The following is a 115,343-nucleotide window of genomic DNA, read 5'->3' as shown; positions in this document are numbered from 1 at the left end:
CTGCTCCGGCTGCCCGGGCGGACCGCGGGGGAGCCGCGGGACGCCGTCCGGCGGGGCGGCTTCCGGGCCGACCTGGCCGAGGGGTGGCGGGAGTTCCGGGCCCGCACCTGGATGTGGTCGGTGATCGTCGTCTGGATGGTCTTCATGATCATGGTCATGGGCCCGGTGACCCCGCTGGCGGCCGGGGAGATCCTTCCCGCGCACGGCCCGAAGGCGTACGGCCTGGTCAGCTCGGCGCTGGGGGCGGGCACCGCGCTCGGCGGGCTGCTGGCGATCCGGGTCCGGCCGGCCCGGCCGCTGCGGGGCGGGGCCCTCGCGCTGTTCGGGTTCGCGCTCTATCCGGCGGCGGTCGGCGCGGGGCTGCCGGTGCCGGTGGTCGCGGCGGCGGTGCTGGTCGCCGGGACGGCCTGGGCGTTCTGGAGTGTGATGTGGGCCACCAGTGTGCAGACCCAGGTGCCCGGCGAGATCCTCAACCGGATCCACGCCTACGAGGTCGCGGGATCGGTCGCCATGCTGCCCGTCGGGCAGGCACTGGCAGGGCCCGCGGCCGGAATCCTCGGGGCCCGTCCGGTCCTGCTGGCCGGTGGCGCGGTGACCCTGGGGGTCTGCGTGGCGCTGCTGTCGGTACCGGCCGTGCGGGACCTCGGCCGAAAATCCGGATGAGCGTTGTCAGTGGTCACCCGTAGTCTCTGAAACGATGCCTGAGTCGACCATCCAACCCGCGCCCGACCGTTCCCGATCCGCCGTCCGTTCTTTGCTGCGCCTGTGGCCGTACGTCAAGCCGGTCAGCCACCGGCTGTTCGGCTCCGCGGGCGTGGCCGTCGTCGCGTCCTGCCTCGCGCTGCTCATCCCGCTGGTCCTGAAGTGGATCGTGGACGGCCCGGTCGCCGACCACGACCCCTCCGGCGTCTGGCTCGGCGGCGGCGTCGTGCTGCTGCTCGGGCTCCTGGAGGCAGGGCTGTTCGGCATCCGCCGCTGGCTGGTGGCCCGGCCGATGGCGGGGCTCGAGGCGACCATGCGGGCGGACCTGTACCAGCGGCTGCAGCGCCTGCCGGTGGCCTTCCACGACCGCTGGGGATCGGGACAGCTGCTCTCGCGCGCCACGAACGACCTGCAGATCCTGCGGATGTTCCTGACCTTCCCCATGGTCTTCCTGGCGGTCAACGGCGCGACGATCGTGGCGGGCTTCACCATCCTGTTCTTCCAGCACTGGTCGCTCGGGCTGATACTGCTGGTTCCGGTCGTACCGCTGGTGTTCCTCTGCGCGTACTTCGAGGCGCGCTACCAGCAGGCCTCCCGGCTCGCCCAGGACCAGGTCGGCGACCTGACCACGCTGGTCGAGGAGTCCGTGCTCGGCATCCGCATCATCAAGGCCTTCGGCCGGCACCGCAGCCAGGCCGAGGCCTTCCGCCGCCAGTCGCGCGAGCTGCGCGGCACGGAGCTGCGCAAGGCCCGGCTGCTGGCGGATCTGTGGATGGTCATCACGGGCCTGCCGGACGTGGCACTCGGCGCGGCGCTGGTGCTGGGCGCGACGCAGGTGGCCGACGGCGACCTGTCCGCCGGCACCCTGGTGGCCTTCCTCTCCACCGCGCTGGCGCTGCGCTGGCCGGTGGAGTCGCTGGGCTGGCTGCTGTCGTTCAGCAACGAGGCGGCCACCGCCGCGGACCGCGTCTTCGAGGTGCTGGACTCCGAGATCCCCCCGGAGACCGGCGACGGCACCGGGCCGGAGGTGACGGCCGGGGGTGGCGACGGCATCCGCTTCTCCGGCGTCCGCTTCCGCTACCCCGACGCCCCCGAGGGCACCCCCGACCTGCTCACCGGCATCGACCTGCACATCCGCAGCGGCGAGACGGTCGCCCTGGTCGGCTCCACGGGCAGCGGCAAGACCACGCTCACCTCGCTGATCCCCCGGCTGTACGAGCCGACCGGGGGCCGCATCACCCTGGACGGCGCCGACGCCGCCGGGCTGAGCCGGTCCGCGCTGCGCCGCATCGTGGCCACCGCCTTCGAGGAGCCCACGCTCTTCTCCGCCAGCGTCCGGGAGAACGTCCTGATGGGCGCCCCCGACGCGGACGAGGCCGATCTGCTGCGGGCCCTGGAGATCGCCCAGTGCGACTTCGTCCACAAGCTCCCGCAGGGTGTGGAGACCCAGGTCGGCGAACAGGGCCTGAGCCTGTCCGGCGGCCAGCGGCAGCGCCTCGCCCTGGCCCGCGCGGTGGTGGGACGACCCCGGTTCCTCGTCCTGGACGACCCGCTGTCCGCGCTGGACGTCCACACCGAGGCCCTCGTCGAGGCCGCCCTGCGCCAGGTGCTCGCCACGACCACCGCGCTGGTCGTGGCCCATCGCCCCTCCACGGTCATGCTGGCCGACCGCGTCGCCCTGATGGTCGACGGCCGGGTCACCGAGGTCGGTACGCACCACGAACTGCTCGCCGCCTCCCCCGAGTACCGCCGTCTGATGTCCGGCCAGGACGAGCCCGCCACCGTCCCCTCCGGAGGAGGCGCGGCCGGATGAACCCGTCCCGCACCGGCCTCAGCACGATCCGATCCCAAGGGAGCAGCGCACGATGACCTCCGTCGCGGAGTCAGGGCCCTCCACCGGCGAGGCCGGCCGCCCCGGCGAACCCGCCCCTCCCGGTGAGCCGGCCGAGGAGCACCGGCCGGCCGCCGGGGACGATCCCTTCGACCGGGACACCCTGCCGACGCCCCCCGGGGCGTCGGGCCGGCTGCTGCGCGACCTCGTCGGCCCGCACCGCGGGCGGGTCTGGTTCGCGGCCGTGCTGCTGCTCCTGCAGCAGGCCGCCGTGCAGGCGGGCCCGCTGATCGTGGCGGTGGCCATCGACCGGGCGATCCCGGCCCTGCGCCGGGGCGACCACGGGCCGCTGATCGCGGTGGCGGTGGGCTACATCGGGTGCGCCGTCCTGGGCGCCCTGCTGCAGCGCACGTTCATCCGCAGGGCCGGGGTGATCTGCCAGGACGTCCTGGTGGACCTGCGCAGCCGGATCTTCCGGCACGCCCAGGCGCTGGGTCTGGACTTCCACGAGCGCTACACCTCGGGCCGGATCATCGCCCGCGCGACCTCCGACGTGGAGTCGATCCGCGAGCTGCTGACCGAGGGCCTGCAGGAGCTGCTCAACGTCGGCCTGTCGGTGCTCTACATCTCCGCGGTGCTGCTCTGGCTGGACTGGCCGCTCGGGCTGTTCACGCTGGCCAGCGGGGTGCCGCTGGTGTTCACCGTCCGCGCGTTCCGCCGCCGTTCCGCCCGGGTGTACACGCGGCGCTCGGCCGCGACCGCCGCGGTCATCGTGCGCTTCACCGAGACGATGAACGGCATCCGGCCCGTGCAGGCGTTCCGCCGCGAGCGCGCCAACGACGAGGCCTTCGGCGAGCTGAACGCCACGCACCGCAAGGCCAACGGCGACGCGATCCTGGAGATGGGCCGGTTCACCGTCTCCTCCTGGCTGATCGCCAACACCTCGGTGGCGCTGGTGGTCCTGTGGGGCGCGTACCGGGTGGCCTCCGGCTCGCTGGAGCTCGGCGTGCTCGCGGCCTTCGTGCTCTACCTGCGCCGGCTGTACGCGCCGATCGACCCGCTCGGCATGTTCCTCAACTCGTACCAGTCGGCCGCCGCCTCGCTGGAGAAGATCGCCGGCCTGCTCGCCCAGCGGCCCTCGGTCCCCGAGCCGGAGGCACCGCGGGCCCTGCCGCCCACGGAGGTGGAGATCCCGGGCCGCGAGGTCGTCTTCGACGACGTCCGCTTCGCGTACCGCACCGGCGGGGAGGTGCTGCCCCGCTTCGACCTGCGGCTGCCCGCGGGCCAGACGGTGGCGGTGGTCGGGGCGACCGGCGCCGGCAAGTCGACGCTCGCGAAGCTGCTGGCCCGCTTCTACGACCCGACCTCGGGCCGGGTCACCCTCGACGGGGTGGACCTGCGCGACCTGACGCTGCCCGACCTGCGCCGCGGTGTGGTCATGGTCACCCAGGAGGCGTTCCTCTTCTCCGGCACGGTCGCCGAGAACATCGCGATCGGCCGCCCGGAGGCGACCCGTGAGGAAGTCGAGGACGCCGCCCGCGCCATCGGCGCCCACGAGTTCATCGCCGCCCTCCCGGACGGCTACGACACCGACGTCCGCAAGCGCGGCGGCCGGATCTCGGCCGGACAGCGGCAGTTGGTCGCCTTCGCGCGGGCGCTGCTCGCCGACCCCGCCGTGCTCATCCTGGACGAGGCGACCTCCTCGCTGGACGTGCCCGGCGAGCGCGCGGTGCAGCGCGCGATGAGCGAGGTGCTCCGCGGCCGCACGGCGGTGATCATCGCCCACCGTCTGTCGACGGTGGAGATCGCCGACCGCGTCCTCGTCATGGACCAGGGGCGGATCGTCGAGGACGGCACCCCCGCCGACCTGATCTCCGGCAGCGGCCGCTTCGCCGACCTCCACCAGGCCTGGCGCGACAGCCTCGTCTGACGTCTGCCGACCCCCGCCCCCCGGCCCCGCGCCGGGGGGCTTTCGCGTGCCGCGGCCCCGCGCCGTCGCGTCCTGCGGAACCCGTCGTCCGTTATGCGGATCGACTGTCCTCCTGAAAGGACGTATTCGGCCAACTTCTCGACACGTACATGACATCAACCCATGAGTAGTGGCACTCTTCCCCCGGTCGGCACAGAACGCGCCCGCGCCGGGACACCTCCGCGCGCTGTCGCGCCGGCCGCAGCTCCGCACGTCCCACCCGCACGGCTTGCACGGCTAGTTCCGCCCGGGCAGCACACCCTGTCTGCCCGGCTGTCCCCGGCCGCCAACCGCGGCCGACGCAGTAGGAGTCCGAGTGAGACGATCCCCCCGCAAGGCAGTCGCGGCCACCAGCCTGGTCGCCACCGCCGCATTCCTCGCCGTCGGCATACCGTCGACCACCGCCGCGGCGAAACCCGCCCCCCACACGAGCCAGGTCCGCGCCGGAGCGCTCGAGGCCACGCTCACCCCCGCCCAGCACAGCTCGCTGATCAAGAGCGCGAGCGCCCGGACGGCCGTGACGGCCGAGTCCCTGGGCCTGGGCAGCAAGGAGAAGCTGGTCGTCCGGGACGTCGTCAAGGACGTGGACGGCACGCTGCACACCCGCTACGAGCGCACCTACGCCGGGCTCCCCGTGCTCGGCGGTGACCTCGTGGTGCACTCGCCCGCTACGGGCGCCGGCACGCTGGGCACCACGTTCAACACGAACAGGACGATCACGGTCGCCTCGACGACGCCGAAGGTCGCCGAGTCCTCCGCCACCGGCGCGGCCCTCCAGGCCGCCAAGTCCCTCGACGCGAAGGCGCCCGCCGCGGACAGCGCCCGCAAGGTGATCTGGGCCGGGCAGGGCACCCCGAAGCTGGCCTGGGAGACCGTGGTCGGCGGTCTGCAGGACGACGGCACGCCGAGCCGGCTGCACGTCGTCACCGACGCCATGACCGGCAAGGAGCTGTACCGGTTCCAGGACATCAAGACCGGTACCGGCAACACCCAGTACAGCGGATCGGTCACGCTCGGCACCACGCTGTCGGGCTCGACGTACCAGCTGACCGACAACACCCGCGGCGGCCACAAGACGTACAACCTCAACCGGGCGACGTCCGGCACCGGGACGCTGTTCACCGACGCCGACGACGTCTGGGGCGACGGGACGGGCTCCAACACCCAGACCGCCGGCGCCGACGCCGCCTACGGCGCCCAGGAGACCTGGGACTTCTACAAGAACACCTTCGGCCGCAGCGGCATCCGCAACGACGGTGCCGCCGCGTACTCGCGGGTGCACTACAGCAGCGGCTACGTCAACGCGTTCTGGGACGACAGCTGCTTCTGCATGACCTACGGCGACGGCTCGGGCAACACCCACGCCCTGACCTCGCTGGACGTCGCGGGCCACGAGATGAGCCACGGCGTCACGTCCAACACCGCGGGCCTCAACTACACCGGGGAGTCCGGCGGCCTGAACGAGGCGACCTCCGACATCTTCGGTACGGGCGTCGAGTTCTACGCCAACAACAGCAGCGACGTCGGTGACTACCTCATCGGCGAGAAGATCAACATCAACGGCGACGGCACCCCGCTGCGCTACCAGGACAAGCCGTCCCGTGACGGCACGTCACCCGACAGCTGGTACTCCGGCATCGGCAACCTGGACGTCCACTACTCCTCGGGCCCGGCGAACCACATGTTCTACCTGCTCTCCGAGGGCAGCGGCGCCAAGGTCATCAACGGGGTCAGCTACAACAGCCCGACCGCCGACGGCATCGCCGTCGCCGGCATCGGCCGCGCCGCCGCGCTGCAGATCTGGTACAAGGCGCTGACCACGTACATGACCAGCAGCACCAACTACGCGGCCGCCCGCACCGCCGCCCTCAACGCCGCCTCGGCGCTGTACGGCGCCTCCTCCGCCCAGTACGCGGGCGTGCAGAACGCCTTCGCGGGCATCGGCGTCGGCAGCCACGCCCCGGCCTCGGGCGTCACGGTCACCAACCCGGGCAACCAGAACAGCAGCGTCGGCACCGCCGTCAGCCTGCAGATCTCGGCGAGCAGCACCAACAGCGGTGCGCTCAGCTACGCGGCCAGCGGCCTGCCGTCCGGGCTGTCGATCAACGCCTCCACCGGCCTGATCAGCGGCACCCCGACCACCGCGGGCACGTACAACACCACGGTCACGGTCACCGACTCCGCGGCCAAGACCGGTACCGCCGCGTTCACCTGGACCGTCACCACCGGTGGCGGCGGCACCTGCACCTCGGGGCAGCTGCTCGGCAACGCGGGCTTCGAGTCCGGCAGCGCCTCCTGGACGGCGAGCAGCGGTGTGATCACCAATGACAGCGGCCAGGCCGCGCACGGCGGTTCGTACAAGGCCTGGCTGGACGGCTACGGCTCGACCCACACCGACACGCTGTCCCAGTCGGTGACGATCCCGGCCGGCTGCAAGGCGACCTTCACCTTCTGGCTGCACATCGACTCCGCCGAGACGACCACCAGCACTCAGTACGACAAGCTGACCGTCACCGCCGGATCGACCACGCTGGCCACCTACTCGAACCTCAACAAGGCGACGGGCTACACCCAGAAGTCCTTCAGCCTGAACGCCTTCGCCGGTTCGACCGTCAGCCTGAAGTTCACCGGCACCGAGGACTCCTCGCTGCAGACGAGCTTCGTGGTCGACGACACGGCCGTCACCACCAGCAACTGACCGCCGCCCGCCCCACCGGGTGACGCATGCGCCGGGCCCCGGCCGTCCTCGACGGCCGGGGCCCGGTCATGTGCGGGGCAGGGTGTCCGGGGTCAGCGCAGCACGCCCGCCGTCATGCCCGCGGCCTCGGCGGGCACCGCGATCAGCCCCAGCTCGGCGGCCGAGGCGAGCAGCCGGTGGGTGGGCAGCACCCGCACGGTGTAGCCGAACGGCCCCGTGCGGTCCAGCGCCAGCGGCCCCTCGTAGAGCCAGCGGCCCTCCAGATCGGGCCGGCCGCCCGGCTTGAGGGAGACCACCGAGGGGTCGGCGATGCGGTCGGAGTCGTCGACCCGGCCGGACATCACCTGGACGTCGACATCCCCCGGCTCCAGGTCGCCGAGGGCGACCTGGACCCGCAGGGTGAGCGTCGTCCCGAGTTCCGGTGAGCCGCCGACCGCGGCGCCGGTCTCCACGTGGTCCACGGCGATCCGCGGCCACTGCTCGCGCACCCGCCGCTTCCACGCCGCCAGTTCGGACGCGTCCCCGCCGGCGGCGAGGCGGTGCGCGGCGGCGGCCGGGGCGTACAACCGCTGGACGTACTCGCGCACCATGCGGCCGGCCAGCACCTTGGGCCCCAGGGTGGTGAGGGTGTGCCGGACCATCTCGATCCAGCGCGCCGGCAGCCCGTGCGTGCCGTGGTCGTAGAAGCGCGGGGCGACCTGGTTCTCGATCAGCTCGTACAGCGCCGCCGCCTCGATGTCGTCGCGCCGGTCCGGGTCGCCCTGGGCACCGAAGCCGTCGGCGGTCGGGATGGCCCAGCCGTTGTTGCCGTCGAACCACTCCTCCCACCAGCCGTCGAGGACGGAGAGGTTGAGGCAGCCGTTCAGCGCGGCCTTCATCCCGGAGGTGCCGCAGGCTTCCAGCGGGCGCAGCGGGTTGTTCAGCCAGACGTCGCACCCGTGGTACAGGTGCTGCGCCATGGCCATGTCGTAGTCGGGCAGGAAGACGATCCGGTGCCGCACCCGGGGGTCGTCCGCGAACCGCACGAGCTCCTGCACCAGGCGCTTGCCGCTGTCGTCGGCCGGGTGGGCCTTGCCCGCGACCACGATCTGGACCGGCCGGGTCGGGTGGAGCAGCAGGTCCATCAGCCGGTCCTGGTCGCGCAGCATGAGGGTGAGCCGCTTGTACGAGGGCACCCGGCGGGCGAAGCCGATGGTGAGCACATCGGGATCGAGCACGTCGTCGGCCCAGCCCAGCTCGGCCGAACCGGCGCCGCGCTGCCGCCAGGACGCGCGCACCCGGCGGCGCACCTCCCACACCAACTGGTCGCGCAGCTCGCGGCGGAGCTCCCAGATGTCCGCGTCCGGGATGGCGCCGACGCTCTCCCAGGTGTCGGCCAGGCCGACCGTCATCGCGTCCTCGGCCATCTGCGAGCCGGCCTGCCTGGCGCCGAGCCGGAACACCTCGGGCGCCACCCAGGTGGGGGCGTGCACCCCGTTGGTGACGGAGGTGATCGGCACCTCCTCCGGGTCGAAGCCGGGCCACAGCCCGGCGAACATCTCCCGGCTGACCTGACCGTGCAGGGTGGAGACGCCGTTGGCGCGCTGGGCCAGCCGCAGGCCCATCACCGCCATGTTGAAGACATTGGGGTCGCCCCCGGAGTACGTCTCCATGCCCAGCTCCAGCACCCGCTGCACGTCCACGCCGTGCAGTTCGCCGTCGTCGCCGAGGTGACGGGCGACCAGCTCGCGGTCGAAGCGGTCGATGCCCGCGGGCACCGGGGTGTGCGTGGTGAAGACGGTCCCGGCCCGGACCGCCTCCACCGCGGAGTCGAAGTCCGTCCCGGCGTCCTCGGCGGTGAGCTCGCGGATCCGCTCCAGGCCGAGGAAGCCGGCGTGCCCCTCGTTGGTGTGGAAGACCTCGGGCGCGGGGTGGCCGGTCAGGGCGCAGTACGTGCGCACGGCGCGGACGCCGCCGATGCCGAGCAGCATCTCCTGGAGCAGCCGGTGCTCGCTGCCGCCCCCGTAGAGCCGGTCGGTGACGTCGCGTTCGTTGGGGTTGTTCTCCTCGACGTCGGAGTCCAGGAGCAGCAGCGGCACCCGGCCGACCCTGGCCAGCCAGACGTGGGCGCGCAGGCTGCGGCCGCCGGGCAGGTCGAGCACGATCAGGACGGGGGCGCCGCCCTCGTCGCGCAGCAGGGACAGCGGCAGCTCGTTCGGGTCGAGCACCGGGTAGTGCTCCTGCTGCCAGCCGTCGCGGGACAGGGACTGCCGGAAGTAGCCGTGCCGGTAGAGCAGGCCGACGCCGATCAGGGGGACGCCGAGGTCGCTGGCGGCCTTGAGGTGGTCGCCGGCCAGGATGCCCAGGCCGCCGGAGTACTGCGGCAGCGCGGCGGTGATGCCGAACTCGGGCGAGAAGTAGGCGATGGCGGCGGGGAGTTCCCCGGTGCCGCCGGCGCCCTGGTACCAGCGGGGATTGGCGAGGTAGTCGTGGAGGTCCTCGACGGCGGTACCCAGCCGGCGCAGGAAGCGGCGGTCCTTGGCGAGCGCGTTCAGCCGGTCCTTGGAGACGGCGCCGAGCAGGCGCACCGGGTCTTCGGCCGCCGCCCGCCAGCCCTCGGGGTCGACCGCCTGGAACAGCTCGCGGGTCTCGGGATGCCAGGACCAGCGCAGATTCTGCGCGAGCTCCCCGAGCGGACGTAGTGGTTCGGGCAGGACAGTTCGCACGGTGAATCGACGAATAGCCTTCACTCCTCGACGGTAGCGGCATCCCCCGGCCCGGTGGTGGCAACCGACGGCCGGATGCGTTCCGCGCCGGTGCACGCCGGGGGCGCACCACCGGGGGGCGCGAACGCGCGCCGGCGAGGGCACCGGGACCGCTCCCCCCGGCCCCCGGGCCACCCGTCGAGGCCCTCCCGGTGACCGGTCGCACCCGTCGACAATCGGCCAGTTCCACGGTGTCCGCGGGGCACGGAGTCTTTCCGGAGGCTTTGCAAGCTACGCGCCAGTACCCCTTTTCGAAGGGCATTCGGTCGGCATCCAATGGGCAGGCTCATCCTTGCGCGACGCGGCGCCACATCTCCTCCTCACACCCCAACTCACATCCGCCCACCCGAGTGAACGCGGACAGGAGCGGTCATGCCCCCAGGCAGCCAACCGAAGGAGCAGATAAAAAGAGTGCACGTCACCCGCCCGGCCACCAGCTCGAACAGGTGAGGCGCAATGATCGGTCGTATCCCCGTCCTGGACGTCCGCCCGCTGGTCGACTGCGGCCGCCGCCCCGCGAAGGCGGTGGCCGGCGAGACCTTCCAGGTGACGGCGACGGTGTTCCGTGAAGGACATGACGCCGTCGGGGCCAATGTGGTCCTGAAGGACCCCTCGGGCCGCAGCGGCCCATGGTCCCCGATGCGCGAACTCGCCCCCGGCACCGACCGGTGGGGCGCCGAAGTGACCCCGACCGCCGAGGGCCGCTGGACGTACACGGTGGAGGCCTGGAGCGATCCGGTGGCCACCTGGCGGCACCACGCGGGCATCAAGATCCCCGCCGGCATCGACACCGAACTGGTCCTCGCCGACGGCGCCGCCCTGCACGAGCGCGCCGCGGCCAAGGTCCCCAAGAAGGACGGCAGGGCCGTCGTGCTCGCCGCCGTCGACGCGCTGCGCGACGAGAGCCGGCCCCCGGCGGCCCGGCACGCCGCGGCGCTGGCCCCCGACGTGGTGGCCGTGCTGGACCGCCATCCGCTGCGCGAACTGGTCAGCGCCTCGCGACCGGCGGCGCTCCAGGTCGAGCGGCAGCGGGCGCTGTTCGGCTCCTGGTACGAGATGTTCCCCCGCTCCGAGGGCGCGGTGGTGGACCCGTCCGGGAAGCACCCCCCGCGGTCCGGCACCTTCCGCACGGCGGCCGACCGGCTGCCGGCGATCGCCGCCATGGGCTTCGACGTGGTCTATCTGCCGCCCATTCACCCGATCGGCTCGGCCTTCCGGAAGGGGCCGAACAACTCCCTGACGGCAGGTCCGCACGACGTCGGCTCGCCCTGGGCGATCGGCTCCCCCGAAGGCGGTCACGACGCGGTCCACCCGGACCTCGGCACCCTGGAGGACTTCGACTTCTTCGTCGAGCGGGCCCGGGAACTGCGGCTGGAAATCGCCCTGGACTTCGCCCTGCAGTGCTCCCCCGAGCACCCGTGGGTGGAGAAGTACCCGGAGTGGTTCGCCCACCGGCCGGACGGCTCGATCGCGTACGCCGAGAACCCGCCGAAGAAGTACCAGGACATCTACCCGATCGCCTTCGACTCCGACATGGGCGGGCTGGTCCGGGAGACCGAACGGGTGCTGCGGCACTGGATGGACCACGGGGTGCGGATCTTCCGGGTGGACAACCCGCACACCAAGCCGGTGGTCTTCTGGGAGAAGGTCATCGCGCACATCAACCGCACCGACCCCGACGTCGTCTTCCTGGCCGAGGCGTTCACCCGCCCGGCGATGATGCACACCCTGGCCCGGATCGGCTTTCAGCAGTCGTACACGTACTTCACCTGGCGTAATGAGAAACAGGAACTGGTCGACTATCTGACGGAGCTCAGTGGGGACGCGGCGAGCTACATGCGCCCGAACTTCTTCGTCAACACCCCCGACATCCTGCATGCGTACCTGCAACAGGGGGGACGCGCGGCCTTCGAGGTGCGCGCGGTGCTGGCGGCGACGCTTTCGCCCACATGGGGGGTCTACGCCGGATACGAGCTCTGCGAGAACGTGCCGGTGCGCGAGGGCAGTGAAGAGTACCTACACTCGGAGAAGTACGAGCTGAGGCCCCGTGACTGGGCGGCAGCCGAGGCCGAGGGCCGTTCCCTCGCGCCGCTGCTCACCGCGCTCAACCGGCTGCGGCGCCGGCACCCCGCGCTCCAGCAGCTGCGAGACCTGCGCTTCCACCACGTGAACAACGACGCGGTGCTGGCGTACTCGAAGCGCTCGGGCGACGGCGGTGACGTCGTACTGGTGGTCGTCAACCTGGACCCGCACCACACCCAGGAGGCGACCGTCTCGTTGAACATGCCGGAACTCGGCCTCGCATGGCACGAGTCCACCCCGGTGCGCGACGAGCTCACCGGCGAGACCTACCACTGGGGCAGGAACAACTATGTGCGCCTCGAGCCGGGCCGCGTGCCCGCGCACATCTTCACCCTGCGACCTACTCCATCGACAGGAGGGTCACCCACTTGATCGTCAACGAACCCGTACCTGACACGTTCGAAGACACCCCGGCCAAAGACCGGGATCCCGATTGGTTCAAACGGGCGGTCTTCTACGAGGTACTCGTACGGTCATTCCAGGACAGCAACGGCGACGGGGTCGGCGACCTCAAGGGGCTCACCGCCAAGCTGGACTATTTGCAGTGGCTGGGCGTCGACTGCCTGTGGCTGCCGCCGTTCTTCGCGTCACCGCTGCGTGACGGCGGCTACGACGTCTCGGACTACACCGCGGTGCTACCGGAGTTCGGCGACCTGGCCGACTTCGTGGAGTTCGTGGACGCCGCGCACCAGCGCGGGATGCGGGTGATCATCGACTTCGTCGTGAACCACACCAGCGACCAGCACGAGTGGTTCCAGCAGTCCCGCAGCGATCCCGACGGACCCTACGGCGACTACTACGTCTGGGCGGACGACGACAAGCAGTACCCGGAAGCCCGGATCATCTTCGTCGACACCGAGAGCTCCAACTGGACGTTCGACCCGGTGCGCAAGCAGTACTACTGGCACCGCTTCTTCTCCCACCAGCCGGATCTCAACTACGAGAACCCGAAGGTCCAGGAGGAGATCCTCGCCGCCCTGCGCTTCTGGCTCGACCTCGGCATCGACGGGTTCCGGCTGGACGCGGTGCCGTACCTCTACCAGGAGGAGGGCACCAACTGCGAGAACCTGCCGCGCACCCACGGCTTCCTGCGCATGGTCCGCGAGGAGATCGACGCCCACTACCCGGACACCGTGCTGCTCGCCGAGGCCAACCAGTGGCCCGAGGACGTCGTCGACTACTTCGGCGACTACGCCAAGGGCGGCGACGAGTGCCACATGGCGTTCCACTTCCCGGTCATGCCGCGCATCTTCATGGCGGTGCGCCGGGAGTCGCGCTACCCGGTCTCGGAGATCCTGGCCAAGACTCCGGCCATCCCCAAGAACTGCCAGTGGGGCATCTTCCTGCGCAACCACGACGAGCTGACGCTCGAGATGGTGACGGACGAAGAGCGCGACTACATGTACGCGGAGTACGCCAAGGACCCGCGGATGCGGGCCAACATCGGGATCCGGCGGCGGCTGTCCCCGCTGCTGGACAACGACCGCAACCAGATCGAGCTCTTCACCGCGCTGCTGCTCTCCCTGCCCGGCTCGCCGATCCTCTACTACGGCGACGAGATCGGCATGGGCGACAACATCTGGCTCGGTGACCGCGACGCGGTGCGCACCCCGATGCAGTGGACGCCGGACCGCAACGCGGGCTTCTCCTCGTGCGATCCGGGGCGGCTGTACCTGCCGACCATCATGGACCCGGTCTACGGCTATCAAGTCACCAACGTCGAGGCCCAGATGAGCTCCCCGAGCTCGCTGCTGCACTGGACCCGCCGGATGGTCGAGATCCGCAAGCAGAACCATGCCTTCGGACTCGGCTCGTACACCGAGCTGCCGTCCAGCAACCCGGCCGTACTGGCCTTCCTGCGCGAGGCGCCGTCGATGGACGGCAAGGGCGACGACCTCGTCCTGTGCGTGAACAACTTCTCGCGCTTCGCCCAGCCCACCGAGCTCGATCTGCGGTCCTTCGCCGGCCGTCACCCGGTCGAGCTCATCGGTGGGGTCCGCTTCCCGGCCATCGGGGAGCTGCCCTACCTGCTCACTCTCGCCGGTCACGGCTTCTACTGGTTCCGGCTGCGTCGCGACGTGGCCTAGCCGGCCCGCCGGTGGCGGCGACCCGGTGGTCCGGTGCGGTTTCGCACCGGACCGCCGGGGCAGGCTCCCCCTGCTGAATCCAGCGTCATATCGGATGCCCGTCGGGCGCTTGGCCGCTTGTAGGCCAGTACGCCAATTGCATCACCAGCTCGGATGATATTCGTCCGACACGTCCCGTGAGTCGGACAGTCGCCGCAGCGCACCCCTTCACTTAGGGAACCAGCAGGCCCGGCACCCGAGGAAAGGACGTCATGTCGGACACCTCGTGGCTTCGCTCCTCCGCAGCCCCCGCCGGCACCACCGTGCCCCCGGCCCCAGGGCTGCTCTCCACTCTCGGCCCCTTGCTGCGTGAATGGCTGCCCCGGCAGCGGTGGTTCGCCGGGAAAGGGCGGCCGATCACCGCGTTCGGCCTGGTCTCGGCGACCGAGCTGCTGCCGGCGGACGGCCGGCTCGGCACCCCTGGGCTGCTCCATCTGCTGCTCGACGTCCATCAGGACGGTCCGCAAGGCCGCGGCCACGGGCAGCCCGACACCTACCAGTTGCTGCTGGGCTCCCGGGCCCTGCTGCCGCCGGCGCTCGCGCATGCCCTCGTCGGGCACGCGGTCGGCGGCCCGCTGGACGGCCTCACCATCTACGAGGCGCTGCACGACCCCCGGCTGACCTCCCTGTTGCTCGAGCGGCTGCGCGCCCCCGGCCGCACCGGTCATCTGCTGTTCGGGGCCGAGCCGGACGCGGCGATCCCGGCCGGCCTGGCACCGCGGCTGTCCACCGCAGAGCAGTCCAACAGCTCGGTCATCTACGGCGACAGCCACATCCTGAAGTTCTTCCGGCGGGTCGCGCCCGGCCCCAACCCTGACCTGGAGCTGTCGCTCGCCCTGGCCCGCGCCGGGTCGCGACGCATCGCCGCGCCCGCCGCGTGGTTCGAGGCGGTGGGCCTGTACGACGAGCCCGCCACCCTGGGCGTGCTGCAGCGCTACCTGCCCGGCTCGGCCGGCGCCTGGGAACTGGCACTGGAGGCGGTCGAGAAGGACACCGACTTCTCCGGCGACGCGCACGCGCTGGGGCGCGCGACCGCCGAAGTGCATCTCGCGCTGGCGCGGGCCCTGCCCACCAGCACCCTGCGCCGGCCGCAGATCGAGGTGATCGCCGGCGCGATGGCCGACCGGCTGGACGCCGTGGCGTCCGCCGTACCCGCGCTCCGGCCGTACCGATCCCGGCTGCGCGCCGCCTTCGAGGACCTGGCGGTGCTCGGCGAGCAGGGCACGGAGCTGGCGGCCCAGCGGATCCACGGCGACCTGCACCTGGGGCAGGCCCTGTTGACCCAGGAGCAGGGCTGGGTGCTCATCGACTTCGAGGGGGAGCCCGCACGGCCGCTCCCCGAACGCCGCCGCCCCGCGCCGCCGGTGCAGGACGTGGCCGGAATGCTGCGGTCGTTCGACTACGCGGCCCGGCACCACGATCCCGCCGCCCCCGGCGCGCCCGAGTGGGCCGAGACCCAGCGGGCCGCCTTCTGCGCGGGATACGCGGAGGCCGCCGGGACCGATCCCCGGGACGAGCCCGTCGTCATACGCGCCTACGAGACCGACAAGGCCGTCTACGAAGTGCTCTACGAGGCCAGGCACCGGCCCGCCTGGCTCCCCATCCCCATGGCCGCCGTGCGGCGCCTCGCGCAGCCGCTCCGTGGCGCCACCCCCTGACCGGGCACCCCGCGCCCTACCGAGGAGGACCTGATCGTGACCGATCGTCAGCCGTTCCCCGATGCCGACCCCGGCACCCCCGGCCCCGGCGGGAACGGGCCGTCCCGCGCCGCGCGTTCCGTGCCCGGCGGCGGGCCCGAGGGTTCAGTGCCACCGCCCGCCGCGGCGCCGCCGGCCCCGTCCGCGCGCCGGCCGAAGTCCGCGGGGGCCAAGCAGGCCCGCGGGGCGAACTCCCCGAAGACCGGTCAGGCCGCGCCGTCCGGCCGGACGGCGCGGTCCGCGGATGCCGCCGGGTCGGCGAACTCCCGTCGCAGCGCCGAGCGTCCGTCCGAGGCCGCCGCCTCCGACGCGCGCACCTCCGAGGCCGTCGCGCGCGGTTACGACCCCGCCGGCTCCGACCGGCCGCCGGCCTCCGGCAGCGCGCCCCACACGGTCCCCGTCGCGGTGCCCGGCACCGTCGCTGTCGGCCACCAGGCGCCGCCGCCCGGACCCGAGGTGACCCGCCCGGCGTCGGCCGCGACCCCCTCCGACGTACGTCCCGCCCCGGCACTCCACGCCGATGAGCGGTGGCGGCTGCTCGACGGGTCCCACCACGACCCGCACGGGCTGCTGGGCGCCCACCCGGTGGCGGACGGCGTGCTGGTGCGCGCCCTGCGCCCCTACGCGCAGGCGGTGGCGGTCCTCACCGGGGACGGGACGCGGACGGCACTGCGGGACGAGGGCGACGGGCTGTTCGCCGGCGTGCTCCCGCTGACGGAGCTGCCGGTCCACCGGCTGCTCGTGACGTACGACGGCCAGGAGCAGGAGGTCCACGACCCCTACCGCTTCCTGCCCACGCTCGGCGAGTTCGACCTGCACCTGATCGGCGAGGGACGGCACGAGCAGCTGTGGAAGGCGCTCGGCGCCGAGCCGATGGCCCACGACGGAGTGCAGGGCACCCGCTTCACCGTCTGGGCACCGAACGCCCGCGGTGTACGCGTGGTCGGCGACTTCGACTACTGGGACGGCACGGCCTTCCCGATGCGCTCGCTGGGCTCCACCGGGGTCTGGGAGCTGTTCCTGCCCGGGGTCGGCGAGGGGCAGCGCTACAAGTTCGACATCTGCGGCCCGGACGGCGCGCACCGGCTCAAGGCCGATCCGATGGCCCGCCGCACCGAGACGCCGCCCGCGACGGCCTCCGTGGTCACCGCCTCCCACCACGAGTGGCAGGACACCGAGTGGATGACCCGGCGCGGCGACGTGCCCGTGCACGAGGCGCCGTTCTCGGTGTACGAGGTGCACCTGGGCTCCTGGCGGCCGGGACTGTCGTACCGCGAGCTCGCCGAGCAGCTGCCGGCCTACGTACGCGACCTCGGCTTCACGCACGTGGAACTGATGCCCGTCGCCGAGCACCCCTTCGGCGGCTCCTGGGGCTACCAGGTCACCTCGTACTACGCCCCCACCGCCCGGATGGGCACACCCGACGACTTCAAGCACCTGGTGGACGCCCTGCACCGGGCGGGCATCGGCGTGATCATGGACTGGGTGCCGGCCCACTTCCCGAAGGACGAGTGGGCGCTGGCGCAGTTCGACGGCGCGAACGTCTACGAGCACGCCTGGCGGGGCGAGCACCCGGACTGGGGGACCCTGGAGTTCGACTTCGGCCGCACCGAGGTCCGCAACTTCCTCGTCGCCAACGCGGTCTACTGGTGCGAGGAGTTCCACATCGACGGCCTGCGCGTGGACGCCGTCGCCTCGATGCTCTACCTGGACTACTCGCGCGAGGACGGCGACTGGGCCCCGAACGTGTACGGCGGCCGGGAGGACCTGGACGCGGTCGCCTTCCTCCAGGAGATGAACGCCACCGTCTACCGCCGCTGCCCCGGCGTGGTCACCATCGCCGAGGAGTCCACCGCCTGGGACGGCGTCACCCGCGCCACCCACGAGGTCGGCCCCACCGGCTTCGGCGGGCTGGGCTTCGGCCTGAAGTGGAACATGGGCTGGATGCACGACTCGCTGGAGTACATCAAGCACGAGCCGGTGCACCGCAAGTACCACCACAACGAGATGACGTTCTCGATGGTGTACGCCTACAGCGAGAACTACGTGCTGCCGATCTCGCACGACGAGGTGGTGCACGGCAAGGGCTCGCTGGTGAACAGGATGCCCGGCGACTGGTGGCAGCAGCGCGCCACCCACCGCGCGTACCTGGGCTTCATGTGGGCCCACCCGGGCAAGCAGCTGCTGTTCATGGGCCAGGAGTTCGCGCAGGGCGCCGAGTGGTCGCACGACCACGGGCCGGACTGGTGGCTGCTCGACGAGACCTACTCGGCGGCCGGCGACCACCGGGGCGTGCGCGACCTGGTGCGCGACCTCAACACGGTGTACCGGGGCACGCCCTCGCTGTGGCAGCGCGACACCTCGCCGGAGGGGTTCGCCTGGATCGACGGCGGCGCGGCCGAGGACAACGTGTTCTCCTTCGTCCGCCTCGACGCGGCCGGGGACCAGCTGATCGCCGTCAGCAACTTCTCGCCGGTGGTCCGCCAGGGGTACCGGATCGGCGTGCCCGACGGCGTGGAGGCGCTGCGCGAGGTGCTCAACACCGACGCCGCGGCGTACGGGGGCGGTGACGTCACCAACCCGGAGCCGCTGAAGTCCGAGCCCGTCGGCTGGAACGGTCGCCGGCAGAGCGTGCAGCTCACGCTGCCGCCGCTGGCCACGGTCTGGCTGCGGCCGGCCTAGCCGGGATCTTCGCAGGGAGAGGGGCCGGGCGTCCTCCGGGGCCCGGCCCCTCTCCCTGCCTCCCCCCTCCCGGCTCCCCACCCGCGGACGCCCCTGTGCAAGCCCCGTACGGACGGCGGCAGTTCGGCCGAACGCCTACTGGGCCGCCGCCCCCGATGCCCCCATACTGGGATGACGCGGGAATTCAGCGAGTGCGGGGGGCCGCTGCCGATGGTGACCGAACACGAGTTGCTCCCGGAACCGTTCTGGACCGCGGACCGGGCGTCCCTGCGGGGCCAGTTGCAGACCGTACGCCTGTCGCGGCAGCAGCTCGGCCTGCTCACGGTGGCCTCCGTCTTCAGCTCGTTCGACCCCACCGCGGGCAGCGTGCACTGGGCCTCGTGGCTCGCGGCCGTCCTGTTCGCGCTCGCCGCGTGGACGACCTGGGTGATCCACCGCCAGAACCCGCAGGCGGTCTGGTACGAGGGCCGGGCGCTGGCCGAGTCCATGAAGACGCTCGCCTGGAAGTACTCGATACGGGCCGACCCCTTCACCCCGCCCGGTGACGAGCGGGATCCCGATGCGCTCTACCGGCTGCAGCTCGGCGACGTCCTGCACACCTTCCGCCGCAGCAGGGCCCTGCCCTCCCCCGTGGACTCCGGCATCACCCCGGCCATGCGGCGCCTGCGGGACGCCCCGCTGCGCGTGCGGCACGACGTGTACCTGCGCGAGCGCATCCGGATCCAGCACGAGTGGTACCGGGTGAAGGCGGCCCGCTGCGAGGTGAACGGACGCCGGGCCGGACATCTCGCGATGGCGTTCCCGCTGCTCGGCGTCCTCTTCCTGATCCTGCGGGCCGGCGGCTGGTCCCCCTTCGACACGCTGGGCTTCGTGTCGGCCATCACGGCGTCGGTCGCGGCCTGGTCGCAGCTGCGCCAGTACAGCCCGCTGGCCGCGGCGTACCGGGTGGCCGCGGACGAACTGGAGCTGATCCGGGTCCAGTTGACGGCACTGGATCTGAACGACCCGCACGCCGAGCACCTGTGGTCCCAGCTGACCCGTGACGCCGAGGACGCGGTGTCCCGGGAGCACACCACCTGGCAGGCGAGGCGCGAGATGCGCGTGTGAGGACGAACCGCGGAACACACGAAAGGGGGCCCCTCGGAGTGCTGTTGGTACGGGCGGGGGACGGGCGGGCACTGGCGGTGGAGACCCTGGGCGATCCCCGGGGCAGACCGGTGTTCCTGCTGCACGGCACTCCCGGCAGCAGGCTCGGGCCGGTGCCGCGCAGCGCGGTGCTGTACCGGCTGGGGGTGCGGATGATCTCCTTCGACCGGCCCGGGTACGGCGGTTCCGAGCGGCACCCCGGCCGGCGGGTCGCGGACGCCGCCGCCGACGTCGCGGCGATCGCCGACGCCCTGGGCCTGGACGAGTTCGCGGTGGTCGGCCGCTCCGGCGGCGGGCCGCACACGCTCGCCTGCGCCGCGCTGCTGCCCGACCGGGTGACCCGGGTGGCCGTGCTGGTCGGGCTCGCGCCCCGGGACGCCCAGGGGCTCGCCTGGTACGCGGGGATGACCCGCTCCAACGTCCGTGACCACGCCACCGCCGACGCGGCGCAGAAGCGGCTCGCCGCCCGGCTGGAACTGCGCTCGCGCACGATCCGCGACGACCCGGCCAGTCTGCTCGCCCTGCTCCGGCCGGAGATGCCGGAACCGGACCAGCGGGTGATCGCGGACGCGGGCCTGCGCACGATGCTGCTGCGCACCTACGCGGAGGCGCTGCGCACCTCGGCCGACGGCTGGATCGACGACACCCTGGCGTTCAACCGGAGCTGGGGGTTCGGCCTGGACCGGATCGGGGTGCCGGTGCTGCTGTGGCACGGCGAGGCCGACGTGTTCTCACCGGTGGCGCACTCCCGCTGGCTGGCGGAGCACATCCCCGGCGCGACCATGGTGGTCCAGCCGGGGGCCGCGCACTTCGCGGCCCTGTCCGTGCTGCCGCGGGTACTGGCCTGGGCTGCCGCCGGAGGCGGTCAGGCACGCTCGATGCCCGCCTGACCGCCGCCGCCGCGCTCACACCGGCTGCGGCTCCAGGTCCCGGTTGACCCGGAACCACTCGCGGGCGGCCCGGCTGAGGGGGTGCTCCTCGCCCAGCAGCCGTACGCACTCGGGCAGCACCTTGCCGCGGATCTGCTGCGCCTGGGCGTGCCGGCCCGACTGCCGCAGCGCGTAGGCCAGGTTGATCTCGCAGGCCAGGGCGTCCGGGTGCTCGGGGCCGTACCGTTCGGTGAGTCCGCGCAGGGCGGTCTCCAGCAGGGTCACCGCGCGGTCGGTCTCGCCGAGCTCGCCCTGCGCGTTGCCCAGGTTGATCATGCAGTTCAGGGTGTACGGGTGGCGGGGGCCGACCGCGCGCTCCAGCCTGGCCAGGGTGTCGTTGCCGACTGCGACGGCCTCCGCGGCGTCGCCGCTGCCGCGCAGGTAGATGGCGAGGTTGTTGCGGCAGGCCAGGGTGAACGGGTGGTCGTCGCCGAGCAGCCGGCGGTAGGACGACAGGGCGTCCAGGGCCAGGTCGCGGGCCTTCTGCTTGTCGCCGGCCGCCGAGTACTCGGCGGCGAGGTTGAGCGCGCAGGCGAGCGTGTCGGGCACGTCGGGGCCGTACCGCTCCAGGTAGCGGTCGTAGGTCACCTGGGTGAGCCGCATCGACTCGGCGGCGCGGCCGGCCTTGCGCAGCGAGACCGCGAGGCTCTTGGCGTTGCGCAGCGTCTCGGGCACATCGGGGTTGAGGACGTCCTGGAAGACGTCCATCACCTCTTCGAGCATGGCGACCGAGCCGGTGTAGTCGCCGATCTCCCGCAGGTCGCGGGCGAGGTTGGCCTTGGTCGACAGGGTGTACGGGTGGCGGTCGCCGAGCATCGGGCTGCGCCGGTCGACGGTCTCCTGGTCCAGCCGCCGGGCGAGTTCGGAGTCCCCGGTGAGCCGGTAGTCGATGGCGAGGTTGTTGGCCGCGACGAGCGAACGCGGATGCTGCTCGCCGAAGATGTCCTTGAAGCCCGCGTAGATCTGCTCGTCGCGTTCCCGGGCCTCCTGGAAACGGCCGAGCGCCCGCAGGTCCGCGGCGAGGCTGCCGCCGGTGATCAGGGTGTGCGGGTGCCCGGCCGGCAGCAGCGCGGTCTGCCGGGCGAGGGTGTCCTCGTCGTACTGCCGGGCCTCCTGGTACCTGCCCTGCGAGCGGAGCACGTTGGCGAGCTCGAACTGCAGGTTGAGGGTCTGCAGGTCGTCCTCGCCCAGGGACTGCTTCCAGTTGTGCAGCAGCTGCTCGGCCAGGATCCGGGCCTGCTCCAGCGCGCCGCTCTTCCACAGGTAGCGCACACGGTTGACCAGCAGCTGACGCGGTTTCTCCTCGCGGCAGTCCTCGGCCTGCGACGGGGCGAGGTGCGGCCAGATCAGCTCGAACCCGGGCCAGTTCGCGGGGTCGTTGATGGCGTCCTCGGGCGGCCGGGCCTCGGCGAGGATGCGGTGCACCTCGTGCATCGTCTCCTGCTGGTCGTCGTCGGACATCTCCGAGCGCACGGCCGCCTGCACCAGGCGGTGCACCTGGATGCTGCTGTCTGCGGGGTCGACCTTCGCCAGCGCGAAGCGGTTGACCGCCTGGATGACCTTGCCGAGCATGTAGCGGTCGCGCAGCTGGGGGTCGTACGGGAGCAGCGCCTGGATCATGGAGTCGCTCTCGATCAGGGTCATCGAGATCGGCTCGGCCGCGAAGAACGCGCACAGCTCCAGCAGCCGGACTGCCGCCTTGGACTGGTTGCGCAGCCGGCTGATGGAGATGCTCCAGGTCGCCCCGACCTCCCGCGGGTAGCCGGCGGCCGTGGTGACCGACAGCGCCTTGGTGGTCTGCTCCTTGAGCTGCTGCACGTAGACGTCCACCGGGGTCGCCGTCTCGGCGAGCCACGCGGCGGCCACCTCGACCGCCAGCGGCAGGTCGCCGACCGCCTCGGCCACCTGCGCGGCGTCCTCACGGCTCATGCCGCCGACCCGGCGGCGCAGGTGCTCCACGCTCTCCGCCCGGTTGAAGACCTCGATCTCCAGGGGCTCGGTCGGGCCGGTCGGCGGCTTGTTCCGGGCGGTGACCACGATGTGGCCGCGCCCTCCGGGGAAGTACCGGCGCACCCGCTCGGGGTCCTCGACGTTGTCGAACACCAGGAGCCAGCGCGGGAAGCGGGTGCCGGTCATCAGTTCCTCGCGGGCCGCCTCGGCGGCCTCGGAGACGCTGTCGCCGACCCTCAGCTCCAGACGGCGGGCGAGCTCCGCGAGGGAGGGCGCGATCCGGTCCTCCTGCTCGGCCTCGATCCACCACACGAGGTCGTAGTCGGCCTTGAAGCGGTGCGCGTACTCCAGCGCCACCTGGGTCTTGCCGACGCCGCCCAGCCCGTGGAGCGTCTGGGGGAAGGGCTGGACGGTGGGATTGCCGCCGCCCAGGCGGTCGCGCAGCCGGTCAAGGACGGTGGACCGGCCGGTGAAGAAGGTGTTGCGGGGACGGAGGTTGGACACCTTGGGGTCGCCGACGGGGTAGCGCGGGCCATTGGCCATCGACGCCTGGTTGAGGTCCGTGTCGTCGCGGCCGAGGGCGCGCAGCAGCGTGGTGGCGGCCGCGGAGTGGTCGAGCCGGACCAGGCTCACCGGGCTGCGCTGGGCCAGCGGCGGGCCGGGACGAACGTCGCCGACCCGGATCGGCAGCAGTTGGTGCTGCTGACCCGACGGATCGGTGCCGGAGTTCGACTCCCACACCCGCATGGCGCGGCGGGAGCGCAGGTAGGCGGCGGAGAGCACGATGAGGGTCCGGGAGCCGGCGCCGGCGCCGGCGGGCTGCTCGGCGGGGGCGGCGTGGGTCTCCACGTCCCAGGGGACGACCCGGAAGCCGGCCCGGGTGAGGATCCACTCGATCCAGTCCGCCCACATGCGGTCCTCGGGCACGTACGCCAGCACCAGACCGGACGGCGGGATGGGTCGCCGCCTGGTGAACTCCGCCGCCCAGCGCAGCCGTTCCGGCTCCGGGAGCGGGGGCAGCGAGGTGACGGCGCCGCCCGAGACCATGGCGGTCAGGCGCTCGCAGGCGGACAGCATCGAGCTGGACAGACCGGGCGCGTCCCCGAACGTCGCCAGGATCTCCTCGTAGGCGTAGAACGGCCGGTACGGGATCTCCACCGACCCCCAGTACGCGACGCGCTCCTCGTCCCCCAGCCCGGCCGGGAGCCCCTCGAACTGCGCACGGGCCAGCGCCCGTCCGGCGTCGGCCTTCTCCTTCTCGCCGTCGTCGATGCGCATGGGCACCGGGAAGATCCGTATACCGCGGCCGCTGTACCGCTCCTCGATGTCGCGGGCGACGGCGGCGGCGCCGTAGATGCTCTGGTCGCTGAGGGTGAAGCAGACCACCAGCTCGTCGGGCATGTGCACGGTGCAGATGTCGGCGATGTCGCTGAGGCCGGTACGGCTGTCGATGAGGACGTAGTCGTAGTGCCGCCGCATGTCCGCGCGCATGGCGTCCAGGAACTGGCCGCCGCCGAAGCGGTCGTAGAAGACGTCCCAGTCGATGCCGGTCAGGGCGGTGGAGTAGTTGCGGTCCTGGCGGCCCGCGGACAGGTAGTCCAGGGAGCCGCCCTCGGGGAAGCCCCAGTTGAGGGAGATGGCGTGCGGGCGCACCCGGGCGAACTGGCGGTGCCAGTCGGGTGGCCGCGGTACGTCGCGCAGCGCCTCCTCCCGATACTCGGTGATCAGGTCGATCATGCCGGTGGTGGCCGCCAGCGCCGAGGAGTCCAGGAAGGGGTGGAAGAAGCGGAACAGCCCCGGTGCTTCGAGGTCCCAGTCCACGGTCAGCACCCGGTGGCCGTTGGCCGCGAGGATCCAGGCGGTGTTCGCCAGGGCCATGGTCCGTCCGGTGCCGCCCTTGTACGAGTAGAACGTGATCACACGTCCGTTACGGCTCTCGGTCATCCTGGCCCTCCGGTTTGTCGGGTTCCGTGGTGCCGCGGTCGTCGTACGGGCCGTACGGGGAGGAGCGTTCGGGTCCGTACGCTCCGGCGGACGGACCACGCAGTCTGGGGCGTGCGCTGTGCGGCCCCTGCGGCGGGAACGCCGGGGCGTGGGCGGCGTAGTGCTTGGCGGCGAGTCCCACGGCCTTGGGCACGTCGTCGCTGAAGGCCTCGAGGCTCGGGATGTTGTTGCGGATGAACCGCAGCCCGGTCGGTCCGTCCGGCCGGCCCGGTTCGAGGGCCGCGTCGGCGATGCGGCGCAGCCCCTCCTCGTGGCCGTTGGACTCCGGGTCCGCCCTGTTCCAGGGCACGAGGACGCTGATCCAGGGCCGGTGCCCGCTGCCGAAGCGGGTCAGCATCTCCCGCCGGTCGGGCGCGTCCATCGCCCAGCGGTCGAGCAGCAGCAGTCCCGGGGAGGTGGGCGTGGGGTCCAGCAGGCGGTCCAGCTCCTCCTCGAACACCCCCACCGTCACCCGGTAGTCGAGGTTGCGCGCGAGGTCGGCCGCGTGGTCGGCCAGCGGCCGGCTGCTCTGCGGGTGGTACGGGTTCCAGTCACGCGGCGAGGGGCCGTAGCAGGTGCCGCTGCGCCCCTCCGGCAGTTCCTCGGAGCTGCAGCAGGCGAGCACCGTCACGCGCAGCGGCCGGCTGGGCCCCGGGGGGCCGAAGGCGCTGGGGACGTGGTGGTAGTCGACGTGCCGCCCTTTGGCGATCTTGGTCTCCTCGACCACCTGCACGATGCGCTGCGCCAGGCGGTAGACGGCCCGTTCGTACTCGTGCTTGAGGTAGCTGAGCTTGATCAGTCCGTAGAAGCCCTCGGCGGCGTAGTCCTCACCGAAGTCCGCGTGGTTGAACTGCAGTCCCTCGGCCGGGCCCGGCATGTCGTTCGCGGCCACCGGCACCCACAGCGCGGGCACGATGCCGGATATCGGGCCCTCGTGCACGGCCCGGTGGTACACCGCGCGCTGCGAGAACGCGTACCACTCCTTGCCGCACTGCTGGCTGCGGAAGTAGCGCGGGGAGTACAGCGGGACGAAGACCCTGCAGTGCGCCAGCGCCTCGGCCAGCGATTCCGGCCACCCCTCGCCGACGTTCATCCCCCGGTCCATGAAGCCCGCCCGCACTCCGGCGGGCAGCGTCGTCATCTGCAGGATGTGCGCGCACAGGTCGTTGTAGAGCTTGGCGACCCACAGGTCGGGGTCGGGATCCGAGGGGTCGTTCCTCGGGGTGTGCGCATAGCTGAGGAAGAAATAGGGTTTGTCCGAGGCGTCTCCCTGCCCCACGGGTAATGCCATGCGCCATCTCCCCCGCCCGACCTACAGGTCCCCGTCCCGCGCCCCTCGTGAGGGAACCTCAGTGTAGGAACCGCTGTTTCTCCGGCGGAATACCGCATGACCATCAATTTTCCGGACGGACGGTCAACGCCCGTTCTTCACCAACCATTTGGCGATGACATCCACCGCGTCGGCGATGGGCACGAGATGGCAGGACGCGTCTCCGAACGGGCCGTTCAGCACCGTGCACCCGCCTGCCACCACCGGGACGAGAGCCGGGAAATGACGGTCGTCGATGTCGGGCGCCTCGAAGGACACCCATTCCTTGCCGCCGTCCGTGCCGCGCACCAGGGCCTGGTACGGGCGGTCCGGCGGCGGGACGGCGCGGTAGTCGGCGAGGTGGTAGGCCGTGCACACCCACAGGTCCACGCCGATGAGCAGGGCCCGGCCCCGCAGGTCGTACAGCCGGGCGGTGGGCGAGTCCTCGCCCAGGTGGCTCTCCAGCGCGTGGCCGTCGGTGACGAAGCGCGCGGCCGGACCGAACGCGGTGAAGGAGGTGTGCGGGTGCGCGCTGCGCAGGGCGCCCGGCAGCAGCCGGACCTCCTCGGCCAGCCGCCCCACGCTGGGCGACACGGGGGTGGTCAGCGGGTCGAAGGGTTCCATCGTCTCGCGGTACGCGGCCCGTTCGGCATCGCTCATGCCCTCGGTGCGCTGCCGGTCCGCCCGGGAGGTGACGGAGTTCTCCGGGGTCGCCGCGTAGGCCACGAGGGTACCCGCGTCGCCCAGCGCCGCCCGCAGCGCCTGGACCACGGTGCGTCCGCCGCCCTCGACCGGGCCGACCGCCTTCAGGGAGCCCTGGACCAGCAGCACGTCGCCCGCACCGACGCCCAGCGCGCGCAGGTCCCGGGTCAGGCCTTCGAGAGTGTGCACCTCAGACCCCGTTCACTTCGGAGAGCCAGGGGGCGACGGTGCCGGCCATCCGGGCCGCGAAGCGCTCGCCCAGCGGGGTGAGCGAGCCGCTGCCGGCGAGCCGGTCGACCGCCTCCGCCGTCTCGCGGGTCCAGCGGGCGAAGGGGGCGGCCGCCTCCGGGACGCCCTGGCGGGCCAGGGCGCGCCAGTACTCGGCGACGGCGATGTGCGCGTACGTCCCCTGGAGCAGGCCCTCCAGCGGACGCGGGTCGGACCGCCAGGGCGCGTGGAAGAGCCGGGTGTCGTCCGGGTCGAACAGGTCCATCAGGTCCAGCACGGCGCCGAGCTTCACGTGCTGGAACTCATGCGCCACCAGCAGGGCCAGCGTGACCGGCGTCGCGGGCCGTGCGATGCCGACGGCGCCGAACGCCTGCCGCGCGGCCCCGCTCACGTCGCTCCCGTCGCCCGGCGGGACCAGCGGGGTGATGGTCCCGAGCCCTGCGGCCAGCCCCGGCACGTAGCGGGGCAGTTCGCGGCCGAGGAAGTCCCAGGCCGCGACCAGGTCCTCGTGCCAGGCCTTGACCTCGGACTCGTCCTGCCGGGACACCGGCGGCCACTGGTGGGCGTCGCGGTAGGGGTCGGTGTCCTCCAGCGCCACGGTCCAGCCGGCCGGGCCGACCCGCCGTACGGGATGCCACCACGCGTCCGCCGGGCCCTGCGCGGCGATCCGCAGCGTCCGGCCCGCGGCGCTCACGCTGAATCCGCCCGCGTCCGCGGCCACTTCCGCCTCGTCACCGTCGGCGGCGCCGACCAGCACCCGGCCGAGGCCCGGCAGTCGTACCGCACCGCCGCGCACGGGCACCCGCACGGTCGCCCCGTACCGGCCCGCGGACCGCACCACCGAGGCGGCCGCGACCTCGGCGAGCCCCGCGACGTCCGCACCCCCGTCGCCGCCCGTCTCCAGGCAGCGCCGGGCCCACGGCCGGACGTACGGATGAGCCAGCACGGTGTCCACGGCCTCCGGCGCGGCCTCGTCGACCTCGGCGAGCACGCGCCAGACGGCGGCGGTCCTGGCGTCCCGGGGGGCGCGTTCCCAGACCGCGGTGAGCAGACCGCGGGTGATCCCGAGCTGCTCGGCGGCGAGCGCCGCGACGGTGCCGGCGTCGCCGTACCCGGCGGCCAGTTGGTCGATCTGTTCCTCGGTCAGCGAGGACCCGTCCTGCTGCCCCGGCGCGGTGGTCACCGAAATCTCCCGATCCACTTGCTCGTCCTCGGCGTCGCGGATACCGAGGATCAACTCCATCAGGTCGGCGCAGTACGCGGACGGGTTCGCGAATCCGTTCCCCGTGCGGTAGCGATGCGCGTACAGTCCCCCGCCGCAGACGTCGACCACCGGGCACCGGCGGCACTCGTCGCTCAGACCTTCCTTGCCCTGCCGCCGGGCGGCGATCCCGGGATGGGCGGCCACCTCGTCCAGGGAGTGCGTGAACACGTCCATGCCGGTGGCCGGGGCCCCGTCGTAGGCGGTCTTGAGCGAATCGGCCTGCTCGAACGTCCCGTCCGTCTCGATCACGACGAGGTCGACCGGGTCGGTGCCGATCGACTCCACGAGGCTGCTCCCACCGCGCAGCATCCGGCGCACGGAGTCGAAGACCCGCACGGGCACCGGGCGCCCCTGGGCGGTCCAGCGCCGGTGGATCGTCAGCAGCCAGTCCGCGTAGGGCGCGGGGGGGCCGCCGGGGCGCACGGGTGGCACGTCGTGCGTGGCGTGGGGCAACAGGAAGTCGATACGGGGCGGTTCGAGCGCCATGAGTGCGTCGTACACCGCGAGGGGGTCGTTGTCCACGTCGATCGTGCAGAGCAGGCCGCCGTAGAGATGGCGGTAGCGCGGCTCCCGGAGCAGCCCGATCGATCTCACCACGCGGTCGTAGCTGCTCCGCCCGTCCGCGAACCGCCGGTGGCGGTCGTTCTCGGCCCGACCGCCGTCGAGGGAGACGCCGACCGAGATGCCGAACTCATCGAAAATGTCGCAGAATCGCTCGCTCAGAAGGACGGCGTTGGTCTGGATGCCGAGCTCCAGCGTGCAGCGGCCGTCCAGCGCCCCGCGTAATGCCTCTGCCGCCCGGCGGATGCGTGCCGGGCCGGCCAGGAGGGGCTCTCCCCCGTGGAACACCACCTGGACGGCGTCCAGGTGGTGCACCGCGGCATGCTCGGCGATCCGTGCCGCCACACGGTCGAACACCTCGTCCGGCGTCGCCCGGATCCGTTGCTTCCAGCTCGTGTCCGCGTGCTCGTACACGTAGCAGTGGTCGCACGCCAAATCACACCGACTGTGCAATTTCAGGACGAACTGCGACAACGGCCTGGTCGGCGCTGATGGCTCCATGACTGCGGCGCCCGGAATCCCCGAGTCGGTGTGCTTACTTGCTGCTGAACGACTGGAAGGCCGCGACCGGGACGTTCCCGGCGGAGGCCGCGGCGGGCATCACGCGACCGAGGGCCGGAGAGGCCACGGAGCTGCCGCGGGACGCCAGCTCCGCCAGCGGGATCCTCCGCTGCACCTGCGGACGCCCGGCCGGGGCGCCATTGTCGGCCTTCACAGCGAGATTGGCAGTCATAGTGGTCCTTGGTGACTAAAGGTGCGTTGGGGCGCACGCCGATTGTCCGAAATACACCAAAATCATTGCATCCCGGACCCCCAAAGGCGCGACGCAGCACGCGACACGCACGCGACCTTCGGAGGCGACGCAGCACACCCACAACGAGCGAGCGGACCACAAGGGCGCGAGCGAAACGACCGCAAGTGCACGTTTTACGCCACATGCAGTAGACGCGCGGCACGTGGACGCGCGGACGCCCCACCCCAACGCCGGGCTGTGTGATTATCTCCCTTACAGGGAGCGGGAATTGGCCATATCCAAGAACCGAGACGAACTTTCTGCAGCGGTTCACGCGCCCTGCCGCACGCACCCCCGCGTGCCGCCTTCCGGCGCGTCCCGTCGCATGCCGTGAACCCGGCGCACAGGCCTCGCGCGCCCGCTCTCCGACCGGCCCGGCCACGCCCGGCGCACACCGCAAAATTCGCGCGGAGCCCTGCACCAAGCGGGGGAACACCCTTGGCCGGCGGCAGCCGGAGCCCTGGCCGAGGGGAGAGGGGCCGGGTGCTGTCCGGGTCCCCGGTTCCTCTCCCCACAGCGATGGTCGCACAGAAGAAGTACGGGATTGAACAATCCCCCTGTGGCGCTGCTCACGCCCCTCCCGGGCCCGGAAAACCGGTGGCGGGACCCGCCCCCGGCCCTCGACGCTCGGGCACATGACCCGTGCCCAAGCCGCCTGCTCGCAGGAGCAGTTCGCGAGCCCATCGTGAGCCGCGCGGAGGCCCCCTCATGGCCGTGACCCAGCTCCTCGCCCGCGTCCACACGGCGGACCTCGCCCGGTGCCGCGCGACGGCGGCCCGCCGTCAGGACGCCGGCCCCGGCTGGGACCCGGCCGCCGGGGACGTCCTCGATCTCGACTGGGCGCCCCGCCCCCTGGAGGACGCCTGCCGCCGCGCCGGACTCGACGACCTCCTGCTCGCGGCCCTCCGGCGGGCCACGGCGGGCGACCCGGAGGTGGACGTCGCCTTCCTCGACCACCCGGACGCCGTCGGGACCTTCGGCCCTCCCCCGGCGGCCCTGGCCCCGGAGGGCGTGGCCGCCGTCGCGCACGCGCTCGCCGCCCTCGACTGGCCCGCAGTGCTGCCGCTGCGGCCGGGCATGCGCGGGATCGACGGGCTCCGCGACCCGGAGGCGTACCTGACCGAACGCTTCAGCGCGCTGCGCACGTTCTACGCGGAGGCGGCGCGGCGCGGGCAGCACGTCGTGATGTGGTGGGACTGACGCCCGGTCCTGACGACGCCCGACGGCCCGTCACCTCCGTCGCGCATCGGTCGGGCACCACGCGGGAGTGACGCCCGCGGGTCGGCAGGGCCTCAGGACGCGGCCGCGATCGCCGCGCGTGCGGCGGAGACGAGCTTCCAGAAGACCGGCATCGTGGTGCTGCCCCGTCCGGCACGGGTGTGGGTGCCGAACATGGCGGTGCGCAGCGGGGCGGTGATCTCGAGTTGGGCGCCGCGGCCGCGCCGGGTGCCGTTGCAGATGTTGGCCGGGGAGAGGCCCGCGAGTTCCTTGATGCCCGACGCGTCGAGTGCATGGAGACCGGCGTCGGTGAGGGCGGCGGCCAGTTGCCCCGCGAAGGCGGTGTCCGCGCCGCCGACGAGCACGGCCTGGGCGTCCTCCGGCAGGCCCGCCTGCCCGGATGTGCAGCCGTGCAGCGAGAGCACGCGCAGGCTGCCCGCCGCCATCGCGCGGGCGACCGGGTCGTCGCAGCGGGTGGAGGTGACGTGGAGGGCGCCGTTCCCGGTGACGCGCAGACCCTCGAACATCCAGAAGTCGTACACCGGGCCGCCTGGCGGGGCGGGCGCGAGATCGGCGGGGTGGTACCCGGCGACGGCGAGGCAGAGTTCGGAGGTGCCGGCTTCGATGCCACCGGCATGCGGGGCGACGACCACGGTGTCGCCGGGCCGGGCGGCGGCATCCGTGGCAGGGTCGTCGGCGGCGGCGTGCCGGCGGAAGCGCCGGGCCCAGTCGGTGCCCTCGGCCAGGGCGGTGTCGGCGTACAACGCGGTGTTGGAGGCGTACGTGTCGAATGACGCGGAGGCGTACCCGGTGTGCGTCGTCATGGAGCGATCATCACGCACCGGCGGCCCCGGCTCCTGCCGGAAGCCGGGACCGCCGCAAACGGAACGTACGGTCCCGCCGGGCGACGGGGGAAGCAGCCCGGCGGGACGTGAGGGGGCGGCCGGTCAGGCCGCCGGCACCGGCTCCTTCTCCGTGGTCACCGGCTCGGCCGGCGGCTCGCCGTGGCCGTCGTCGACGAGCGTGGTCTCGTCGAAGGGCAGCTCTCCGGCGAACACCCGCTCGGCACGCTCGCGGTCGAACTCCTTGGTCCAGGTGCCGATCAGTACGGTGGCGACCGCGTTGCCCGCGAAGTTGGTGACGGCGCGCGCCTCGCTCATGAAGCGGTCGATGCCGACGATGAGGCCCACGCCGTCGACGAGGGCCGGCTTGTGCGACTGGAGGGCGCCGGCCAGCGTCGCCAAGCCCGCGCCGGTGACACCGGCGGCGCCCTTGGAGGCGATCATCATGAAGAGCAGGAGCGTGATCTGCTGGCCGATGGCCAGCGGCTGGCCCATCGAGTCGGCGATGAACAGCGAGGCCATGGTCAGGTAGATCATGGTGCCGTCGAGGTTGAAGGAGTACCCGGTCGGCACGGTGATGCCGACGACCGGGCGGCTGACGCCGAGGTGCTCCATCTTGGCGATGAGGCGGGGCAGCGCCGACTCCGACGAGGAGGTCGAGACGATCAGCAGGAACTCCCGGCCGAGGTACTTCAGCAGCTGGAAGAGGTTGACCCCGGCGACGAGCCGCAGGATCAGGCCGAGCACGACGACCACGAAGATCAGGCAGGTCACGTAGAAGCCGAGCATGATCGTGGCCAGGGCCTTGAGCGCATCGACGCCCGCCGAGCCGACGACCGCCGCGAGGGCGCCGAACGCACCCACCGGCGCGGCCCACATGATCATGGACAGCACGCGGAAGACCAGCTTCTGGATGTGCCCGATGCCGCGCAGCACCGGCTCGCCCGCCGAGCCCATGGCCTGCAGGCCGAAGCCGACGAGCAGCGCCACCAGCAGGGTCTGCAGCACCTGGCCCTCGGTGAACGCCGAGATCAGGGTGACCGGGATGATCGAGAGGACGAAGTCCGGCAGCGACTCGGCCGGCGCGTCCTTGGCCTGGGCCTGGCCCACGTCCTTCAGGGCGTCCGTCAGGTGCAGCCCGTCGCCGGGCTGCAGGATGTTGCCGACGACGAGGCCGATGGCCAGCGCCACGAACGACATGACGACGAAGTAGCCGAGGGCGAGCCCGCCGACCTTGCCGACCTTCGCGGCCTTCCGTACCGAGCCGACGCCGAGCACGATCGTGCAGAAGATGATCGGCGAGATCATCATCTTGATCAGGTTCACGAAGCCGGTGCCGATGGGCTTCAACTCGACCGCTGCGTCGGGGGCGACGAGGCCGAGCACGGCGCCGGCGATCGCGGCGACGACCACCGCGATGTAGAGGTAATGGGTCCGGTCCCTGCGGCCCTGGCTGCGGCTCTGCACCGGCACTGACACCTTTGTCTCCTCGGTCCGGTCGGACGCCGTCCCGGACGCCCGCGAATGGTTGGGTCCCGGTGACTATGCGCCCGCGCAGTGAGCCAGGTCACGTTTGCGTTCATTGAGTTCGCGGCACGCGTGCACACTGGTGGGCATGCAGGCCCTCCCCCCTCCTCGCAGCCCCCGGCCGCGCCGGCGCACGCGCCCGCGCAGCCTCGCGGGGCAGCTCTTCGCGATGCAGGTCGTCGTCGTGGCCATGGTGGTCGCGGGCATCGCCGTGCTGGTGTACGTGAACGCGGGCAGCCGTGCGGTCTCGGCGGCCGAGGACCGGGTGACCGCGGCGGCGCGGGCGGTCGCCGACGCGCCCTCCGTCGCGGATGCGATCCGTGGCACGGACCCCACCCGTGCCCTGCAGCCGTACGCCGAGCAGGTCCGCGAGGACACCGGCGTCGCCTTCGTCACCATCATGAGCCCGGCCGGCATCCGCTGGACGCACCCCGACACGACCCAGATAGGCCGGCCCTTCCTCGGGCACATAGGCCCGGCGCAGCACGGCCGGACGTTCACCGAGACCTACACCGGCACGCTGGGCGCGTCCGTGCGCGTGGTCACCCCGATCCGCGACCGGGGCCGGATCGTGGGGCTGGTGAGCATCGGCATCACCGTCCAGGCCATCACCGGCCAGGTACGCGACCAGCTCACCGTCCTGATCGGCTTCGCGCTCGCCGCCCTGACCGTCGGCGGCCTGGGCACCTACCTCGCCAACGCCCGGCTGCGCCGGCACACCCACGGAATGGCCGCCGACGAGTTGAGCCGGATGTACGACTACCACCAGGCCACGCTGCACGCCGTGCGCGAGGGCCTGATCCTGCTGGATGCGGACCGCAGCGTGGCGCTCTGCAACGACGCGGCCCGCGAACTGCTGGGGCTGCCCGGGGACGTGGTCGGCGCCTACGTCGCCGAACTGGGCCTGCCGACCTCGCTGACCGGCGCGCTGCTCGCCGCGGAACCGCGCGTCGACGAGGTGCACCTGACCGCCGAGCGGGTCGTGGTGGTCAGCACCGCGCCGGTGCTCGGCGGCGAACGCCGGGGCACCGTGGTCACCTTGCGCGACCACACCGACCTCCAGGCGCTCACCGGCGAACTCGACTCGGTGCGCGGCTTCGCCGAGGCGCTGCGCTCGCAGGCCCACGAGGCCTCCAACCGGCTGCACACCGTGGTGTCACTGATCGAACTGGGCCGCGCCGGCGAGGCGGTGGAGTTCGCGACCGCAGAACTGGAGCTGGCGCAGGCGCTGACCGACCGTGTGGTGGCGGCGGTCGGCGAACCGGTGCTGGCGGCGCTGCTGCTGGGCAAGGCGGCCGAGGCCAGCGAGCGCGGCGTCGAACTGACCGTCAGTGAGGACAGCCGTATCGACGACGGCGTGCTCCCGGCCGCGCTGGCCTCCCGCGACCTCGTCACCATCCTGGGCAACCTGATCGACAACGCCATCGACGCCGCGATCGAGGGCGCCGGCCGGAGTGCGGCCCGCCCGCACGTGGGGGTGACCGCCCACGCCGACGGCGGGGAACTGCTGCTGCGGGTCGCCGACAACGGGAGCGGCGTGGACCCGGCCACCGTACGCGAGGTCTTCCGGCGCGGCTGGACCACCAAGAGCGAGGGCCGCGGCCTGGGCCTTGCCCTGGTGGAACAGGCGGCGCGGCGGGCCGGCGGCACCGTGGACCTGGACCGGGCCGAGACCGGCGGGGCGGCCTTCACGGTGCGGCTGCCGCTGCGGCCGGGGGTGCCGGCGTGATCAAGGTGCTGGTGGTGGAGGACGACCCGGTGGCGGCCGACGCCCACCGGTTGTACGTGGAGCGGCTGCCCGGCTTCGAGGTCGCGGCCGTCGCGCACTCCGGCGGGGCCGCGCTGCGGGCGCTGGAGCGGCACGAGGTGGACCTGATCCTGCTCGACCTCAATCTGCCGGACGGGCACGGGCTGCAGGTCGTGCGCAAGCTGCGGGCCGCCGGGCACACCGCGGACGTGGTGGCCGTGACCTCGGCCCGCGACCTGGGGGTGGTGCGCCAGGCGGTCTCGGTGGGCGTGGTGCAGTACCTGCTCAAGCCCTTCACCTTCCCGGCGCTGCGCGACCGGCTGGAGCGCTGGGCGCGCTACCGCGACGAGCTGGCGGGCGGCGAGGCCTCCGGGCAGGACGAGGTGGACCGCGCGCTGGCGGCGCTGCGCAGCCCCGAGGCCTCGGCGCTGCCCAAGGGCCTGAGCGGTCCGACGCTGGAGGCGGTGACCACCGCGCTGCGCGATGCCGAGGAGGGCCTGTCCGCGAGCGCGGCCGCGCAGCAGGTCGGCGTCTCCCGGATCACCGCCCGCCGCTATCTGGAGCACCTGGTCGACATCGGCCGCGCGGTGCGCGCGCCGCAGTACGGCCAGGTGGGACGGCCCGAGCTCACCTACCGCTGGGCGACCGCGCGCAAGCCGTGACACCGGCGCCACCTCGGAGGACCGTCCTCAGAAGACGGACTCCGCCTCCTGCATGCGGTCCTCGGGGACCCGCTTGAGGACGGTCACGGCCTCGGCGAGCTGCACCAGTTCGATCGCGGTGCCGCGCAGCGCCGTCATGTTGCCGAAGGCGCCCTTGTGCGCGGCCTCGACGGCGTGCCAGCCGAAGCGGGTGGCCAGGACCCGGTCGTAGGGGGTGGGGACACCGCCGCGCTGGACGTGGCCGAGGATGACCGGGCGGGCCTCCTTGCCCAGGCGCTGCTCCAGCTCGGCGGCGAGCCGGGTGCCGATGCCGGCGAAGCGCTCGTGGCCGTAGGCGTCGATCTCGCCGTGGACGTAGGGCATGGTGCCCTCGGCGGGGTGGGCGCCCTCGGCGACGCAGACGACGGCGAACTTCTTGCCCCGCGCGAAGCGCTCCTCGACCATCGCGACGAGGTCGGCGGGGTCGAAGGGCCGCTCGGGCAGGCAGATGCCGTGGGCGCCGCCGGCCATGCCGGACTCGAGAGCGATCCAGCCGGCGTGCCGGCCCATCACCTCGACGACCATGACGCGCTGGTGCGACTCGGCGGTGGTCTTCAGCCGGTCGATGGCCTCGGTGGCCACGGTGACGGCGGTGTCGAAGCCGAAGGTGCGGTCGGTGGCCGAGATGTCGTTGTCGATGGTCTTGGGGACGCCGACGACCGGCATGCCCGCCTCGGCGAGCAGCCGGGCCGCGGTGAGGGTGCCCTCGCCGCCGATCGGGATGAGCACGTCGAGGCCGTAGTCCGCGCACACGGTGCGCCAGTTGTCGGCGGCCTCGTGCAGCCGGGAGCGCTCCAGCCGGGTGGAGCCGAGCACGGTGCCGCCGCGGGCGAGGATGCCGCTGACGGAGTTCAGGTCGAGGGTGCGGTAGCGGCCCTCCAGCAGTCCCTTGAAGCCGTCCTCAAAGCCGATCACCTCGTCGCCGTGGTACGTCAACGCGCGATGGGTCACCGAACGGATGACGGCGTTGAGCCCTGGACAGTCGCCGCCCGCGGTGAGCACTCCGATACGCATGGCGCTCCGCGCTCCCTCCGGTAGCGTCCCAGGTCGCCTCTTTCGCATCGTAGATCCGTGCCTGACCCACCGCGCGTCATACGCACAGCGGACTGTAATGTCAAGAGGCATCCGCCACCCGATTGGGTGATTCCAACAGGCAGGAACGGAGAGAGCGCGTGACGCGCAGCGTGTACGTAACCGGGGTCGGCCGGGGGGACGGCAGGCAGGTCGTCGAGCTCGGCGTCATGGAGCTGCTCACCCGCCAGGTCGACCGCGTGGGCGTGTTCCGCCCGCTGGTGCACGACACCCCCGACCGGATGTTCGACCTGTTGCGCAGCCGCTTCCGGCTCACCCAGGACCCCGCGACCGCCTTCGGCCTGAGCTACGAGGAGGCCGCGGCCCTCCAGGCCGAGCAGGGCCGGGACGCGATGATCGCCGTGCTGGTGGAGCGCTACCACCTGGTGGCCAGGGAGTACGAGACCGTGCTCGTGCTCGGCTCGGACTTCCACGAGACCAACCTGCCGGGCGAGATGGGCATCAACGCCCGCCTCGCCAACGAGTTCGGGGCCTCCGTGGTCCCGGTGGTCGGCGGGCGCGACCAGACCGCGGAGTCGGTCGTCGACGAGGTGCGCAACGCCCACCAGTCCTACTCCGGCTTCGGCTGCGACATCGTCGCCATGATCGCCAACCGGGTGCCCCGGGAGACCCTGGACGAGGTCGCCGGGCGGCTGCGCCGGCTGCTGCCGGTCCCCGCGTACGTACTGCCCGACGAGCCCGCGCTCTCGGCGCCGACGGTCTCCCAGATCGTCGAGACCCTCGGCGCGGAGGTGCTGCTCGGCGACCCCAGCGGGCTCTCCCGGGACGTCCTGGGCTTCGTCTTCGGCGGCGCGATGCTGCCCACCTTCATCCGCGCGCTGACCCCCGGCTGCATGGTGATCACCCCCGGCGACCGCGCCGACCTCATCATCGGCTCGCTCGCCGCGCACTCGGCCGGATCCCCGCCCATCGCGGGCATCCTGCTCACCCTCGACGAGGTGCCCGGACCCGAGATCATGGCGCTGGCCGCCCGGCTCGCCCCCGGCACCCCGGTGATGTCGGTGCCGACGGGCAGTTTCCCGACCGCCGCCGAGCTGTTCGCCCTGGAGGCGAAGCTCGGCGCGGGCACCCCGCGCAAGGCCGAGACCGCGCTCGGCCTCTTCGAGACGCATGTCGACAGCGCCGAACTCACCGAGCGGCTGTCGGTGGTCCGCGGCGAGCGCGTCACCCCGATGATGTTCGAGCACGAGCTCATCGAGCGGGCCCGCTCCGGGCGGCGCCGGGTCGTGCTGCCGGAGGGCGCCGAGGAGCGCATCCTGCACGCCGCCGAGGTGCTGCTGCGCCGCAACGTGTGCGACATCGTGCTGCTGGGGAACGAGGACGCCATCCGCCGCCGGGCCGGCGAGCTCGGCATCGACGTGGACGTCCCCGGCCTGGTGCTCACCGATCCGCAGACCTCGCCGCTGCGCGAGAGCTTCGCCGAGCTGTACGCCAAGCTGCGCGCCCACAAGGGCGTGAGCTACGAACTCGCCTACGACGTCGTCGCCGACGTGTCGTACTTCGGCACGCTGATGGTGCAGCAGGGCCTGGCCGACGGCATGGTCTCCGGCGCGGTGCACTCCACCGCGGCGACCATCCGGCCCGCGTTCGAGATCATCAAGACCGTGCCGGACGCGTCGATCGTCTCCTCGGTCTTCTTCATGTGCCTGGCCGACAAGGTGCTGGTGTACGGCGACTGCGCGGTCAACCCGGACCCCGACGCCGAGCAACTGGCCGACATCGCGATCCAGTCGGCGGAGACCGCCGCCCAGTTCGGGGTGGAGCCGCGGGTGGCGATGCTCTCGTACTCCACCGGGACCTCCGGCTCCGGCGTGGACGTCGACAAGGTGCGCCGGGCCACCGAACTGGTCCGCGAGCGCCGCCCGGAGCTACTGGTCGAGGGCCCGATCCAGTACGACGCGGCGGTGGACGCGCAGGTCGCCGAGACCAAGCTGCCCGGCTCCCATGTGGCGGGCAAGGCCACCGTGCTGATCTTCCCGGACCTCAACACCGGCAACAACACCTACAAGGCGGTGCAGCGTTCGGCCGGCGCCGTCGCCGTCGGCCCCGTGCTGCAGGGCCTGCGCAAGCCCGTCAACGACCTGTCGCGCGGCGCGCTGGTGCAGGACATCGTCAACACGGTCGCCATCACGGCGATCCAGGCCCAGGGCGACCTGGGCACCACCGCCCCGACCGACCTGGGAGAAAACCGGTGACCGCGACCCGCGTCCTCGTCCTCAACTCCGGCTCCTCGTCGGTGAAGTACCAGCTCATCGACATGGCAGACGGCAGCCGCCCGGCGGCCGGGATCGTGGAGCACATCGGTGAGCGCGGCGGGGTCGCCGGTCACGCCGAGGCGCTCAAGGTCGTCGCGGACGAGCTGGCCGCCCGGGGCCTCGGCCTGGACTCCCCCGAACTGGCCGCCGTGGGGCACCGCGTGGTGCACGGCGGCACCCGGTTCACCGAGCCGACGCTGGTCGACGACGCCGTGCTCGCGGCCGTCGAGGAGCTCGTGCCGCTCGCCCCGCTGCACAACCCGGCGAACATCACCGGCATCCGGGTGGCCCGCACGCTGCGCCCGGACCTGCCGCAGGTGGCGGTCTTCGACACCGCGTTCCACTCCACCGTCCCCGAGCACGCGTACCGCTACGCGATCGACCGCGAGACCGCCGACGCCCACCAGGTGCGCCGCTACGGCTTCCACGGCACCTCGCACGCGTACGTCAGCCGGGCCACGGCCGAACTGCTGGGCAAGGACCCCGCCGAGGTCAATGTGATCGTGCTGCACCTCGGCAACGGCGCCTCCGCCTCCGCCGTGCGCGGCGGCGCGTGCGTGGAGACCTCCATGGGCCTGACCCCGCTGGAGGGCCTGGTGATGGGCACCCGCTCGGGTGATCTCGACCCGGCCGTGGTCTTCCACCTCACCCGCGTGGGCGGGATGTCGGTGGACGACGTCGACACCCTGCTCAACAAGCGCTCCGGTCTGCTGGGCCTGTGCGGCGACAACGACATGCGGGAGATCGGCCGGCGCATGGCGGAGGGCGACGAGTCCGCGCGGCTGGCCTTCGACGTCTACGTGCACCGGCTGCGCAAGTACGTCGGCGCCTACACCGCCGTCCTGGGCCGGGTCGACGCGATCGCCTTCACCGCGGGTGTCGGGGAGAACTCCGCCGCCGTGCGGGAGGCCTCGATGCGCGGCCTGGAGGCCCTGGGCATCGAACTGGACGGGGTGCGCAACACGGTGCGCGCGAGCTCCGCGCGGCTGGTGTCGACCGCCGGCAGCAAGGTGGCGGTGGCGGTCGTCCCGACCGACGAGGAGCACGAGATCGCCCGGCAGACGTACGCGCTGGTGACCGGCCGGTGACGCCTCCAGGCCACCTGGAGGCTCTAGTCTATGGCCGCCGTCCGCACCGTCCACGACTCCCCCGCACGGGAAAATTCCGGAGCGGAACAAATTGATAGGATCGTCCTCATGCGCCGAGCGAAAATCGTCTGCACCCTGGGTCCCGCCGTCGACTCCTACGACCAGCTGAAAACGCTGGCCGAAGCCGGGATGAACGTGGCCCGTTTCAACTTCAGCCACGGCAGCCACGCCGAGCACGAGGAGCGCTACCACCGGGTGCGCAAGGTCTCGGAGGAGACCGGCCGCGCCATCGGTGTGCTGGCCGACCTCCAGGGCCCCAAGATCCGTCTGGAGACCTTCGCGGACGGCCCCGTGGAGCTGGTCGCCGGTGACGAGTTCACCATCACCACCGAGGACGTGGCGGGCGACAAGACCATCTGCGGCACCACCTACAAGGGCCTGCCCGGGGACGTCCGGTCCGGCGACCCGGTCCTGATCAACGACGGCAACGTCGCGCTGCGGGTGACCGAGGTCGACGGCGCCCGCGTGCGCTGCCTGGTCGTCGAGGGCGGTGTCATCTCCGACCACAAGGGCATCAACCTGCCCGGCGCGGCGGTCAACGTCCCCGCGCTGTCCGAGAAGGACATCGACGACCTGCGCTTCGCGCTGCGGATGGGCGTCGACATGGTCGCGCTGTCCTTCGTGCGCGACGCCAAGGACATCCGCGACGTGCACCGCGTGATGGACGAGGTCGGCCGCCGCGTGCCGGTCATCGCCAAGGTGGAGAAGCCGCAGGCGGTGGACAACATGGAGGACATCGTCGCGGCCTTCGACGCCGTGATGGTGGCCCGTGGCGACCTGGCGGTGGAGTACCCGCTGGAGAAGGTCCCCATGGTGCAGAAGCGGCTCATCGAGCTGTGCCGCCGCAACGCCAAGCCGGTGATCGTGGCGACCCAGATGATGGAGTCGATGATCACCAACTCCCGTCCCACCCGCGCCGAGGCCTCCGACGTCGCCAACGCGATCCTGGACGGCACGGACGCGGTGATGCTGTCCGCCGAGTCCAGCGTCGGCAAGTACCCGATCGAGACCGTGAAGACCATGTCGCGGATCATCGAGGCCGCCGAGGTCGAGCTGCTCAAGCAGGGACTGTGGCCGCTCAACGGCCGCAAGCCGCGCACCCAGGGCGGCGCCGTCGCCCGTGCCGCCGCCGAGCTCGCGGACTACCTGGACGCCAAGACGCTGGTCGCCTTCACCAAGTCCGGCGACACCGCGCGCCGGCTGGCCCGCTACCGCGTGCCGCAGCCGGTGGTCGCGTACACGACCGACGAGTCGACCCGCAACTTCCTCGCCCTGACCTGGGGCGTGCAGACCACCGTTGTGCAGTACGTCAGCACCACCGACGAGATGGTCGAGATCGTCAACGAGGAGATGCTGAAGCTCAACGACTACGCCGAGGGCGACACGGTGATCATCACCGCCGGTTCGCCTCCCGGTGAGGCCGGCACCACCAACCTCGTGCGGGTGCACCACCTCGGCCACCGCGCCGTCTGACCCGCGCCGCGCCGACGGAGAACGGCGGAGGGCGCCTCCCCCGCAAGGGGTGGGCGCCCTCCGCCGTGTGCGGCTCCCGGAAGGGTCCGGGCCCGGTCAGTCCGGGGTGTTGTACACGTGCATACCGGGGACCGTCAGGGTGCCGCCGAACTGGGCGGCCTGCTTCACCGTGACATTGGTGAAGAAGGCGATCGGCACGTTGACCGGCGGCGGGGTGTCGGGCGTGAACTCGATCGGGATGAGCCCGAAGAGGTTGCCCTTCAGCGACTCGGTGTACATCGTCACCGTGCCGCCGCGGATGGTCGACGTGCTGCCCTTGCGCGCCGCGACGTGGCCGACGGTGCCGTTCGGGCCGACGACCTCCTGGTCCAGGTCCTTGATGTCCAGGGTGGAGGCCGTGAACTTCAGTACCGGCTTGACCTTCCCGCTCCAGGTCTTCACCTCGACGATGCCCTTGTAGTCCAGGCCCGTGAGGGTCAGCAGGCTGCTGTGCAGCGTCCAGGGGTCGTCCGCGAGGAGGGCGGGGGTCTCCTGGTAGGCCGCGTCGGCCAGGGCCTGCGCGTCGTGCGTCGCGCACGGGAACGGGGTCTTCCCGTCCGCCGACGTGGCGAAGGGGTCGGGCGTGCTGTCGGGCGCCTGCGTCGCCTTGTCGGTGGCGTCGCCCGCGGCCTTGGTGACCTCGGACAGCGCCTTCTTGACCTCGTCGGTGGTGTCCTTGACGGTCTTGTCGACAGGCTTGTGCGTGGTGTCCGTCTTCGGGGTCTGCGACGTGGCGCTCGGGGTCGGCGTGGCCGTCGCGGAGGGCGCGGTGTCCGCCGGGGCGGAGTCCGTGCTCTTCTTGTCGACGCCCAGCAGGTTGCCCAGCGCGTCGCCGAGACCCAGCGGGTCCAGCGGGTTGGAGGACGGCTTCGTCGAAGGCGTGGACGGCGTGGACGGGTCGGTCGTCGCACCCGAGCCACCGCCCGACCCGGAGGTCGCGCCGCTGTCGCCCTTGTCGTCCCCGGCGCCCGTGCCGGAGTCGGACGCGCCGGGAGTCGGGGTCACCGAGGGCTTCGGCGTCTCCGGCTTGTCCTGCTCGTCCTGCTTGCCACCCTTGCCCGGCGTGCTGCTCGGCGTCGAGGACGGCGAGGGCTCGTCGGGCTGCTCCACGCACTTCGTACCGGAGAACGGGTTCTTCGGCAGTTCGTCGGCAGAGGCCAGCCTCGGGGTCAGTCCCATGCCCATCAGGACCGCCGTCGGCATCGCGGCCAGGGCTATCGCCTTGCCCGCCGGCATCTGCAGCTTGGTCAGCAGCGACTTCCTCGGGGCCGCGTGCCGCGGCCCCGGTCTCACACGGGTGCCGCTACCGGCGGCCGCGGAAGCCGGCTGATCCTCATCACCCCGCACTGTGCCTCCCGTTCGCGTCTACGGTTCGCTCTGTGCCGTCCGCCGCCTCCTGCGAGGCGGTACCGCCCGACGCCTCGGCGCGGTACTCGCCGTACGCCTGCGCGTAGGGCGAGTCCGGCGGGGGCACGTAGCCGGTGTCGCCGTCGTACCCCTTGTCGCCATCGGGCAGTTCCGCCGGCTGCGGGCCGCCCTCGGCGGGCGGGGCGCCCGGGGCCCAGGCCACGGAGAGCGCTCCGCCGACCAGCCCGAGTACGAAGCCCACGAAGAAGCCGCCGAAGTTGGAGACCACCAGGGAGACCAGGGCGAGCAGGATCGAGGCGATGCCCGCGAAGACCCGGACCGCCGACTGGAACCACATGGTCAGACCGAGGACGACCAGCAGCACGCCGATGATCAGCGAACCGGAGCCGGCCGTGGTGGCCATGGTCAGGCTGAGCGAGCCAAGGGTGATGTTGGCGTACGGGAAGTAGGCGATGGGCAGTCCGGCCAGAACCGTCAGCAGGCCCGCCCAGAACGGCCGCTGCCCGCGCCATACGCGGAAGCGGAACCGCCAATAGTCGAACCCGCTCAGTCCATGTGTGTCGGCGCTCATGGAAAACTGCTCCCTGGGACTGGCGTTACAAAGAAAAAAACGAGTGGTCGGGGAAAGGTGAGGGGCGTCCCGCGCCCCTCACCCCCCTAGTGGTGCTTAGAAGCACTCGTAGCCTGCGCCCGAGCCCTTCTTGACCGACATGCTCAGCCCACTGAGCTTGAAGGTTCCCGCGCTGGTGGCCCAGGCGGTCTGCTTCACGTCGGTCAGGTCGGCCGCGTCGGCCTCCTGCGCGAAGGAACCCGGGTCCGACTGGTCGCCGGCCTTGATGCCGGGACCCTTCTTGCTGTCTCCGGCCGCCACGCCGATGTTGATGTTGGTGAACGTGGCGTCCGCGTTCAGCTGGTCGAGGTCGATGTAGAGGTTCTTCGCCTCGACCTTCTTGTCACCGTTGCCGGCGCCCAGCTTCAGCGTCACGTCACCGAAGACGGGGACCGGCACCACGACGGACTGGCACAGCCCGGAGATCGTGGCGTTGCTGAACGCGGAGACCGCGACCGGGATCGGCTTGCCGCCGTGCTGGACGTCGATGGCTCCGTACTGGACGAAGCCCTCACCGTGCAGGCTGTCGGCCCGGACCTTGAACTGCTGGCCGGACACGCTGAACGACGCGGCAAGCGCGCCCTGACCCAGGGCCACGCCTATCGCGGCGGTGGCCGCGACGCTCGGCACCATGACAACGGCGAACCGCTTCCATCTGGTACCGCCGCGAATGAGCGACTCCATGACTTTCCTCCTTCTCGGACGTACATCTCCGGCCGGAATCGTGGGGATTGCGGCGGGATGGGAGAAGAGCTACGTCCTCGGGAAGGAGAGCGCCGTACAGACGGCCGTCACGCGGGTTGGCGGACGGCGTTGTCCGGAATTCGGCGATCACCCCCGAGCGACAACCACTGGCCACGCTCTCGCGCAACCTGCTGGACAGGCCCTGCCGGGTGGCAGAGACCCCCCTGTCCACGAGACGCGGCCGCTGCTGGCACAGCCTTCGCGTCCCGGCCCGGTGGGGACCCGTACGACGAGCGGGCGGCTGGATGCCGACACCTCGGCAACGGACCGAGCTTGGCCGATCGTGGTCCATTCGGGGCCGCTGCACAAGGGGCTTCGTTACTAGCGGGTAACGGTGCGATAACCCAGCTCACATGGTCTGGACCAGATCGACTACGCAGAGTGGTTGCGGCGAGGGTGTGAAATTGCCTCAAGGAGTGATAGATCCGGACAGAAGTCCGTCACTCTCTTACCGGAAGTAACAGCGGCCGCGCTTCATCAAGATTTGGTAAAGCGCGGCCGAAGCCACATTCGGCTCGAAAGGTCTTTCGAGGTGGGGACGGTCGGCGCGATCAGGTCAGAAGAGCACCCGGGCGAGTGCCGAGCGGGCCGCGGTCACCCGCGGGTCGTCCGGGCCGATCACCTCGAACAGCTCCAGCAGCCGTGTCCGGGCCGCGTCACGGTCCGCACCCGCGGAGCGGCGCACCGCCTCCACCAGCCGCCCGAAGGCGTCCTCCACATGTCCGCCCACCAGGTCGAGGTCGGCCACGGCGATCTGCGCCGCGACGTCGTCCGGGCGGTCCGCGGCGGCCTTGCGCAGCGCCTGCGGGTCGGCCCCCTCCACGCGCTGCAGCAGCTCCGCCTGGGCCAGGCCCAGCTTCGCCTCGAGGTTGCCCGGGTCGCCGGACAGCACGTTGCGGTACGCCTGGATCGCGCCACCGAGGTCACCCTGGTCGAGCGCGTCGTGCGCGGCGGTCAGGGCCAGCTCCTGCGGGCTCGGCGGGCGCTCCTCGGCCGGAACGGCGGGCGCGCCGCCCTCGACCGGGACGCCGACGATGCCGAAGCGCTGTTCGGCGACGGCGATCAGCTGGTCCAGCACCTCGCGGATCTGGTCCTCCGGGGCCGCGCCCTGGAAGAGCGGCATCGCCTGGCCGGCCAGCACCGCGAACACCGCGGGAATCCCCTGCACGCCGAACTGCTGCACCAGCAGCTGGTTCGCGTACACATCGATCTTGGCGACGACGACCCGGCCCGCGTACTCGGCGGCGAGGCGCTCCAGCGCGTCCTCCAACTGCACGCTGGCGTCCGCGCGGTCAGTCCAGAAGTGGACGACGACCGGGACCTCGGTGGAGCGCTGCAGGACGTCGGTCTCGAAGGTGGCCTCGGTGACTTCGGTCACCAGGGCGGGGGCGGGTACTCCCCCGGTGCGGGCGGCTTCCGCACGGGCCTGTTCGGCCTTTGTCTTGGCCTCACCGGCCGCCTTCACCGCGGCGAGGTCGACCACGCCGCTCATGGACATGTTCCGTGGCTGCATGGGACCAATCCTCCCCCCTCGTCGCGGTTCCCGGGGAATCGCCCCCCGGAAGCGCCGCAATGGCGCGTCATCACGGCGGGAAGCACGACGCGGGGTCCCCGCCCACGCCTCGTGGCTGCCGCCTGTTTCGATACGGGTCGTAGCGTAACTCCATGGTCGCGCACCGCGCAACGGGGATAGGGTGCCCAGCCATGTGCCCGCGTGAAACAGGACGAAGGACCGGCCGCCCCCGCAGCGCGGAGGCCGACCGGGCGATCCTGGACGCCGCGCGGCAGGCCCTGGTCGAGACCGGCTGGGGCAAGTTGACCATGGGCGACGTCGCGGCGCGGGCAAAGGTGGCCAAGACCACTCTCTACCGCCGCTGGGCCGGCAAGAGCGAACTCGTGGTGGACGCGGTGGCCGCGCTCTTCGACGAGTTGGAACTCCCCGACCGCGGCAGCCTGCGCGCCGATGTGGAGGGTGTGGTCCTGCAGTTCGCGGCCCTGCTGGAGCAACCCGCGACCAAGACCGCGCTGATGGCGGTGGTCGCCGAGGCCACGCACGACGAGGCGCTGCGGGAGCGGATCCGCGAGGCGATCGTCGACCGGCAGAAACGGCTGGTGATCGAGGGCCGGCGGCGCGCCCAGGCGCGCGGCGAGATCCCGCCCGACAGCGGCGACCCGGCGCCGCAGATCGACCTCATCTTCGACGTCATCGCCGGGGCCGTTGTGCACCGGACCCTCGTCTCCTGCGAGCCGGTCGACGCCGACTGGGCGTACCGCTTCACCACAGTCCTGCTCGGCGGGCTCTCGGCCGCCGCGGACTGACCGCCGGTGCGCCGGCCCGCCCCCGGCCTGTCTTCTGCCCACTCCGCCGGTATCGCAACTCCCTTGTGTCCGAGCACCGTTCGGCAGGACGTCTTCCGGCGGGCGTTCCCGGAAGTTCACCAATCGCGCGGTGCCGGCCTCTTGCCGGGATGTCATGGCACCGCCATGCTTACCCGCGGGTATCTACTCGCATAGATTCCTCACCGGTTCCGCACAGTTCCACACAGCTCTGCACAGTTCTGCGAAGTCCTGCCCAGCTCATCGCAGTTCCGCACTGCTCTGCCCTGACAGTGCGTCATAGATCGCTCGCCCCCAGGAGGATCGATCCACGTGAGACATCATCACCCTCGTCGGCGCGGCGCCGTCGTCTCCCTCGCCGCCTCCCTGCTCGCCCTGACGGCCGGCCAGACCGTGAGCGCCCTGCCCGCCACGGCCGCCCCTCACCCCCACACACCCGCCTCCGCGGTCTCCGCGGCCGAGGAGCAGGCGGCTCGTGCGATCGCCGGCTCGCTCACCGACTCCGCCTGGCGCGCCCGGGTCGGAAAGGCGACGCTCGCCTCCGACGAGGTCGCCGTCACCGCCCTGGCCGGCAAGGCCGGTGGCTCCCTGAAGGCCGAACTGGCCGCCGCCGACCGGCGGATCGCCGCCGCCAAGGGCCTGGACGCCGGTGTCGGCCCTCTGCTGCGGCTGCGGCTCGGTGACGACTCCATGCGCGCGGCGCTGAGCGCCGGTGTGGCGCCGTGGGTGACCGCGGCCTCCCAGGACGACGACGCCGCCACCGTCACCGCCTGGGACAGCCGGGGCCGCGCCCACACGCTGGACGCCCGCAAGGCGCCCTCGCACCCGGTGTACGTCGTGGACATCGACGGCTCCAAGGCGCTGGCCGCCGGTCTGGCCGTGATGAACAAGGAGCTGACCCGCTACGGCGTGGCCTCCGCCAAGGCCACTCCGTCGCGCACCCAGGCCCCCGCGGCCGGCGCGCGGGCGCAGGCGGCCACGGGCGGCTTCTGGACCACCCGCATCACCTCGGTCGAGCTGTCGGACGACGAGGAGCCCTGGGTCAAGGGCGACGCCGAGATCTACACCCTGGTCACCGGTTTCGGGCAGGACGGCGCCGTGCGCGTCGACCCGGTCGACATGCCGTACCTGGACAACGACGGCACGGTGTACCGGCCCAACCAGATCCTGGTGAACTGGTCGAACTACAAGTACAACCTCGCCGACGCCGTGATGATGGAGGAGGACGGCAGCACCAACTACCGCGACCTGGCCAAGGCCATCGCCACGGCGCTGCTCACCATCACCGACCAGGGCACCTACATCCCGCTGGTGAACGCGGTCCTGGACGCGATCCCGGACGACTGGTGGACCGACGACCCGGACTACGTCGACTCCTGGTACACCCTGGCGCAGAGCGACAACGGCACCCGCTACGGTGCCCGCGGCAACGGCTGGATGACCGTCGAGCCGTACTTCGTGCAGGAGTTCTGAGGCGCCACGGCGCATCGTGACACGAGGGCCGGCGGGAACCCTGGGTTCCCGCCGGCCCTCGGCGTTCGGGTGTCGCGCTGGTCCGGTGGTCCGGTCGCCCGGTCGCCCTCAGAAGCGGGCGGGCTCGGTGTAGCTGCCCCACTCGTCGCGCAGCGCGCCGCAGATCTCGCCGAGGGTCGCCTCGGCGCGCACCGCCTCCAGCATCGGCTCGATCATGTTGGTGCCCTCGCGGGCGGCGGTGAGCATCGCGTCCAGCGCCTTGCGCACGGCCGCGTCGTCCCGCAGGTCCTTGCGGCCGGCCAGGACCCGCACCTGCTCGCGCTCCACCTCGTGGCTCACCCGCAGGATCTCCAGGTCCCCGGTGACCGAGCCGGTGTGGCAGTTGACGCCGACGACCCGCTTGTCGCCCTTCTCCAGGGAGCGCTGGTACTCGAACGCCGCCTCGGCGATCCGGCCGGTGAAGTAGCCGTCCTCGATGCCGCGCAGGATGCCGGAGGTGATCGGGCCGACCGCGTGCCGGCCGTCGGGCACGGCGCGGGCGCCCAGTTCCTTGATCTTGTCGAAGATCTTCTCCGCGTCCGCCTCGATGCGGTCGGTCAGCGCCTCGACGTACCAGGAGCCGCCGAGCGGGTCGGCGACATTGGCGACGCCGGTCTCCTCCATCAGCACCTGCTGGGTCCGCAGGGCGATCTCCGCGGCCTGGGCGCTGGGCAGCGCCAGCGTCTCGTCCAGCGCGTTGGTGTGCAGGGAGTTGGTGCCGCCGAGCACCGCCGCCAGCGCCTCGACCGCGGTGCGGACGACGTTGTTGTACGGCTGCTGGGCGGTGAGCGAGACGCCCGCGGTCTGGGTGTGGAAGCGCAGCCACTGCGCCTTGTCGGACGTCGCGCCGTACACGTCGCGCATCCAGCGGGCCCAGATCCGGCGGGCGGCGCGGAACTTGGCGATCTCCTCGAAGAAGTCGAGGTGGGCGTCGAAGAAGAAGGAGAGCCCGGGCGCGAAGGTGTTGACGTCCAGCCCGCGCGACAGGCCCAGCTCCACGTAGCCGAAACCGTCGGCCAGGGTGTAGGCGAGCTCCTGCGCGGCCGTGGAGCCGGCCTCGCGGATGTGGTAACCGGAGACCGACAGCGGCTTGTACGCGGGGATCCCTGTCGCGCAGTGCTCCATCAGGTCGCCGATCAGGCGCAGGTGCGGCTCGGGGGCGAAGAGCCACTCCTTCTGCGCGATGTACTCCTTGAAGATGTCGGTCTGCAGGGTGCCGTTGAGCACCGCGGGGTCGACGCCCTGCCGCTCGGCGGCCACCAGGTACATGCAGAAGACGGGCACCGCGGGGCCGGAGATCGTCATGGAGGTCGTGACGTCGCCGAGCGGGATGTCCTTGAAGAGGATCTCCATGTCGGCGGCCGAGTCGATGGCCACGCCGCAGTGACCGACCTCGCCCAGCGAGCGGGGGTCGTCGGAGTCCCGGCCCATGAGGGTGGGCATGTCGAACGCGACGGACAGGCCGCCGCCGCCCGCCTCCAGGATCATCTTGTAGCGCTCGTTGGTCTGCTCGGCGTTGCCGAAGCCGGCGAACTGGCGGATCGTCCAGGTGCGGCCCCGGTAGCCGGTGGCGTGCAGACCGCGGGTGAACGGGTACTCGCCGGGCCAGCCGATCCGCTCGAAACCGGGCAGCTCGGCGCCGGCCGGGGGCCCGTACACCGGCTCCACGGTGTCGCCGGAGAGCGTGGTGAAGTCCGCCTCGCGCTTGCGGGAGGCGTCGTAGCGCGCCTGCCAGCGGCTGCGCCCCTCGTCAATGGCTGCAGCGTCCATGCCGGTGTCCGCCTCTCATCGGTGCGGGGCCGTCCTCGCACGTCCTTGTACAAGGAGGTTTACCCCTGTGGGCCGAAAATACTAGGACGTCCTAGTATTTGTCGACGGCAACACCCCCCACCCACGCGGGGAGGGGGGGTATCCGCAGGTCAGGCGGGTGTCAGACCTTGACGGGTTCACCCGTGGGGGCCACCAGCGGGGCCACCTCGCGGGTCACCTTGCGCTCCACGAAGAACGCGGCGGTGGGGACGGTCCCGGCCAGCAGCACCCACAGCAGCTTGCCGAAGGGCCACTTCGCCTTGGAACCGAGATCGAAGGCGAAGACCAGGTACAGGACGTAGAGCCAGCCGTGGGCGATGGCGACGACCTGGGTGAACGCCGCGGCGCCGTCGATGTCCAGGACGTACTTGGCGATCACGCCGATGGTCAGCAGGACCAGCAGCACACCCGTCACGTAGGCCAGGGCGCGGTACCGGGTCAGGACACTCTGCTTCATGGGCCGAAGCCTAACCGGTGCCGTTGCGCCGCTTTGCCCCGGGCCGCCCCGAAGCCGGCGGAGCGTCCCCCTCAGGGGTTACGCCTCGAAATCCCCGGCGGATATCCGCAGCGGCCGCAGCAGCGCGAAGATCTCCGCGCACTCGTCGTCGTCGTACGCCTGCAGGCCGAATTTCATCCCCATGAGGTCCTCGGTGGCCGCCTCGCACACCTCGCGGCCCTTGGCCGTGATGGAGGCCAGCGTGCCGCGCCCGTCGTTGGGGTTGGGGCGCTTGGCGACGAGACCGGCAGCCACCAGGCGGTCGACGGTGTTGGTGACCGACGTCGGGTGCACCATGAGGCGCTCGCCGATCTTGGACATCGTCAGCTCGCCCTCCTTGCTGAAGGCGAGCAGCACCAGCGCCTCGTACCGGGCGAAGGTCAGCCCGTAGGGCTTGACCACGGCGTCGACCTGACCCAGCAGGATCTGCTGGGCGCGCATGATCGACGTGATCGCGACCATCGACGGCACACGCCCCCAGCGACGGGTCCAGATCTCGTCGGCGCGGGCGATGGGGTCGAAGGGCAGGCTGAGCGGCTTGGACACAGGGCCGAGCCTACCCGCCGGTCACATGGCGGGCAGCCATGTCTCGCGGGGCGGGACAACGGCCCGTCAGGGACGACGGGTTCGTGATCGTACCGGGCACCCGCCGCACCTGTGTGAACGCAGTGTTTCAGCCACCCCGGGTCGGGGTTCCGACCGAAATCCTCCCCCTGCCGGGGAGGGTTTCCCCTACGTCCGGGCCGGGCTTGCCACCCTTTGGCACGGATGACCTGCGACGCCGCGCCGCACCCGCTCGCGACAACCGGCCATTCAATGAAATGCACCTGTCATTAATGGCCCGTTCAGTGCGACGCTCCTAGCCGCGCGGAACACCGCGCACCCCCCACACCCCCGGGTGCTGTTCCGCCCGGGGACCAGGCCTGCCGTCCCCACACGGCGGGACACAAGGAGTCACATTGCGCAAGAAGCTGGCACTCGGCACCCTCGTGGCCGCATCGGCACTTCTGGCCGGCGGTCTCCAGTCCTTCGCGGCGACCGCGCAGCCCACGCCTTCCGCCACCGCGCTCGCCGCCTCCCACGCGAAGGCCCTCACCGACGCCCACGGCCAGGCCGCCGCCCTGGCCGGCTCCCTCGGCCTCGGCGCCCAGGAACGGCTGACGGTCAAGGACGTCGTCGTCGACCCCGACGGCACCCGCCACCTGCGGTACGACCGCACCTACGCGGGGCTTGAGGTGCTCGGCGGCGACCTCGTGGTGCACCAGGACAGGAACGGCGCCACCCGGTCGGTCTCGCGGGCCGTCACCGCGGCGATCGCCCCCGCCACCCTCACCCCGGCCGTGACGCCGTCCGCCGCCCGCGACGCGGCCGCAGCCACGGTCAAGGGCCTGCTCAAGGCGCCTCTGGTCAAGGGCGAGGAGCCGCTGAGGGCGGTCGGCACGGCCGCCGCCCCGCAGAAGGTCGTTTGGGCCGTCAGCGGCACGCCCCGGCTCGCGTACCGGACCGTCGTCCACGGCACCCAGGCCGACGGCACCCCCAGTGAGCTCAACGTGATCACCGACGCCCGCACCGGCGCGGTGATCCAGAAGTACGAGGGCATCCAGACCGGCACCGGCACCGGCGTCCACGTCGGCTCGGTCGCCCTCACCACCACCAAGTCCGGCAGCACCTTCTCGCTGAAGGACGCGAGCCGCGGCGGCATCTCCACCACGGACCTGAACAACCGCACCAGCGGCACCGGGACCACGTTCACCGACACCGACGACGTCTGGGGCAACGGCTCCGCCTCCAACCGCCAGTCGGCGGGCGTGGACGCGCAGTTCGGCGCCGCCGCCACGTGGGACTTCTACAAGAACACCTTCGGCCGCTCGGGCATCAGGAACGACGGCAAGGGCTCCGTGTCGCGCGCCCACTACGGCAGCAACTACGTCAACGCGTTCTGGGACGACAGCTGCTTCTGCATGACCTACGGCGACGGCTCGGGCAACACCCACCCGCTGACCGCGCTCGACGTCTCGGGCCACGAGATATCCCACGGCGTGACCAGCGCCACGGCCGGCCTGACCTACTCCGGAGAGTCCGGCGGACTCAACGAGGCGACCTCCGACATCTTCGGCACGATGGTCGAGTTCAACGCCAACCTCGCCTCGGACACCCCGGACTACCTCATCGGCGAGAAGATCGACATCAACGGCGACGGCACCCCGCTGCGTTACATGGACAAGCCGTCCAAGGACGGCGGCTCCGCCGACTACTGGTCCTCCTCGGTGAAGAACCTCGACGTGCACTACTCGTCGGGCGTGGCCAACCACTTCTTCTACCTGCTCTCCGAGGGCAGCGGCGCCAAGACGATCAACGGCGTCAGCTACAACAGCCCGACGAAGAACGGCTCCACCGTCACCGGCATCGGCCGCACCAAGGCCGCGGCCATCTGGTACCGCGCCCTGACGGTGTACTTCACCTCGTCCACCAACTACGCCAAGGCCCGCACCGCGACGCTGAGCGCGGCCAAGGACCTGTACGGCAGCGGCTCCGCCGAGTACAACGCGGTCGCCGCCGCCTGGACCGGCGTCAACGTCGCCTGACGGTGACCCGGTGACGGATGACCGGTTGACCCGGCCGGCCCCCTGATCACTCGCGGTGCTGCGGACCGCCCCATACGGTCCGCAGCACCGCGAGGACGCACAAGGTGCCGGTCACGCAGGCCCACCCGTTCACCAGGTGGACGGGCACGAACTCCGCGGCGGCGCCGGCCGCCGCCATCCCCGCCCCCTGGACCGTCATCACGCCCGCCGCCTGCACGGTCATCGCCCGGCCGCGCAGTTCCTCCGGGACGGCCTCGACGAACCACTGGTCCACGCCCAGGGTGCAGGCACCGGTCAGCCCGGCCACGAACATCGCGGCCAGGGACCACGGCAGCGAGGGGCGCAGCAGGAAGACCGCGTAGGGCAGCAGGGTGCACGCCACCAGCGGTCCTGCGATCCGGCCGCGGGCCGCCGGGCTCAGGTACCCGCCCGCCAGGGACTCCCCGAGGACCATCCCGACCGGCATCGCCGCCATGAACAGCCCGAGCCCCGTCGTCCCCGCCCCCGCCGACGCCGCGTACGGCGCCGCGAGCGCCTCCGGGACGACGACGAAGAACGACGGCACCCACCCGAGCAGCAGGAGCGAGCGCACCCGGCGGTCGGCCAGCAACCGTCCCGTGCCGCCACCGCCGTCGCGCTCCCGCGTGCCGCGCGCGGGCCGACGCCGGGTGCCCAGCCGCAGCAGCAGCGCCGAACCGAGGAACGCGGCGGCGGTGAGCAGCAGCGCGGCGCGCGGGGTCAGGAAGACCAGCAGGATCCCGCCGAGCCCGAACCCGACGACCTGCGCCCCCTGCGCCACGATCCGGATCAGCGAGCGCCCCAGCACGAAGGCGTCGCCCGGGAGGATGTCGGCCAGGCTCGCCGCCCGCGTCCCGGAGAAGACCGGGGCGATCACCGCCATGAGGCCGCGCAGGGCCAGCAGGACGGCGATCGGCGTCCCCGGCAGCACCATCCCCGCCGCGCACGCCGCGCACAGCAGGTCGCAGACCACCAGCACCCGGCGCGGCGGCAAGCGGTCCGCGACCCCGGCCAGCAGCGTCCCGCCGACGGCGTACGGCATGAAGCCCAGCGCGAAGGTGAGGGCCGACAGCAGGGGCGAGGCGGTGAGCCGGAACACCAGCACGGACAGCGCGATCTGGGACACGACCGTGCCCTGCAGGGACAGCACGTGCGCCGCGAAGACGGCCCGGAACTCGCGCACGGCGAAGACGGCCCGGTAGCCCGCGGACGCGGCGGCCGGCGCGGCCGGCGTGTTCAGCGTCATGGACCGCAGCCTCGTGGCCCGGGCCGCGCCGTCGTAGTCTTTCGGTTCCAGCCGAAAGTCCGCGGGGTGCCGTCCGCGTCACGGGAGGGGGTCGGCGATGCCGCTCCACCTGCGATTCGGACCGGACGACCTGCTGCGCTGCCGGTTCGGCATCTCCCCGCTGTGGGAGGTCACGGGCGCGGTCCGCGCCCTCAAGGAGACCCGGCTGCACGCGTACCACCTGACCTGGCTGCGGGAGACGGAGGCGGCGGCAAGGGAGCTGGACCTCACGCCGCTGTGGCTGCTGATGCCGCGCCGCGGCCACACCCCGGACTTCCTGTCCCCACCGCCGGACAGCCCGCTGACCTCCGTCGAGCAGGATGTGGCCCGCGTACGCGCCACTGATCCAGCCGCCGCCCGCGACGATCTGGCCCGCGCCCTCGCCGACACCCCCGGCGCGGCGGAGACCCCGCAGGGCCGCGCCATGCTGGCCGATCCGGCGCGCGCGGTGCGGGAGTTGGCGGACCTCTGCGAGCAGGCCTGGCACGCGCTGGTCGCCCCGTACTGGCCCCGGCTGCGCGCGGTGCTGGAGGCCGACATCGCCTTCCGGGCCCGCCGGCTCGCGGACGAGGGGCTGACCGGGCTCTTCGCCGACCTGCATCCCTCGCTGAGCTGGGCGAACGGCACCCTGACGCTGCACCGGCCGACGGAGCACGACCGGGACCTCGGCGGCGACGGCCTGGTCCTGGCCCCCAGCGTCTTCGTCTGGCCGGACGTGGCATCGGGCTTCGACCCGCCCTGGCAGGGCACCGTCGTCTACCCGGCGCGCGGCATCGGCGGACTCTGGCAGGCCCCGCGGACCGGCTCCGACACCCTCGAACGCCTGCTGGGCGCCAACCGGGCCGCTCTCCTCGCCGGTCTCGGCGAACCGGCGACGACCACCGCGCTCGCCCACCGCCACGGTCTCGCCCTGTCCTCCGTCTCCTCCCACCTGTCCGTGCTCCGCGACGCGGGCCTGCTCACCTCACGCCGCTACGGCCACCAGGTCCTCTACGAACGCACCCCCCTGGGCACCGCTCTGGCGGGCGACTGAACGCGGACGACACGCGGGCGGCGCCGTGCACGCACGTGCACGGCGCCGCCCGGTGGACTACTCGCCCGCGAGGTACCGCTCGACGGTGGCGACCTTGGAGGTCAGCCCGTCGGTGACGCCGGGGCGGATGTCGGCCTTGAGGACGAGGGAGACCCGCGGGGCGCGGGCCTCGACGGCGGCGACGGCGCGGCGGACGACGTCCATGACCTCGTCCCACTCGCCCTCGATCGAGGTGAACATCGCGTCGGTGCGGTTGGGCAGCCCCGACTCGCGGACCACGCGGACGGCGTCCGCGACGTACTCGCCGACGTCCTCGCCGACGCCGACCGGGCTGACGGAGAAGGCGACGATCATGCCCCGACCGTCCCTCGGCCGAGGTCCTTGAGCTCCTTGCGGGCGCGGGCGGCGATCACGCTGTCCTCGGCCTCGCGGCGCAGCTTGCGCTCGGCGAAGAAGCCGCCGGTCGGCAGGACGGAGAGCAGGAGGTAGAGCGCGGCGCGGCCGATCGACCACTTGGCGCGGACCCAGGCGTCCAGCCAGAACAGGACGTAGAGGATGAACAGGACGCCGTGGACCGCCCCCATGACGGGGACCGCGTTGAAGTCCGTGGTGCGCTTGAGCACCGAGCAGATCAGCAGCAGCAGGAAGGACACCGCCTCCGGGGCGGAGACCAGGCGGAGCCGGTTCAGGGCGGATGCGGTCTTGATGTCCACGGGACCTCACTAACGGGACAGGGACAGCGGGAGGCGGGTCGGTACGGCGCTGGAGCGATTGTGAATGTGCTCACAAGAGCCCTGGCCATTATCACCCCACCCTCGCGCCGCTCCGCGCCCGGGGCCGGGTGCGGCGGGGACCGGATGAACCAAGTGCGCCTCCCCGGCGTCCTGCACCACATGACGTTCGACTGGGACCGCCGGCACTGCGCCCGGCGCGGGCACATCACGTACGCGCCCGACGAGGCGCATCTGCGCGAGCGGCTGCGCGCCGAGACCGCGCTCGGCGAGGTGTGGCGCTGCCTGCGCTGCGGGGACTTCGCGCTCGGCGAGCCGCACGGCTCGGGGCCCGCGGACCGCGCGCCCGAGGTGCCGCGCGGCCGTGCGCTGCGGGATCTGTTCATCCTGCGCTTCCTGGCCGTGGAGCGGCTGCTGCGCGGGCTGTTCATCGTGCTCGCGGCCTGGGCGGTGTGGCGCTTCAGCAACTCGCAGGACGCGGTGCGCCGCTTCTTCGAGGAGAACCTGGCGGTCTTCCGCCCGGTCTTCGAGCACTTCCACTACGACCTCGACCACTCCCCCGTGGTCGACACCATCCGCGGAACCTTCGACTACCGGCACTCCACGCTGCTGATCGTGGCCGGGGCGCTGCTGCTCTACGCGCTGATCGAGATCGTCGAGGCGGTCGGCCTGTGGGCGGCCAAGCGGTGGGCGGAGTACCTGACCGTCGTGGCGACGGCCGCCTTCCTGCCGCTGGAGATCTGGGAGCTCACCGAGAAGGTCAGCTACCTCAAGATCGGCACGCTGCTCCTCAACGTCCTCGCCGTCCTCTACATCCTGCTGTCCAAGCGGCTGTTCGGGCTGCGCGGCGGCCACGCGGCCTTCGAGGCCGAGCGGCGCGGCGCCTCGCTGCTGGAGGTCGAGGAGGCCGCGGGCACCACCGGCACCACCGGCACCACCGGGACATCCGGTGAAGGCCCTGTGACGAGGACCCTGGTGACGGGTTCCTCCCGGACGGATACGGTCTGACCCGTGGCTCAGTTTCGATTGCAGGGCAGCAAGGTGCTCGTCGTGGACATGGCCGGCGACGCCGTGAAGGCGAAGAACGGCTCGATGGTCGCCTACGACGGCCAGATGCAGTTCAAGAAGATGTCCGGTGGCGGCGAGGGTCTGCGCGGCATGGTGACCCGGCGGCTCACCGGCGAGTCGATGGAGGTCATGGAGGTACGGGGGCAGGGCACCTGCTACTTCGCCGACCGCGCGAGCGAGATCAACCTCGTCCGGCTGAACGGCGAGAAGCTGTACGTCGAGGCCAGCAATCTGCTGGCGACCGAGGCGACGCTGCGCACCGGCACCACCTTCACCGGGCTGCGCGGTGCCTCCCAGGGCAACGGCCTGTTCACCACCACGGTGGAGGGCATGGGCCAGGCGGCGATCATGTCCGACGGACCCGCCGTGGTGCTGCGCGTGGCCCCCGGCATGCCGCTGCAGGTCGACCCGGGCGCCTACGTGGCGCACACCGGCCGTCTGCAGCAGCACTTCCAGGCGGGCATCGGCTGGCGCGCCATGATCGGCGAGTCCGGCGGCGAGTCCTTCCAGATCCGCTTCGAGGGCGACGGCCTGGTGTACGTCCAGCCCAGCGAGCGCAACACGGTCGGGGGGCAGATCTGATGCCGTTCACGCGGATCAACTCCAAGATGGTCGAGGCCCAGGTGCTGCCCGGCCAGCGGCTGTTCAGCCAGCGGGGCGCGATGCTCGCGTACCGCGGGAACGTCTCCTTCACCCCCAACGTCCAGGGCGGGCAGGGCGGCATCGGCTCGATGATCGGCCGCCGGATGGCGGGCGAGGCGACGCCGCTGATGACCGTCGAGGGCCACGGCTCGGTGATGTTCGGGCACGGCGGCCACCATGTGCACTGCATCGACCTGACCGGCGACACCCTCTACGTCGAGGCGGACCGCCTGCTCGCCTTCGACGGCACCCTGCGGCAGAGCACGATGTTCATGGGATCCCAGGGCGGCGTCATGGGCGTCATCCGCGGCCAGGTGACGGGTCAGGGCCTGTTCACCACGACGCTGCAGGGCCAGGGCGCGGTGGCGGTCATGGCGCACGGCGGCGTGATCGAGCTGCCGATCACCCCGCAGCGTCCGGTGCACGTCGACCCCCAGGCGTACGTCGCCCACCGCGGCGACGTCCGCAACAAGCTGTCCACCGCGCTCGGCTGGCGCGACATGGTGGGCCGCGGCTCCGGCGAGGCGTTCCAGCTGGAGCTGTCGGGGCAGGGCACGGTCTACGTCCAGGCAAGTGAGGAGAAGCTGTGACCGCGAACGGCCCGGTCGTCCACGACCCGTACACCCTGCCGGTCGACGACAACGTCAACCCGTACGCCTTCAGCGTCGACCTGAAGGGCCAGTGGTTCCTGCAGAAGGGGAAGATGATCGCCTACTACGGGCAGATCTCCTTCCACGGCATCGGCCACGGCGCCCTCGACGGCCTGATCCGCGCCAACTTCCATTCCCCGCTGCACGCTTCGGACTGGGTGGTCGCCGAGGGCCAGGGCAAGATGATCCTCGCGGACCGCGCCTTCGACGTGAACTCCTACGACCTGGAGGACGGCAACCTCACCATCCGGTCGGGGAACCTGCTGGCCTTCCAGCCGGGGCTGGCGCTCAAGCAGTCGATCATCCCGGGCTTCCTGACCCTCATCGGCACGGGGAAGTTCGTCGCCGCGTCCAACGGCGCGGTGCACTTCGTCGAGCCCCCGGTCCGGGTGGACCCGCAGGCCCTGGTGGGCTGGGCGGACTGCCCGTCGCCCTGCCACCACTACGACCACGGGTACATGCGCGGCGTGCTGGGCGGCCTGCGGGCGCTGACCGGGATCGGCGGCACCTCGGGCGAGGAGCACCAGTTCGAGTTCGTGGGCGCGGGCCAGGTGCTGCTGCAGTCGACGGAGGTGCTGATGCCCGAGCAGGCGACCGGCGCGGTCCCGCACGAGGCCGGCGTGCCGGGCGCGGGAGCCGGTGCCCCGGGCGGGCCGGGCGCGCCGCGGCTGCCGGGGCAACTGGGCGACCTGCAACGCCGTTTCGGACTGTGACCGCACGGACACGCAACAGGACCCCGATTAATACGGATTTCAACATTCTGGGTATAATTCCAGCATGGAGACTGAGAACGGCACCATCTGGCTGACCGGCGACGAGCAGCGCACCTGGCGCACCCATCTGGAGGTCAGCAAACTGCTGACCCACCAGCTCGAACGGGACCTGCAGCCGTTCGGTCTGACGTACAACGACTACGAGATCCTGGTCAACCTCTCCGAGTCCCCCGAGCACCGCATGCGGATGAGCGACCTCGCCCGCGCGACGCTGCAGTCCAAGAGCCGGCTGTCCCACCAGATCAGCCGGATGGAGACCGCGGGCCTGGTCCGCCGGGAGAACTGCGAGTCCGACCGGCGCGGGCTGTTCGCCGCCCTCACCGAGGACGGCTGGGAGACGATGCGCAAGGTCGCCCCGCACCACGTGGCGGCCGTGCGGGAGCACTTCATCGACCTGCTCCCGGCGGAGGACCTGGTGGCGCTGCGCAAGGCGCTGGCCCCGGTCGCGGAGCACCTGCGCGCGGTGCGCGGACGCGTCTGACCCGCGGGCCCGCCGGGCGGCGCCGCGTGCGCCGGCCCGGACGGGTCGCCCGGGCCCGGGCTCCGTTCCCTGTCTCCGCCCGGCCGCTCCCGCCCCGCGTCAGGCCCGCTCGGTCAGGCCCGCGACCAGTTCGTCGGCCGCCGCGTACGGATCCAGCTCGCCGGCGACGATGCGCTCGGCCAGGGCGCCCAGCCGTCGGTCGCCGTGCAGGTCGCCGATCCGCTCCCGCAACGCCGTGACGGCGATGTGCTCGACCTCCAGGGCGGCCCGGCGCATCCGCCGTGCCGCCAGCACGCCGTGCTCCTCCATCCAGGCCCGGTGCTTCTCCAGGGCCTCGACGACCTCGTCGATCCCCTCCCCGCGGGCGGCGACCGTCTTGACGATCGGCGGCCGCCAGTCGCCCGCCTGCCGGGCCTCGCCCAGGCCCAGCATGTGGTTGAGCTCGCGGGCGGTGGCGTCGGCGCCGTCGCGGTCGGCCTTGTTGACCACGTAGACGTCGCCGATCTCCAGGATCCCGGCCTTCGCGGCCTGGATGCCGTCGCCCATCCCCGGCGCGAGCAGCACCACCGAGGTGTCCGCCTGGGCCGCGATCTCCACCTCCGACTGCCCGACGCCGACGGTCTCCACGAGGATGACCTCGCAGCCCGCCGCGTCCAGCACCCGGATCGCCTGCGGCGCGGCCCACGCGAGGCCGCCCAGATGGCCGCGGGTGGCCATGGAACGGATGTAGACCCCCGGGTCGGAGGCGTGGTCGCTCATCCGGACCCGGTCGCCCAGCAGGGCGCCCCCGCTGAACGGCGACGAGGGGTCCACCGCGAGCACCCCGACCCGCTTCCCGGCCCGGCGGTAGGCCGAGACCATCGCCGAGGTCGAGGTCGACTTGCCGACACCGGGCGAGCCGGTCAGCCCGACCACGTACGCTCCGCCGGCCAGCGGCGCGAGGGCCGCCATCACCTCACGCAGCTGCGGGGACGCCCCCTCCACCAGTGAGATCAGCCGGGCGACCGCCCTCGGGCGGCCCTGCCGCGCCTGCTCCACCAGGGTGGGGACGTCCATCACTGCGTGCTCCTCTTCAATTGAGGGCTCGGCTCGCCTCCGGGGTGCGCAAGCCCCTGTCGACGGTCGACCGTGCTCGCCCGCGCGTTCCTCGCGGGCTCCGCGCGCTCTCCCTCTCGGCAGCGGCCGCACCCCTTCGGCTCACTCGCCCACAGGGTGTCCGGGTGTCAGTTGGCCGGGACGCGGATGATCAGCGCGTCGCCCTGACCGCCGCCACCGCACAGCGCGGCCGCGCCGACGCCGCCGCCGCGGCGCTTGAGCTCCAGCGCCAGGTGGAGCACGAGGCGGGCGCCGGACATGCCGATCGGGTGACCGAGGGCGATGGCGCCACCGTTCACGTTCACCTTTTCAGGTGTCACGCCCAGGTCCTTCATCGACTGCACGGTCACCGCGGCGAACGCCTCGTTGATCTCGATGAGGTCCAGGTCGGCCACGCTGAGGCCGGCCTTCTTCAGCGCGTGCGCGATGGCGTTGGACGGCTGCGACTGCAGCGAGTTGTCCGGGCCGGCCACGTTGCCGTGGGCGCCGATCTCGGCAAGCCACTCCAGACCCAGCTCCTCGGCCTTCTCCTTGCTCATCACGACCACCGCGGCGGCGCCGTCGGAGATCTGCGAGGAGGTGCCGGCCGTGATGGTGCCGTCCTTGCTGAAGGCGGGGCGCAGCTTGCCCAGGGACTCGACCGTGGTCTCGGCCCGGATGCCCTCGTCCTTGCTGAAGACCACCGGGTCGCCCTTGCGCTGCGGGACCTCCACCGGGGTGATCTCGGCGTCGAACAGGCCGTTCTTCTGGGCGGCCGCCGCGCGCTGGTGGGACAGGGCGGCGATCTCGTCCTGCTCGGCGCGGGCGATGCCCAGGCGGGTGTTGTGCTTCTCGGTCGACTCGCCCATGGCGATGTTCTCGAAGGAGTCGGTCAGGCCGTCGTGGGCCATCGCGTCCAGCATCTGCACGGCGCCGTACTTGAAGCCCTCGCGGGACTTCGGCAGCAGGTGCGGGGCGTTGGTCATGGACTCCTGGCCGCCGGCCACCACGACGTCGAACTCACCCGCGCGGATCAACTGGTCCGCCAGGGCGATCGCGTCCAGTCCGGACAGGCAGACCTTGTTGATGGTGAGCGCCGGGACGCTCATCGGGATGCCGGCCTTGACCGCGGCCTGGCGGGCGGGGATCTGCCCGGCGCCGGCCTGCAGCACCTGGCCCATGATCACGTACTCGACCTGGTCGGCGGGGACGCCCGCCCGGTCCAGGGCCGCGTTGATGGCGAGGGCGCCGAGCTCGGCGCCGGAGAAGCTGCGGAGCGAGCCGAGCAGGCGGCCCATCGGAGTGCGGGCGCCCGCGACGATCACGGACGTACGTGCCTGGCTGGTCATGACGCGGCCCCTTTGCACGGAGGGTGGGTTAACGATGGTTTCACGAGGGTGGTGTCAATGTACTGAGCGGTACGTCGGCGGTCACGAGGCGGACGGTGTGATCGCGGGCACGTTGCGTGACCATGCGTCCCGGCGGTCCACTGGAGTCATGCTGACTCGAATCGATCACATCGGTATCGCATGTTTCGACCTCGACACGACCGTCGAGTTCTACCGTGCCACGTACGGCTTCGAGGTGTTCCACTCCGAGGTCAACGAGGAGCAGGGCGTCCGCGAGGCCATGCTGAAGATCAACGAGACCTCGGACGGCGGCGCGTCCTACCTGCAGCTGCTGGAACCGACCCGCGAGGACTCCACGGTCGCGAAGTGGCTGGCCAAGAACGGTGAGGGCGTCCACCACATCGCCTTCGGCACCGAGGACGTGGACGGGGACGCCGCGGCCGTGCGGGACAAGGGCGTGCGGGTGCTGTACGACAGCCCGCGCACCGGCACGATGGGGTCCCGGATCACCTTCCTGCACCCCAAGGACTGCCACGGGGTTCTCACCGAGCTCGTCACCTCGTCCAAGGAGCACTGACCGGACACGACTCGCCCCGGTAGAGTGGCGGGGCGACCCCGGGGTGGGCTGGGGTACCTGCCCGCGCCTCGGCGTGGGATCGGACACAATTCTCCGTAAGGCTCCGCGGTAAACGGGGCCCCGGGGAATCTCACTCGGTTGGCGGGTGGGTACACCAGGAGACGGATGGGACCGCGGAGTGCGGGGCTACGACCGCTACGAGGTTGAGGAAGACCACCTCTCGCAGTTCGAGGCCGAGATGGAGCGGCTTCGGAAAGAGCGGGACAAGGTCGTCCAACATGCCGACGACCTCGGATACCAGGTCGAGGTGTTGCGCGCCAAGCTGCACGAGGCGCGACGCAACCTCGCGACCCGTCCTGCCTACGACACCATGGGTCTGCAGGCGGACCAGCTGCTGCGCAACGCCCAGATCCAGGCCGACCAGCTGCGCGCCGACGCCGAACGGGAGCTGCGCGAGGCCCGCGCCGCCACCCAGCGGCTGCTCCAGGAGCAGGCCGAGCACCAGTCCCGCGTGGAGGCGGAGTGGCACGCCGAGGCGGTGGCCCGGCGCCGCCGCCTGGACGAGGAGCTGGCCGAGCGCCGGACCAACGTCGAGAGCCACGTCAACGAGAACGTCGCCTGGGCGGAACAGCTGCGCGCCCGCGCCGAGTCCCAGGCCCGGCGGCTCATGGAGGAGAGCCGGGCCGAGTCGGAGGCGGCGCTGGCCGCCGCCCGTGCCGAGGCCCAGCGGATCGCCGAGGGCGCCCGCGACCGGCTGGAGTCCGAGGGCTCGGCGGCCCGCGCCGAGGCGGAGCAGTTGCTGCGCCGGGCCCGCGCGGACGCCGAGCGTCTGCTCAACGCCGCCGCCAACCAGGCGCAGGAAGCGACCTCCCAGGCCGAGCAGCTGCGCACGTCCAGCCGCAGCGACACCGAGAACGCCCGCAGCCAGGCCGCCGAACTGACCCGGTCCGCCGAGGAGAAGCTCCGCGACGCCGAGGAGAAGCTCCGCGAGGCGCAGAGCGAGTCCGAACGGCTCCGCGAGGAGGCGGCGAGCAACGCCGCCAAGCGGCTGTCCGTCGTGGACGCCGACAACGAGCAGCGCACCCGTACCGCCAAGGCCGAGGTCGCCCGCCTGGTCGCGGAGGCGACCAAGGAGGCGGAGGCCGCCAAGGCCGAGGCCGAGCAGGTCGTCGCGGACGCCAAGGCCGAGGCCGATCGCGTGCTCGCGAACGCCCAGGAGACCGCCAAGTCCGAGGCGGCCGAGGACGCCGCGGCCGCGCTGGCCAAGGCGGCCCGTACCGCCGAGGAAGTGCTCACCAAGGCCACCGAGGACGCCCGCGCCACCACCCGTGCCGCGAGCGAGGAGGCCGAGCGCATCCGCCGCGAGGCGGAGTCCGAGGCGGAGCGGCTGCGCGGCCAGGCCGAGGAGTCGGCCGAGCAGTTGCTGGGCACGGCCAAGGACGACACCAAGGAGTACCGGGCCAAGACGGTCGAACTGCAGGAGGAGGCGCGCCGACTGCGCGGCGAGGCCGAGCAGTTGCGCGCCGAGGCGGTCGCCGAGGGCGAGCGCATCCGCGGCGAGGCCCGGCGCGAGGCCGTCCAGCAGATCGAGGAGGCGGCCAGCTCCGCCGAGGAGCTGCTGACCAAGGCCAAGGCCGACGCGGCCGCGCACCGGCAGACCGCCAACGCCGAGTCCGACCGGGTCCGCACCGAGGCCATCGAGCGGGCCGCCGGCCTGCGCCGCCAGGCCGACGAACTGCTGGAGCGCGCCCACGGCGAGGCCGAGCAGGTGCGCGAAGAGGCGCAGCAGCAGGCCGACCAGGTGCGCGCGGACGCCGAGACGGCCGGCGCCGCGCTGCGCGAGGAGGCCGAACGGGGCGCCGAGCGGCTGCGCGACGAGGCCGAGGCCGACCTGGTCCGGCAGCGCGAGGAGGCCGAACGGCGCATCACCGCCGCCGAGGAGGCGCTGCGCGAGGCCCGCACCGAGGCCGACCGGCTGCGCCGGGAGGCGGCCGAGGAGGTCGCCGCGCTGCGCGCGGAGGCGGCCGAGCGGGTGCGCACCCTGCAGGAGCAGGCCGAGCAGGACACCCTGCGGCTGCGCGACGAGGCGGCCGCCGACGCCTCGCAGAGCCGTGCCGAGGCCGAGCAGTCCGCCGTGCGGCTGCGCGGCGAGGCGGCCGCCGAGGCCGAACAGCTGCGCACCGAGGCGCAGGAGACCGCCGACCGGGTACGGGCCGAGGCCCAGGAGACCGCGGGACGGCTGCGGGCCGAGGCCGCCGAGGCGCTGTCCGCCGCCCAGGAGGAGGCCGGCCGGCGTCGCCGCGAGGCCGAGGAACTGCTGGGCGCCGCACGCGGCGAGGCAGAGCAGGAGCGGGCGCAGGCCCGCCAGGAGAGCGACGAGCTGCTGGCCGGCGCCCGCAAGCGGGCGGAGGAGGCCGGTGCCGAGGCGGAGCGGCTGGTCGCCGAGGCCGAGCGGCACGCCGCGGAGCTGATCGGCGCGGCCGAGACGACCGCCCAGCAGGTGCGGGAGTCCGTCAACGGGCTGCACGAGCAGGCCGAGGAGGAGATCGTCGGGCTGCGCTCGGCCGCGGAGCACGCGGCGGAGCGCTTGCGGAGCGAGGCCCAGGAGGGCGCCGACCGGCTGCACGCGGAGGCCAACGCCGAGCGCGAGCGGGCCGGCGAGGACGCGTCCCGGCTGCGCCGTGAGGCGCAGGAGGAGGCCGAGTCCGCCCGCCAGCTGGCCGATCGCACCGTCACCGAGGCGATCGAGGAGGCCGACGCGCTGCGGGCGGAGACCCGCGAGGAGGCCAACCGCCTTCGGGTGGACGCCGCCGAGCAGGTGGACCGGCTGCTGTCGGAGGCCGTCGACGAGGCCGACCGGCTGCGCACCGAGGCCGGCACCCAGGTCGAGGAGATGCTCGGCAAGGCGCAGCGCGACGCCGAGCGCCTGGGCATCCTCGCCAAGGACGCCCTGGAGGGCGCCGAGCGGGACGCCGTGGAGCGCCGCCGGGCCGCCGAGGAGGCGCTGGGCGCCGCGGAGGCGGAGTCCCGCCGTCTGCTGGACGAGGCCAGGAACGAGGCCAACAAGCGCCGTACGGAGGCCGCCCAGCAGGCCGACCAGCTCATCGGCAAGGCGCGGACGGAGGCCGAGCGGCTCGGCATCCTGGCCAAGGACGCCCTGGAGTCGGCGGAACGGGACGCGGAGGCGGCCCGTGCGGAGTCCGACCGGATGCGCGACGAGGCCCGCGAGGACGCCAACAAGCGCCGCGGCGAGGCGGCCGCCCAGGCGGACGAGCTGATCTCCGGGGCCCAGTCGGAGGCGCGGAAGATCGGTGCCGCGGCCGAGGAGCAGGCCGACACCATGGTGGGCGCCGCCCGCAAGGAGGCCGACCGGATCGTCGGCGAGGCCACCAACGAGAGCAACGGCCTGGTGGAGCGGGCCCGTACCGACTCCGACACCATGCTGGAGGAGGCCCGCCGGGACGCCACCGCCATAAGGGAGCGGTCGCAGGAGCTGCGGCAGCGCGTCGAGGCGGAGGTAGAGGAGCTGCACGAGCGGGCTCGCGCGGAGGCCGCCGCCACGATGAAGTCGGCGGGCGAGCGCGTGGACAAGCTGGTGGAGGCCGCCACCGAGCAGCTGACCAAGGCCGAGGCGAAGGCGCGTGAGCTGGTCTCCGACGCCGAGGCGAAGGCCGAGGAGACCCGGTCGACCGCGAGCGCGGAGGCCAGCAAGGTCCGCATCGCGGCGGTGAAGAAGGCCGAGGAGCTCCTCAAGGGCGCCGAGCAGAAGAAGATCGACACCGAGCGGGACGCGGAGCGGTCGCGTGCCGAGGCGCGCACCGAGGCCGAGAGGATCGTCACGGAGGGTAAGCGCGAGCTGGAGGTGCTGGCCCGGCGCCGCCAGGACATCAACGCGGAGATCACCCGCGTGCAGGATGTCCTTGAGGCACTGGAGTCATTCCAGACGCCGCTCGACGGGGGAAAGAGCAACAGTCAGAACGGCACACAGAACGGCAAGAACACGGTCGCCGCCGGGGCGGCGTCCGGAACCACCCGAACAGGGGGCAAGCGGTCCGACGATGCACCACTCGATTGAGCGGTCATTGTGCACAGTTACTGGACAGTGACTCGATGACACGCCGCCCCGGCCCCTAGGATTCCCTCTAACACCCCACCCGGTCTGAATTGACAGGAACCCCATGAGCGACACTTCCTCCCCCTTCGGCTTCGAGCTCGTGCGGCGCGGATACGACCGCGGGCAGGTGGACGACCGCATCACCAAGCTGGTCGCCGACCGTGACAGCGCACTGGCCAGGATCAACGCGCTGGAGAAGCGCATCGAGGAACTGCACCTCGAGACCCAGAACGCTCAGGCGCAGGTCAACGACGCCGAGCCGTCCTACGCGGGTCTCGGTGCACGCGTCGAGAAGATCCTCCGTCTCGCCGAGGAAGAGGCGAAGGACCTGCGCGAGGAGGCGCGCCGCGCCGCCGACCAGCACCGCGAGCTGGCCGAGTCCGCCGCCGCCCAGGTGCGCAACGACGCCGAGGCCTACGCCACCGACCGCAAGGCCAAGGCCGAGGACGAGGGCGAGCGCATCGTCGAGAAGGCCAAGGGTGAGGCCGGCCAGATGCGCGCCGACGCGCAGAAGGACGCGCAGGCCAAGCGCGAGGAGGCGGACGCCCTCTTCGAGGAGACCCGCGCCAAGGCGGCCCAGGCCGCGGCCGACTTCGAGACCAACCTCGCCAAGCGCCGTGAGCAGTCCGAGCGCGACCTGGCGTCCCGTCAGGCCAAGGCCGAGAAGCGTCTCGCCGAGATCGAGCACCGCGCCGAGCAGCTCCGCCTCGAGGCCGAGAAGCTGCGCACCGACGCCGAGCGCCGTGCCCGTCAGACGGTCGAGACCGCGCAGCGTCAGGCCGAGGACATCGTCGCCGACGCGAACGCCAAGGCCGACCGCATCCGCAGCGAGTCCGAGCGCGAGCTGGCGGCCCTCACCAACCGCCGCGACAGCATCAACGCCCAGCTGACCAACGTCCGTGAGATGCTGGCCACGCTGACCGGTGCGGCCGTCGCCGCGGCCGGCGCCCCCGCCGACGACGAGCCCGTCTCGCGCGGCGTCCCGGCCCAGCGCTGAACGCGCCCCCCGTCCGGACCGACTGGGCCCCCTGCCTTTCCGGCAGGGGGCTCGGGCGTCATCGGGGCCGGTATTCCGCGTGCACCGGCCGCCGTGGCACCAGTACCCTATGCGGCATGATCGAGCTGCAGGGGCTGACGAAACGGTACGGTGACAAGACCGCCGTGGACGACCTCACCTTCACGGTGCGGCCCGGCGTGGTGACCGGTTTCCTCGGTCCCAACGGCGCCGGGAAGTCCACCACGATGCGCATGATGCTGGACCTGGACAATCCGTCCAGCGGAAGCATCCGCATCGACGGCAAGCACTACCGCGAGCTGAACGAACCCCTCAAGCACATCGGTGCGCTGCTGGAGGCCAAGGCCATCCACGGGGGCCGCACGGCGCACAACCATCTGCTGTGCCTCGCCCAGTCCAACCGCATCCCGGCCCGCAGGGTCGACGAGGTGCTGGAGATCGTCGGTCTCTCCTCGGTCGCCAAGAAGCGTTCCAAGGGCTTCTCCCTCGGCATGGGCCAGCGCCTCGGCATCGCCGCGGCGCTGCTCGGCGACCCCGAGATCCTGATGTTCGACGAGCCGGTCAACGGACTGGACCCCGAGGGCATCCACTGGATCCGCAACCTGATGAAGAGCCTCGCGGCCCAGGGCCGGACCATCTTCGTCTCCAGCCACCTCATGAGCGAGATGGCGCTGACCGCCGAGCACCTGATCGTGATCGGCCGCGGCAAGCTGATGGCGGACACGACGATGGCCGACTTCATCGCCGAGAACTCCCGCTCCTACGTGCGGGTCCGCACGCCCGAGCCGGAGAAGCTCCAGGACGTGCTGACCGTCGCGTCGATCACGCCCGTGATCACGGACGACGGTGCCTTCGAGATCGAGGGCGCGGAGACCGCGAAGATCGGTGAGCTCGCCGCGCGGCACCAGCTGGTGCTGCACGAGCTGAGCCCGCAGCGCGCCTCCCTGGAGGAGGCCTTCATGCGGCTGACCGCCGAGTCGGTGGAGTACCAGGCGGGCATCCCCGGACAGCCGGTGGACGGGACCCTGGCGGCGGCAGCCGCCGTTCCCGCGACGACGACTGCGACGACGGCCGCGCCTGCCTGGGGCGCCGAATGGCAGAAGAAGAAGGAGAAGTCCTGACATGGCGGCAACGAGCGCGGTTCTGCAGTCCGAGTGGACCAAGGTCAAGTCGGTCCGCTCGACGGTGTGGACGCTGGCGTCCGCACTCCTCGTCACCGTCGTGATCAGCGGACTCATCTGCCTGCTGATCGCCTCTCAATGGGAAAACGCCTCCGAGCAGGATCTGCGGAGCTTCGACCCGACCAACACGAGCTTCGCCGGGCTGATCCTCGGCCAGCTGGCCCTGATCGTCTTCGGCGTCCTGGTCGTCACCGGTGAGTACAGCACCGGCATGATCCGCACCTCGCTCGCCGCGGTCCCGCAGCGCGCTACGTTCTACCTGTCGAAGGTCGCGGTCACCGGCGCCCTGGCGCTGATCGTGGGGATGGCCACCAGCTTCCTGACCTTCTTCGTCGGCCAGGCGCTGCTCGGCTCGCACAGCACCTCCATCTCGGAGCACGGCGTGCTGCGCGCGGTCGTCGGCGGCGGTCTCTACATGACGCTGATGGTGCTGTTCTCCGTGGGCGTCGCGATGATGCTGCGCAGCCCCATGCTGTCGCTGGGCATCCTGATGCCCTTCTTCTTCCTGGTCTCGGCGATCCTCGCGAACGTCCCCAAGGCCAAGACCGTCGCCCAGTACTTCCCCGACCAGGCCGGCTCCAAGGTCCTGCAGGTGGTCTCGACCAGCGACGCGCGCCCGTACGGGCCCTGGGGCGGCCTGGGCATCATGGCCCTGTGGGTGATCGCCTCGCTCATCGGCGGCTACCTGGTGCTGAAGAAGCGCGACGCCTGACCGGCGCCCGAACCCGAGGGACGGAAGAGGTTTCCGTTCCCCGGGGACGGGAACCGTTCTCGCCCCGCCGGCCTCCTCATCCTCACGGGGGCGGGCACCGCCCCGAAGGCTGGTCGTCGAGGGGCGGAGCATGATCGAGGCAGTGGGCCTCAGCAAGACCTACGGCAGCAAAACGGCCGTGTACAACCTGTCGTTCACGGTCCGGCCCGGCATGGTGACGGGCTTCCTGGGGCCGAACGGCTCCGGGAAGTCCACCACGATGCGGATGATCCTGGGCCTGGACAGCCCGACTTCCGGCCAGGTCACCATCGGCGGTCAGCCGTACCGCGGGCTGCCCAACGCGCCGCGCCGGGTGGGCGCGCTGCTGGACGCCAAGGCCGTGCACGGCGGGCGCAGCGCCCGTCACCACCTGCTCAGCCTGGCCCAGCTGTCCGGCATCCCGGCCCGTCGTGTCGACGAAGTGCTCGGTGTCGTGGGCCTCCAGGAGGTCGCAGGAAGGCGCTCCAAGGGCTTCTCGCTCGGTATGGGGCAGCGCCTGGGCATCGCGGCCGCGCTGCTCGGCGACCCCGAGGTGCTGCTCTTCGACGAGCCGGTCAACGGACTGGACCCCGAGGGCATCCACTGGGTGCGCCATCTGATGCGCAAGCTCGCCTCGGAGGGCCGTACGGTCTTCGTCTCCTCGCACCTGATGAGCGAGATGGCGCTGACCGCCGACCACCTGATCGTCATCGGCCGCGGCCAGTTGCTCGCCGACATGAGCGTGAAGGAGTTCATCGCCCGCAACTCCACGGGCTTCGCCGTGGTCCGCACCCCCGACGTGGCCGCCGACCGCGAGAAGCTGACCACGACGCTGACCGACGCCGGCGCCCAGGTGCAGCAGGAGCAGGACGGCGCGCTGCGCGTGACCGGCCTCGAACTGCCGCGGATCAGCGACCTCGCGCACGACGTGGACGTGCGGTTGTGGGAGCTGTCGCCGCACCAGGCCTCGCTGGAGGAGGCGTACATGCAGCTCACCAACGGCGCGGTGGACTACCGCTCCACCTCGGACCCGCGGCAGGGCCTGCAGCAGCCGGGTGCGCCCGTGCCGGGCGGCTGGGGAGCCCCGCAGCCGCACCCCCAGCCGTACGGCTACGATGCCGCCCCGCCGCGGATGCCCGCGCAGCCGGTGCCGCAGCCGAACCCGTACGCGCAGCCGACCCAGCCGATCCAGCCCGCCGAGGACGCCCGATGACCGCCCCCGTCCAGATCCCGGCGCCGCAGTTCTCCTCGGCGATCCCCGTGCAGAAGACCCACCTCGGCCATGCGCTGGCGTCCGAGTGGACGAAGATCCGGACCGTCCGCTCCACGATGTGGACGCTCGGCGTGATGCTCGTGCTGATCCTCGGCATCAACCTGCTGATCGACACGCTCTCCTCGGCCGATCGCGTCTACGACCCGGTGCTGGCCTCCGGCCTGTTCGGCGTGCTGCTCGGGCAGTTGTGCGTCATCACCCTGGGTGTGCTGGTGATCAGCTCCGAGTACGGAACGGGCATGATCCGCACCACCCTGACCGCCTGTCCCCAGCGCGGCCGGGTGCTCGCCGCGAAGGCCGTGGTCTTCTTCGCGCTGACCTTCACGGTCACCACGGTGGCCTGCGTGCTGACCGCGCTGATGAACTACGCCACTTTCGCCGGCAAGCCGGTGGCCTCGGACTACACCATGTACTCCGACTCGCAGCTGGTGGTGGCGGGCGGCGTCAGCTCCGCCAGTGGCGCGCAGTGGCTCGGTGCGACGGTCGGTGTGGGCCTGTACGTCGCCCTGCTCGGGCTGCTCTCCCTCGCGGTGGGGACCCTGCTGCGACACTCCGCGGGCGCGATCACGACCATGCTGGGCGTGGTCCTGCTGCCCCTGATCGTGGCGATCTTCATGCAGGCCGACAGCATGCACACGCTCCGGGACAAGCTGATCGAGTACTCGTCGCCCAACGCCCTCGCGTCGCTCTACCGGATGCCGATGCTCGGCAGCGGCCACGCCGACGGGATGCCCCAACTGCTCGCGCTGGCGGTCGTCACAGCCGTCGCCCTGTGCGGCGCGTACGCGGTGCTCGCCAAGCGCGACGTCTGACCTCCGCTCCCGCGGTCAGTACCGCGGGGCGTTCCGGGACCGCTGGGGCCGCACGCCCCGGCGGTCCCTCGCGTTCCAGCAGGCGGTGTGCCAGTGCCGCCGGTCGTCCACGCCGCCGTACTGCGGCCAGACCACCAAGTGCCCGACGCCCGGCGGGATTTCCTGGTCGCAGCCGGGGCAGCGGTACCGCTTGCCGCCGGAACTCCCCGCGAGCGGACGGACCGTCCACTCCTCGCCCTGCCAGCTCTCGGTGCGCTCCCCGCCGCGGCCCCAGCCGGGGCTGTCCGTCTCCTGCGGACTGCCGGCGGTGCCTCGCGGGTGGTTTCGGCGCGGGGACACAAGCACACACCTCATGCGGGTCGGGGACATCGGACCTGCTTTCAGCGTACGCGTAGCCCGGGGCGGTGCCGGTACGCGCCCGACAACCGCCCATTCCCGCCATCCCCTTGAAAATCATGAAATCGCGGCGGTTGGCCCGTGCCCTTGGCACGTGTCAGACGTTAATGACGGTTAGGGGAGTCGCGTCGGCCACCGAGAAAGGTGTGAAGCACGATGCGCGTCGGTACTTTCGTTCTCGCCGCCCAGTTCCCCGGACAGGGAGCCGGGGAGGCACTGCACCGGGCGGTGCGCTCCGCCGAGGCGGCGGAGGCCGCCGGGCTGGACTCCGTGTGGCTCGCGGAGCACCACTTCGTGCCGTACGGGGTCTGCCCGTCGGCGGTGACGCTGGCCGCGCTGCTGCTCGGGCGCACGCGGCGGATCGGGGTGGGCACCGCGGTGAGCGTGCTGCCGACCGCCCATCCGGTGTCCCTGGGCGAGCAGGCGGCGCTGCTGCACATCACGTCCGGCGGCCGTTTCACGCTCGGCGTGGGCCGCGGCGGTCCCTGGGTGGACCTGGAGGTCTTCGGGGCCGGCCTGGCGGCCTTCGAGAGCGGCTTCCCCGAGTCGCTCGACCTGCTGCTGCGCTGGCTGCGCGAGCCCCGGGTCGGGGCCTCGGGGGAACGATTCGCCTTCCGCGAGGTGGATGTCGTCCCCCGCGCCGACGAGTTCGACGAGCCGAGCGGCCCGCCGGTCGTGGTCGCCTGCACCTCGCCGTCCAGCGTGCGGCTGGCGGCACGGCGCGGCCTGCCGATGCTGCTCGGCATGCACTGCGGGGACGAGGACAAGGCGGCCATGGTCGCAATGTGGCAGGCCGAGGCGCGCGATGCGGGGCTTTCACCCGAAATGGTGGCGGCCGCCGAGCATGTGTCCGCGGGTGTGGCGCAGATCGCGGACCGCCGCGCGGACGCCGTCGAGGCGCTGACCAAGGCGATGCCCGGCTGGCTGCAGCAGGGACTGGCCGCCCACCGTACGGTCGACGGCCGGGCGCGCTCGATGCGCGACCCCCTCGCCTACACCGAACTCCTCTGCGACCTGCACCCGGTGGGGCCGCCGTCGCTGTGTGCCGACCGCCTCGCCGCCACCGCGGAACGCACCGGTATCCGCCGTTTCGCCCTGCTCGTGGAGGGCTCGGGCGATCTCGCGGCCACGGAGGAGAACGTGGCGCGGCTCGGAGCGGAAGTGCTCCCGCAATTGGCCTGATTGAAACATCAAGGGGCAAAGTGTCGGCCAACGACGGGAGCACTGTGGCCGGTCTCAGCAGTCCCGCAGCTCCGGGGACTGGTTCAGCAACTGTGCGCGTACGGAGGTGAACTTCGCGTAACGCTCATCGACCGCCGGGTCCAGCGGGAACACCGCGACCCGGTGGCAGTTCTGGAATGCCAGTCGCACCCCGAAATGCCGTTGAAGTGCCCCCCGGATCGCGTCACTCGCCAGAGCGCGGAGCAGCTGTCCGCGTGCGTGCTCGTCCGGCGGCGGCACCTGGTTGTCGGCGAACTCTCCGCCGTCCACCTTGAGCTGCGCCGCCAGAGAGCTGATCATGTCCCATGCGTAAGGCAGGGAAGTCCGGACGCAGTCGACGAATTCCCGTTCGTCGACCTCGCCTCGCTCGGCCTGTTCGAGGAGGGCCGGTGAGACGTCGAGCGACATGAGTACTCCTCTCGTGACCCCCCTGTCCGAGGAGTCAGACGGACTACGGAGAGAAGCCGTCCAGTGTTCTCCCGCACGACGGCCTCCACTCACAACCGTAGGCGGAGAGGTCCCACGACACTAGGTGGGAGCGCTCACAACTGGCCATTTTCCAACCGCACCCGGTAGCGAGTAGCGTTGCCGACCATGCGTCTCGTCATTGCCCGCTGCTCCGTGGACTACGCGGGCAGGCTCTCCGCCCATCTCCCCTCGGCGACCCGGCTGCTCCTGGTGAAGGCCGACGGCAGTGTGTCCGTGCACGCCGACGACCGCGCCTACAAGCCGCTCAACTGGATGTCGCCGCCCTGCACGCTCAAGGAGGGCGAGGACGGGATCTGGACGGTCACCAACAAGGCCGGCGAGCAACTGATCATCACGATCGAGGACGTCCTCCACGACTCCAGCCACGAACTCGGCGTCGACCCCGGACTGATCAAGGACGGCGTCGAGGCGCACCTGCAGGAACTGCTCGCCGACCGCATGGAGGTGCTCGGCGACGGCTGGACCCTCATCCGCCGCGAGTACCCGACCGCCATCGGGCCCGTCGACATCCTCGGCCGGGACTCCGACGGCACGACCGTCGCGGTCGAGATCAAGCGGCGCGGTGAGATCGACGGCGTCGAGCAGCTGACCCGCTACCTCGAACTGCTGAACCGCGACCCGCTGCTGGCGCCCGTCAAGGGCGTGTTCGCCGCCCAGGAGATCAAGCCGCAGGCTCGCGTGCTCGCCACGGACCGCGGCATCGGCTGCGTCGTGCTCGACTACGACGCGCTGCGCGGCATCGAGGACGACAAGCTGCGCCTCTTCTGAGCCCCGGCGCGCCCTGCGCGCCCGCCCCCGCACGGCAACGTGGCCCCGTAGTCGCCTGACTACGGGGCCACGTTGCCGTGCGGGGGGCGTCAGACGACGGGCGCCCCGGTGGTGCCGGTGGCGCTCTGTGTCTCCGTCACCGGGGTGTCGGTGGACGGTCCGCTGGCGCTCATACTGCCCTCCGGCCCCGTCGAGGTCTCGCTCGGCGTCGGGGAGCCCGGCGTGGTCGAGGGGCTGCTGGGCGGCGTCGAGGTCGGCGGCTTCGACGTCGACGGCGACGTCGAATGCGACGGCGACCACGGCGGCGGCTTGGGACCGCCCTGGGTCGGCCCCGTGGTGTGCGACGGCGTGCTGCCGCCCTGCTCGCCCGTCGTGTTCCCGCCGTCCGTGCCCGGGTCGACGACGCCGCCTCCGCCCACCGTGCCGGCACCGGACGCGCTGGGGTCCGTGACGACCCCGCTGCCGCTGGCGGAGGGCGAGGGCGGGTGCTGGGTGGAGCCCGGGGTCGGGGACGTGCCGTCCGCGGGGAGGCCGTCGTCGGCCTCGTCGGGCTGGGCGGTCTCCAGGGGCTTGACGTTCATCGGGGTGTTCTGGTCACCGCCGGAGGCCGTCGTGCCGAGGGTGACGATGGTGCCGAGGACGGCCGCGAGCAGCGCGCCCGCGCCGGCGGCGACGAGGTTGCGGCGGGAGCGGGTGAGACCGCGGCGGGGCGGCGTGGTGACGGCCAGGCGCTTGCTGATGACCGTCGCGGGGGAATCGGGGAGTTCCAGGCCCGTCGTGGCCGTCCCGGCGCCCTCCGGGGAGGTGAGCGGCCCGGTGACGCCCACGCGGTCGAGGACCAGGGCGAGGGTGCGGCGGCCGACCGTCGTGCCCTGGCGGTCCGCGAGGGCGCCGCGCAGGGCTATGGAGGCCTCCAGCTCGCTGCGCGCGCGGTCGTAGCTGCCGAGGCAGAGCGCGAGGACGCCGAGTTCGTGGAGGAAGTACGCCTCCTCCGCGACCTCGCCGGACTGCCGCGCGGCCTCCTGACCGGTGCGCAGGGCGCGTTCCCACGCGCTCCAGTGGAGCGACGCCGCGAACACCGGCGCCGCCGTGCGCGCGAGGAGGACCGCCGCGCTGGCATGGCCGCCGTCCCGGCAGGCGCCGAGCGCGGCGAGCACCGCCTCCGCCTCGGCGGCGACGCGCTCGGGCGTCACGGAGGGGTGACCGACCCACCAGGTGTAGTGCTGGGCGGCCGTGAGGGCCTGCGGAGCGCCCTCCGCAGCGGCCTCCTCGGCGAGTTCACCGGGGGCCGCGAGCTGCGTGCGCACGCCCGCCGCGAGGCGGTGGTGCTTGTCGACGGGAGCGACGAGCCCCACGGCGACCAGTTCACCGAGCGCGGCGTCCCCGTGCGTCTCGCCGACGAGGGCGGGCAGGTGCGACTGGTGCGGGCACTCGCCGCCCAGGGCCACCGCGAAGCGCAGCGCCTCCTGGGCGGACCCGGTCAGCCGGGAGGCCAGCAGCGCGGCGGGCGCGGCGCTCTCGGCGAGCGAGGGCAGCGGCACGTGCGAGGACGACCCTGCCGACGCCGAGGACGCCGACGCGGCGATCGCGTCGAAGGGCGCGTCGACGGGCAGTTCGTCGGCCGGCTCCGCGTCGCCCCAGACGGACTCGTCGGCGGCGAGGATCTCGGCCGCGAGCGCGTCGCGCTGCCGCAGCAGCGCGCCCGCCTGGACGAAGCGCAGCGGCAGCCCCTCGGACTCGAACCACAGGTCCGCGGCCCAGGCCGTCTCCTCCTCGTGCAACGGCCGCCCGGCGGCCAGTTCCAGCAGTTCGAGGCAGGCGACCCGGGTCAGCCCGGGGAGGAAGACCTCCTCGACCGCGGAGTCGGAGGAGGGGGCGGCGACGTCGGGCGTCGCGGCCATCACGAAGGCGCACTCGGGCGCGGCCGCGAGCAGTTCCTCCAGGGCCGCGCCGCCGAACTCCAGGTCGTCCAGGACGACGACCGCGCCGACGTCGCGCAGCAGTTCCGTGAGCCGGCCGCGGTCGGGGCGGTAGGCCGCGGCCGTGCCTCCCGGCGATGCCTCGCCCTCGGTGTCGTAGACCGTGCTGAAGATCTCCTGCACCAGGTCGCTGGGCGTGCGGTGGTAGCCGGAGAGCCGGATCACGCCGTCGGGGGCGAGATCGGCGGACGCCGCGGCCACGGCGTCGAGCAGTGCGCTGCGGCCGGCGCCGGACGGGCCGGTGACCCGGACCGAACGTCCGCGGGACAGCAGCCGGGAGAGCCGCTCGCGCTCCTCCTCCCGCTCCAGCAGCGGCAGTTCGGGCCCCCGGGGGCCCGGTGGCACGGCGGGGTGCGTACCGGCGGTGCGCGCGGCCCGCGCCTCCGCGTCGCGGCGCACCGGGGTGGGCAGCCCCGCGGCCGGCAGGGAGCTCACCTCGCTGCCGTCGACGGGATTGAGGGTCAGCAGGCAGTCGCCCACGACCAGCTGGACGACGCGGGGTGCGTCGCCGTCCGCCGTCCCCGAGCCGACCTCGGGGGTCAGCGGGTCACGCACGGGCCGCGTCACGCGCGGCACGGGCTGTGTGCCGTCCTCGGGTCCGGCCGGGGCCGACCGCTCGGGAAAGCTCGTGGAGTCCTGTTGTGCGCCGTACTCGTCGCCGGACATGTCGGGTCCGATGTGTGGGTCCATTAGTCTCCGCCCCCCATTCGCGTCGCAGCGGGGCCGTACCGGGCCCGCACGTCCGCAGCTGGACCGGTCCGGCTCCCCTCCTCGGCGTACGGGGTGTGGCACGCCGGAACCGAACCTTAGACCTTCCCACAGTATGTGCGAACCTCAGGGCCGCCATGCCGCCCTTGCGTCCAAATCTGTCCGGGCTTGCCAGTTCCGTTGCGGCACGCCCCGCTAGGTACGCGGCAGTGCTTCTGCCGCGATGCCCCCCTCGATGACCAGAATGCGGTGCAGTCGCGTGGCGACCAGCAGCCGCTGCATCTGTGCCGGGACACCCCGTAGCACGAGCCGGCGGTCGGCCCGCCCGCAGCGGCGGTGCGCCCCCATGATCACACCCAGTCCGGTGGCGTCCCACGAGTCGAGCTCGGTCAGGTCGAGCACCAGGTCGCCCTCGCCGCCGTCCACCGCGGAGTGCAGGACCTTGCGGGCGTCCGCCGCGGTACGGACGTCGAGGCGGCCCCCGACGACCAGCTCGGCGTGGTCGCCCCTGATGTGCATGAAGCCTCCCCGTGGAGTGAATGGGTGGAAAGTGCCGTGGTTCTACGTAACTGACGGTCCGTCGTACGAAGAGGTTGCCGTCTGTGAGCGAACCGATACCGAATTCACTCCGGGGGGTGACGGGATGCGCCCGCCAGGCCCAGCCTCCCCCTGGATGACGGCCCCGGCGGGCCCCCCGTGCCCGCCCGCCGGGACTGACCGCCCGTCAGTAGCGGTAGAAGCCCTCACCGCTCTTGCGGCCGAGCGCGCCCGCGTCGACCATGCGCCGCATGAGCTCCGGCGGCGCGAACTTCTCGTCCTGCGACTCGGTGTAGATGTTGCCGGTGGCGTGCAGCAGGATGTCGACACCCGTCAGGTCGGCGGTGGCCAGCGGGCCCATGGCGTGCCCGAAGCCGAGCCGGCAGGCGGTGTCGATGTCCTCGGCGGAGGCGACGCCGGACTCGAAGAGCTTGGCGGCCTCGACGACCAGCGCGGAGATCAGGCGGGTGGTGACAAAACCGGCGACGTCGCGGTTGACCACGATGGTGGTCTTGCCGACCTCCTCGGCGAAGGCCTTGGCCCGCTCCAGGGTCTCGTCACTGGTCTTGTAGCCGCGGACGAGCTCGCACAGCTGCATCATCGGGACCGGGGAGAAGAAGTGCGTGCCGACCACGCGCTCCGGACGCTCCGTCACGGCCGCGATCTTCGTGATCGGGATGGCGGAGGTGTTGGAGGCCAGCACCGCGTCCTGGTGCGCGATCTTGTCCAGCGCCCGGAAGATCTCCTGCTTGACCTCGATCTTCTCGAAGACCGCCTCGACGACGATGTCCGCCTCGGCCGCCGCGTCGAGGTCGGTGGTCGTGGTGATGCGGCCCAGTGAGGCGGCCGCGTCCTCGGCGGACAGCTTGCCCTTGGCGACGAACCGCTCGTACGACGCCTCGATACCGCTCAGGCCGCGGGCCAGCGCCTCGTCGGTGATGTCGCGCAGGACGACCTCGTAGCCCGCCTGGGCCGACACCTGCGCGATTCCGGAGCCCATCAGGCCGGCTCCGACGACGGCGAGCTTCTTCGCCACGGCACACACCTATCTTCTCGATGCTGTTGCCGGGACCTTAACGGTGCTCCGCAACCCCGCGCAGCAGTTGGAGACCCGGGTCACCGTGTGTCCTTCGTCGCAATCGCGGAGCAATCACGGCCGGAACCCCCGGGGCACGACCGGGGACTACGCTCGGCCCCATGGTCAATCTGACGCGCATCTACACGCGGACCGGGGACGACGGCACCACCGCCCTCGGCGACATGAGCCGCACCGCCAAGACCGACAGCCGCATCTCGGCCTACGCGGACGCGAACGAGGCCAACGCCGCGATCGGTGTCGCCCTCGCGCTCGGCGGCCTACCCCCGGACGTCGCGACCGTGCTGGTGCGGGTCCAGAACGACCTCTTCGACGTCGGCGCGGACCTCGCGACCCCGGTCGTGCCCGACCCCAAGTACCCGCCGCTGCGCGTCGAACAGGGCTACGTGGACCGGCTGGAGGCGGAGTGCGACCGCTTCCTGGACGAGCTGGACAAGCTGCGCAGCTTCATCCTCCCCGGCGGCACCCCGGGCGCCGCGCTGCTCCACCAGGCCTGCACGGTGGTGCGCCGGGCGGAACGCTCCACGTGGGCGGCCCTGGACGAGCACGGCGAGACGATGAACCCGCTCACCGCGACCTACCTCAACCGCCTGTCGGACCTGCTGTTCATCCTGGCCCGCACGGCCAACAAGGAGGTCGGCGACGTGCTGTGGGTGCCCGGCGAGAACCGCTGAACCGCGCGGCGGCCGCGCACCCCGGCTCCTGACGACCGGTCACCGGCGCGGGCCCGTGACGGGCTCGCGCCGCGGCCACAGCGTGTAGGACGCCGCGACGACGGCGTTGAGCCCGGTGACCCACGCCATCCGCAGCTGCCACTGCCGCAGAGCCTCCGTGCGGTCCGCGTCGCCGACGAGCCGGACGGCGCATTCGAGCAGCACCGCGGCCACCACCGCCGCCACGGCCGTGCGCCCGCACATCCGCCACTCGTGGACGGCCCGTGCCGTGCCGTACTTCGGCGGGCCCGGCGGCCTCGGCCCGCCCGCGAAGCGGTGCGCGACGTGGCCGTCGGCCCAGCGCACCAGGTAGTGCCCGTAGGCGACGGAGAAGCCGACGTATGCGGCGGCCAGGCCGTGCCGGGAACCGGCGGTGCCGCCCGCGCGCAGGTCCGCGACGGCGGCCGCCAGCAGTACGACGTCCACCAGCGGCACGCACAGCAGCACCACGGCCCCCGCGCGCGGCCGGCGCAGCAGGTAACGCACGGCCAGTCCGGCGCCCAGCAGGACCCAGAAGGCGATCTCACAGCCGATGATCAAGGTGACAAGCACCCCTCGAGCCTCCGCCGGCGGCCGCCCGCGGCGCATCGTCGCCGCTGATGAGCCGCGTCTGCATCCTTCGGTGCAGGGCGCGTTCCGCCCACGGGCCGACGCGGCGGCGGCGCATCGCGTGCTGTCATGGGGGAATGCCGACCACCGCCGCCCCGCGACCGCACCGCGACGACGTGCTGATCGCCGCCGCGGGCCTCGCCGGCGGCCTGCTGATGTGGACGCTCGGGCTCTACACGTACTCCGGCAACCAGCCGCGCGGCGGGGACGCCTGGCTCTCGCTGCTGCCGCTGACCGCGATGGCCGGCTGCGAGCTGCTCCGGCGCACCGCGCCGCGGTTCGCGCTGGTGGCCGGCACGCTGGTGCTCTCGGCGGACTTCGCGATCGGCTCCCTGCTGGTGACCGTGCTGATGTTCACGGACCTGGTCTACGCCGCCGTCCTGTACGGGCCGAAGCGGCTGATCCGCGTCGTGCCGGTGGCGAGCGTCCTGTCCACCGCGGCCGTGACCGCCACCGCGCTCGTCCTGCGCCCGGTCGCCGACTCCCTGCTGATCGGCATCGTGGGCGCCCTGGTGTCCGTCGCCCCCGCCTTCACCGGCGTCGTCGTGCGGCAGCACCGCGACGAGGCCGCGGCCGAACGGCTGCGCGCCGAGCAGACCGCGCTGCTGGCCGAGATGGACCGCCGTGAGGCGGTCGGCACCGAGCGCGCCCGCATGGCGCGGGAACTGCACGACATGGTCGCCGGCCATCTGTCGGCGATCGCCATCCACTCCACCGCCGCGCTGTCGCTGGACCGGCGGGACGGGCCGGCCCGCGAGGCGCTGTCGGTGATCCGGGAGAACAGCGTCCAGGGCCTGTCGGAGATGCGGCGGCTCATCGGTCTGCTGCGCGACGCCTCGGGCGGGGAATCCGGGCCCGCCGCGGTGCCCCGGCTGCACAGCCTGGACGTCCTGCTGGACCAGATGGCGTCGGCGGCCCCGCACGCGCGGTTCGTCCTGCGCGACGAGCGGCCGGCCGACGCTCCCCCGCCGCCCGCACCGGTGGAACTGGCCGCGTACCGGATCGTGCAGGAGTCGCTCACCAACGCCCTCAAGCACGCCGCGCCCGGGGAGGTGCCCGTCGTCCTGGAGCAGGACGCCGGGGTGCTCACCGTCACCGTGGCCAGCCCCTGGGCAACGGCGGGCGCGGACGGCAGGCCGGGCCCGCGGGCCCCCGGTTCGGGCAGCGGGCTGATCGGTATGCGCGAGCGCACCGAACTGCTCGGCGGCACCTTCGAGGCCGGCCGGCACGGGGACGTCTGGCGCGTACGGGCCGCACTGCCCGTGAAGGGGGAGGCATGATCCGGGTCGTCGTCGCCGAGGACCAGTCGGCGGTCCGCGCGGGACTGGTGCTGATCCTGGGTTCGGTGCCGGACATCGAGGTGGTCGGCGAGGCCGCCGACGGTGAGGCCGCGGTCCGCGCGGCCCGTGAGCTGCGGCCCGACGTGATCCTCATGGACGTGCAGATGCCCCGCCTCGACGGTGTCTCCGCCACCCGCGAGATCGTCGCCGAGGGCCTGGCGGACGTGCTGGTGCTGACCACCTTCGACCTGGACGAGTACGTCTTCGGCGCGCTGCGTGCGGGCGCCGCGGGCTTCCTGCTGAAGGACACGGAGGCCGACCGGCTGATCGAGGGGGTGCGCCTGGTGGCGGCCGGTGAGGGGATGATCGCCCCGGCGGTGACCCGCCGGCTGATCGGGGAGTTCGCCCGGCCGGCACGGCCGGCGCCGGAGATCGACCGCAGCGTGCTCGACGGCCTCACACCGCGTGAGCGCGAAGTGCTGACCTGCGTCGGCCAGGGACTGTCGAACGCCGAGATCGCGACCCGTCTCACCATGGCGGAGGCGACGGCAAAGACCCACGTCAGCCGGATGCTCGCCAAGCTCGAACTGCGCAGCCGGGTGCAGGCGGCCGTTCTGGCGCAGGAATTGGGGCTGCCGGCGAAGCCCTAGGACGCGGGGAGCCGCGAGAGCCCCGGACGGCTGCTCAGGCCACGTTCACCCGCTGGCCGGGCGGTGCCGCCTCCAGCCAGGCGAGGAAGCCGGTGAGGGCGTCGTCGCTCATCGCGAGTTCGAGCCGGGTACCCCGGTGCTCGCAGACCAGGACGACGGCGTCGGACAGCAGCGCCAGCTCCTCCTGGCCCTGCGGCAGTCGCCGGTGCAGCACCTCGATGGCCGAGCGTTCCAGCGACCGTCGCGGCCGGGGGGCGTAGGAGAAGACCCGGAACCACTCGATCCGGTCGCCGCTGTAGCGCGCGACCCCGTACGCCCACCCCTTGCCCGAGGGAGCGTCGACGCCGCCGGGCGCCATGCGCAGGCTGCAGTCGAAGGTGCCGCCGGGACGCTGGATCAGCCGCCGCCGCAGTCCGAAGACGAACAGCCCCAGCAACGCCACCGCGACAAGGGCCCCGCACACCTGAAAAGCGAGGATCACGCCCATCGACCTCCTCGCTCAACGTCACGTACAGGGATACTGCAACCGCGGGAAGCCCTCCCGGGCCTCCCGCGGCTCATGGCCCCACTGGGCCGGATGCTCAGCGCGAACCGGTCGCCGCGATGAGACGGACCTCGGCACGCCGCTCGCCGATCGCGTCGGCGTCGGCCTTGGCACGCTCCAGGGCCCGCTCCGCGCGCTGGACGTCGATCTCGTCGGCCAGCTCCGCGATCTCCGCGAGGATGGACAGCTTGTTGTCCGCGAAGGAGATGAAGCCGCCGTGCACCGCCGCGACGACGGTGCCGCCGTCGGTGGTGCGGATGGTCACCGGGCCGGACTGCAGCACACCGAGCAGCGGCTCGTGGTTCGGCATGACGCCGATGTCGCCCGACTCGGTACGTGCGACGACAAGAGTGGCCTCGCCGGACCAGACATTGCGGTCCGCGGCGACCAGCTCGACGTGCAGCTCAGCCAAGATGGCTCCTCGGGTCGGCACCCGCCGCCGTCCGGCGGGTGCATAAAACACAGGATAACGGGGGTGCGGCAAGGGGGCGGACACAGGGTCCGCCCCCTGCCGGGTGAGCCGTCGGGTGACGGGCGTCAGGCGACGCCGAGCTCCTTGGCGTTGCGCTCGAGGTCCTCGATGCCACCGCACATGAAGAACGCCTGCTCAGGGAAGTGGTCGTACTTACCGTCGGCGATGGCGTTGAACGCGTGGATCGACTCCTCCAGCGGGACGTCGGAACCGTCCACACCGGTGAACTGCTTCGCCGCGTGGGTGTTCTGCGACAGGAATCGCTCGATGCGACGGGCGCGGTGGACGGTGAGCTTGTCCTCCTCGCCCAGCTCGTCGATACCGAGGATCGCGATGATGTCCTGGAGGTCCTTGTACTTCTGCAGGATCCCCTTGACACGCATGGCGCACTCGTAGTGGTCCGCCGCGATGTAGCGCGGGTCCAGGATGCGGGACGTCGAGTCCAGCGGGTCGACCGCCGGGTAGATGCCCTTCTCCGAGATCGGACGCGACAGAACGGTCGTCGCGTCCAGGTGCGCGAAGGTCGTCGCCGGCGCCGGGTCGGTCAGGTCGTCCGCGGGGACGTAGATCGCCTGCATGGAGGTGATCGAGTGACCACGCGTCGAGGTGATGCGCTCCTGGAGGAGGCCCATCTCGTCGGCGAGGTTCGGCTGGTAACCCACCGCGGACGGCATGCGGCCGAGCAGCGTGGAGACCTCGGAACCGGCCTGCGTGAAGCGGAAGATGTTGTCGATGAAGAACAGCACGTCCTGCTTCTGCACATCGCGGAAGTACTCCGCCATGGTCAGACCGGCCAGGGCGACGCGCAGACGGGTGCCCGGGGGCTCGTCCATCTGGCCGAAGACCAGCGCGGTCTTGTCGAGGACACCGGACTCCTCCATCTCCTGGATGAGGTCGTTGCCCTCACGGGTGCGCTCGCCGACGCCGGCGAACACGGAAACGCCCTCGTGCAGCTTCGCCACACGCATGATCATTTCCTGGATGAGGACGGTCTTGCCGACACCCGCGCCGCCGAACAGACCGATCTTGCCGCCCTTGACGTACGGGGTCAGCAGGTCGACGACCTTCAGGCCGGTCTCGAACATCTCGGTCTTGGACTCGAGGTCCTCGAACTTCGGGGCCTTGCGGTGGATCGTCCAGCGCTCACCGACGTTGGCGTTCTCCTCGGGGAGGTTCAGCACCTCACCGAGGGTGTTGAACACCTTGCCCTTGGTGAAGTCGCCGACCGGGACGGTGATCCCGGCGCCGGTGTCGGTCACCGCGGCCTGGCGGACCAGACCGTCGGTGGGCTGCATGGAGATGGCGCGGACCAGGCCGTCGCCCAGGTGCTGGGCGACCTCGAGGGTCAGCGTCTTCAGCTTGCCGTCCTCGGCCGGGTCGGCGACCTGGACGGTGAGGGCGTTGTAGATCTCGGGCATGCCGTCGACGGGGAACTCCACGTCGACGACCGGGCCGATGATCCGGGCGACGCGGCCCGTGGCAGCGGCCGTCTCAACAGTGGTGGTCATGTTTAGTCACTCCCCGCAGAGGCGTCGGCCAGGGCGCTGGAGCCACCGACGATCTCGCTGATTTCCTGGGTGATTTCGGCCTGGCGGGCCTGGTTGGCAAGCCGCGTGAGCGTCTTGATGAGCTCCTCGGCGTTGTCGGTCGCGGCCTTCATCGCACGGCGGCGGGCGGCGTGCTCGGAAGCGGCACCCTGCAGCAGCGCGTTGTAGATCCGGCTCTCGACGTACCGCGGCAGCAGGGCGTCCAGGACGCCCTCGGCCGACGGCTCGAAGTCGTACAGGGGAAGGATCTCCCCCTCCTTGCGGGCCTGACCGCCGGTGGCCTCCTCGAGGGAGAGCGGCAGCAGCCGCCGCTCGACGGGGGACTGCGTCAGCATCGACACGAACTCCGTGAAGACGATGTGCAGCTCGTCGACGCCGCCCTCGGCCGTGTCCTTGAGGACCTGCTCGATCAGCGGGTCGGCCACCGCCTTGGCGTCCGCGTAAGCCGGCTTGTCCGTGAAGCCCGTCCACGAGGCGGCGACGGGACGCTCACGGAAGCCGTAGTACGCGAGGCCCTTGCGGCCGACGATGTAGTGCTCGACCTCCTTGCCCTCCGCGCGCAGCCGCTCGGTGAGCCGGTCGGCCGCCTTGATCGCGTTGGACGAGTAGCCGCCGGCCAGACCGCGGTCGCTCGTGACGAGCAGCACCGCGGCGCGGGTCGGGTTGTCGGCCTCCGTGGTCAGCGGGTGGTTCGTGTTGGAACCGGTCGCGACCGCGGCCACCGCGCGGGTGAGCTCATCGGCGTACGGGGACGAGGCCGCCACCTGGCGCTGCGCCTTGACGATCCGGGACGCGGAGATCATCTCCATCGCCTTCGTGATCTTCTTGGTGGCGGTGACGGTCTTGATACGGCGCTTGTATACCCGAAGCTGGGCGCCCATGCTCAGCCCTCACCCAGGAGCTTGCCGTCCGAGGTCTCGAACTGCTTCTTGAACTCCGCGACCGCGTCCGTCAGGGCCTGGACGGTGTCGTCGCCCAGCTTGCCGGTCTCGACGATGCCCTGCAGGAGGTCCTTCTTCTCGCGGCGGAGGTAGTCCAGCAGCTCGCGCTCGAAGCGGCGGATGTCCTCGACCGGTACGTCGTCCAGCTTGCCGGTGGTACCGGCCCAGATGGAGACGACCTGGTCCTCGATCGGGAAGGGCGCGTACTGGCCCTGCTTCAGCAGCTCGACCATGCGCTTGCCGCGCTCCAGCTGCGCCTTGGAGGCCGCGTCCAGGTCGGAACCGAAGGCGGCGAAGGCCTCCAGCTCGCGGTACTGGGCGAGGTCCACGCGCAGCCGGCCGGCGACCGACTTCATGGCCTTGATCTGCGCCGAGCCACCGACTCGGGAGACCGAGATACCGACGTTCAGCGCCGGGCGCTGGCCCGCGTTGAACAGGTCGGACTCCAGGAAGCACTGGCCGTCGGTGATCGAGATGACGTTGGTCGGGATGAACGCCGAGACGTCGTTGGCCTTGGTCTCGACGATCGGCAGACCGGTCATCGAGCCCGCGCCCAGCTCGTCGGAGAGCTTGGCGCAGCGCTCCAGCAGACGGGAGTGCAGGTAGAAGACGTCACCCGGGTAGGCCTCACGGCCCGGCGGGCGGCGCAGCAGCAGGGAGACGGCGCGGTAGGCGTCGGCCTGCTTGCTCAGGTCGTCGAAGACGATCAGGACGTGCTTGCCCTGGTACATCCAGTGCTGGCCGATGGCCGAGCCGGTGTACGGGGCGAGGTACTTGAAGCCGGCCGGGTCGGACGCGGGAGCCGCGACGATGGTCGTGTACTCCAGGGCGCCGGCCTCCTCCAGCGAGGCGCGCACGCCCGCGATGGTGGAGCCCTTCTGGCCGATGGCGACGTAGATGCAGCGGACCTGCTTCTTCGGGTCGCCGGAACGCCAGTTGTCGCGCTGGTTGATGATCGTGTCGATCGCCAGGGCGGTCTTGCCGGTCTGGCGGTCACCGATGATCAGCTGACGCTGACCGCGGCCGATCGGGGTCATCGCGTCGACGGCCTTGAGGCCGGTCTGCATCGGCTCGTGGACGGACTTGCGGGCCATGACGCCGGGAGCCTGCAGCTCCAGCGCGCGGCGGCCGTCGGTCTCGATCTCGCCGAGGCCGTCGATCGGGGTGCCGAGCGGGTCGACGACGCGACCCAGGTATCCCTCGCCGACAGCGACGGAGAGCACCTCACCGGTGCGGTGCACCGGCTGGCCCTCCTCGATGCCGCTGAACTCGCCGAGGACGATCGCACCGATCTCGCGCTCCTCGAGGTTGAGGGCGAGACCGAGGGTGCCGTCCTCGAAGCGCAGCAGCTCGTTCGCCATGGCCGAGGGCAGACCCTCGACCTTGGCAATGCCGTCGCCGGCCATGCTGACCGTGCCGACCTCCTCGCGCGAGGCCGCGTCCGGCTTGTACGACTGGACAAAGGTCTCCAGCGCGTCCCGGATCTCCTCCGGCCGGATCGTGAGCTCCGCCATCTGGGTTCCCTGCTCTCCTTGTTGGGCCCGAAGTATTCGCTACGGCCCAACTCGGGCCGCTGGTACTGCTCTTTGAGTTGGTGGCTCGTTCAGCCGGCCATGCGCCGGGCCGCCTCTTCGAGGCGCTCCGCGATGGTCCCGTTGATGGCCTCGTCGCCCACCCGGACCTGGATTCCGCCGAGGACCTCGGGGTCCACGTCGAGGTTCAGGTGCACCTGCCGGCCGTAGATCGTGGCCAGCGCGGCGCCGAGGCGCTGCTTCTGCCGGTCGCTCAGCGGTACCGCCGAGACGACGACCGCGACCGTACGGCCCCGGCGCGCCGCCGCCAGCTTGGACAGGGCGTCGAGCCCTGCCTCCAGGCTACGGCCTCGCGGGTGCGTCACGAGACGGACCACAAGCCGCTCGGTGACCGGGTTGGCCCGGCCTCCCAGCAGCGAACGGAGCAGCCCGGCCTTGGCCTGTGCGCTCGCGGCGCGGTCGGTCAGCGCCGCCCGCAGGTCGCTGCTGCCGGAGACGATCCGCCCGAAGCGGAACAGCTCGTCCTCGACGTCGTCGAGCCGGCCGGAACGCTCCGCGGCGATCAGGTCGGCGCTGTAGGAGAGTTCCTCCACCGCGTCGGTCAGATCCCGCGACTGCGACCACCGGCTGCGGATCATGCCCGAGACCAGGTCGAGGGATTCCCCGCCGACCTGACCGCGGAGCACCGTCTGCGCCAGGCCGGCCTTGGCCTCGCCGGACTGCGCCGGGTCGGTCAGCGCCCGGCGCAGAGCGCCCTCGCGGTCGAGCAGCCCCGTGACGGCGGCCAGCTCCTCGGCGAGCTTCGCCGCGTCGACGGACGTGTTGTCCGCCAGCGCGTCGAGACGCTCACGTGCGGTGGCCAGTGCCTCGCGGCTGGCTCCGTTCATCGCGCGGCCTCGGCCTTCTCCTCGAGCTCGTCGAGGAAGCGGTCGATCACACGGCTCTGCCGGGTGGTGTCCTCCAGGGACTCACCGACGATCCTGCCGGCCAGATCGGTGGCGATCCTGCCCACGTCCTGGCGCAGCGCGTGCGCGGCGGACTTGCGGTCCGCCTCGATCTGCGCGTGACCCGCGGCGATGATCTCCTCGCGCTGCCGCTGGCCTTCCGCACGCATCTCGGCGATGAGCGCGGCGCCCTGCTCCTGCGCCTCCTGGCGCAGACGCGCGGCCTCGTGACGGGCCTCGGCGAGCGACTGCTTGTACTCCTCGAGGGTCCGCTGAGCCTCGGCCTGGGTGGCCTCGGCCTTCTCCATGCCGCCCTCGATGGCCTCGCGCCGCTCGTCCAGAACCTTGTTGATGTTCGGGATGAGCTTCTTGGCGAGGAAGAAGAAGACGATGGCGAAGGCGATGAGACCGATGACGAGCTCTGGGATCGGCGGGATGAGGGGGTTCTCCGCCTCCTCGGCCGCCAGCTGTGCCAGGGCGTTCACATCAGTGCCTTCCGTCGAAAGGGGTTGGGCTCGTCAGCCCGGATCAGGAGGTCGGGTAGACGAACGGCATGACCAGACCGATCAGGGCGAGCGCCTCACAGAAGGCGAAGCCGAGGATCTGGTTGGCACGGATGAGGCCGGCCGCCTCGGGCTGGCGGGCGAGCGCCTGGGTGCCGTTGCCGAAGATGATGCCGATGCCGACGCCGGGGCCGATGGCCGCGAGGCCGTAGCCGATGGAGCCCAGGTTGCCCAGGATCTGAGTGGCGGCGAGGTTCACAGCGGACATGCTGTTTCTTCCTTCTCTTTCACGGACCGGTGGGGGTTGGCCACCGGACAATCGGGGGGAGTACTGAGCGGTAGGCGGGTGCTCAGTGGTGCTCGGCCAGCGCGCCCTGGATGTAGGAGCAGGCCAGGAGGACGAAGACGTAGGCCTGGACGGCCTGGATGAACAGCTCGAAGGCCGTCATCACGATGACCATCACGAACGAGACGCTCGCGTAGGCGATGCCGATGCCGTTGAGCAGGTACCAGCTGGCGATGGTGAACAGCAGCAGCAGGACGTGCCCGGCGAACATGTTGGCGAACAGTCGCACCGCGTGCGTGAACGGGCGGACGATCACATTGGAGAGGAACTCCAGGCCGACGACCATCGGCAGGACCGGGCCGAGGTTCTTGTCGTAGCCGGTGATGTTCTTCCAGCCGCCCACGAAGCCGTGCTTCTTGAACGTCAGCGACATCCAGGTGATGTACACGACCGCGGCGAGCGCGGCCGGGTAGCTGATGATCGCCGTGACCGGGAACTGCGCGATCGGGATGATCGACCACAGGTTCAGGATCCACACGAAGAAGAACAGCGAGACCATGAACGGCACGTACTTCTCGCCGTCCCGCTTGCCGATCGTCTCGTAGACGATGCCGCGGCGCACGAAGTCGTAGCCGGCCTCGGCCACCATCTGCAGCTTGCCGGGGACGACCTTCGGCTTGGCGAAGGCGGCCCAGAAGAAGCCGACGATGACGATGCTGCCGAGCAGCGCGAGAAGCATCGTCTTGTTGAAGTAGACGCTGCTGTCCCCGTCGCCGATCAACGGCTTGAAGAGGAAGGAGTGCAGGCCGGGGGCCGGGAAGCCGCACCCGTCGAAGATGTGGCAGTTCGTCTCGAAGGCGAGCGTCTTTACATCACTCACCGCGAGCTCCTTCAGCGTGGCGCATGGGTACGGCAACCTCGTTGTGTCGGCGCGGCGTAAGCCCGCGGAACGGCACTGGACTGGTCTTGCAGATGTGGGGGCGGCGGTCGGGCACTGAGCCGGACGACTGTTGCGAAGGCATGACTGCCGCCCGCGCCAGCTCTGCCGCAGTTGAGACCGGACGATAGCAAACGAGCGGCAGCCCTCTTGCACCGGCCCTGTGGTTCATCACGACGTTCCGGCGGATCCGGGCTCGACGTACAGCATCTTGGTCTTCATATGCGCACGGGCCTGGGCGGCGATCCACACCAGGGTCGTGCCGAGCAGGGTGAACGCGAACACCTGGGTGTCGAACAGCGATGTGTGCTTGAACACCGCCAGCACGATGGCCAGGAGCAGCAGCTGCACCGTGTACAGCATCAGTCCCATCGCCTGGAACAGCGTGGGGTAGGAACGGGCGGTGCGCTGAAGCACCGTCAGACCGATTCCCATGAAAGTGATCACCACCACCGCGCCGAATCCGGCACCGATCGCACCTTTGCCGCCGGCGAGCACGGCGGCGACAGCGACCGCGATCACTCCCGCGGCTACGGCGGGTACGGCGCAATTCAGGAGCGTTCGGGCGTCGTTGGACTGCATGGCGGCAGCTCCTCCGGCGAGGTTGGGAGTACAGGGGTCGTCGAGGACGAGCGTAGCCCGGCGGCGGGGACATGCCTCACGCCGGAAGACCATCGCACTACGGTCTTTCGGCTTGCTTCCGGGCTTTCGTGAACGGTATCACAAACTATTTGATGAGGTCTTTACCCGGTTCGTGTGTGACCTGTCACACGGCCGGAGTACAACCCGTGGCGTCCGGCTGACGACCGGACGCCCGTGTGCTATCGAGCCATCGGCTCAGCGCCTCACCGGCTGCTGCCGGCCGTACGGCCCGCCTCCACCAGCTGCCGGTCGATCTCGCTCAGTGCGGTGGCCCCGTTGACGCCCGGTGCCTCGCCCGCCGCGATGGCGGCACTCGCGGCGGCGTGCGCCTCGATGCGGGTACGGCGGTAGCGGGGCGGCACGAACGACTCGGCCCAGCGCGGGGCCTTGGGGTTGAAGCGCGGCAGGAGCAGCGCGATCAGGCCGATCGCGCTCAGCATGACGATGCCCAGCACGATCCACAGGCTGGAGGAGTTCACCGAGAACGCCACCGCGCCGAAGGCGATCAACGCCGACCAGAAGTACATGATCAGCACGGCCCGGCTGTGCGAGTGCCCGATGTCCAGCAGCCGGTGGTGCAGATGCCCGCGGTCGGCGGCGAACGGCGACTGCCCGTTCCACGTACGGCGCACGATGGCCAGCACCAGGTCCGCGGCGGGGATCGCGATCAACGTCAGCGGCAGCAGCAGCGGCATGTAGATCGGCACCATGAAGTGCGTGGTGTCCCGGGTGGAGCCGGTGAGGTTGGTGATCGCGTCGGGGTCGGTCTGGCCCGTGATGGAGATCGCACCCGAGGCCAGCACGAGGCCGATCAGCATCGAGCCGGAGTCGCCCATGAAGATCCGCGCGGGGTGCAGGTTGTGCGGCAGGAAACCCAGGCACATACCGATCAGGATCGCGCTGAACAGCGTCGCGGGCGCCGCGGCCTCGATGCCGTAGCCGTACCAGATCCGGTAGGCGTACATGAAGAACGCGACGGCGGCGATGCACACCATGCCGGACGCGAGCCCGTCCAGGCCGTCGACGAAGTTCACCGCGTTGATGGTGATCACCACCAGGGCCACGGTCAGCAGCGTCGACTGCACGGGGCTGAGCGCGACGATGCCCTTGCCCGGGATGGGCAGCCACAGCACGGTCAGGCCCTGCAGGACCATGACGCCGGCCGCGATCATCTGCGCGCCCAGCTTGATCAGCGCGTCCACGCCCCACTTGTCGTCGAGCACGCCCAGCAGCCAGATCAGGCCCGCGCCGGACAGCAGCGCGCGTGGCTCGTTGGAGAGCTCGAAGACGCTCTTGAGGTTGGACAGATGCGCGGCCACCAGCAGACCGGCGCACAGACCGCCGAACATGGCGATGCCGCCGAGCCGCGGCGTCGGTTCTCGGTGGACGTCACGATCACGGATCTCGGGCATGGCACCTGCCGCGATGGCGAACTTCCGCACCGGCCCCGTCAGGAGGTAGGTGACGGCAGCGGCCACGCACAGGGTCAACAGGTACTCGCGCACGGGCACACCCTATTCGCGTCCGGGTGGCGACTGTAAACACAGACAGAGACTCACAGCGGGTACCCAGGGTTGCACATGTCACTCCCGGGGTACGGGCGGGGGCCCGTGCGTGCCCCGATCAGACCGGGTACGGGGGGAAGTCGCCCACCAGTTCCGCGACCCGGTTCGCCAGCCCGCGCTCCTCCCGCAGCGCCCGCGCGATCAAGTCCGCGACCTGCGGCATCTGCTGCTCGCCCATGCCCTGCGTGGTCACCGCCGCGGTGCCGAGCCGGATGCCGGAACCGGCCGCGCAGGGCTCCTTGTCGTAGGGCAGCGTGTACTTGTCCAGCACGATCCCGGCACCCGCGCACAGCCCGCGGGCCCGCATCCCCGTGACGCCGAAGGCCGAGACGTCGGCGGCGATCAGATGGGTGTCGGTGCCGCCGGTGGCGATCCGCATGCCCTGGCCGGCCATGGCGTCGGCGAGCGCGCGGGCGTTGGCGATCACCTGGTGCGCGTAGAGCGCGAACTCCGGCCGGGCCGCCTCCGCGAAGGCGGCCGCCTTCGCCGCGATCGCGTGCATGTGCGGGCCGCCCTGCGAGAACGGGAAGACCGCCCGGTCGATCCGCTGGGCGAGGTCGGCCCCGCACAGGATCATTCCGCCGCGCGGGCCGCGCAGCGTCTTGTGCGTGGTGGCGCACACCACGTCCGCGTACGGCACCGGGTTGGGCGAGGCGCCGCCGGCCACCAGGCCGAGCGTGTGCGCGGCGTCGACGATCAGGTACGCGCCGACGTCGTCGGCGATCTCGCGGAACGCGGCGTAGTCGATGGTGCGGGGGTAGGCGATGCCGCCGCACACGATCGCCTTGGGGCGGTGCTGGTGGGCGAGGATGCGCAGCCGGTCGTAGTCGATCCGGCCGCCCTCCTCGAACGAGGCGCCCTCGGTCACGCCGTAGCCGGCGATGCGGAACCAGCGGCCGGAGAAGTTGGACTCCGATCCGTGCGTGAGGTGCCCGCCGTGCGCCAGGGACATCGCCAGAATGGTGTCTCCGGGGACCAGGAGGGCCGCGTAGGCGGCCAGGACGGCCGAGGAGCCGGAGTAGGGCTGCACGTTCGCGTGCGCGGCTCCGAAGAGCCGTGTGGCCCTTTCCACGGCCAGCCGCTCGGCGAGGTCGACCAGCTCGCAGCCCGCGTGGTGGCGGTGCCCGGGGTAGCCCTCGGCGTACTTGTTGGCCAGCGGGGAGCCGAGCGCGGCCAGCACCGCCGGCGAGGTGAAGTTCTCCCCCGCGATCAGCTGGAGGCAGGAGGCCTGCCGCTGGGTCTCCCCGAGCAGGATGTCCGCGAGTTCGGGGTCCTGGTCGCGCAGCCGGCCGAAGCCGGTGTCCCGGGCCGGGAGCGCGCTGGTGGCGGCTATGTGGGCTGACGACGCTTCCGCGGTAGGCATGGGGCGCTCCGGGCGGCTGGAAGGGACTCACCTGCCACTCTTGCACCGTTCCGGCCGTTTCGCGCCGTCTTGTGCTCCGCCGGGGGACGCCGGGTGCGGAGAAGTGCGGAAACCTTCCGGCAGACCCTCACCGGGTGGGGGCCGCCACCCCCGTCAGCGCGGTCAGCACCGGGTCCAGCGCCCCGTGGATCTCCTCGCCGATGGACCGGAAGAAGGTCAGCGGCGCCCCGTACGGGTCGTACACCTCGTCCGCGTCCGGTGTCGGCGCCAGGAGCCAGCCGCGCAGCGCGGCCGCGGCACGGACCAGCGAGCGGGCGCGCTCGGTCACGCTGCCCTCCGGGAGCGTCGTGGGGTCTATCGCCTTCACGAGCCGGGTGAACTCCTTGAGCGTGAACGTCCGCAGGCCCGCCGCGTGCCCCATCGAGATGACCTGGGCGCGGTGGTCGCGGGTGGCGGTGAGCACCAGGTCCGCGTCGATGACGTGGTCGTCGAGGAGTTCCCGGCCGAGGAAACCGCTCGGGTCGGCGGCGTACTCGGCCAGCACCGTGGCCGCGTGCGCCTCCATCGGCGCCCCCTCGTGGCCCCAGGTGCCCGCGCTCTCCACGATGATCCCGGAGGCCCCGTCACCGAGCCGCACGGTCAGCTCGTGGCGGGTCAGCCGCTCGGCCATCGGCGAGCGGCAGACATTGCCGGTGCAGACGTGAAGGATGCGGAAGTAGTCATCGCGCTGCCCGGGTATGGGCGGCGTCAATTGCCTACCTCCAGGTCGGGTACGACCTCGCGCAGCTGCTCGGCGCTGAGGGCCCCGGCCCTCAGCAGTACCGGCACCTTGCCGGTGACGTCGACGATGGAGGACGGGACGGCGGCCGGCGTGGGCCCGCCGTCGAGGTAGATGGCCACGGAGTCGCCGAGCATCTCCTGGGCGGCGTCGCAGTCCTGCGGCGACGGGTGCCCGGTCAGGTTGGCGCTGGAGACGGCCATCGGGCCGGTCACGTTCAGCAGCTCGATGGCGACGGGGTGCAGCGGCATGCGCACGGCCACGGTGCCACGGGTGTCCCCCAGGTCCCACTGCAGGGACGGCTGGTGGCGGGTGACCAGGGTCAGCGCGCCGGGCCAGAACGCGTCGACGAGGTCCCAGGCCTGCTCGGAGAAGTCCGTGACCAGGCCGTGCAGGGTGTTCGGGGAGCCGACGAGGACGGGTGAGGGCATGTTGCGGCCCCGGCCCTTGGCCTCCAGCAGGTCGCCGACGGCCTCGGCGTTGAAGGCGTCCGCGCCGATGCCGTAGACGGTGTCCGTGGGCAGCACCACGAGCTCGCCGCGGCGGACGGCGGACGCGGCCTCGCGCAGTCCGGCCACCCGGTCCGTCGCGTCCGAGCAGTCGTAACGCCGTGCCATCAGCAGACCTCCATGACGTGCGGCGCCGTGCTCACGGCGTCGCCTTGCGGGCAGTGGTGAACCTGGGGCGGTTGTTCAGGTCGGGGTGGTCGGCGGCATCCGCCCAGCCGGCCTCCTCCGTGAAGATCCAGGGCACCTGGCCGCCCTGGGTGTCCGCGTGCTCGATGACGACGACGCCACCGGGCCGCAGCAGCCGGTGCGCGGTCCGCTCGATGCCGCGGATGGTGTCGAGGCCGTCCTCGCCGGAGAACAACGCCATCTCCGGATCGTGGTCACGGGCCTCGGGCGCCACGTGCTCCCACTCGGTGAGCGGGATGTAGGGCGGGTTGGAGATCACCAGGTCCACCTGGCCGTTGAGGTCGGGGAAGGCCGCGAGCGCGTCCCCCTGGCGCAGGTCGACCTTGCTGCCCTGGACGTTCTTGCGGGCCCACACCAGGGCCTCGTCGGACAGCTCCACGGCGTGCACCCGGCTGCGCGGCACCTCCTGCGCCAGGGCGAGCGCGATGGCGCCCGAGCCGGTGCACAGGTCCACGATGAGCGGCTCGGCGACGTCCATGGCGCGCACGGCGTCTATGGCCCACCCCACCACGGACTCGGTCTCCGGGCGCGGGACGAAGACGCCCGGCCCCACCTGGAGTTCCAGGTAGCGGAAGAACGCCCGGCCGGTGATGTGCTGCAGCGGCTCGCGGGCCTCGCGGCGGGCGACGGCCTCCCAGTAGCGGGCGTCGAAGTCCCCGTCGGCGACCGTGTGCAGGGCGCCGCGCTTGACGCCGTGCACGTACGACGCCAGTTCCTCGGCGTCGAAGCGCGGCGAGGGCACGCCGGCGTCGGCCAGCCGCTGGGTCGCCTGCGCGACCTCGGCGAGCAGCAGGTTCACTTGTCGCCTCCGGTTCAGCTTCCGTCGCCCGCGGCGGCCAGCTTGGCAGCCGAGTCCGCGTCGACGCACGCCTGGATGACCGCGTCGAGGTCACCGTCGAGGACCTGGTCCAAGTTGTACGCCTTGAACCCGACGCGGTGGTCGGAGATGCGGTTCTCCGGGAAGTTGTAGGTGCGGATGCGCTCGCTGCGGTCGACCGTGCGCACCTGGCTGCGGCGGGCGTCGGACGCCTCGCGCTCGGCCTCCTCCTGGGCGGCGGCCAGCAGCCGGGAGCGCAGGATGCGCATCGCCTGCTCCTTGTTCTGGAGCTGGCTCTTCTCGTTCTGGCAGGAGACGACGATGCCGGTCGGCAGGTGCGTGATGCGCACCGCGGAGTCGGTGGTGTTGACCGACTGGCCGCCGGGTCCCGAGGAGCGGTAGACGTCGATCCGCAGGTCGTTGGCATTGACCTCGACCTCGACCTCCTCGGCCTCCGGGGTGACCAGCACGCCGGCGGCGGAGGTGTGGATGCGGCCCTGCGACTCGGTCGCGGGCACCCGCTGCACGCGGTGCACACCGCCCTCGTACTTCAGCCGCGCCCAGACGCCCTGGCCGGGCTCGGTGGCGCCGTTGCCGCCCTTGGTCTTCACCGCGACCTGGACGTCCTTGTAGCCGCCGAGGTCGGACTCGTTGGCGTCGATGAGCTCGGTCTTCCACCCGACGCGCTCGGCGTAGCGCAGGTACATGCGCAGCAGGTCGCCGGCGAACAGCGCGGACTCCTCGCCGCCCTCGCCCGCCTTGACCTCCAGGATCACGTCCTTGTCGTCACTGGGGTCGCGCGGCACGAGCAGCAGGCGCAGCCGGTCGGTCTGTGCCTCGCGCTGCTTCTCCAGCTCCTTGACCTCGGCGATGAAGTCCGGGTCGTCGGCGCTGAGTTCGCGGGCCGTGTCGATGTCCTCGCCGGTCTGCTTCCAGCCCCGGTACGTGCCGATGATGGGGGTCAGCTCGGCGTAGCGCTTGTTGAGCCTGCGCGCGTTGGCCTGGTCCGAGAAGACCCCGGGGTCGGCAAGCTTCTTCTCGAGGTCGGCGTACTCGCCGATCAGTTCCTCGACCGCCTCGAACATCAGGATCCCTGCTCTGCGAATGGGTGAACGCCGGTGAACCAGCCTGGGACGACAAAGCGCCGGTCCGGCCGCCGGAGGATATCCGGACGGCCGTGGACCGGCGCTTTCGGGTCGCTACTTCTTGGCGGACCCGGCCGCCTTGCCGAAGCGGGCCTCGAAGCGGGCCACGCGGCCACCGGTGTCGAGGATCTTCTGCTTGCCCGTGTAGAACGGGTGGCACGCAGAGCAGACGTCGGCACGGATGACGCCGCCGCCCACGGTGCTACGAGTGGTGAACGAGTTGCCACAGGTGCAGCTGACCTGGGTCTCGACGTACTCCGGGTGGATGTCGCGCTTCAAGGGAAACTCCTAGTGATCGGGAGGGTCCCGGGTCGTGGCACGGGCTTGCGTCACGTGAACCGGGGCCGACGTACCAGTCTGCCAGGACTGGCCGCATCTCCCCAAACCGGGGACGGCCCGGAACTATTCCGGGCCGCCGTCCCGGGCCTGCGGAGTGCTGCGGACGACACCGCCGGTGTCCACCTCGTCACCGGCCGATCCCTTGGTCGCCGAGCGCGGGATCGGGCGGTCGGCCCGCAGCGCGGCCCACACCTTCTCGGTCTGGGCGGTCAGCGGCACGACCCGGTTGGGGTCGGCCGGGTCGTAGCGCACGGGCATGGTGACCATGGAGATGTGCTTCGAGCCCAGGTTTTTCAGGCTCTCCCCCAGGTTGACCAACTTTTTGACCGAGGCCAGCTCGGAGTCGGTGGTGATGGCCCCGGTGGCCGTGCTGGCGATCTTGTACAGCCGGGCCGGGGAGCCCAGCACCCCGATGCTGTCGACCCGGTCGACCAGGGCCTTCAGGAAGGCCTGCTGCAGCCTTATCCGGCCCAGGTCGCTGCCGTCGCCGACCCCGTGCCGGGTCCTGACCAGGCCGAGGGCCTGCTTGCCGTTCAGGTGGTGGGTGCCGGCCGGCAGGTGCAGATGGCTCTCGTTGTCGCTGATCGCGCGGCTGGTGGTGACACTGACCCCGCCGAGGGCGTCGATGAGCCGCTGGAAGCCGGTGAAGTCGATCTCCATGTAGTGGTCCATGCGGATGCCGGTCATCGTCTCGACGGTCTTGACCGTGCACGCCGGGCCGCCGACCGCGTAGGCCTCGTTGAACATCTCGTTCGACGCCGCGGGCGCGGTGCCGCCGCCGGGCTTGGCGCAGGACGGCCGGTCCACGAGGGTGTCGCGGGGGATGCTGACCACCCCGGCCCTGCGGTGCCCCGGGTAGACGTGGACGATCATCGCGGTGTCGGAACGGGCCGTGCCGTCGTCCTGGCCGCCGCCGGCCTCGGCGTTCGCGCCGGACCGCGAGTCCGAGCCGAGGACGAGGATGTCCATCGAGCCGTTGTCGACGTCGCGGGGCCGGTCGCGGCCCAGCAGGGCGTTGATGTCGATGCCGCGGATGTTCCCGTTGAGCTTGAGGTACAGGCAGCCCACCGCCGCGGTGGCGAGCAGCAGGACGGTCGCCACGCCCCAGGCCGTGATGTGCAGGGCGCGGCTGCGGGCGCTCCTGCGCCGCCGCGATGACGTCCGGCGTCCGTGGTCCGCCTCGTGGGCCATGAGGTCCTCAGTTCTCGTCGGCTCGTCGTGGCTTCGGGTACCCCCCGTGGTCGTGGTCATCGGGCATGGGACGAAATGTCCCCTCTTGGGAGACGTCCGGGGACGGCTCTGGGTTCCTCGCGATCGTGCACACCAGCCATGACAGCGGGTCCGGTGCGCCCTGTCCCAGGACGCGCCGGGACCTGCCGTCCAAGAGCCACACGGTCGGCCCTCACCCGGCGGCAGGGCCGGCCCCACCGGGGCCCCGGGGACGCCGGACGCGGCCTCGCCGGCGCCCCCCGCAAAAGGGGCGGGTCCCGGCACCCAAGTGCCGGGACCCGCCCCTTCGTTGCGTCCGGGCGTCAGTCGTTGTTCGTGCCCGGCGTCGTCTTCGCGATCTGCATCAGGAACTCGGCGTTGGACTTGGTCTGCTTCATCTTGTCCAGCAGCAGCTCGATCGCCTGCTGCGAGTCGAGCGCGTGCAGCACCCGGCGCAGCTTCCAGACGATGCTCAGTTCGTCGGGAGCGAGCAGGATCTCCTCCTTGCGGGTACCGGACGGGTCGACGTCGACCGCCGGGAAGATCCGCTTGTCGGCGAGCTTCCGGTCGAGCTTGAGCTCCATGTTGCCGGTGCCCTTGAACTCCTCGAAGATCACCTCGTCCATGCGCGAGCCGGTCTCGACCAGCGCGGTGGCCAGGATGGTCAGCGAGCCGCCGTCCTCGATGTTGCGCGCGGCACCGAAGAAGCGCTTCGGCGGGTACAGCGCGGTCGAGTCGACACCACCGGACAGGATGCGGCCGGAGGCGGGCGCCGCGAGGTTGTACGCGCGGCCCAGGCGGGTGATGGAGTCCAGCAGGACCACGACGTCGTGACCGAGCTCCACCAGCCGCTTGGCGCGCTCGATCGCGAGCTCGGCGACCGTGGTGTGGTCCTCGGCCGGGCGGTCGAAGGTCGAGGAGATGACCTCGCCCTTCACCGACCGCTGCATGTCGGTGACCTCTTCCGGACGCTCGTCGACGAGGACGACCATCAGGTGGCACTCGGGGTTGTTGCGGGTGATCGCGTTGGCGATCGCCTGCATGATCATGGTCTTGCCGGTCTTCGGCGGGGCCACGATCAGACCGCGCTGGCCCTTGCCGATCGGCGCGACCAGGTCGATGATCCGGGTCGTGAGCACGCCCGGGTCGGTCTCCAGGCGGAGCCGGTCCTGCGGGTAGAGCGGCGTCAGCTTGTTGAACTCCGGTCGCCCGCGGCCCGAGTCGGGGGCCATGCCGTTCGTCGAGTCCAGGCGGACCAGCGCGTTGAACTTCTCGCGGCGCTCGCCGTCCTTCGGCTGCCGGACGGCGCCGGTGACGTGGTCGCCCTTGCGCAGGCCGTTCTTGCGGACCTGGGCGAGCGAGACGTACACGTCGTTCGGGCCGGGCAGGTAGCCGGAGGTCCGGATGAACGCGTAGTTGTCGAGGATGTCCAGGATGCCCGCGACGGGGATCAGCACGTCGTCGTCGGCGACCTGCGGCTCGCTCGCGAAGTCCTCGCGGCGGTTGCTGCCCCGCCCGCGGCGGTCGCGGTAACGGCCCCGGCGCCGACGGCCGCTGCCGTCGAACTCGTCGTCGTCCTGCGGACCGCCCTGCGGGCCGCCGCCGCCCTGCTGCTGGTGCTGCTGCTGGCCCTGCTGGCCGCCGCCGCCCTGCTGCTGACGCTGCGGGCCGCCGTCCTCGCCGCCCTTGCGGCGGTCGCGCTGACGGTCGCGCTGACGGTCGCGACGGCTCTCGCGGCGGTCCTCGCCGCCCTTGGCGTCGCCGCCGGAACGGCCCTCGGCCGTGTCGGCCGCGGCCTCGGCGCGGGCGTCGGAACGGCCCTCGCCCCGGCCGTCGCCACGGCCGTCGGCGGACTGCTCCGCCTTGGCCGCCGGAGCGGCCTTCTCACCGGCCGGCTGGCCGGGGATCTCGATCTGCTTCGGCTGCTGCTCGGTGCCCGTGGCGGCCGGGGCCTCGCCGGATTCACCCGTACGGGTGCGCGAGGTGGCGCGGCGCTTCGGCTTGTCGGCGGCGGGCTCGGCGCTCTCGCCGGCAGTGGCCTTGGCGCCGCCGGACTGCGCGGCCTTGATGGTCTCGATGAGCTGGCTCTTGCGCATCCGCGCGGTGCCCTTGATGCCCAGACCGGAGGCGAGCTGCTGCAGCTCGGCGAGAACCATGCCCTCCAGACCGGTACCCGCGCGGCGACGCCGCGCGGCGGGGGCAGTGGCAGCACCGGTGGCAGGCGCGGCAGCATCGGACGCGGCGACAGGGCTGTCTGCGCGTACGCCCATCAGATCGGTGGTGTCGCTCACGAAGGGTCCTTCCCTGGAGCGGACGTCGGCCTGTCTGGCTCGGCGACCGGTTGTGCTGTCCGGATCCGGTCCATATGACTGTCCGGATTCGGGGCGGTGGTCCGCCTGATGGCGGAGAAATGAGATGGAACGAGTTCAATACACAGTTCCGGCGAGGTGAGAGTTCACTCTCGGGTGAAATGTCACCCGCGCCGACTCCGGAGCGTGCTCGGCACTGCTCAGGCAGGCTGCCTATGCGGTGTGGGAGGCTCCCGGAAGAATGGCGGTCCCGATGCGGGACACAGAGCACCCGGACAACAGGAACAGTGGTTGAGTACCTGAGTCCGCGAGTGCAGCAATGAGATTAACACTACCCGATCCACCAAACATTCCCCCTCTCTTCGACCGGCAATCGTGTCACTGCCCCACGGCAAGTGGCAGCACACTCGCCCCTGCCGCGTCGAGGGTCAGGCGATTGGCCGCCCACCCCTCCCCCGCGAGCAGGGAGACCTTGTCGGCGGTGTCCTCCGCCGCCAGCGCCAGCACCGTCGGTCCCGCACCGGAGATGACAGCAGGGACGCTCTCGGCGCGCAGAAGGTTCACCAGGGCCACGCTCTCGGGCATGGCCGGAGCCCGGTACTCCTGGTGCAGCCGGTCCTCGGTGGCGGGGAGCAGCAGCTCGGGGCGCCTGGTCAGGGCCTCGACGAGCAGTGCGGCACGTCCCGCGTTGGCCGCGGCGTCCACGTGCGGGACGGTACGCGGCAGCAGTCCCCTGGCGGTCTCGGTCAGCAGCGGCCTCGACGGCACGAAGACCACCGGGACGACCGACTCGACCGGGTCCATCCGCACGGCGTGCGCGGAGCCGGCCTCGGTCCAGGCGAGGGTGAAGCCGCCGAGCAGACAGGCGGCGACGTTGTCGGGGTGGCCCTCGATCTCGTTGGCCAGCTCCAGCACGGCGGCCTCGTCGAGGCGGTCCTGGCCGCCTATCGTCACCGCGCGGGCGGCCATGATGCCCGCGCAGATGGCGGCGGAGGAGGAGCCGAGGCCGCGGCCGTGCGGGATGCGGTTGGCGCAGACGACCTCGAGGCCGCGCGGCTGGCCGCCCAGCAGGTCGAAGGCGGTCCGCAGGGACCGTACGACCAGGTGGTTCTCGTCGCGGGAGAGCGTCTGCGCGCCCTCGCCGGCGATGTCGACGTGCAGACCGGAGTCGGCCACCCGGACCACGACGTCGTCGTAGAGCCCGAGGGCCAGGCCGAAGGCGTCGAAGCCCGGTCCGAGGTTGGCGCTGGTCGCGGGGACGCGCACTCGGACGGCGGCGGCGCGGAAGGCGGGTCCGGCCATCGTTCGATGACTCTCCTTGCTTCAAGTGCGTTCCGCCCCGCGGCACGAGGGCATCGTTGCCGTACGGGGGCGGGGACTTGGGGGACCGTACCAGGACCGTCCCCGGCGGGGGACGATGCCATTGGCATGGGCCGGAACGGCGTGCAGTGGCGCCGGTGTGGAGCCAGCCTATCGAAGGAAGGTTCTGCTGCGACATAGGGCGCACGGACAGCGCGTGATGCGTGTCGCGAGCGGGTCCGTGCGCCCCTGCTGCCGGACGTGTGTCAGTGCAACCCGAGCCGGTCCGCCGCCGCGTCGGCGTCGACGGGGACGACGATGGGCTGCGGCGCTCCCTCCACCGCCCAGCCCGGGTCCTTCAGTCCGTTGCCCGTGACGGTGCAGACGATGCGCTGGCCCGGGTCGACCTTGCCCTCCTCGGCCGCCTTGAGCAGCCCCGCGACGCTCGCGGCGGAGGCCGGCTCGACGAAGACGCCCTCCTGCGCGGCCAACAGCCGGTAGGCGGACAGGATCTGACGATCCGTCACCGAGTCGATGAGGCCCCCGGATTCGTCCCGCGCCTCCTCCGCGTACCGCCACGACGCCGGGTTGCCGATCCGGATCGCGGTGGCGATCGTCTGCGGCTTGAGGACCGGGTGGCCGAGCACGATCGGGGCCGCGCCCAGCGCCTGGAAGCCCCACATCCGCGGGTTGCGGGTGGAGATGCCGTCCGCGCCGTACTCGCGGTACCCCTTCCAATAGGCCGTGATGTTGCCCGCGTTGCCGACCGGCAGCACATGGATGTCGGGGGCGTCGCCGAGCGCGTCGACGATCTCGAACGCGGCGGTCTTCTGGCCCTCGATGCGCACCGGGTTCACCGAATTGACCAGCGCCACCGGGTACTTGTCGGACAGTCCGCGCGCGAGGTCCAGGCAGTCGTCGAAGTTGCCGTCCACCTGCAGGATGCGCGCGCCGTGCACCAGCGCCTGGCCCATCTTGCCGAGCGCGATCTTGCCCTGCGGCACCAGCACCGCGCACACCATGCCGGCGCGCACCGCGTAGGCGGCCGCCGAGGCGGAGGTGTTGCCCGTGGAGGCGCAGATGACCGCCTGCGCGCCCTCCTCCTTGGCCTTGGAGATCGCCATCGTCATGCCGCGGTCCTTGAAGGAACCGGTGGGGTTGGCGCCCTCGACCTTCAAGTACACGTCGCAGCCCGTGCGCTCGGACAGCACCTGGGCCGGGACCAGCGGTGTGCCGCCCTCCAGCAACGTGACCACCGGGGTCCGCGCGGAGACCGGGAGCCGCTCCCGGTACTCCTCGATGAGGCCACGCCACTGGTGGGTGGCCGGGCCGCGGACGGCGGAGACTGCGTTCATCGCTGGATCACTCCCCTTCGACGCGCATGATGCTGGCGACGCCCCGTACGGTGTCGAGTTTGCGCAGGGCCTCGACAGTGGCCGCGAGTGCGGCGTCCGGTGCGCGATGGGTGACGACGACGAGGGACGCCTCGCCGCCGTCGACGGCGAGGCGTCCCTCGTCGGCGCCGGTGCCGGCGCCGCCGCTCTGCTCCCGGCCCTGCTGGCGCACGGTGTCGATGGACACCTGATGCTCGGCGAAGACCGTGGCCACCTGGGCGAGGACACCGGGTTTGTCGGCCACGTCCAGGCTGATGTGGTACCGGGTGACCACGTCGTCCATCGGGCGCACGGTGAGCCGCGCGTAGGCCGACTCCCCCGGTCCCGTGGTGTTCGCCAGTTTGTTGCGGCAGGTGGCCACCAGGTCACCCAGCACCGCGGAGGCGGTCGGTGAACCGCCCGCGCCCGGACCGTAGAACATCAGCCGGCCGGCGGCCGCCGCCTCGACGAAGACCGCGTTGTAGGCCCCGCGCACATTCGCCAGCGGGTGCGTCAGCGGGATCATCGCCGGGTGCACGCGAGCGGTCACCGAACTGCCGTCGGCGCTGCGCTCGCAGATCGCCAGCAGCTTGACCGTGCAGCCCATCTCCTTGGCCGAGGCGATGTCGCCCGCGGTGACCTCGGTGATGCCCTCGCGGTGCACGTCGCCGATGGTCACCCGGGTGTGGAAGGCGATGCCGGCCAGGATCGCGGCCTTGGCGGCCGCGTCGAAGCCCTCGACGTCGGCGGTCGGATCGGCCTCGGCGTAACCGAGCGCGGTGGCCTCGTCCAGCGCCTCGGAGTAGCCGGCGCCCGTGGAGTCCATCTTGTCGAGGATGAAGTTGGTCGTGCCGTTGACGATGCCGAGCACCCGGTCGACCCGGTCGCCGGCCAGCGACTCGCGCAGCGGGCGGATCAGCGGGATCGCGCCGGCGACCGCGGCCTCGTAGTAGAGGTCGACGCCCGCCTCGACGGCCGCGGCGTGCAGCGCGGTGCCGTCGGCGGCCAGCAGCGCCTTGTTGGCGGAGACCACGCTCGCGCCGTGCTCGAAGGCGGTGGTGATCAGCGAGCGGGCGGGCTCGATGCCGCCGATGACCTCGATGACGACGTCGATGTCCCCGCGTTTGACCAGGGCGGTCGCGTCCGTGGTCAGCAGTTCGGGCGCCACCCCCGCGCGCACCCGGTTCGGGCGGCGCACCGCGATGCCCGCGAGCTCCACGGGCGCCCCGATGCGCGCGGCGAGGTCGTCCGCGTGCGTCGACATGATGCGCGCCACCTCTGAGCCGACCACACCACAGCCCAGCAGCGCCACCTTCAGCGGACGCGTACGCATCATCCGACCTCGCTTCGCGTTTTCGGCTCTTTCGAGCTCTTTGGACGGTCCCAGTCTCACGCACCGGACGGGAGATTCCACGCCGTGTCCGGATCGCGAGACCGGGCTCTTTCTCTGTGGGACGCCGCGTCTTCCCAGTGGGACGCCGCGTCAGCCGACGTCGAGACGGAGGAGGTCCTCCTCCGTCTCGCGCCGGACGATCACCCGGGCCGCGCCGTCCCCGACCGCCACGACCGGCGGCCGCAGCGCGTGGTTGTAGTTGCTCGCCATCGAGCGGCAGTACGCCCCCGTCGCGGGCACGGCCAGCAGGTCGCCGGGCGCCAGGTCGGCGGGGAGGAACGCGTCGCGCACGACGATGTCGCCCGACTCGCAGTGCTTGCCGACCACGCGCGCGAGCATCGGTTCCGCGTCGCTGCTGCGCGACACGAGCGCGACGCTGTACTCCGCGTCGTACAGCGCGGTGCGGATGTTGTCCGACATGCCGCCGTCCACGCTGACGTAGGTCCGCAGCCCCTCCAGCGGCTTGATCGTGCCCACCTCGTAGAGGGTGAACGCGGTCGGACCGACGATCGCCCGCCCCGGCTCGACCGACAGCCGCGGCGCGGCCAGGTCCGCCGCCCGGCACTCGCGGGCCACGATCTCGCCCAGCGACTTGGCGATCTCGTGCGGCTCGCGCGGGTCGTCGTCCGCGGTGTACGCGATGCCGAGGCCGCCGCCGAGGTCGATCTCGGGCAGCTCCACGCCGTGCTTGTCGCGGATCTGCTTCAGCAGGCCGATCACCCGGTGCGCGGCCACCTCGAAGCCGGAGGTGTCGAAGATCTGCGAGCCGATGTGCGAGTGGATGCCGACCAGTTCCAGCGACTCCAGGCGCAGCACGCGGCGCACCGCCTCGGCGGCGTCGCCGCCGGTGAGGGAGAAGCCGAACTTCTGGTCCTCGTGGGCGGTGGCGATGAACTCGTGGGTGTGCGCCTCCACGCCCACGGTCACCCGGATCTGCACCGGCTGCCTCCGGCCCAGGCGCTGCGCGGCGTCCGCGACCCGGACGATCTCCTGGAACGAGTCCAGCACGATGCGTCCCACCCCGGCCCCGACGGCCTGGTGGATCTCCTCGCCGCTCTTGTTGTTGCCGTGCAGCGCGATGCGCTCGGCGGGCATGCCGGCGGACAACGCGACGGCCAGTTCGCCGCCCGAGCAGACGTCGAGGTTCAGGCCCTCCTCGTGCAGCCAGCGCACCACGGCCCGGGACAGGAACGCCTTGCCGGCGTAGAAGACGTCGGCACCGTCGCCGAAGGCCTCGCGCCAGGCGCGGCAGCGGGCCCGGAAGTCGGACTCGTCCAGGATGTAGGCGGGGGTGCCGAACTCCTCGGCGAGCTCCCGGACGTCCAGACCGCCCACGGTGGTGACACCGTCGGCGTCCCGGGTGACGGTGCGGGCCCACACGCGGGGGTCGAGGACGTTGAGGTCGGCGGGCGGCGCGGCGTAGTGGCCCTCGGGGAGGACGTCGGCGTAACGGGGACCGGCGGGGTGTGCGGATCGGCTCATCGTCTGGTGCTCTTCGCTCTCACAGGTGTCGGGGGGCGCTGATGCCGAGCAGGGTCAGGCCGTTGGCGAGCACGGTCCCGGCGGCGTCGGCGAGGGCCAGCCGGTTCCCGTGAACGGCCGAGGGTTTCTCGTCGCCCTTGGGCAGCGCCGGGCACGTGTCGTGGAAACGGAGGAAGGCGTCCGCGGTGTGCTCCAGGTGCCGGGCCAGCCGGTCCGGCGCGCCGTGCCGGGCCGCGGCCTCCACGGTGCGGGGGAAGTCGGCGATCAGGCCGAGCAGTTCGGCCTCCGCGGGGTGGCGGAGGTCCTCGGCCGCCCCGGGGGCGATGCCCAGATCATGGGCGTTGCGCAGCAGGGCCCGGGCCCGGGCGTGAGCGTACCGGACCCGGAACAGCGGGTTGCTCTCGCGCTGCGCGAGGTGCTCGGCGGGGTCGGTGCGAGGGGCGTCCTCGGCGGGCGGGCGCAGCAGGGCCCAGGCGGTGGCGTCGGGGCCGAGGGTGCGGAGCAGTTCGTCCGCCGTCTGCCGGACGGGGTGCGGCCTGCGGTCGGGCGGGGTGATGCCGGTGGCTCGCCGGAGCCGGTCCAGGGCGGCGGCGAGGGTGTCGGCGCGGGCTTCGCCGGTGGGGGCTTCGCCGGTGGGGGCGGGGGCCTGCTCGGGGGCGGGCGCGTGGTGGCTGCCGATGCCGTAGCGGGGGCCCTGCGCGCGGACGAGGTCGACGAGGGCGCCGTACGACTCCCCCTCAAGGGTGATGTTGAGGAACCCGGGATGGGCGACGTCGACCCGCGCGATGCCGGGAAGGGCGGTGAGGTGGCCCCGGATGACGTCGGCGACGGCGGGGGGCGGTGCGCCGGTGAGGGGGGCCAGTTGCAGGGCCACGTTGGTGGCGTAGTCCCCGCATCCGGGGCGGGGCGGCCGGCGTACGACGACCCGGTCCGGGACGGGCCCCGACAGCTGGAGCTCGCCGGCCTCGACGGCACGGCGCACCGCGCTCAGCACGGTACGGGAGAGCTCGGCGGGGGTCACGTCGGCAAGCCTAGGCGAGGAGGGGGGTGACCACGCGAACCGGTTTCACCCCTCGGGCACGGCCGGTCACGCACGACTGGTCACGCACTGCCGGTCACGCGCTGCCGGGACTGGCGGCGGGGGCCTCTTCCTCTTCTCCGGTCCCCGTCCCGTGTCTCCCCGGGACGTCGGCGAGCGCGCGGACGACGCGCACGAGATCACCGGGCTCGAACGGCTTGCCCAGGAAGGCGTCCACGCCGGCGGCGACACCGCTCTCGACCTCCGCCTGGGTGCAGGCGCTGATCACGACGATGCGGACGTCGCGGGTACGGGGATCGGCACGCAGACGGGCCGCTGTCCGTATGCCGTCCAGACGCGGCATGACCACGTCCAGGGTGACCACATCCGGCCGCACGCGCTGCACGACGTCCAGGCACTCGACACCATCGGCCGCGGTCACGACCTCGAAGCCCTCCAGCTCGAGATTGACCCTGATCAACTGCCGGATGACCTTGTTGTCGTCGACCACAAGCACCCGGCCGGACGCGCCCGGCACACTGCGAAGCCTAGGCGCGCGACATGGGATGCGTCCGCGTTTTCCCCACTTCTTCCCCGACCGGGGGACCCGGGGCGGATGGGGCCGGCGCCTTCCTGAAGGGCGCCCGACGCGGGCCCGACGCCCCGGGAAACCCTGTACACGGTCACCCCCTGCGTACTGGTAAGGTTTCACCCGTCACCGCCACGGCGGACGACACGCCCCCGTAGCTCAGGGGATAGAGCAACGGCCTCCGGAGCCGTGTGCGCAGGTTCGAATCCTGCCGGGGGCACCTCGCACGAGGTGCCAAAAGACCCCGCCACCAGCCAAGACGCTGAGTGCGGGGTCTTTGCGTATGCGCAGCCGTACGCCGCCGAAAGTGGCCGTAGGACGGGGTCTGTGGACAGTACGTGGACAGGATCTTGAGCCATCGACCCAGGTCAGCCCCCGAAAACGCCGAAGGCCCCCGGACAGGTCCAGGGGCCAGGATCGCAGAAGTCCGCGGCGCGTCACTCGTACTCGCGCAGCAGGTCCTCAATCCTGCGGTTCGCGACCTCCTGCCGACCGTCGATGCACTTGGCGTACCGACTCAGCAGCACCTCCACACTGTTGCCCGCCCGTTCGGCAACCTCCGTGGCGTCCACGCCCGCGTTAAGCCACGTCGAGAGCGCCGAGTGCCGCAGGTCGTACGGGCGGCGGGCGAGGGGCGACGCAGCCACGGCCGGCGGCAGCGCCAGTAGCCGAGCCTCCTGCCAGGCCCGGTAGTAGGAGGACGAGGAGACCACTCCCCCGCCCTCGCTGAAGAACAGACGCCCGTCGCCGGCGGTACCGAAGGTGTCGAGGTGGTCCCGGAAGATGGCCACCAGATGCGGTGGAATCGGCACCCGCCGCACGTCCTCAGCCGGCCGGTTCTTCAGCCCGCGGTCGTCGTGGCTCTCCCCGGAGTCGGTCCACTGCTTGCCGACGCTCGGACGCGTGCGATGCAGCAGCGCGGAGCCCCATCCGGTGGCGGGCAGGGTGAGGTCTGTATCGGCGAGGCCGACCGCTTCGGCCGGGCGCAGGCCTCCGAAGTACATCGCGGCGAACAGGCCCACCAGGCGCCGGCCGCGGGCACGGCGGTAGCCGCCGATGTACGACACGGCACACAGCAGGGCGCGGGCCTGGTGAGGGTTGGCGACGACCCGGGGATCTACCTCGCTGGAAACCTTGGGCTTTTGCCACCGGACGCCGGAGAGCGGATTCTCTGGAAACGCGCCGAGGTCGACCGCGTAATGCATGGCGTTGACGAGCGTCCGTCGCTTCCGGCGCACGGTCTCGGCAGCCGCGGCGGTACCGTCCAATTTGAGCTTGAGGGAATCGAGCACGGCACGGCCGATCACCGGGTCGCCGAGATCGGCCAGCGGGCGTGATGCCTTGGATACCCAGTGCAGCGCGTTGGCGATCTCCGGAGGCAGTTCCCGATCATCCGGTCCCGGCAGAACGAAGGCCCAGTTCCGCAGAGCTTTGCGGAGCAGTTCCTCCGAAGGCCGGCCGAGACGGTCGTCTAGAAGCGCCACGGTCACCGACGCCAGCGATTCATTGATCCCGACACGCGTATTCGGCGCGGCGTGGGGCCACTTCATGGCCAGGTACTTGAGCGCGAAGTCGTACCAGGTCAGCGTGGGCTTCTTCTCCGCCATGGACTCAGGAAGACCGCTACCGGAGTCGAACTCTTCACCCTCATGGGCCGCCCGCAGGATCTTGGAGCGGAAGTTTTCGGCGAGCCCCTTGGTCCGGAACGTATCGGAGAATACCTGGCCGCCCACGGACCAGCGCACGTTATAGGACGGTGTCTTGGTGTTCCGCTTGCGAACGGCCCACACCTTCACGTCGAGAGACTTCACGCGGCCGTCCCCTCCAGCTGGCGCAGCCACGCCATGAAGTCACTACGCCACACCCGGAGCTCCCCATTGGGCAGCTTGAAGGCATCTGGACCGTGCCCCAGTTCACGCCAGCGGTAGAACGTGCGGCGCGAGACGCCTCCCAACTCGGCAAGAATCTGCGGAACGGTCATCAATTCGTCTTTCACGCTGCGGCTCCTTCCGTGGCGTGCAGGTCTTGCAGGGCTTCGCGGGCGGTTTCGCGGTTGGTCTGGATGTCGCGGTGGATGGTGGCGGCCAGCCAGGATTCGCCGGGGGTGTGGCCGTGGCCGGCGTAGGCCCAGTGGGCGAGGACGAGCGTGGTGGCCTCTGGGGAGTCGTCGGGGTCGGGCAGGCCGAGGGCTTCGCGTTGTTGGGCGGCGCGGTAGTCGGCGCGAACCTGCCGCAGCGCGCCCAAAGTCGTTGAGTAGCGGCGGGATTTGGTGGAGAAGTGGCCGCGGAAGCCGAGCATGTGGGCCCAGTCGAGGAGCTTGCGGTCCGGGTAGAGCTTGTGGAGGTCGAAGCACGCTTCGATGAGGCGGCGCGGGTGCGGCGGGACGCCGAGGAGTTCGAGGGCTTCGCGGTTGCCGACCCGGCGGTCGACGGTGCCCGTCGTTTCGGCGGCTTTGGTGGCGTACTTGGCCACGTAGGAGGCCACGGCCTGCTCGGTGAGCTCCCCGTCCGTAGTGGCGTCCGCAGAGCGGATGGGCTGGACGTCGAGCTGCGTGCCCCAGCCGAGGGTGCGGGCGGGGTAGTCGCCGGCAGCGGGGACGGGGATGGCGACGCGGCGGGCGGCGGCGTGGATGGCGTCGGTGAGCAGGTCGAGGGTCGCCCACGGCGGGGGCTCGGTGTCGGGTCCGTCGGGGCCGTCGAAGCGGACGACGGCGTGGAAGTGGACGGCGCCGCGGCGTTGGTATTCGGCGACCTTGCCGAAGGAGACCCGGCACTGTTCGCGGGCGGCAGTCTGGGTGAGGCCGGCGCGGGCGGCGATCTCACGGCGGAGGTAGATGGTGAAGTACCGCCACAGGTCGGAGGCGTGGTTGTTCCACAACACCGCACCCGCATAGTCGTACAAGTCGGGGTCCAGGGGCGTGCCTAACGCGGTGTCGTCCTCGCCATGGCGGACGCCACAGCGGCAGGCGCCGGTGCCGGGGCGGTTGTGGACGGGGCCGAAGGAGGGGGCGGTGAGGGTGGCGAACACCTTCGGATGGACCCGCACGGTGGCGGGGGTGCCCTTGGTGGGGTCGCCGATGAGGCCGGCGCGGATGAGGTGGTAGGTGTCGCCGGCGTAGGTCCAGGCGCAGGCAGGGCAGCGGGATGCGCGTCGGTTGCCGCAGGCGACGCGGAGCCGTCCGCCGGGTTCGGTGTCGGTGGAGTAGGCGTGGAGGACGTGGCCGGTGGCCCGGTCGAGGGTCTTGGTGTAGCCGGTCAGGTGGATGGGATCTGCGCAGCCGCCGGTGCGGCGGATCTGTTCCTGCCAGCGGTCGAAGCCGTCCGACTCGGCCACCCGCAGGAGGTCTGCGAGGGTGGTCGGGTCCAGGCCCGCCGCGGTGGCGGTGTCGGTCACGCGATCACCTCTTGGCGGGCGGTGAGGAACGCGGTGCCGATCCAGCGGGTGTAGGCCGGGGGGATGGCTTCGGTGAGTTCTTCGCGGACGTCGGTCCAGGTGATGCCCATCGCGGTCTGCATCTCGGGCACGGTGGCCTTGCCGCCGCCGTTGCCGTAGCCGGCGACGTAGGGGCCGGTGCGGTAGACGCCGTGGCGGTACCCGCGCACGTAGCCGCGGTGCCGAGGGTGCGCGGGACGGGTGGCGGCCCAGCGGCCGAGTTCGAAGTTGCGGTGCCGCAGCACCCCGAGGGCGAACATCTCCCCGCACAGGGACAGGTCTTTGCGGATGCTCGCGCGGCCGTTGGGCTGCTCGATCACGTACGGCAGACCGGTTCGGTGCAGCAGGTCCCGCGTCTCTGCGACGAGGTCGTGGTGGGTGTTGCCCCAGCCCTGGGAGGCGTTGGTGCCCACGGTCAGCGCGCACCGGGCCTGGCAGGGCGGGGAGGCGTGAACGAGGGCGTAACGCTCGATGTCACCGGTGGTGATCAGATGGGCGAGGTGTTCGAGGGCGTCCCCACGGTGGCGGGGGAAGGGGTAGTTGGGTCGGTCGGCCAGGTCGACGCCGTCCACGTCGAAGCCCGCTTGGTGGTAGCCCATGGCGGCCCCGCCGGCGCAGCAGAACAGGTCCAGCACCCGCAGCCCGTTACGAGCAGCCGCGGGGGTCATCGGGTCACCTGGGCAAGGCGCACCGCAGCGGCCGGCGTGGGGACGTGGCCGGTGCCGCGGCAGCCGAGGCAGGCGACGCGGAGCGTGGCGCGGGAACCGTCCGGCAGGCGGGTGCCCGTGGTGATGGCGACGACGGGGAAGCCGTCGCAGTCGCGGCAGACCGGCCGGTTCGAGGCGTGCTGGGGCATGATGAGGGTCCCTTTCGGGTCTGTTGGATCAGGAAGGGGCAGTGGTCCCCGGGGCGGCGGATGTTTGGCGACGGAAGCCGCTCCGGGGGCCGGTCAGCGCTTGCGCGCGAGGTGGAGCGAGACGCTGGCCCCGCCCACCGTTGGGATGGCCGCAGCAGCGGCGGCGGCGATCGTCTGGAACGCGAAGGCCAGGACGACGATGACCAGGGCGGTGCCGGCGCTGACCGTGAGGGTGAGCAGGATCTTCCCGGCGTAGGAGGGCGGCGCGGCCTGGATGACGACGACTTGTCCGGGGTGGATGCCGGGCGGGATCAGTTCGGACGGGCGGTGGTTGGCCCGCAGTTGCGCGTCGGGGTAGCGCACGGTGGGTCATCTCCTTTCAGGGCTGGCAGCGGTGGGTGCGGGCGGCGAGTTCGGCGCCGGAGCGGTCGCGGTAGTCGGTGGAGAAGCCGCAGCCGGGCGCGGTGCAGGCGGCGGAGTGGCGGGTGCGTCCGCGGCCGTCGTGGTAGCTGCCGACCCTCACGGGGCCGATGCGGATCACGTCGTAGAAGCGGTTCGGGCGGGACACGGGGATCGGGTCTCCTTTCAGGCGAGTTGGGCGGCGATCACGTCGGCCAGGGCCGGCGGGACGCCGAGGCGGGTGCGCAGGGTCGCGGTGTCGATCGGCGAACCAGTGGTGGCGTGGTGGGTGTCGGCGACCTTCCGGGCATGCGCCAGCAACGCCGGCGGAACCGAAGGCGAGGACACGGGCGGCGAAGCAGGAACAGGCTCAGCCGACGCGGGCAGTTCGGGCACGTTCTCAGGGGCGCGTTCGACCATGACCTGTGGAGCCGGCTCCGGAGCTGGCACCGCTTCGGGTGCCGGGGCGGGTTCCGCGGTCGGTTCGGGTGCCGGCGTGGGGGTGTGGGCAAGGAGGGTGCCGCCGAGGAAGGCCAAGGCGGGCCATCCGGCCACGAGGATGCGCAGCCAGGCCGGGACGGCATTCATGTCGAGCAGTCCGGCGGTGGCGATGTTCGCCCCGAGGGACGCGGTCAGCGCGATCACGAACCAGGTCCAGGCGGCACGGGCCGGACGACCGGCAGCGCGCAGGATGCGCATGCGGCGCCATGCGGCGACCAGGAGCAGATCGACGGAGACGGGGTAGGCCCAAGCCTTCCAGCCGTGCTGGCCGGCGGCTTCGGCGATGTCGTGCAGGTGGGCAAAGGACAGCGCACCAGCGATCACGGCCTGAATCAGCACGGGGTCAAAGCGCTTGGGGCGGGACATGCGGGCACCTCCTCTCGAAGTAGTCCGGGGTCAGGACGGGGCGGTGCCGGTGCCGAAGCAGGTCAGGCAGAGCGCGGCCTGCCGGTCGCCGGTCTCGCGGCCCTTGCGGGAGCCGACGCGAACGGTCTCGGTGGTCTCGCCGTCGCCCTGGCAGTCCGGGCACTTCGGCTCGGTCTTGGCCGGGCGGCGGGTAGTGGTCTTGCGAGCGGCCATCGCTGGCACTCCCTTCTGGGGCGTTCAGGCATGGGCGGGGTAGGGACCTGGCGCGAAGCGGTCACGCCAACCGGGATGCAGGGAGTGCGGGCTATTCGGTGACCGGGCGGGGCCGGGTCAGCGGCACCACATCGGCCGGCGCAAGGACGGGCGGAACGTCCGGACGGAACGGGTCCAGGGCTGGCAGGCCGGGAACCAGATCCGCGTGGGCCCGGCAGACCGCGGCGGTCTCGGTGATCGAGGTCAGGGGGGTGCGGATGTGGGTCCACCCGCCGGAGGCGTCCCCCGCGACCGCGACCCCGGGCCGGTCGGCGGCAATCGCGGTTGCGGCGTGCATGGCCTCGGGTGAGATATCGCCCAGGCCCATTTCGGCGGTCTGCTTGTCATTGACCCGATGGACCACACGCCCGGTGAGCTGCGCGCGGAGCATGGTGGCGCCCTTGCCGAGTTCCGCGCCGAAGCGCTGGCCGCAGATCTCCAGGTAGATACCGACCGCGCGGGACATCTGCGCCAGCCGAATCAACTGGGTCACCATGCGGTCCCGGCGTTCCTCATCCTTCTTCGTCGCCGTCAGGAACAGTTCCGCGACCTCATCGACCAGGACGACGACGGGAACGGGCCGGACGCTCTCGGGGAGTCCCCAGATGTCGGAAGTGATCTCCCCGTTCGGCGTGGACAGGGCGGTGCCCTGGTAGTCCTTGAGGAGATCGAAGCGGGCTTCCATCTCGCCCACGAGGGCATCGAGCAGGCCGGCGGCTTGTTCCGGGTCGGTGGCCAGGGCCGACAGGCGCGGCGCATACGGGGTCTGTTCCACGCCGCGTTTGCAGTCGATCCCCACCAGGGCGACGGGGAGTTTGGCGAGTTGCTTGATCAGGTTGCGCTGATACATCGACTTGCCCGACTGATTCGCCCCGAGCGTGAGGGCGTGCGGGATCTCGCGGTAGTTCCGGGCGAACGCGGTCCCGTCCTCCCGCAACGCGACCGGCACCACCATCGGGCCGGTGGGAAGCCGGCGCGGCATGCGGACCTGTCGGAGGACGTCGTAGCCGGTCATGCGGAGCTCCACCACGCCGGGCTTGATCTCGGCCACGTGCACGGCGTGGACTCCCCAGGCGTGCCGGAGCCGGTTCGAGGCCGCGGCGACGTCATCGGGTTCCAGGCCGGCGGGGAGCCGGAGGCGGACGCGGAGGCCGGTGGCGGAGCCGGCGACGCGGCGGATCTTCGGCGGGACCGGCTGCACCTCGCGGCGAGCCAGGTTTCGGACCATGAACGCGCGCAGCCGGGACGGGGCCACCGTCAGCCCGCACACGTCCATCGTGGAGGCGTAGGTGAAGTGGAACCTGCCTAACGCGACCGGCAGACCCACCAGCGACCAGTACACGCCCGGCGCTTTCACCTTGGCGTAGCCCAGGCCACCAGCAGCCCCCACCAGCGGGGTGCCGATCTCGATCAGCGTCGCCAGATCCACGGCTCAGACTCCCGCCGTGATGGCCACCGCGCGGAACGAGATCCCGTGCCGGGTCTGGCCGTTGAACGTGTTCTCCCAGTCCCGGGCCCGCAGGCCGATCACCGACACCGGCGTCCCCGGCGTCAGCGTCGCCTCCACCCCCGTCGACGGCACGGTCACCTGGTACAGGTTCCCCTCACCCTCGTCGGAGATCAGGAGACCCACGGTCATCAGCTGCGCACCGGTCTCCCGGTCG

Annotated in this window: 100 protein-coding genes and 1 tRNA gene (2 of these 101 running past the window's edge); 38 read left to right on the top strand and 63 right to left on the bottom strand. The window is 71.8% G+C overall.

The window, feature by feature from the left end:
• The 4 genes from ACFYXS_RS08535 to ACFYXS_RS08520 form a co-directional block, all read left to right on the top strand.
• Window positions 1–663: the 3' portion of an MFS transporter gene (locus ACFYXS_RS08535; protein ID WP_389245820.1), read on the top strand. Its footprint begins 537 nt before the window's first position; the window shows 663 of its 1,200 coding nt (coding positions 538–1,200); the start codon falls outside the window, past its left edge; the stop codon is at window positions 661–663.
• A 34-nt stretch (window positions 664–697) separates the two neighbouring features.
• Window positions 698–2,515: an ABC transporter ATP-binding protein gene (locus tag ACFYXS_RS08530; RefSeq protein WP_389245299.1), complete on the top strand. Its 1,818-nt coding sequence runs from the start codon at window positions 698–700 to the stop codon at window positions 2,513–2,515.
• A gap of 52 nt (window positions 2,516–2,567) precedes the next feature.
• Window positions 2,568–4,463, top strand: a complete 1,896-nt coding sequence (locus tag ACFYXS_RS08525; RefSeq protein WP_389245297.1) for an ABC transporter ATP-binding protein — start codon at window positions 2,568–2,570, stop codon at window positions 4,461–4,463.
• Between the two features lie 355 nt (window positions 4,464–4,818).
• On the top strand, window positions 4,819–7,200 hold the full coding sequence (locus ACFYXS_RS08520) for a M4 family metallopeptidase (protein WP_389245295.1): 2,382 nt from the start codon (window positions 4,819–4,821) through the stop codon (window positions 7,198–7,200).
• A 92-nt stretch (window positions 7,201–7,292) separates the two neighbouring features.
• Here the strand turns inward: ACFYXS_RS08520 and glgP are convergent, their stop codons facing one another.
• On the bottom strand, window positions 7,293–9,929 hold the full coding sequence (glgP, locus tag ACFYXS_RS08515) for an alpha-glucan family phosphorylase (RefSeq protein ID WP_389245293.1): 2,637 nt from the start codon (window positions 9,927–9,929) through the stop codon (window positions 7,293–7,295).
• A 471-nt stretch (window positions 9,930–10,400) separates the two neighbouring features.
• Between glgP and ACFYXS_RS08510 the strand changes: the two genes are divergently transcribed.
• The 6 genes from ACFYXS_RS08510 to ACFYXS_RS08485 all read left to right on the top strand — a co-directional run bounded on the left by ACFYXS_RS08510 (window position 10,401) and on the right by ACFYXS_RS08485 (window position 20,567).
• On the top strand, window positions 10,401–12,398 hold the full coding sequence (locus tag ACFYXS_RS08510) for an alpha-1,4-glucan--maltose-1-phosphate maltosyltransferase (protein WP_389245291.1): 1,998 nt from the start codon (window positions 10,401–10,403) through the stop codon (window positions 12,396–12,398).
• Window positions 12,395–14,113, top strand: coding sequence for a maltose alpha-D-glucosyltransferase (treS, locus tag ACFYXS_RS08505; protein WP_389245289.1), 1,719 nt, complete (start codon window positions 12,395–12,397; stop codon window positions 14,111–14,113). The genes ACFYXS_RS08510 and treS overlap by 4 nt, the downstream gene beginning before the upstream one ends.
• 251 nt (window positions 14,114–14,364) lie before the next feature.
• Entirely contained in the window at window positions 14,365–15,810 is a 1,446-nt protein-coding gene (locus tag ACFYXS_RS08500) for a maltokinase (protein ID WP_389245288.1), read from the top strand.
• A gap of 36 nt (window positions 15,811–15,846) precedes the next feature.
• Window positions 15,847–18,531, top strand: coding sequence for a 1,4-alpha-glucan branching enzyme (glgB, locus tag ACFYXS_RS08495; protein ID WP_389245286.1), 2,685 nt, complete (start codon window positions 15,847–15,849; stop codon window positions 18,529–18,531).
• 171 nt (window positions 18,532–18,702) lie between these two features.
• The gene (locus ACFYXS_RS08490) at window positions 18,703–19,638 is read left to right on the top strand and encodes a DUF4231 domain-containing protein (protein ID WP_389245284.1); all 936 of its coding nucleotides are present in this window, start codon (window positions 18,703–18,705) and stop codon (window positions 19,636–19,638) included.
• 38 nt (window positions 19,639–19,676) lie between these two features.
• A complete protein-coding gene (locus ACFYXS_RS08485; protein WP_389245282.1) occupies window positions 19,677–20,567 on the top strand; it encodes an alpha/beta fold hydrolase in 891 nt (296 codons plus the stop codon).
• Window positions 20,568–20,582: 15 nt separating this feature from the next.
• Here ACFYXS_RS08485 and fxsT read toward each other — a convergent pair whose 3' ends face one another.
• From fxsT to fxsA, 5 genes are all read right to left on the bottom strand, one after another.
• Window positions 20,583–24,500: an FxSxx-COOH system tetratricopeptide repeat protein gene (gene fxsT / locus ACFYXS_RS08480; RefSeq protein ID WP_389245279.1), complete on the bottom strand. Its 3,918-nt coding sequence runs from the start codon at window positions 24,498–24,500 to the stop codon at window positions 20,583–20,585.
• Complete coding sequence (locus ACFYXS_RS08475; protein WP_389245277.1) at window positions 24,484–25,830, bottom strand: TIR-like protein FxsC; 1,347 nt, start codon at window positions 25,828–25,830, stop codon at window positions 24,484–24,486. Before ACFYXS_RS08475 ends, fxsT begins: the two co-directional genes overlap by 17 nt.
• 123 nt (window positions 25,831–25,953) lie before the next feature.
• The gene (locus ACFYXS_RS08470; protein WP_389245275.1) at window positions 25,954–26,739 is read right to left on the bottom strand and encodes an aminoglycoside N(3)-acetyltransferase; all 786 of its coding nucleotides are present in this window, start codon (window positions 26,737–26,739) and stop codon (window positions 25,954–25,956) included.
• A 1-nt stretch (window position 26,740) separates the two neighbouring features.
• Window positions 26,741–29,104 carry an FxsB family cyclophane-forming radical SAM/SPASM peptide maturase gene (locus ACFYXS_RS08465; RefSeq protein WP_389245273.1) on the bottom strand — a complete coding sequence of 788 codons (2,364 nt, stop codon included), beginning with the start codon at window positions 29,102–29,104 and terminating at the stop codon, window positions 26,741–26,743.
• A gap of 34 nt (window positions 29,105–29,138) precedes the next feature.
• Window positions 29,139–29,336, bottom strand: coding sequence for an FxSxx-COOH cyclophane-containing RiPP peptide (gene fxsA / locus ACFYXS_RS08460; protein WP_389245271.1), 198 nt, complete (start codon window positions 29,334–29,336; stop codon window positions 29,139–29,141).
• 768 nt (window positions 29,337–30,104) lie between these two features.
• Here fxsA and ACFYXS_RS08455 point away from each other — a divergent pair.
• Window positions 30,105–30,596: a DUF1877 domain-containing protein gene (locus ACFYXS_RS08455; protein WP_389245269.1), complete on the top strand. Its 492-nt coding sequence runs from the start codon at window positions 30,105–30,107 to the stop codon at window positions 30,594–30,596.
• A 92-nt stretch (window positions 30,597–30,688) separates the two neighbouring features.
• Here ACFYXS_RS08455 and ACFYXS_RS08450 read toward each other — a convergent pair whose 3' ends face one another.
• Window positions 30,689–31,438 carry a poly-gamma-glutamate hydrolase family protein gene (locus ACFYXS_RS08450; RefSeq protein WP_389245267.1) on the bottom strand — a complete coding sequence of 250 codons (750 nt, stop codon included), beginning with the start codon at window positions 31,436–31,438 and terminating at the stop codon, window positions 30,689–30,691.
• A 123-nt stretch (window positions 31,439–31,561) separates the two neighbouring features.
• Window positions 31,562–32,929, bottom strand: a complete 1,368-nt coding sequence (locus ACFYXS_RS08445; protein ID WP_389245818.1) for a cation:dicarboxylate symporter family transporter — start codon at window positions 32,927–32,929, stop codon at window positions 31,562–31,564.
• A gap of 142 nt (window positions 32,930–33,071) precedes the next feature.
• On the opposite strand from ACFYXS_RS08445, the gene ACFYXS_RS08440 reads away from it, so the two are divergent.
• Together ACFYXS_RS08440 and ACFYXS_RS08435 are read left to right on the top strand one after the other, a co-directional pair.
• Window positions 33,072–34,712 (top strand): ATP-binding protein, encoded by a 1,641-nt coding sequence (locus ACFYXS_RS08440; protein WP_389245265.1) that lies wholly within the window; start codon window positions 33,072–33,074, stop codon window positions 34,710–34,712.
• On the top strand, window positions 34,709–35,392 hold the full coding sequence (locus tag ACFYXS_RS08435; protein ID WP_389245263.1) for a response regulator: 684 nt from the start codon (window positions 34,709–34,711) through the stop codon (window positions 35,390–35,392). The genes ACFYXS_RS08440 and ACFYXS_RS08435 overlap by 4 nt, the downstream gene beginning before the upstream one ends.
• Before the next feature lie 27 nt (window positions 35,393–35,419).
• Here the strand turns inward: ACFYXS_RS08435 and ACFYXS_RS08430 are convergent, their stop codons facing one another.
• Entirely contained in the window at window positions 35,420–36,445 is a 1,026-nt protein-coding gene (locus ACFYXS_RS08430; protein WP_389245261.1) for an ATP-dependent 6-phosphofructokinase, read from the bottom strand.
• 158 nt (window positions 36,446–36,603) lie between these two features.
• On the opposite strand from ACFYXS_RS08430, the gene pta reads away from it, so the two are divergent.
• The 3 genes from pta (at window position 36,604) to pyk (ending at window position 41,399) form a co-directional block, all read left to right on the top strand.
• Window positions 36,604–38,718 (top strand): phosphate acetyltransferase, encoded by a 2,115-nt coding sequence (gene pta, locus ACFYXS_RS08425; RefSeq protein WP_389245259.1) that lies wholly within the window; start codon window positions 36,604–36,606, stop codon window positions 38,716–38,718.
• Entirely contained in the window at window positions 38,715–39,866 is a 1,152-nt protein-coding gene (locus ACFYXS_RS08420; RefSeq protein WP_389245257.1) for an acetate kinase, read from the top strand. Before pta ends, ACFYXS_RS08420 begins: the two co-directional genes overlap by 4 nt.
• Before the next feature lie 108 nt (window positions 39,867–39,974).
• Entirely contained in the window at window positions 39,975–41,399 is a 1,425-nt protein-coding gene (pyk, locus tag ACFYXS_RS08415) for a pyruvate kinase (RefSeq protein WP_389245255.1), read from the top strand.
• 96 nt (window positions 41,400–41,495) lie between these two features.
• Here pyk and ACFYXS_RS08410 read toward each other — a convergent pair whose 3' ends face one another.
• The 4 genes from ACFYXS_RS08410 to ACFYXS_RS08395 form a co-directional block, all read right to left on the bottom strand.
• The gene (locus tag ACFYXS_RS08410) at window positions 41,496–42,731 is read right to left on the bottom strand and encodes a hydrogenase expression protein HypF (protein ID WP_389245253.1); all 1,236 of its coding nucleotides are present in this window, start codon (window positions 42,729–42,731) and stop codon (window positions 41,496–41,498) included.
• 43 nt (window positions 42,732–42,774) lie between these two features.
• Window positions 42,775–43,377 (bottom strand): DUF6114 domain-containing protein, encoded by a 603-nt coding sequence (locus ACFYXS_RS08405; RefSeq protein ID WP_389245251.1) that lies wholly within the window; start codon window positions 43,375–43,377, stop codon window positions 42,775–42,777.
• A gap of 96 nt (window positions 43,378–43,473) precedes the next feature.
• Window positions 43,474–44,100, bottom strand: coding sequence for a DUF6230 family protein (locus ACFYXS_RS08400; RefSeq protein ID WP_389245249.1), 627 nt, complete (start codon window positions 44,098–44,100; stop codon window positions 43,474–43,476).
• Window positions 44,101–44,716: 616 nt separating this feature from the next.
• Window positions 44,717–45,673: a tetratricopeptide repeat protein gene (locus ACFYXS_RS08395; protein ID WP_389245247.1), complete on the bottom strand. Its 957-nt coding sequence runs from the start codon at window positions 45,671–45,673 to the stop codon at window positions 44,717–44,719.
• 191 nt (window positions 45,674–45,864) lie between these two features.
• On the opposite strand from ACFYXS_RS08395, the gene ACFYXS_RS08390 reads away from it, so the two are divergent.
• Together ACFYXS_RS08390 and ACFYXS_RS08385 are read left to right on the top strand one after the other, a co-directional pair.
• Window positions 45,865–46,479, top strand: a complete 615-nt coding sequence (locus ACFYXS_RS08390) for a TetR/AcrR family transcriptional regulator (RefSeq protein WP_389245245.1) — start codon at window positions 45,865–45,867, stop codon at window positions 46,477–46,479.
• A 330-nt stretch (window positions 46,480–46,809) separates the two neighbouring features.
• On the top strand, window positions 46,810–47,970 hold the full coding sequence (locus tag ACFYXS_RS08385) for a DUF3103 family protein (RefSeq protein WP_389245243.1): 1,161 nt from the start codon (window positions 46,810–46,812) through the stop codon (window positions 47,968–47,970).
• Window positions 47,971–48,078: 108 nt separating this feature from the next.
• Here the strand turns inward: ACFYXS_RS08385 and ACFYXS_RS08380 are convergent, their stop codons facing one another.
• The 3 genes from ACFYXS_RS08380 to ACFYXS_RS08370 all read right to left on the bottom strand — a co-directional run bounded on the left by ACFYXS_RS08380 (window position 48,079) and on the right by ACFYXS_RS08370 (window position 50,860).
• Window positions 48,079–49,779 carry a methylmalonyl-CoA mutase gene (locus ACFYXS_RS08380; protein ID WP_389245241.1) on the bottom strand — a complete coding sequence of 567 codons (1,701 nt, stop codon included), beginning with the start codon at window positions 49,777–49,779 and terminating at the stop codon, window positions 48,079–48,081.
• Window positions 49,780–49,939: 160 nt separating this feature from the next.
• On the bottom strand, window positions 49,940–50,275 hold the full coding sequence (locus ACFYXS_RS08375) for a DUF3817 domain-containing protein (protein ID WP_389245239.1): 336 nt from the start codon (window positions 50,273–50,275) through the stop codon (window positions 49,940–49,942).
• Between the two features lie 78 nt (window positions 50,276–50,353).
• Window positions 50,354–50,860 (bottom strand): MarR family winged helix-turn-helix transcriptional regulator, encoded by a 507-nt coding sequence (locus tag ACFYXS_RS08370; protein WP_389245237.1) that lies wholly within the window; start codon window positions 50,858–50,860, stop codon window positions 50,354–50,356.
• A gap of 413 nt (window positions 50,861–51,273) precedes the next feature.
• Here ACFYXS_RS08370 and ACFYXS_RS08365 point away from each other — a divergent pair, with 413 nt between their 5' ends.
• Window positions 51,274–52,899, top strand: coding sequence for a M4 family metallopeptidase (locus ACFYXS_RS08365; protein ID WP_389245235.1), 1,626 nt, complete (start codon window positions 51,274–51,276; stop codon window positions 52,897–52,899).
• A gap of 46 nt (window positions 52,900–52,945) precedes the next feature.
• Here the strand turns inward: ACFYXS_RS08365 and ACFYXS_RS08360 are convergent, their stop codons facing one another.
• The gene (locus ACFYXS_RS08360) at window positions 52,946–54,163 is read right to left on the bottom strand and encodes an MFS transporter (RefSeq protein ID WP_389245233.1); all 1,218 of its coding nucleotides are present in this window, start codon (window positions 54,161–54,163) and stop codon (window positions 52,946–52,948) included.
• Between the two features lie 97 nt (window positions 54,164–54,260).
• Here ACFYXS_RS08360 and ACFYXS_RS08355 point away from each other — a divergent pair, with 97 nt between their 5' ends.
• A complete protein-coding gene (locus tag ACFYXS_RS08355) occupies window positions 54,261–55,235 on the top strand; it encodes a DUF5937 family protein (RefSeq protein WP_389245231.1) in 975 nt (324 codons plus the stop codon).
• Between the two features lie 57 nt (window positions 55,236–55,292).
• Here the strand turns inward: ACFYXS_RS08355 and ACFYXS_RS08350 are convergent, their stop codons facing one another.
• Entirely contained in the window at window positions 55,293–55,589 is a 297-nt protein-coding gene (locus tag ACFYXS_RS08350) for an MTH1187 family thiamine-binding protein (RefSeq protein ID WP_319659931.1), read from the bottom strand.
• Entirely contained in the window at window positions 55,586–55,948 is a 363-nt protein-coding gene (locus ACFYXS_RS08345; protein WP_389245229.1) for a DUF3817 domain-containing protein, read from the bottom strand. Before ACFYXS_RS08345 ends, ACFYXS_RS08350 begins: the two co-directional genes overlap by 4 nt.
• A 180-nt stretch (window positions 55,949–56,128) precedes the next feature.
• Between ACFYXS_RS08345 and ACFYXS_RS08340 the strand changes: the two genes are divergently transcribed.
• The 5 genes from ACFYXS_RS08340 (at window position 56,129) to ACFYXS_RS08320 (ending at window position 59,580) form a co-directional block, all read left to right on the top strand.
• The gene (locus ACFYXS_RS08340; protein WP_389245816.1) at window positions 56,129–56,974 is read left to right on the top strand and encodes a DUF2127 domain-containing protein; all 846 of its coding nucleotides are present in this window, start codon (window positions 56,129–56,131) and stop codon (window positions 56,972–56,974) included.
• 3 nt (window positions 56,975–56,977) lie between these two features.
• A complete protein-coding gene (locus ACFYXS_RS08335; protein WP_389245227.1) occupies window positions 56,978–57,616 on the top strand; it encodes an AIM24 family protein in 639 nt (212 codons plus the stop codon).
• A complete protein-coding gene (locus tag ACFYXS_RS08330) occupies window positions 57,616–58,266 on the top strand; it encodes an AIM24 family protein (protein ID WP_389245225.1) in 651 nt (216 codons plus the stop codon). The genes ACFYXS_RS08335 and ACFYXS_RS08330 overlap by 1 nt, the downstream gene beginning before the upstream one ends.
• Window positions 58,263–59,039: an AIM24 family protein gene (locus ACFYXS_RS08325; RefSeq protein ID WP_389245223.1), complete on the top strand. Its 777-nt coding sequence runs from the start codon at window positions 58,263–58,265 to the stop codon at window positions 59,037–59,039. The genes ACFYXS_RS08330 and ACFYXS_RS08325 overlap by 4 nt, the downstream gene beginning before the upstream one ends.
• Window positions 59,040–59,103: 64 nt before the next feature.
• The gene (locus ACFYXS_RS08320; RefSeq protein WP_389245221.1) at window positions 59,104–59,580 is read left to right on the top strand and encodes a MarR family winged helix-turn-helix transcriptional regulator; all 477 of its coding nucleotides are present in this window, start codon (window positions 59,104–59,106) and stop codon (window positions 59,578–59,580) included.
• 99 nt (window positions 59,581–59,679) lie between these two features.
• On the opposite strand, the gene meaB is transcribed toward ACFYXS_RS08320, so the two are convergent.
• Together meaB and ACFYXS_RS08310 are read right to left on the bottom strand one after the other, a co-directional pair.
• Window positions 59,680–60,636 carry a methylmalonyl Co-A mutase-associated GTPase MeaB gene (gene meaB / locus ACFYXS_RS08315; protein WP_389245219.1) on the bottom strand — a complete coding sequence of 319 codons (957 nt, stop codon included), beginning with the start codon at window positions 60,634–60,636 and terminating at the stop codon, window positions 59,680–59,682.
• Between the two features lie 167 nt (window positions 60,637–60,803).
• Window positions 60,804–62,003 (bottom strand): acetyl-CoA C-acetyltransferase, encoded by a 1,200-nt coding sequence (locus ACFYXS_RS08310; RefSeq protein WP_389245217.1) that lies wholly within the window; start codon window positions 62,001–62,003, stop codon window positions 60,804–60,806.
• A gap of 148 nt (window positions 62,004–62,151) precedes the next feature.
• On the opposite strand from ACFYXS_RS08310, the gene mce reads away from it, so the two are divergent.
• The 7 genes from mce (at window position 62,152) to ACFYXS_RS08275 (ending at window position 71,705) form a co-directional block, all read left to right on the top strand.
• A complete protein-coding gene (mce, locus tag ACFYXS_RS08305; RefSeq protein WP_389245215.1) occupies window positions 62,152–62,580 on the top strand; it encodes a methylmalonyl-CoA epimerase in 429 nt (142 codons plus the stop codon).
• Window positions 62,581–62,758: 178 nt separating this feature from the next.
• Window positions 62,759–66,655, top strand: coding sequence for a polarized growth protein Scy (gene scy, locus ACFYXS_RS08300; RefSeq protein ID WP_389245813.1), 3,897 nt, complete (start codon window positions 62,759–62,761; stop codon window positions 66,653–66,655).
• Between the two features lie 103 nt (window positions 66,656–66,758).
• On the top strand, window positions 66,759–67,691 hold the full coding sequence (locus ACFYXS_RS08295; protein WP_389245213.1) for a cellulose-binding protein: 933 nt from the start codon (window positions 66,759–66,761) through the stop codon (window positions 67,689–67,691).
• A gap of 116 nt (window positions 67,692–67,807) precedes the next feature.
• Window positions 67,808–68,830 (top strand): ABC transporter ATP-binding protein, encoded by a 1,023-nt coding sequence (locus tag ACFYXS_RS08290; protein WP_389245211.1) that lies wholly within the window; start codon window positions 67,808–67,810, stop codon window positions 68,828–68,830.
• A gap of 1 nt (window position 68,831) precedes the next feature.
• Entirely contained in the window at window positions 68,832–69,602 is a 771-nt protein-coding gene (locus ACFYXS_RS08285; RefSeq protein ID WP_389245209.1) for an ABC transporter permease, read from the top strand.
• A 130-nt stretch (window positions 69,603–69,732) separates the two neighbouring features.
• Window positions 69,733–70,833, top strand: coding sequence for an ATP-binding cassette domain-containing protein (locus tag ACFYXS_RS08280; protein WP_389245207.1), 1,101 nt, complete (start codon window positions 69,733–69,735; stop codon window positions 70,831–70,833).
• A complete protein-coding gene (locus tag ACFYXS_RS08275; protein WP_389245205.1) occupies window positions 70,830–71,705 on the top strand; it encodes an ABC transporter permease in 876 nt (291 codons plus the stop codon). Before ACFYXS_RS08280 ends, ACFYXS_RS08275 begins: the two co-directional genes overlap by 4 nt.
• Before the next feature lie 15 nt (window positions 71,706–71,720).
• Here the strand turns inward: ACFYXS_RS08275 and ACFYXS_RS08270 are convergent, their stop codons facing one another.
• Window positions 71,721–72,044: an ATP/GTP-binding protein gene (locus ACFYXS_RS08270; RefSeq protein ID WP_389245203.1), complete on the bottom strand. Its 324-nt coding sequence runs from the start codon at window positions 72,042–72,044 to the stop codon at window positions 71,721–71,723.
• Between the two features lie 213 nt (window positions 72,045–72,257).
• Between ACFYXS_RS08270 and ACFYXS_RS08265 the strand changes: the two genes are divergently transcribed.
• Window positions 72,258–73,283: an LLM class flavin-dependent oxidoreductase gene (locus ACFYXS_RS08265; RefSeq protein WP_389245201.1), complete on the top strand. Its 1,026-nt coding sequence runs from the start codon at window positions 72,258–72,260 to the stop codon at window positions 73,281–73,283.
• 54 nt (window positions 73,284–73,337) lie between these two features.
• On the opposite strand, the gene ACFYXS_RS08260 is transcribed toward ACFYXS_RS08265, so the two are convergent.
• A complete protein-coding gene (locus tag ACFYXS_RS08260; protein ID WP_319659947.1) occupies window positions 73,338–73,730 on the bottom strand; it encodes an SCO5389 family protein in 393 nt (130 codons plus the stop codon).
• Between the two features lie 186 nt (window positions 73,731–73,916).
• Here ACFYXS_RS08260 and nucS point away from each other — a divergent pair, with 186 nt between their 5' ends.
• Window positions 73,917–74,579, top strand: a complete 663-nt coding sequence (nucS, locus tag ACFYXS_RS08255; protein ID WP_389245199.1) for an endonuclease NucS — start codon at window positions 73,917–73,919, stop codon at window positions 74,577–74,579.
• Window positions 74,580–74,668: 89 nt separating this feature from the next.
• On the opposite strand, the gene ACFYXS_RS08250 is transcribed toward nucS, so the two are convergent.
• The 3 genes from ACFYXS_RS08250 to ACFYXS_RS08240 all read right to left on the bottom strand — a co-directional run bounded on the left by ACFYXS_RS08250 (window position 74,669) and on the right by ACFYXS_RS08240 (window position 78,839).
• On the bottom strand, window positions 74,669–77,248 hold the full coding sequence (locus ACFYXS_RS08250) for a tetratricopeptide repeat protein (protein WP_389245197.1): 2,580 nt from the start codon (window positions 77,246–77,248) through the stop codon (window positions 74,669–74,671).
• Window positions 77,249–77,461: 213 nt separating this feature from the next.
• Window positions 77,462–77,785 (bottom strand): STAS domain-containing protein, encoded by a 324-nt coding sequence (locus ACFYXS_RS08245; protein WP_389245195.1) that lies wholly within the window; start codon window positions 77,783–77,785, stop codon window positions 77,462–77,464.
• Window positions 77,786–77,990: 205 nt separating this feature from the next.
• Window positions 77,991–78,839: a 3-hydroxyacyl-CoA dehydrogenase family protein gene (locus ACFYXS_RS08240; RefSeq protein WP_319659951.1), complete on the bottom strand. Its 849-nt coding sequence runs from the start codon at window positions 78,837–78,839 to the stop codon at window positions 77,991–77,993.
• A 161-nt stretch (window positions 78,840–79,000) separates the two neighbouring features.
• On the opposite strand from ACFYXS_RS08240, the gene ACFYXS_RS08235 reads away from it, so the two are divergent.
• Window positions 79,001–79,573: a cob(I)yrinic acid a,c-diamide adenosyltransferase gene (locus ACFYXS_RS08235; RefSeq protein ID WP_389245193.1), complete on the top strand. Its 573-nt coding sequence runs from the start codon at window positions 79,001–79,003 to the stop codon at window positions 79,571–79,573.
• A gap of 39 nt (window positions 79,574–79,612) precedes the next feature.
• Here the strand turns inward: ACFYXS_RS08235 and ACFYXS_RS08230 are convergent, their stop codons facing one another.
• Window positions 79,613–80,164 carry a hypothetical protein gene (locus ACFYXS_RS08230; protein ID WP_389245191.1) on the bottom strand — a complete coding sequence of 184 codons (552 nt, stop codon included), beginning with the start codon at window positions 80,162–80,164 and terminating at the stop codon, window positions 79,613–79,615.
• 134 nt (window positions 80,165–80,298) lie between these two features.
• On the opposite strand from ACFYXS_RS08230, the gene ACFYXS_RS08225 reads away from it, so the two are divergent.
• Together ACFYXS_RS08225 and ACFYXS_RS08220 are read left to right on the top strand one after the other, a co-directional pair.
• Window positions 80,299–81,501 (top strand): sensor histidine kinase, encoded by a 1,203-nt coding sequence (locus ACFYXS_RS08225; RefSeq protein ID WP_389245189.1) that lies wholly within the window; start codon window positions 80,299–80,301, stop codon window positions 81,499–81,501.
• A complete protein-coding gene (locus ACFYXS_RS08220) occupies window positions 81,498–82,151 on the top strand; it encodes a response regulator (protein ID WP_389245187.1) in 654 nt (217 codons plus the stop codon). Before ACFYXS_RS08225 ends, ACFYXS_RS08220 begins: the two co-directional genes overlap by 4 nt.
• A 34-nt stretch (window positions 82,152–82,185) precedes the next feature.
• On the opposite strand, the gene ACFYXS_RS08215 is transcribed toward ACFYXS_RS08220, so the two are convergent.
• The 25 genes from ACFYXS_RS08215 to ACFYXS_RS08095 all read right to left on the bottom strand — a co-directional run bounded on the left by ACFYXS_RS08215 (window position 82,186) and on the right by ACFYXS_RS08095 (window position 107,822).
• On the bottom strand, window positions 82,186–82,632 hold the full coding sequence (locus tag ACFYXS_RS08215; protein ID WP_319659954.1) for a DUF2550 domain-containing protein: 447 nt from the start codon (window positions 82,630–82,632) through the stop codon (window positions 82,186–82,188).
• A gap of 100 nt (window positions 82,633–82,732) precedes the next feature.
• The gene (locus ACFYXS_RS08210) at window positions 82,733–83,110 is read right to left on the bottom strand and encodes a F0F1 ATP synthase subunit epsilon (RefSeq protein WP_389245811.1); all 378 of its coding nucleotides are present in this window, start codon (window positions 83,108–83,110) and stop codon (window positions 82,733–82,735) included.
• A 122-nt stretch (window positions 83,111–83,232) separates the two neighbouring features.
• Window positions 83,233–84,675, bottom strand: coding sequence for a F0F1 ATP synthase subunit beta (gene atpD / locus ACFYXS_RS08205; RefSeq protein WP_389245184.1), 1,443 nt, complete (start codon window positions 84,673–84,675; stop codon window positions 83,233–83,235).
• Between the two features lie 2 nt (window positions 84,676–84,677).
• Entirely contained in the window at window positions 84,678–85,595 is a 918-nt protein-coding gene (locus tag ACFYXS_RS08200) for a F0F1 ATP synthase subunit gamma (protein WP_389245182.1), read from the bottom strand.
• A gap of 2 nt (window positions 85,596–85,597) precedes the next feature.
• Window positions 85,598–87,169 (bottom strand): F0F1 ATP synthase subunit alpha, encoded by a 1,572-nt coding sequence (gene atpA, locus ACFYXS_RS08195; RefSeq protein ID WP_389245180.1) that lies wholly within the window; start codon window positions 87,167–87,169, stop codon window positions 85,598–85,600.
• An 89-nt stretch (window positions 87,170–87,258) separates the two neighbouring features.
• The gene (locus tag ACFYXS_RS08190) at window positions 87,259–88,074 is read right to left on the bottom strand and encodes a F0F1 ATP synthase subunit delta (protein WP_389245178.1); all 816 of its coding nucleotides are present in this window, start codon (window positions 88,072–88,074) and stop codon (window positions 87,259–87,261) included.
• Window positions 88,071–88,616 carry a F0F1 ATP synthase subunit B gene (locus ACFYXS_RS08185; RefSeq protein ID WP_389245176.1) on the bottom strand — a complete coding sequence of 182 codons (546 nt, stop codon included), beginning with the start codon at window positions 88,614–88,616 and terminating at the stop codon, window positions 88,071–88,073. The genes ACFYXS_RS08190 and ACFYXS_RS08185 overlap by 4 nt, the downstream gene beginning before the upstream one ends.
• 43 nt (window positions 88,617–88,659) lie before the next feature.
• Complete coding sequence (atpE, locus tag ACFYXS_RS08180; protein ID WP_018563527.1) at window positions 88,660–88,902, bottom strand: ATP synthase F0 subunit C; 243 nt, start codon at window positions 88,900–88,902, stop codon at window positions 88,660–88,662.
• Window positions 88,903–88,984: 82 nt separating this feature from the next.
• A complete protein-coding gene (gene atpB, locus ACFYXS_RS08175) occupies window positions 88,985–89,815 on the bottom strand; it encodes a F0F1 ATP synthase subunit A (RefSeq protein WP_319660056.1) in 831 nt (276 codons plus the stop codon).
• 213 nt (window positions 89,816–90,028) lie between these two features.
• Window positions 90,029–90,439, bottom strand: coding sequence for a hypothetical protein (locus ACFYXS_RS08170; protein ID WP_319659961.1), 411 nt, complete (start codon window positions 90,437–90,439; stop codon window positions 90,029–90,031).
• Window positions 90,440–90,702: 263 nt separating this feature from the next.
• Entirely contained in the window at window positions 90,703–92,004 is a 1,302-nt protein-coding gene (locus tag ACFYXS_RS08165; RefSeq protein WP_389245173.1) for an MraY family glycosyltransferase, read from the bottom strand.
• 118 nt (window positions 92,005–92,122) lie between these two features.
• Window positions 92,123–93,427 carry a serine hydroxymethyltransferase gene (glyA, locus tag ACFYXS_RS08160; RefSeq protein ID WP_389245171.1) on the bottom strand — a complete coding sequence of 435 codons (1,305 nt, stop codon included), beginning with the start codon at window positions 93,425–93,427 and terminating at the stop codon, window positions 92,123–92,125.
• A gap of 127 nt (window positions 93,428–93,554) precedes the next feature.
• Window positions 93,555–94,178 carry a protein-tyrosine-phosphatase gene (locus ACFYXS_RS08155; RefSeq protein WP_389245169.1) on the bottom strand — a complete coding sequence of 208 codons (624 nt, stop codon included), beginning with the start codon at window positions 94,176–94,178 and terminating at the stop codon, window positions 93,555–93,557.
• On the bottom strand, window positions 94,175–94,822 hold the full coding sequence (locus tag ACFYXS_RS08150; protein WP_319659965.1) for an L-threonylcarbamoyladenylate synthase: 648 nt from the start codon (window positions 94,820–94,822) through the stop codon (window positions 94,175–94,177). The genes ACFYXS_RS08155 and ACFYXS_RS08150 overlap by 4 nt, the downstream gene beginning before the upstream one ends.
• 31 nt (window positions 94,823–94,853) lie before the next feature.
• Window positions 94,854–95,699, bottom strand: coding sequence for a peptide chain release factor N(5)-glutamine methyltransferase (prmC, locus tag ACFYXS_RS08145; protein WP_389245167.1), 846 nt, complete (start codon window positions 95,697–95,699; stop codon window positions 94,854–94,856).
• Between the two features lie 14 nt (window positions 95,700–95,713).
• Window positions 95,714–96,802, bottom strand: coding sequence for a peptide chain release factor 1 (prfA, locus tag ACFYXS_RS08140; protein WP_389245165.1), 1,089 nt, complete (start codon window positions 96,800–96,802; stop codon window positions 95,714–95,716).
• A gap of 114 nt (window positions 96,803–96,916) precedes the next feature.
• Window positions 96,917–97,141: a 50S ribosomal protein L31 gene (gene rpmE, locus ACFYXS_RS08135; protein ID WP_319659968.1), complete on the bottom strand. Its 225-nt coding sequence runs from the start codon at window positions 97,139–97,141 to the stop codon at window positions 96,917–96,919.
• Between the two features lie 123 nt (window positions 97,142–97,264).
• Complete coding sequence (locus tag ACFYXS_RS08130) at window positions 97,265–98,392, bottom strand: LCP family protein (RefSeq protein ID WP_389245162.1); 1,128 nt, start codon at window positions 98,390–98,392, stop codon at window positions 97,265–97,267.
• Window positions 98,393–98,733: 341 nt separating this feature from the next.
• Entirely contained in the window at window positions 98,734–100,701 is a 1,968-nt protein-coding gene (rho, locus tag ACFYXS_RS08125) for a transcription termination factor Rho (protein ID WP_389245160.1), read from the bottom strand.
• A gap of 396 nt (window positions 100,702–101,097) precedes the next feature.
• Window positions 101,098–102,021: a homoserine kinase gene (thrB, locus tag ACFYXS_RS08120; RefSeq protein WP_389245158.1), complete on the bottom strand. Its 924-nt coding sequence runs from the start codon at window positions 102,019–102,021 to the stop codon at window positions 101,098–101,100.
• Between the two features lie 263 nt (window positions 102,022–102,284).
• Entirely contained in the window at window positions 102,285–103,373 is a 1,089-nt protein-coding gene (gene thrC, locus ACFYXS_RS08115; RefSeq protein WP_389245156.1) for a threonine synthase, read from the bottom strand.
• A gap of 7 nt (window positions 103,374–103,380) precedes the next feature.
• A complete protein-coding gene (locus ACFYXS_RS08110) occupies window positions 103,381–104,727 on the bottom strand; it encodes a homoserine dehydrogenase (RefSeq protein WP_389245154.1) in 1,347 nt (448 codons plus the stop codon).
• A 147-nt stretch (window positions 104,728–104,874) separates the two neighbouring features.
• Window positions 104,875–106,266: a diaminopimelate decarboxylase gene (gene lysA, locus ACFYXS_RS08105; protein ID WP_389245152.1), complete on the bottom strand. Its 1,392-nt coding sequence runs from the start codon at window positions 106,264–106,266 to the stop codon at window positions 104,875–104,877.
• A 19-nt stretch (window positions 106,267–106,285) separates the two neighbouring features.
• Entirely contained in the window at window positions 106,286–107,287 is a 1,002-nt protein-coding gene (gene nrtL / locus ACFYXS_RS08100) for an ArgS-related anticodon-binding protein NrtL (protein WP_389245150.1), read from the bottom strand.
• A 94-nt stretch (window positions 107,288–107,381) separates the two neighbouring features.
• Window positions 107,382–107,822: a response regulator gene (locus ACFYXS_RS08095; protein ID WP_389245147.1), complete on the bottom strand. Its 441-nt coding sequence runs from the start codon at window positions 107,820–107,822 to the stop codon at window positions 107,382–107,384.
• Window positions 107,823–108,021: 199 nt separating this feature from the next.
• Between ACFYXS_RS08095 and ACFYXS_RS08090 the strand changes: the two genes are divergently transcribed.
• A tRNA-Arg gene (locus tag ACFYXS_RS08090) sits at window positions 108,022–108,093 on the top strand.
• Between the two features lie 217 nt (window positions 108,094–108,310).
• Here the strand turns inward: ACFYXS_RS08090 and ACFYXS_RS08085 are convergent.
• From ACFYXS_RS08085 to ACFYXS_RS08035, 11 genes are all read right to left on the bottom strand, one after another.
• The gene (locus ACFYXS_RS08085) at window positions 108,311–109,684 is read right to left on the bottom strand and encodes a tyrosine-type recombinase/integrase (protein WP_389245145.1); all 1,374 of its coding nucleotides are present in this window, start codon (window positions 109,682–109,684) and stop codon (window positions 108,311–108,313) included.
• Window positions 109,681–109,854, bottom strand: coding sequence for a helix-turn-helix transcriptional regulator (locus ACFYXS_RS08080; protein ID WP_389245809.1), 174 nt, complete (start codon window positions 109,852–109,854; stop codon window positions 109,681–109,683). The genes ACFYXS_RS08085 and ACFYXS_RS08080 overlap by 4 nt, the downstream gene beginning before the upstream one ends.
• 11 nt (window positions 109,855–109,865) lie before the next feature.
• Entirely contained in the window at window positions 109,866–111,266 is a 1,401-nt protein-coding gene (gene repSA, locus ACFYXS_RS08075) for a replication initiator protein RepSA (RefSeq protein ID WP_389245143.1), read from the bottom strand.
• A complete protein-coding gene (locus ACFYXS_RS08070) occupies window positions 111,263–111,973 on the bottom strand; it encodes a DNA methylase (protein WP_389245141.1) in 711 nt (236 codons plus the stop codon). Before ACFYXS_RS08070 ends, repSA begins: the two co-directional genes overlap by 4 nt.
• On the bottom strand, window positions 111,970–112,161 hold the full coding sequence (locus ACFYXS_RS08065) for a hypothetical protein (RefSeq protein WP_389245139.1): 192 nt from the start codon (window positions 112,159–112,161) through the stop codon (window positions 111,970–111,972). Before ACFYXS_RS08065 ends, ACFYXS_RS08070 begins: the two co-directional genes overlap by 4 nt.
• A 93-nt stretch (window positions 112,162–112,254) precedes the next feature.
• Window positions 112,255–112,524 carry a hypothetical protein gene (locus ACFYXS_RS08060; protein ID WP_389245137.1) on the bottom strand — a complete coding sequence of 90 codons (270 nt, stop codon included), beginning with the start codon at window positions 112,522–112,524 and terminating at the stop codon, window positions 112,255–112,257.
• A 16-nt stretch (window positions 112,525–112,540) separates the two neighbouring features.
• Entirely contained in the window at window positions 112,541–112,729 is a 189-nt protein-coding gene (locus tag ACFYXS_RS08055; protein WP_384290315.1) for a mobile element transfer protein, read from the bottom strand.
• Between the two features lie 17 nt (window positions 112,730–112,746).
• Window positions 112,747–113,427 (bottom strand): DUF2637 domain-containing protein, encoded by a 681-nt coding sequence (locus ACFYXS_RS08050; protein ID WP_389245135.1) that lies wholly within the window; start codon window positions 113,425–113,427, stop codon window positions 112,747–112,749.
• A gap of 30 nt (window positions 113,428–113,457) precedes the next feature.
• Complete coding sequence (locus ACFYXS_RS08045) at window positions 113,458–113,640, bottom strand: hypothetical protein (protein ID WP_389245133.1); 183 nt, start codon at window positions 113,638–113,640, stop codon at window positions 113,458–113,460.
• Between the two features lie 91 nt (window positions 113,641–113,731).
• Complete coding sequence (locus ACFYXS_RS08040; protein ID WP_389245131.1) at window positions 113,732–115,108, bottom strand: FtsK/SpoIIIE domain-containing protein; 1,377 nt, start codon at window positions 115,106–115,108, stop codon at window positions 113,732–113,734.
• A 3-nt stretch (window positions 115,109–115,111) separates the two neighbouring features.
• Window positions 115,112–115,343: the 3' portion of a hypothetical protein gene (locus ACFYXS_RS08035; protein WP_389245129.1), read on the bottom strand. The gene runs 98 nt beyond the window's last position; only the last 232 of its 330 coding nucleotides appear in the window; its start codon lies off the right edge, out of view — the gene reads right to left on this strand; its stop codon occupies window positions 115,112–115,114.

This window comes from Streptomyces sp. NPDC002574 (assembly GCF_042889545.1).
Classification (GTDB): domain Bacteria; phylum Actinomycetota; class Actinomycetes; order Streptomycetales; family Streptomycetaceae; genus Actinacidiphila.
This window is presented reverse-complemented; position numbering and strand designations above follow the sequence as displayed.

Bases quoted from the DNA above. Each gene is read 5' to 3' on its own strand.
- ACFYXS_RS08530 (WP_389245299.1), top strand. From the start codon at position 698: ATGCCTGAGTCGACCATCCAACCCGCGCCCGACCGTTCCCGATCCGCC.
- ACFYXS_RS08525 (WP_389245297.1), top strand. From the start codon at position 2,568: ATGACCTCCGTCGCGGAGTCAGGGCCCTCCACCGGCGAGGCCGGCCGC.
- ACFYXS_RS08510 (WP_389245291.1), top strand. From the start codon at position 10,401: ATGATCGGTCGTATCCCCGTCCTGGACGTCCGCCCGCTGGTCGACTGC.
- ACFYXS_RS08500 (WP_389245288.1), top strand. From the start codon at position 14,365: ATGTCGGACACCTCGTGGCTTCGCTCCTCCGCAGCCCCCGCCGGCACC.
- ACFYXS_RS08490 (WP_389245284.1), top strand. From the start codon at position 18,703: ATGACGCGGGAATTCAGCGAGTGCGGGGGGCCGCTGCCGATGGTGACC.
- fxsT (WP_389245279.1), bottom strand. From the start codon at position 24,500: ATGACCGAGAGCCGTAACGGACGTGTGATCACGTTCTACTCGTACAAG.
- ACFYXS_RS08475 (WP_389245277.1), bottom strand. From the start codon at position 25,830: ATGGCATTACCCGTGGGGCAGGGAGACGCCTCGGACAAACCCTATTTC.
- ACFYXS_RS08465 (WP_389245273.1), bottom strand. From the start codon at position 29,104: ATGGAGCCATCAGCGCCGACCAGGCCGTTGTCGCAGTTCGTCCTGAAA.
- fxsA (WP_389245271.1), bottom strand. From the start codon at position 29,336: ATGACTGCCAATCTCGCTGTGAAGGCCGACAATGGCGCCCCGGCCGGG.
- ACFYXS_RS08455 (WP_389245269.1), top strand. From the start codon at position 30,105: ATGGCCGTGACCCAGCTCCTCGCCCGCGTCCACACGGCGGACCTCGCC.
- ACFYXS_RS08450 (WP_389245267.1), bottom strand. From the start codon at position 31,438: ATGACGACGCACACCGGGTACGCCTCCGCGTCATTCGACACGTACGCC.
- ACFYXS_RS08440 (WP_389245265.1), top strand. From the start codon at position 33,072: ATGCAGGCCCTCCCCCCTCCTCGCAGCCCCCGGCCGCGCCGGCGCACG.
- ACFYXS_RS08430 (WP_389245261.1), bottom strand. From the start codon at position 36,445: ATGCGTATCGGAGTGCTCACCGCGGGCGGCGACTGTCCAGGGCTCAAC.
- pyk (WP_389245255.1), top strand. From the start codon at position 39,975: ATGCGCCGAGCGAAAATCGTCTGCACCCTGGGTCCCGCCGTCGACTCC.
- ACFYXS_RS08405 (WP_389245251.1), bottom strand. From the start codon at position 43,377: ATGAGCGCCGACACACATGGACTGAGCGGGTTCGACTATTGGCGGTTC.
- ACFYXS_RS08400 (WP_389245249.1), bottom strand. From the start codon at position 44,100: ATGGAGTCGCTCATTCGCGGCGGTACCAGATGGAAGCGGTTCGCCGTT.
- ACFYXS_RS08395 (WP_389245247.1), bottom strand. From the start codon at position 45,673: ATGCAGCCACGGAACATGTCCATGAGCGGCGTGGTCGACCTCGCCGCG.
- ACFYXS_RS08390 (WP_389245245.1), top strand. From the start codon at position 45,865: ATGTGCCCGCGTGAAACAGGACGAAGGACCGGCCGCCCCCGCAGCGCG.
- ACFYXS_RS08380 (WP_389245241.1), bottom strand. From the start codon at position 49,779: ATGGACGCTGCAGCCATTGACGAGGGGCGCAGCCGCTGGCAGGCGCGC.
- ACFYXS_RS08375 (WP_389245239.1), bottom strand. From the start codon at position 50,275: ATGAAGCAGAGTGTCCTGACCCGGTACCGCGCCCTGGCCTACGTGACG.
- ACFYXS_RS08360 (WP_389245233.1), bottom strand. From the start codon at position 54,163: ATGACGCTGAACACGCCGGCCGCGCCGGCCGCCGCGTCCGCGGGCTAC.
- ACFYXS_RS08355 (WP_389245231.1), top strand. From the start codon at position 54,261: ATGCCGCTCCACCTGCGATTCGGACCGGACGACCTGCTGCGCTGCCGG.
- ACFYXS_RS08350 (WP_319659931.1), bottom strand. From the start codon at position 55,589: ATGATCGTCGCCTTCTCCGTCAGCCCGGTCGGCGTCGGCGAGGACGTC.
- ACFYXS_RS08340 (WP_389245816.1), top strand. From the start codon at position 56,129: ATGACGTTCGACTGGGACCGCCGGCACTGCGCCCGGCGCGGGCACATC.
- ACFYXS_RS08330 (WP_389245225.1), top strand. From the start codon at position 57,616: ATGCCGTTCACGCGGATCAACTCCAAGATGGTCGAGGCCCAGGTGCTG.
- ACFYXS_RS08320 (WP_389245221.1), top strand. From the start codon at position 59,104: ATGGAGACTGAGAACGGCACCATCTGGCTGACCGGCGACGAGCAGCGC.
- meaB (WP_389245219.1), bottom strand. From the start codon at position 60,636: ATGGACGTCCCCACCCTGGTGGAGCAGGCGCGGCAGGGCCGCCCGAGG.
- ACFYXS_RS08310 (WP_389245217.1), bottom strand. From the start codon at position 62,003: ATGACCAGCCAGGCACGTACGTCCGTGATCGTCGCGGGCGCCCGCACT.
- mce (WP_389245215.1), top strand. From the start codon at position 62,152: ATGCTGACTCGAATCGATCACATCGGTATCGCATGTTTCGACCTCGAC.
- ACFYXS_RS08295 (WP_389245213.1), top strand. From the start codon at position 66,759: ATGAGCGACACTTCCTCCCCCTTCGGCTTCGAGCTCGTGCGGCGCGGA.
- ACFYXS_RS08290 (WP_389245211.1), top strand. From the start codon at position 67,808: ATGATCGAGCTGCAGGGGCTGACGAAACGGTACGGTGACAAGACCGCC.
- ACFYXS_RS08285 (WP_389245209.1), top strand. From the start codon at position 68,832: ATGGCGGCAACGAGCGCGGTTCTGCAGTCCGAGTGGACCAAGGTCAAG.
- ACFYXS_RS08280 (WP_389245207.1), top strand. From the start codon at position 69,733: ATGATCGAGGCAGTGGGCCTCAGCAAGACCTACGGCAGCAAAACGGCC.
- ACFYXS_RS08275 (WP_389245205.1), top strand. From the start codon at position 70,830: ATGACCGCCCCCGTCCAGATCCCGGCGCCGCAGTTCTCCTCGGCGATC.
- ACFYXS_RS08265 (WP_389245201.1), top strand. From the start codon at position 72,258: ATGCGCGTCGGTACTTTCGTTCTCGCCGCCCAGTTCCCCGGACAGGGA.
- ACFYXS_RS08260 (WP_319659947.1), bottom strand. From the start codon at position 73,730: ATGTCGCTCGACGTCTCACCGGCCCTCCTCGAACAGGCCGAGCGAGGC.
- nucS (WP_389245199.1), top strand. From the start codon at position 73,917: ATGCGTCTCGTCATTGCCCGCTGCTCCGTGGACTACGCGGGCAGGCTC.
- ACFYXS_RS08250 (WP_389245197.1), bottom strand. From the start codon at position 77,248: ATGGACCCACACATCGGACCCGACATGTCCGGCGACGAGTACGGCGCA.
- ACFYXS_RS08245 (WP_389245195.1), bottom strand. From the start codon at position 77,785: ATGCACATCAGGGGCGACCACGCCGAGCTGGTCGTCGGGGGCCGCCTC.
- ACFYXS_RS08235 (WP_389245193.1), top strand. From the start codon at position 79,001: ATGGTCAATCTGACGCGCATCTACACGCGGACCGGGGACGACGGCACC.
- ACFYXS_RS08225 (WP_389245189.1), top strand. From the start codon at position 80,299: ATGCCGACCACCGCCGCCCCGCGACCGCACCGCGACGACGTGCTGATC.
- ACFYXS_RS08220 (WP_389245187.1), top strand. From the start codon at position 81,498: ATGATCCGGGTCGTCGTCGCCGAGGACCAGTCGGCGGTCCGCGCGGGA.
- atpD (WP_389245184.1), bottom strand. From the start codon at position 84,675: ATGACCACCACTGTTGAGACGGCCGCTGCCACGGGCCGCGTCGCCCGG.
- ACFYXS_RS08200 (WP_389245182.1), bottom strand. From the start codon at position 85,595: ATGGGCGCCCAGCTTCGGGTATACAAGCGCCGTATCAAGACCGTCACC.
- atpA (WP_389245180.1), bottom strand. From the start codon at position 87,169: ATGGCGGAGCTCACGATCCGGCCGGAGGAGATCCGGGACGCGCTGGAG.
- ACFYXS_RS08190 (WP_389245178.1), bottom strand. From the start codon at position 88,074: ATGAACGGAGCCAGCCGCGAGGCACTGGCCACCGCACGTGAGCGTCTC.
- atpE (WP_018563527.1), bottom strand. From the start codon at position 88,902: ATGTCCGCTGTGAACCTCGCCGCCACTCAGATCCTGGGCAACCTGGGC.
- ACFYXS_RS08170 (WP_319659961.1), bottom strand. From the start codon at position 90,439: ATGCAGTCCAACGACGCCCGAACGCTCCTGAATTGCGCCGTACCCGCC.
- glyA (WP_389245171.1), bottom strand. From the start codon at position 93,427: ATGCCTACCGCGGAAGCGTCGTCAGCCCACATAGCCGCCACCAGCGCG.
- ACFYXS_RS08150 (WP_319659965.1), bottom strand. From the start codon at position 94,822: ATGGCACGGCGTTACGACTGCTCGGACGCGACGGACCGGGTGGCCGGA.
- prfA (WP_389245165.1), bottom strand. From the start codon at position 96,802: ATGTTCGAGGCGGTCGAGGAACTGATCGGCGAGTACGCCGACCTCGAG.
- ACFYXS_RS08130 (WP_389245162.1), bottom strand. From the start codon at position 98,392: ATGGCCCACGAGGCGGACCACGGACGCCGGACGTCATCGCGGCGGCGC.
- thrB (WP_389245158.1), bottom strand. From the start codon at position 102,021: ATGGCCGGACCCGCCTTCCGCGCCGCCGCCGTCCGAGTGCGCGTCCCC.
- thrC (WP_389245156.1), bottom strand. From the start codon at position 103,373: ATGAACGCAGTCTCCGCCGTCCGCGGCCCGGCCACCCACCAGTGGCGT.
- ACFYXS_RS08110 (WP_389245154.1), bottom strand. From the start codon at position 104,727: ATGATGCGTACGCGTCCGCTGAAGGTGGCGCTGCTGGGCTGTGGTGTG.
- lysA (WP_389245152.1), bottom strand. From the start codon at position 106,266: ATGAGCCGATCCGCACACCCCGCCGGTCCCCGTTACGCCGACGTCCTC.
- ACFYXS_RS08080 (WP_389245809.1), bottom strand. From the start codon at position 109,854: ATGACCGTTCCGCAGATTCTTGCCGAGTTGGGAGGCGTCTCGCGCCGC.
- ACFYXS_RS08070 (WP_389245141.1), bottom strand. From the start codon at position 111,973: ATGACCCCCGCGGCTGCTCGTAACGGGCTGCGGGTGCTGGACCTGTTC.
- ACFYXS_RS08065 (WP_389245139.1), bottom strand. From the start codon at position 112,161: ATGCCCCAGCACGCCTCGAACCGGCCGGTCTGCCGCGACTGCGACGGC.
- ACFYXS_RS08050 (WP_389245135.1), bottom strand. From the start codon at position 113,427: ATGTCCCGCCCCAAGCGCTTTGACCCCGTGCTGATTCAGGCCGTGATC.
- ACFYXS_RS08045 (WP_389245133.1), bottom strand. From the start codon at position 113,640: ATGGCCGCTCGCAAGACCACTACCCGCCGCCCGGCCAAGACCGAGCCG.